At 50.6% G+C, this 115,343-nt stretch carries 112 protein-coding genes, 1 tRNA gene and 1 pseudogene (2 of these 114 cut by a window edge); 23 read left to right on the top strand and 91 right to left on the bottom strand.

Annotated elements, in window-relative coordinates; translation table 11 throughout:
• The 3 genes in view from G535_RS0111335 to htpX are tightly spaced (at most 27 nt apart) and all read right to left on the bottom strand, a layout consistent with a single transcriptional unit that may run on beyond the window.
• Window positions 1-135 carry the beginning of a DUF1338 domain-containing protein gene (locus G535_RS0111335; RefSeq protein ID WP_026862167.1) on the bottom strand. It extends 690 nt beyond the left edge of the window, so 135 of the gene's 825 nt are visible here — the first part of the coding sequence; its start codon is at window positions 133-135; its stop codon lies off the left edge, out of view.
• 27 nt (window positions 136-162) lie between these two features.
• Window positions 163-1,521 carry a class II 3-deoxy-7-phosphoheptulonate synthase gene (locus tag G535_RS0111330; RefSeq protein ID WP_026862166.1) on the bottom strand — a complete coding sequence of 453 codons (1,359 nt, stop codon included), beginning with the start codon at window positions 1,519-1,521 and terminating at the stop codon, window positions 163-165.
• A gap of 27 nt (window positions 1,522-1,548) precedes the next feature.
• The gene (htpX, locus tag G535_RS0111325) at window positions 1,549-2,427 is read right to left on the bottom strand and encodes a protease HtpX (RefSeq protein ID WP_026862165.1); all 879 of its coding nucleotides are present in this window, start codon (window positions 2,425-2,427) and stop codon (window positions 1,549-1,551) included.
• Window positions 2,428-2,586: 159 nt separating this feature from the next.
• On the opposite strand from htpX, the gene pepE reads away from it, so the two are divergent.
• Entirely contained in the window at window positions 2,587-3,300 is a 714-nt protein-coding gene (gene pepE / locus G535_RS0111320; protein ID WP_026862164.1) for a dipeptidase PepE, read from the top strand.
• Here the strand turns inward: pepE and bioD are convergent.
• Genes bioD through bioB form a run of 4 tightly spaced genes read right to left on the bottom strand, consistent with a single transcriptional unit; the run spans window position 3,234 to window position 6,986 of the window.
• On the bottom strand, window positions 3,234-3,971 hold the full coding sequence (gene bioD, locus G535_RS13550) for a dethiobiotin synthase (RefSeq protein ID WP_084616857.1): 738 nt from the start codon (window positions 3,969-3,971) through the stop codon (window positions 3,234-3,236). The two genes, pepE and bioD, sit on opposite strands and share 67 nt — an antisense overlap.
• A 17-nt stretch (window positions 3,972-3,988) precedes the next feature.
• Window positions 3,989-4,765: a methyltransferase domain-containing protein gene (locus G535_RS0111310; RefSeq protein WP_026862163.1), complete on the bottom strand. Its 777-nt coding sequence runs from the start codon at window positions 4,763-4,765 to the stop codon at window positions 3,989-3,991.
• Entirely contained in the window at window positions 4,762-5,931 is a 1,170-nt protein-coding gene (locus G535_RS0111305) for an aminotransferase class I/II-fold pyridoxal phosphate-dependent enzyme (RefSeq protein WP_051207176.1), read from the bottom strand. Before G535_RS0111305 ends, G535_RS0111310 begins: the two co-directional genes overlap by 4 nt.
• A gap of 11 nt (window positions 5,932-5,942) precedes the next feature.
• Window positions 5,943-6,986, bottom strand: a complete 1,044-nt coding sequence (gene bioB, locus G535_RS0111300; protein WP_026862161.1) for a biotin synthase BioB — start codon at window positions 6,984-6,986, stop codon at window positions 5,943-5,945.
• A gap of 109 nt (window positions 6,987-7,095) precedes the next feature.
• Between bioB and bioA the strand changes: the two genes are divergently transcribed.
• Window positions 7,096-8,376, top strand: coding sequence for an adenosylmethionine--8-amino-7-oxononanoate transaminase (gene bioA, locus G535_RS0111295; RefSeq protein ID WP_026862160.1), 1,281 nt, complete (start codon window positions 7,096-7,098; stop codon window positions 8,374-8,376).
• Window positions 8,377-8,455: 79 nt separating this feature from the next.
• Window positions 8,456-9,856 carry an asparagine--tRNA ligase gene (gene asnS / locus G535_RS0111290; protein ID WP_026862159.1) on the top strand — a complete coding sequence of 467 codons (1,401 nt, stop codon included), beginning with the start codon at window positions 8,456-8,458 and terminating at the stop codon, window positions 9,854-9,856.
• A gap of 9 nt (window positions 9,857-9,865) precedes the next feature.
• On the opposite strand, the gene G535_RS0111285 is transcribed toward asnS, so the two are convergent.
• A complete protein-coding gene (locus G535_RS0111285) occupies window positions 9,866-10,414 on the bottom strand; it encodes a nitroreductase family protein (RefSeq protein ID WP_026862158.1) in 549 nt (182 codons plus the stop codon).
• A gap of 148 nt (window positions 10,415-10,562) precedes the next feature.
• Here G535_RS0111285 and sppA point away from each other — a divergent pair, with 148 nt between their 5' ends.
• From sppA to G535_RS0111270, 3 genes are read left to right on the top strand one after another with little or no spacing between them, the layout of a single operon-like run.
• The gene (sppA, locus tag G535_RS0111280; RefSeq protein ID WP_026862157.1) at window positions 10,563-12,419 is read left to right on the top strand and encodes a signal peptide peptidase SppA; all 1,857 of its coding nucleotides are present in this window, start codon (window positions 10,563-10,565) and stop codon (window positions 12,417-12,419) included.
• A gap of 21 nt (window positions 12,420-12,440) precedes the next feature.
• Window positions 12,441-13,457, top strand: a complete 1,017-nt coding sequence (gene ansA, locus G535_RS0111275; RefSeq protein ID WP_026862156.1) for an asparaginase — start codon at window positions 12,441-12,443, stop codon at window positions 13,455-13,457.
• 43 nt (window positions 13,458-13,500) lie between these two features.
• Window positions 13,501-14,844 (top strand): sodium-dependent transporter, encoded by a 1,344-nt coding sequence (locus G535_RS0111270; RefSeq protein ID WP_026862155.1) that lies wholly within the window; start codon window positions 13,501-13,503, stop codon window positions 14,842-14,844.
• 160 nt (window positions 14,845-15,004) lie between these two features.
• On the opposite strand, the gene G535_RS0111265 is transcribed toward G535_RS0111270, so the two are convergent.
• The 16 genes from G535_RS0111265 to rluC form a co-directional block, all read right to left on the bottom strand.
• Window positions 15,005-15,796, bottom strand: a complete 792-nt coding sequence (locus G535_RS0111265; protein WP_026862154.1) for a TatD family hydrolase — start codon at window positions 15,794-15,796, stop codon at window positions 15,005-15,007.
• A gap of 27 nt (window positions 15,797-15,823) precedes the next feature.
• Window positions 15,824-16,150, bottom strand: a complete 327-nt coding sequence (locus G535_RS0111260) for a PilZ domain-containing protein (protein WP_026862153.1) — start codon at window positions 16,148-16,150, stop codon at window positions 15,824-15,826.
• Between the two features lie 2 nt (window positions 16,151-16,152).
• Window positions 16,153-17,106, bottom strand: a complete 954-nt coding sequence (locus G535_RS13950) for a hypothetical protein (protein WP_051207174.1) — start codon at window positions 17,104-17,106, stop codon at window positions 16,153-16,155.
• Window positions 17,103-17,741 (bottom strand): dTMP kinase, encoded by a 639-nt coding sequence (gene tmk / locus G535_RS0111250; protein ID WP_026862152.1) that lies wholly within the window; start codon window positions 17,739-17,741, stop codon window positions 17,103-17,105. The genes G535_RS13950 and tmk overlap by 4 nt, the downstream gene beginning before the upstream one ends.
• A 3-nt stretch (window positions 17,742-17,744) precedes the next feature.
• On the bottom strand, window positions 17,745-18,758 hold the full coding sequence (gene mltG, locus G535_RS0111245) for an endolytic transglycosylase MltG (protein WP_241970437.1): 1,014 nt from the start codon (window positions 18,756-18,758) through the stop codon (window positions 17,745-17,747).
• Window positions 18,734-19,525, bottom strand: coding sequence for an aminodeoxychorismate lyase (pabC, locus tag G535_RS13540; protein WP_051207172.1), 792 nt, complete (start codon window positions 19,523-19,525; stop codon window positions 18,734-18,736). Before pabC ends, mltG begins: the two co-directional genes overlap by 25 nt.
• Before the next feature lie 44 nt (window positions 19,526-19,569).
• Window positions 19,570-19,809 (bottom strand): acyl carrier protein, encoded by a 240-nt coding sequence (gene acpP / locus G535_RS0111235; RefSeq protein WP_026862150.1) that lies wholly within the window; start codon window positions 19,807-19,809, stop codon window positions 19,570-19,572.
• Between the two features lie 126 nt (window positions 19,810-19,935).
• Window positions 19,936-20,676: a 3-oxoacyl-ACP reductase FabG gene (gene fabG, locus G535_RS0111230; RefSeq protein ID WP_026862149.1), complete on the bottom strand. Its 741-nt coding sequence runs from the start codon at window positions 20,674-20,676 to the stop codon at window positions 19,936-19,938.
• Window positions 20,673-21,596 carry an ACP S-malonyltransferase gene (gene fabD, locus G535_RS0111225; RefSeq protein ID WP_026862148.1) on the bottom strand — a complete coding sequence of 308 codons (924 nt, stop codon included), beginning with the start codon at window positions 21,594-21,596 and terminating at the stop codon, window positions 20,673-20,675. Before fabD ends, fabG begins: the two co-directional genes overlap by 4 nt.
• Window positions 21,597-21,618: 22 nt before the next feature.
• Window positions 21,619-22,587, bottom strand: a complete 969-nt coding sequence (locus tag G535_RS0111220) for a beta-ketoacyl-ACP synthase III (RefSeq protein ID WP_026862147.1) — start codon at window positions 22,585-22,587, stop codon at window positions 21,619-21,621.
• Between the two features lie 11 nt (window positions 22,588-22,598).
• Entirely contained in the window at window positions 22,599-23,624 is a 1,026-nt protein-coding gene (gene plsX, locus G535_RS0111215; protein ID WP_026862146.1) for a phosphate acyltransferase PlsX, read from the bottom strand.
• Window positions 23,625-23,646: 22 nt separating this feature from the next.
• Window positions 23,647-23,817, bottom strand: a complete 171-nt coding sequence (gene rpmF / locus G535_RS0111210) for a 50S ribosomal protein L32 (protein WP_026862145.1) — start codon at window positions 23,815-23,817, stop codon at window positions 23,647-23,649.
• An 18-nt stretch (window positions 23,818-23,835) separates the two neighbouring features.
• On the bottom strand, window positions 23,836-24,360 hold the full coding sequence (yceD, locus tag G535_RS0111205) for a 23S rRNA accumulation protein YceD (RefSeq protein WP_026862144.1): 525 nt from the start codon (window positions 24,358-24,360) through the stop codon (window positions 23,836-23,838).
• A 56-nt stretch (window positions 24,361-24,416) separates the two neighbouring features.
• On the bottom strand, window positions 24,417-25,019 hold the full coding sequence (locus G535_RS0111200; RefSeq protein ID WP_026862143.1) for a Maf family protein: 603 nt from the start codon (window positions 25,017-25,019) through the stop codon (window positions 24,417-24,419).
• Window positions 25,020-25,032: 13 nt separating this feature from the next.
• Window positions 25,033-25,716 (bottom strand): HAD-IA family hydrolase, encoded by a 684-nt coding sequence (locus tag G535_RS13535; protein ID WP_084616856.1) that lies wholly within the window; start codon window positions 25,714-25,716, stop codon window positions 25,033-25,035.
• A 3-nt stretch (window positions 25,717-25,719) separates the two neighbouring features.
• The gene (gene rluC / locus G535_RS0111190) at window positions 25,720-26,682 is read right to left on the bottom strand and encodes a 23S rRNA pseudouridine(955/2504/2580) synthase RluC (protein WP_034728461.1); all 963 of its coding nucleotides are present in this window, start codon (window positions 26,680-26,682) and stop codon (window positions 25,720-25,722) included.
• Window positions 26,683-27,208: 526 nt separating this feature from the next.
• Here rluC and rne point away from each other — a divergent pair.
• Window positions 27,209-30,142: a ribonuclease E gene (gene rne / locus G535_RS0111185; RefSeq protein WP_026862141.1), complete on the top strand. Its 2,934-nt coding sequence runs from the start codon at window positions 27,209-27,211 to the stop codon at window positions 30,140-30,142.
• Between the two features lie 98 nt (window positions 30,143-30,240).
• On the opposite strand, the gene G535_RS0111180 is transcribed toward rne, so the two are convergent.
• The 12 genes from G535_RS0111180 to pspA form a co-directional block, all read right to left on the bottom strand.
• Window positions 30,241-32,733, bottom strand: coding sequence for a S9 family peptidase (locus G535_RS0111180; protein WP_026862140.1), 2,493 nt, complete (start codon window positions 32,731-32,733; stop codon window positions 30,241-30,243).
• A 103-nt stretch (window positions 32,734-32,836) separates the two neighbouring features.
• Window positions 32,837-33,478, bottom strand: a complete 642-nt coding sequence (maiA, locus tag G535_RS0111175) for a maleylacetoacetate isomerase (protein ID WP_026862139.1) — start codon at window positions 33,476-33,478, stop codon at window positions 32,837-32,839.
• Window positions 33,479-33,502: 24 nt separating this feature from the next.
• Window positions 33,503-34,522: a fumarylacetoacetate hydrolase family protein gene (locus G535_RS0111170; protein ID WP_026862138.1), complete on the bottom strand. Its 1,020-nt coding sequence runs from the start codon at window positions 34,520-34,522 to the stop codon at window positions 33,503-33,505.
• Window positions 34,523-34,525: 3 nt separating this feature from the next.
• The gene (locus G535_RS0111165) at window positions 34,526-35,671 is read right to left on the bottom strand and encodes a homogentisate 1,2-dioxygenase (RefSeq protein ID WP_026862137.1); all 1,146 of its coding nucleotides are present in this window, start codon (window positions 35,669-35,671) and stop codon (window positions 34,526-34,528) included.
• On the bottom strand, window positions 35,664-36,740 hold the full coding sequence (gene hppD / locus G535_RS0111160; protein WP_026862136.1) for a 4-hydroxyphenylpyruvate dioxygenase: 1,077 nt from the start codon (window positions 36,738-36,740) through the stop codon (window positions 35,664-35,666). Before hppD ends, G535_RS0111165 begins: the two co-directional genes overlap by 8 nt.
• Window positions 36,741-36,979: 239 nt before the next feature.
• A complete protein-coding gene (gene tyrR, locus G535_RS0111155) occupies window positions 36,980-38,551 on the bottom strand; it encodes a transcriptional regulator TyrR (protein WP_026862135.1) in 1,572 nt (523 codons plus the stop codon).
• A gap of 102 nt (window positions 38,552-38,653) precedes the next feature.
• Window positions 38,654-38,998, bottom strand: a complete 345-nt coding sequence (locus G535_RS0111150; RefSeq protein ID WP_026862134.1) for a 4a-hydroxytetrahydrobiopterin dehydratase — start codon at window positions 38,996-38,998, stop codon at window positions 38,654-38,656.
• Window positions 38,999-39,027: 29 nt separating this feature from the next.
• Entirely contained in the window at window positions 39,028-39,822 is a 795-nt protein-coding gene (phhA, locus tag G535_RS0111145) for a phenylalanine 4-monooxygenase (protein ID WP_026862133.1), read from the bottom strand.
• A complete protein-coding gene (gene megL, locus G535_RS13530) occupies window positions 39,815-41,059 on the bottom strand; it encodes a methionine gamma-lyase (protein ID WP_051207168.1) in 1,245 nt (414 codons plus the stop codon). The genes phhA and megL overlap by 8 nt, the downstream gene beginning before the upstream one ends.
• A 132-nt stretch (window positions 41,060-41,191) precedes the next feature.
• Window positions 41,192-41,593 carry an envelope stress response membrane protein PspC gene (gene pspC, locus G535_RS0111135; RefSeq protein ID WP_026862132.1) on the bottom strand — a complete coding sequence of 134 codons (402 nt, stop codon included), beginning with the start codon at window positions 41,591-41,593 and terminating at the stop codon, window positions 41,192-41,194.
• On the bottom strand, window positions 41,590-41,829 hold the full coding sequence (gene pspB, locus G535_RS0111130; protein ID WP_026862131.1) for an envelope stress response membrane protein PspB: 240 nt from the start codon (window positions 41,827-41,829) through the stop codon (window positions 41,590-41,592). The genes pspC and pspB overlap by 4 nt, the downstream gene beginning before the upstream one ends.
• A 73-nt stretch (window positions 41,830-41,902) precedes the next feature.
• The gene (gene pspA / locus G535_RS0111125) at window positions 41,903-42,580 is read right to left on the bottom strand and encodes a phage shock protein PspA (protein WP_026862130.1); all 678 of its coding nucleotides are present in this window, start codon (window positions 42,578-42,580) and stop codon (window positions 41,903-41,905) included.
• 227 nt (window positions 42,581-42,807) lie between these two features.
• Here pspA and pspF point away from each other — a divergent pair, with 227 nt between their 5' ends.
• From pspF to putP, 7 genes are read left to right on the top strand one after another with little or no spacing between them, the layout of a single operon-like run.
• Window positions 42,808-43,887 (top strand): phage shock protein operon transcriptional activator, encoded by a 1,080-nt coding sequence (pspF, locus tag G535_RS0111120; protein WP_026862129.1) that lies wholly within the window; start codon window positions 42,808-42,810, stop codon window positions 43,885-43,887.
• A complete protein-coding gene (locus G535_RS0111115; protein WP_034728086.1) occupies window positions 43,888-45,513 on the top strand; it encodes an ABC transporter substrate-binding protein in 1,626 nt (541 codons plus the stop codon). It abuts the gene before it with no gap.
• Entirely contained in the window at window positions 45,510-46,541 is a 1,032-nt protein-coding gene (locus G535_RS0111110) for an ABC transporter permease (protein ID WP_026862127.1), read from the top strand. The genes G535_RS0111115 and G535_RS0111110 overlap by 4 nt, the downstream gene beginning before the upstream one ends.
• Entirely contained in the window at window positions 46,528-47,424 is an 897-nt protein-coding gene (locus G535_RS0111105) for an ABC transporter permease subunit (protein ID WP_026862126.1), read from the top strand. Before G535_RS0111110 ends, G535_RS0111105 begins: the two co-directional genes overlap by 14 nt.
• Window positions 47,421-48,419, top strand: a complete 999-nt coding sequence (locus G535_RS0111100) for an oligopeptide/dipeptide ABC transporter ATP-binding protein (RefSeq protein ID WP_026862125.1) — start codon at window positions 47,421-47,423, stop codon at window positions 48,417-48,419. The genes G535_RS0111105 and G535_RS0111100 overlap by 4 nt, the downstream gene beginning before the upstream one ends.
• The gene (locus tag G535_RS0111095; RefSeq protein WP_026862124.1) at window positions 48,412-49,212 is read left to right on the top strand and encodes an ATP-binding cassette domain-containing protein; all 801 of its coding nucleotides are present in this window, start codon (window positions 48,412-48,414) and stop codon (window positions 49,210-49,212) included. The genes G535_RS0111100 and G535_RS0111095 overlap by 8 nt, the downstream gene beginning before the upstream one ends.
• A gap of 4 nt (window positions 49,213-49,216) precedes the next feature.
• Window positions 49,217-50,737 (top strand): sodium/proline symporter PutP, encoded by a 1,521-nt coding sequence (gene putP / locus G535_RS0111090; protein ID WP_026862123.1) that lies wholly within the window; start codon window positions 49,217-49,219, stop codon window positions 50,735-50,737.
• Window positions 50,738-50,803: 66 nt separating this feature from the next.
• Here the strand turns inward: putP and G535_RS0111085 are convergent, their stop codons facing one another.
• From G535_RS0111085 to G535_RS0111075, 3 genes are read right to left on the bottom strand one after another with little or no spacing between them, the layout of a single operon-like run.
• Window positions 50,804-51,847, bottom strand: coding sequence for a patatin-like phospholipase family protein (locus tag G535_RS0111085; protein WP_026862122.1), 1,044 nt, complete (start codon window positions 51,845-51,847; stop codon window positions 50,804-50,806).
• A gap of 19 nt (window positions 51,848-51,866) precedes the next feature.
• Window positions 51,867-52,925 (bottom strand): recombinase RecA, encoded by a 1,059-nt coding sequence (gene recA, locus G535_RS0111080; protein ID WP_026862121.1) that lies wholly within the window; start codon window positions 52,923-52,925, stop codon window positions 51,867-51,869.
• 57 nt (window positions 52,926-52,982) lie between these two features.
• Window positions 52,983-53,465 (bottom strand): CinA family protein, encoded by a 483-nt coding sequence (locus tag G535_RS0111075; protein WP_026862120.1) that lies wholly within the window; start codon window positions 53,463-53,465, stop codon window positions 52,983-52,985.
• A gap of 49 nt (window positions 53,466-53,514) precedes the next feature.
• Between G535_RS0111075 and mutS the strand changes: the two genes are divergently transcribed.
• Window positions 53,515-56,082: a DNA mismatch repair protein MutS gene (mutS, locus tag G535_RS0111070; RefSeq protein ID WP_026862119.1), complete on the top strand. Its 2,568-nt coding sequence runs from the start codon at window positions 53,515-53,517 to the stop codon at window positions 56,080-56,082.
• Window position 56,083: 1 nt separating this feature from the next.
• On the opposite strand, the gene rpoS is transcribed toward mutS, so the two are convergent.
• From rpoS to ftsB, 9 genes are read right to left on the bottom strand one after another with little or no spacing between them, the layout of a single operon-like run.
• Window positions 56,084-57,061: an RNA polymerase sigma factor RpoS gene (gene rpoS / locus G535_RS0111065; RefSeq protein ID WP_026862118.1), complete on the bottom strand. Its 978-nt coding sequence runs from the start codon at window positions 57,059-57,061 to the stop codon at window positions 56,084-56,086.
• Window positions 57,058-57,888: a peptidoglycan DD-metalloendopeptidase family protein gene (locus tag G535_RS0111060; protein ID WP_026862117.1), complete on the bottom strand. Its 831-nt coding sequence runs from the start codon at window positions 57,886-57,888 to the stop codon at window positions 57,058-57,060. The genes rpoS and G535_RS0111060 overlap by 4 nt, the downstream gene beginning before the upstream one ends.
• Complete coding sequence (locus G535_RS0111055) at window positions 57,872-58,450, bottom strand: YqaA family protein (protein ID WP_026862116.1); 579 nt, start codon at window positions 58,448-58,450, stop codon at window positions 57,872-57,874. Before G535_RS0111055 ends, G535_RS0111060 begins: the two co-directional genes overlap by 17 nt.
• Complete coding sequence (locus tag G535_RS0111050; RefSeq protein ID WP_026862115.1) at window positions 58,447-59,082, bottom strand: protein-L-isoaspartate(D-aspartate) O-methyltransferase; 636 nt, start codon at window positions 59,080-59,082, stop codon at window positions 58,447-58,449. The genes G535_RS0111055 and G535_RS0111050 overlap by 4 nt, the downstream gene beginning before the upstream one ends.
• 13 nt (window positions 59,083-59,095) lie before the next feature.
• Window positions 59,096-59,845, bottom strand: coding sequence for a 5'/3'-nucleotidase SurE (gene surE, locus G535_RS0111045; RefSeq protein WP_084616855.1), 750 nt, complete (start codon window positions 59,843-59,845; stop codon window positions 59,096-59,098).
• Between the two features lie 11 nt (window positions 59,846-59,856).
• Window positions 59,857-60,900: a tRNA pseudouridine(13) synthase TruD gene (truD, locus tag G535_RS0111040; protein WP_026862113.1), complete on the bottom strand. Its 1,044-nt coding sequence runs from the start codon at window positions 60,898-60,900 to the stop codon at window positions 59,857-59,859.
• Window positions 60,893-61,375: a 2-C-methyl-D-erythritol 2,4-cyclodiphosphate synthase gene (gene ispF / locus G535_RS0111035; protein WP_026862112.1), complete on the bottom strand. Its 483-nt coding sequence runs from the start codon at window positions 61,373-61,375 to the stop codon at window positions 60,893-60,895. The genes truD and ispF overlap by 8 nt, the downstream gene beginning before the upstream one ends.
• A 9-nt stretch (window positions 61,376-61,384) precedes the next feature.
• Window positions 61,385-62,089 (bottom strand): 2-C-methyl-D-erythritol 4-phosphate cytidylyltransferase, encoded by a 705-nt coding sequence (gene ispD / locus G535_RS13525; protein ID WP_034728082.1) that lies wholly within the window; start codon window positions 62,087-62,089, stop codon window positions 61,385-61,387.
• The gene (gene ftsB, locus G535_RS0111025; protein ID WP_026862111.1) at window positions 62,076-62,372 is read right to left on the bottom strand and encodes a cell division protein FtsB; all 297 of its coding nucleotides are present in this window, start codon (window positions 62,370-62,372) and stop codon (window positions 62,076-62,078) included. Before ftsB ends, ispD begins: the two co-directional genes overlap by 14 nt.
• 74 nt (window positions 62,373-62,446) lie before the next feature.
• On the opposite strand from ftsB, the gene G535_RS0111020 reads away from it, so the two are divergent.
• Window positions 62,447-63,163: a sulfite exporter TauE/SafE family protein gene (locus G535_RS0111020; RefSeq protein WP_026862110.1), complete on the top strand. Its 717-nt coding sequence runs from the start codon at window positions 62,447-62,449 to the stop codon at window positions 63,161-63,163.
• Here G535_RS0111020 and G535_RS0111015 read toward each other — a convergent pair.
• From G535_RS0111015 to rpoE, 16 genes are all read right to left on the bottom strand, one after another.
• A complete protein-coding gene (locus tag G535_RS0111015) occupies window positions 63,152-63,793 on the bottom strand; it encodes a hypothetical protein (protein WP_026862109.1) in 642 nt (213 codons plus the stop codon). The two genes, G535_RS0111020 and G535_RS0111015, sit on opposite strands and share 12 nt — an antisense overlap.
• Window positions 63,794-63,810: 17 nt before the next feature.
• Complete coding sequence (eno, locus tag G535_RS0111010; RefSeq protein ID WP_026862108.1) at window positions 63,811-65,106, bottom strand: phosphopyruvate hydratase; 1,296 nt, start codon at window positions 65,104-65,106, stop codon at window positions 63,811-63,813.
• Between the two features lie 29 nt (window positions 65,107-65,135).
• Window positions 65,136-66,773 carry a CTP synthase gene (locus G535_RS0111005; RefSeq protein WP_026862107.1) on the bottom strand — a complete coding sequence of 546 codons (1,638 nt, stop codon included), beginning with the start codon at window positions 66,771-66,773 and terminating at the stop codon, window positions 65,136-65,138.
• Window positions 66,774-66,854: 81 nt separating this feature from the next.
• The gene (gene mazG / locus G535_RS0111000) at window positions 66,855-67,688 is read right to left on the bottom strand and encodes a nucleoside triphosphate pyrophosphohydrolase (protein ID WP_338053364.1); all 834 of its coding nucleotides are present in this window, start codon (window positions 67,686-67,688) and stop codon (window positions 66,855-66,857) included.
• The gene (gene relA, locus G535_RS0110995) at window positions 67,678-69,852 is read right to left on the bottom strand and encodes a GTP diphosphokinase (protein WP_026862105.1); all 2,175 of its coding nucleotides are present in this window, start codon (window positions 69,850-69,852) and stop codon (window positions 67,678-67,680) included. Before relA ends, mazG begins: the two co-directional genes overlap by 11 nt.
• A 2-nt stretch (window positions 69,853-69,854) precedes the next feature.
• Window positions 69,855-71,180 (bottom strand): 23S rRNA (uracil(1939)-C(5))-methyltransferase RlmD, encoded by a 1,326-nt coding sequence (gene rlmD, locus G535_RS0110990; protein WP_026862104.1) that lies wholly within the window; start codon window positions 71,178-71,180, stop codon window positions 69,855-69,857.
• Window position 71,181: 1 nt separating this feature from the next.
• On the bottom strand, window positions 71,182-71,949 hold the full coding sequence (pdxJ, locus tag G535_RS0110985; protein ID WP_026862103.1) for a pyridoxine 5'-phosphate synthase: 768 nt from the start codon (window positions 71,947-71,949) through the stop codon (window positions 71,182-71,184).
• Window positions 71,949-72,641: a DNA repair protein RecO gene (recO, locus tag G535_RS0110980; RefSeq protein WP_051207166.1), complete on the bottom strand. Its 693-nt coding sequence runs from the start codon at window positions 72,639-72,641 to the stop codon at window positions 71,949-71,951. The genes pdxJ and recO overlap by 1 nt, the downstream gene beginning before the upstream one ends.
• A 5-nt stretch (window positions 72,642-72,646) precedes the next feature.
• A complete protein-coding gene (gene era / locus G535_RS0110975) occupies window positions 72,647-73,558 on the bottom strand; it encodes a GTPase Era (protein ID WP_051207164.1) in 912 nt (303 codons plus the stop codon).
• 4 nt (window positions 73,559-73,562) lie between these two features.
• On the bottom strand, window positions 73,563-74,255 hold the full coding sequence (gene rnc / locus G535_RS0110970; RefSeq protein ID WP_026862100.1) for a ribonuclease III: 693 nt from the start codon (window positions 74,253-74,255) through the stop codon (window positions 73,563-73,565).
• Window positions 74,256-74,257: 2 nt separating this feature from the next.
• On the bottom strand, window positions 74,258-75,181 hold the full coding sequence (gene lepB, locus G535_RS0110965; protein WP_026862099.1) for a signal peptidase I: 924 nt from the start codon (window positions 75,179-75,181) through the stop codon (window positions 74,258-74,260).
• Window positions 75,182-75,197: 16 nt separating this feature from the next.
• The gene (gene lepA / locus G535_RS0110960) at window positions 75,198-77,009 is read right to left on the bottom strand and encodes a translation elongation factor 4 (RefSeq protein ID WP_026862098.1); all 1,812 of its coding nucleotides are present in this window, start codon (window positions 77,007-77,009) and stop codon (window positions 75,198-75,200) included.
• A gap of 89 nt (window positions 77,010-77,098) precedes the next feature.
• The gene (locus G535_RS0110955; protein WP_051207162.1) at window positions 77,099-77,533 is read right to left on the bottom strand and encodes a SoxR reducing system RseC family protein; all 435 of its coding nucleotides are present in this window, start codon (window positions 77,531-77,533) and stop codon (window positions 77,099-77,101) included.
• Window positions 77,534-77,537: 4 nt separating this feature from the next.
• Entirely contained in the window at window positions 77,538-78,548 is a 1,011-nt protein-coding gene (locus G535_RS0110950) for a MucB/RseB C-terminal domain-containing protein (protein ID WP_026862096.1), read from the bottom strand.
• A complete protein-coding gene (locus G535_RS13520) occupies window positions 78,538-79,158 on the bottom strand; it encodes a sigma-E factor negative regulatory protein (protein ID WP_051207160.1) in 621 nt (206 codons plus the stop codon). Before G535_RS13520 ends, G535_RS0110950 begins: the two co-directional genes overlap by 11 nt.
• Window positions 79,159-79,175: 17 nt before the next feature.
• Window positions 79,176-79,754, bottom strand: a complete 579-nt coding sequence (gene rpoE, locus G535_RS0110940) for an RNA polymerase sigma factor RpoE (RefSeq protein WP_026862095.1) — start codon at window positions 79,752-79,754, stop codon at window positions 79,176-79,178.
• A gap of 183 nt (window positions 79,755-79,937) precedes the next feature.
• Between rpoE and nadB the strand changes: the two genes are divergently transcribed.
• Window positions 79,938-81,536, top strand: coding sequence for an L-aspartate oxidase (gene nadB / locus G535_RS0110935; RefSeq protein WP_026862094.1), 1,599 nt, complete (start codon window positions 79,938-79,940; stop codon window positions 81,534-81,536).
• On the opposite strand, the gene G535_RS0110930 is transcribed toward nadB, so the two are convergent.
• Both G535_RS0110930 and G535_RS0110925 read right to left on the bottom strand, forming a co-directional pair.
• Complete coding sequence (locus G535_RS0110930) at window positions 81,510-81,806, bottom strand: hypothetical protein (protein ID WP_026862093.1); 297 nt, start codon at window positions 81,804-81,806, stop codon at window positions 81,510-81,512. The two genes, nadB and G535_RS0110930, sit on opposite strands and share 27 nt — an antisense overlap.
• Before the next feature lies 1 nt (window position 81,807).
• On the bottom strand, window positions 81,808-82,080 hold the full coding sequence (locus G535_RS0110925) for an FAD assembly factor SdhE (RefSeq protein WP_026862092.1): 273 nt from the start codon (window positions 82,078-82,080) through the stop codon (window positions 81,808-81,810).
• A gap of 78 nt (window positions 82,081-82,158) precedes the next feature.
• Here G535_RS0110925 and ygfZ point away from each other — a divergent pair, with 78 nt between their 5' ends.
• Window positions 82,159-83,103 carry a tRNA-modifying protein YgfZ gene (ygfZ, locus tag G535_RS0110920; protein WP_026862091.1) on the top strand — a complete coding sequence of 315 codons (945 nt, stop codon included), beginning with the start codon at window positions 82,159-82,161 and terminating at the stop codon, window positions 83,101-83,103.
• Complete coding sequence (locus G535_RS0110915) at window positions 83,100-83,588, top strand: FKBP-type peptidyl-prolyl cis-trans isomerase (protein ID WP_026862090.1); 489 nt, start codon at window positions 83,100-83,102, stop codon at window positions 83,586-83,588. Before ygfZ ends, G535_RS0110915 begins: the two co-directional genes overlap by 4 nt.
• Before the next feature lie 639 nt (window positions 83,589-84,227).
• Here the strand turns inward: G535_RS0110915 and G535_RS13515 are convergent.
• Window positions 84,228-84,452: pseudogene (locus G535_RS13515) on the bottom strand (integrase core domain-containing protein); the annotation flags it as partial.
• Window positions 84,453-85,001: 549 nt separating this feature from the next.
• Here G535_RS13515 and G535_RS0110900 point away from each other — a divergent pair.
• Together G535_RS0110900 and G535_RS0110890 are read left to right on the top strand one after the other, a co-directional pair.
• Window positions 85,002-85,673 (top strand): hypothetical protein, encoded by a 672-nt coding sequence (locus G535_RS0110900; RefSeq protein ID WP_126775135.1) that lies wholly within the window; start codon window positions 85,002-85,004, stop codon window positions 85,671-85,673.
• Window positions 85,674-85,924: 251 nt separating this feature from the next.
• Window positions 85,925-86,875, top strand: a complete 951-nt coding sequence (locus tag G535_RS0110890) for an STM4504/CBY_0614 family protein (RefSeq protein ID WP_026862087.1) — start codon at window positions 85,925-85,927, stop codon at window positions 86,873-86,875.
• Between the two features lie 411 nt (window positions 86,876-87,286).
• Here the strand turns inward: G535_RS0110890 and G535_RS0110885 are convergent, their stop codons facing one another.
• The gene (locus tag G535_RS0110885; RefSeq protein WP_026862086.1) at window positions 87,287-87,790 is read right to left on the bottom strand and encodes a hypothetical protein; all 504 of its coding nucleotides are present in this window, start codon (window positions 87,788-87,790) and stop codon (window positions 87,287-87,289) included.
• A gap of 171 nt (window positions 87,791-87,961) precedes the next feature.
• Here G535_RS0110885 and G535_RS0110880 point away from each other — a divergent pair, with 171 nt between their 5' ends.
• Entirely contained in the window at window positions 87,962-89,125 is a 1,164-nt protein-coding gene (locus G535_RS0110880; protein ID WP_026862085.1) for a trans-sulfuration enzyme family protein, read from the top strand.
• A gap of 76 nt (window positions 89,126-89,201) precedes the next feature.
• Here the strand turns inward: G535_RS0110880 and lysS are convergent, their stop codons facing one another.
• The 5 genes from lysS to xerD all read right to left on the bottom strand — a co-directional run bounded on the left by lysS (window position 89,202) and on the right by xerD (window position 95,328).
• Window positions 89,202-90,716, bottom strand: coding sequence for a lysine--tRNA ligase (gene lysS / locus G535_RS0110875; RefSeq protein WP_026862084.1), 1,515 nt, complete (start codon window positions 90,714-90,716; stop codon window positions 89,202-89,204).
• A 39-nt stretch (window positions 90,717-90,755) separates the two neighbouring features.
• Window positions 90,756-91,854, bottom strand: a protein-coding gene (gene prfB / locus G535_RS0110870; RefSeq protein ID WP_126775136.1) for a peptide chain release factor 2 whose coding sequence is annotated in 2 segments (ribosomal slippage) — window positions 90,756-91,778 and window positions 91,780-91,854 — 1,098 coding nt in all. Because the reading frame shifts where the segments join, the coding sequence is not laid out codon by codon here.
• Between the two features lie 44 nt (window positions 91,855-91,898).
• Window positions 91,899-93,623: a single-stranded-DNA-specific exonuclease RecJ gene (recJ, locus tag G535_RS0110865; protein ID WP_026862082.1), complete on the bottom strand. Its 1,725-nt coding sequence runs from the start codon at window positions 93,621-93,623 to the stop codon at window positions 91,899-91,901.
• A 6-nt stretch (window positions 93,624-93,629) separates the two neighbouring features.
• Window positions 93,630-94,355, bottom strand: coding sequence for a bifunctional protein-disulfide isomerase/oxidoreductase DsbC (gene dsbC, locus G535_RS0110860; RefSeq protein ID WP_026862081.1), 726 nt, complete (start codon window positions 94,353-94,355; stop codon window positions 93,630-93,632).
• Between the two features lie 79 nt (window positions 94,356-94,434).
• Window positions 94,435-95,328: a site-specific tyrosine recombinase XerD gene (gene xerD / locus G535_RS0110855; protein ID WP_034728074.1), complete on the bottom strand. Its 894-nt coding sequence runs from the start codon at window positions 95,326-95,328 to the stop codon at window positions 94,435-94,437.
• Window positions 95,329-95,435: 107 nt separating this feature from the next.
• Here xerD and G535_RS0110850 point away from each other — a divergent pair.
• Window positions 95,436-95,520, top strand: a tRNA-Tyr gene (locus tag G535_RS0110850).
• A gap of 13 nt (window positions 95,521-95,533) precedes the next feature.
• Here the strand turns inward: G535_RS0110850 and G535_RS13510 are convergent.
• From G535_RS13510 to tsf, 18 genes are all read right to left on the bottom strand, one after another.
• Window positions 95,534-96,514, bottom strand: a complete 981-nt coding sequence (locus tag G535_RS13510; protein WP_051207155.1) for an NAD(P)H-quinone oxidoreductase — start codon at window positions 96,512-96,514, stop codon at window positions 95,534-95,536.
• A gap of 9 nt (window positions 96,515-96,523) precedes the next feature.
• Window positions 96,524-97,363 carry a pirin family protein gene (locus G535_RS0110840; RefSeq protein ID WP_026862079.1) on the bottom strand — a complete coding sequence of 280 codons (840 nt, stop codon included), beginning with the start codon at window positions 97,361-97,363 and terminating at the stop codon, window positions 96,524-96,526.
• Window positions 97,360-98,319: a glutathione S-transferase family protein gene (locus G535_RS0110835; protein WP_026862078.1), complete on the bottom strand. Its 960-nt coding sequence runs from the start codon at window positions 98,317-98,319 to the stop codon at window positions 97,360-97,362. Before G535_RS0110835 ends, G535_RS0110840 begins: the two co-directional genes overlap by 4 nt.
• 141 nt (window positions 98,320-98,460) lie before the next feature.
• A complete protein-coding gene (gene glpQ, locus G535_RS0110830) occupies window positions 98,461-99,429 on the bottom strand; it encodes a glycerophosphodiester phosphodiesterase (RefSeq protein WP_026862077.1) in 969 nt (322 codons plus the stop codon).
• Window positions 99,430-99,497: 68 nt separating this feature from the next.
• Window positions 99,498-102,350, bottom strand: a complete 2,853-nt coding sequence (locus tag G535_RS13505) for a TonB-dependent receptor (RefSeq protein WP_157981184.1) — start codon at window positions 102,348-102,350, stop codon at window positions 99,498-99,500.
• A 280-nt stretch (window positions 102,351-102,630) separates the two neighbouring features.
• Window positions 102,631-103,788 carry a lipid-A-disaccharide synthase gene (lpxB, locus tag G535_RS0110820; RefSeq protein ID WP_026862076.1) on the bottom strand — a complete coding sequence of 386 codons (1,158 nt, stop codon included), beginning with the start codon at window positions 103,786-103,788 and terminating at the stop codon, window positions 102,631-102,633.
• 5 nt (window positions 103,789-103,793) lie between these two features.
• Window positions 103,794-104,558 (bottom strand): acyl-ACP--UDP-N-acetylglucosamine O-acyltransferase, encoded by a 765-nt coding sequence (gene lpxA / locus G535_RS0110815; protein WP_026862075.1) that lies wholly within the window; start codon window positions 104,556-104,558, stop codon window positions 103,794-103,796.
• Window positions 104,559-105,017: a 3-hydroxyacyl-ACP dehydratase FabZ gene (fabZ, locus tag G535_RS0110810; protein WP_034728069.1), complete on the bottom strand. Its 459-nt coding sequence runs from the start codon at window positions 105,015-105,017 to the stop codon at window positions 104,559-104,561.
• A gap of 21 nt (window positions 105,018-105,038) precedes the next feature.
• Complete coding sequence (lpxD, locus tag G535_RS0110805; protein ID WP_026862073.1) at window positions 105,039-106,058, bottom strand: UDP-3-O-(3-hydroxymyristoyl)glucosamine N-acyltransferase; 1,020 nt, start codon at window positions 106,056-106,058, stop codon at window positions 105,039-105,041.
• A 5-nt stretch (window positions 106,059-106,063) separates the two neighbouring features.
• Window positions 106,064-106,579 (bottom strand): OmpH/Skp family outer membrane protein, encoded by a 516-nt coding sequence (locus G535_RS0110800; RefSeq protein ID WP_026862072.1) that lies wholly within the window; start codon window positions 106,577-106,579, stop codon window positions 106,064-106,066.
• Between the two features lie 46 nt (window positions 106,580-106,625).
• Window positions 106,626-109,112, bottom strand: a complete 2,487-nt coding sequence (gene bamA / locus G535_RS0110795; protein WP_026862071.1) for an outer membrane protein assembly factor BamA — start codon at window positions 109,110-109,112, stop codon at window positions 106,626-106,628.
• Between the two features lie 35 nt (window positions 109,113-109,147).
• A complete protein-coding gene (gene rseP / locus G535_RS0110790) occupies window positions 109,148-110,506 on the bottom strand; it encodes a sigma E protease regulator RseP (RefSeq protein WP_026862070.1) in 1,359 nt (452 codons plus the stop codon).
• Window positions 110,500-111,708, bottom strand: a complete 1,209-nt coding sequence (gene ispC, locus G535_RS0110785; RefSeq protein ID WP_026862069.1) for a 1-deoxy-D-xylulose-5-phosphate reductoisomerase — start codon at window positions 111,706-111,708, stop codon at window positions 110,500-110,502. Before ispC ends, rseP begins: the two co-directional genes overlap by 7 nt.
• Window positions 111,708-112,571 (bottom strand): phosphatidate cytidylyltransferase, encoded by an 864-nt coding sequence (locus G535_RS0110780; RefSeq protein WP_026862068.1) that lies wholly within the window; start codon window positions 112,569-112,571, stop codon window positions 111,708-111,710. Before G535_RS0110780 ends, ispC begins: the two co-directional genes overlap by 1 nt.
• Before the next feature lie 2 nt (window positions 112,572-112,573).
• A complete protein-coding gene (gene uppS, locus G535_RS0110775) occupies window positions 112,574-113,347 on the bottom strand; it encodes a polyprenyl diphosphate synthase (protein ID WP_026862067.1) in 774 nt (257 codons plus the stop codon).
• A 75-nt stretch (window positions 113,348-113,422) separates the two neighbouring features.
• Window positions 113,423-113,980, bottom strand: a complete 558-nt coding sequence (gene frr, locus G535_RS0110770) for a ribosome recycling factor (RefSeq protein ID WP_026862066.1) — start codon at window positions 113,978-113,980, stop codon at window positions 113,423-113,425.
• A gap of 26 nt (window positions 113,981-114,006) precedes the next feature.
• Window positions 114,007-114,747: a UMP kinase gene (gene pyrH / locus G535_RS0110765; protein ID WP_026862065.1), complete on the bottom strand. Its 741-nt coding sequence runs from the start codon at window positions 114,745-114,747 to the stop codon at window positions 114,007-114,009.
• A gap of 145 nt (window positions 114,748-114,892) precedes the next feature.
• On the bottom strand, window positions 114,893-115,343 hold the 3' portion of the coding sequence (gene tsf, locus G535_RS0110760) for a translation elongation factor Ts (RefSeq protein ID WP_026862064.1). The gene runs 428 nt beyond the window's last position; the window shows 451 of its 879 coding nt (coding positions 429-879); its start codon lies off the right edge, out of view; its stop codon occupies window positions 114,893-114,895.

Here is a 115,343-nt window from a genome sequence, read left to right as displayed (position 1 = left end):
GGTACGAAACGCCACGTGATCGTTAATGATATCGCGGCCCTGACCTAAGACTTGGTGCACTTTCGCCGCAGACGGCGTAAGTGCGATGTAATCATTCCAAAGGTTATCGAAAAACTGCTCAACCTGTTGTGACATATACTACTTAAACCTCGAAAATGTCGGTTAACCGCGGCCTTGACGAGCCTCACGGAGAGAGTCAGCCACCAAGAAGGCAAGTTCCAAAACTTGGTCGGCATTCAAACGCGGATCACACTGGGTGCGATAGCGTTGAGTCAAATCTTGCTCACTAATTTGATAGGCACCACCGGTGCACTCCGTCACGTCTTCACCGGTCATTTCCAAATGCACGCCACCTGGGTGGGTACCTTCAGCTTGATGGACCGCGAAGAACTGCCGTAGCTCCTGATGAATGGCGTCAAAGTTACGGGTTTTCAAGCCATTTTCAGCTTTCACCGTGTTGCCATGCATAGGATCACTTGACCACACCACATCACGCCCTTCGGCTTGCACACGACGCACCAGCGCCGGTAATGCTTTACCTAAGTTATCTGCGCCCATACGGGTGATAAAGGTCATGCGGCCTGGTTCGTTATTCGGGTTCAAAGCATCAAGCAAACGAATCACATCATCAGGCGTTGTGGTCGGACCTATTTTAACACCAATCGGGTTATGAATGCCACGCATGAACTCTACATGAGCGTGGTCCAGTTGACGGGTGCGTTCGCCAATCCAAATCATGTGTGCAGAGCAATCGTACGGCAGCCCCGTCAAGGTATCTGTACGCGTTAGAGCTTCTTCGTAAGGCAGCAATAAAGCTTCATGCGACGTAAAGAGTTGCGTCTCATGGAGCGCTGAGTTGGTTTCTGAGTTAATCCCGACCACTTCCATAAATTGCAGTGCAGACTGGATCTGCTCAGCAACTTCTAAATATTTCTCTTTCAATGGGTTGGCGGCAACGAAACTCATGTTCCACTTGTGAACTTTATGCAAGTCTGCCAAACCACCTTGGGCAAAGGCACGCAACAAGTTTAAGGTCGCTGCGGAATGATGGTACGCCTGCAGCATCCGCTGTGCGTCGGGCACACGCGCGGCAGCAGTAAACTCAGGGCCATTAATAATATCACCACGGTAGCTCGGTAATGCAATGCCATCGATGGTTTCTAAGTCACTTGAACGTGGCTTCGCGTATTGTCCGGCCATGCGTGCGACTTTGGTCACAGGGCATGAGCCTGCGAAGGTCAACACAATTGCCATTTGCAAAATAACTTTAAAGGTATCGCGGATCTTTGGCGCGTTAAAGTCAGCAAAGGTTTCAGCGCAATCGCCGCCTTGCAGCAAAAAGCCATGGCCTTGGCTGACGCGACCGAGTTGACTACGGAGTGCACGAATTTCCTCAGCAAAGACCAACGGTGGAAACATCTTGAGTTGATGCTCAACCGTTTTCAATTGCTCGGTATCAGGGTAAGTCGGTTGTTGTTGGATTGGCTTCTCGCGCCAACTTCGCGCACTCCAGTGGGTCATAAATATCCTTACAGCTACTGCGTCATATTATCGGTTCATTTGTTCAAGTGCCGCGATGCGTTTTGCCAGCGGCGGGTGGCTCATAAATAGTTCACTCTGCTTGCGCTTACTTTGAATACCAAAGGCGGCCATGCTGCCATCGAGTTGTGACTCGTGGGCATTTTGTAAGCGACGTAACGCCGCAATCATTTTTTGCGGGCCGACAAGTTGTGCCGAACCATAGTCCGCACGGTATTCACGCTGGCGAGAGAACCACATAACGATAATACTGGCAAGAATGCCAAACACAACCTCTAAAATCATCACAATTGCAAAATAAGCGATCCCCCCTAACCCACGGCCATCTTGGGAGTTACTGCGGGTGGCATTATCGATCACGCTGGCAATGACACGGGCAAAGAAAATCACAAAGGTGTTCACCACGCCTTGGATCAAGGTTAAGGTCACCATATCGCCGTTCGCAATGTGGCTTATTTCGTGCGCCAACACGGCTTCGACTTCCGCTTCATTCATATGCCGCATAAGCCCAGTACTGACTGCGACCAGCGAGCTTTTCTTACTCGCTCCAGTGGCAAAGGCGTTCGGCTCTGGTGAGTCATAAATAGCGACTTCTGGCATTGGAATGCCCGCTTGCTTCGCTTGTCGCTGCACCGTTGCTAATAACCATTGCTCTGTGGCATTGCGCGGGGTGGTAATGGTTTGCGCACCCACACTGCGTTTCGCCATCCATTTGGACAGTGCCAATGAAATAAAGGAACCACCAAAACCAAACAGTGCTGCAAAGACCAATAATCCCGAGTAGCTTGACGGGTCAACCCCAAGCGCCGGAAGCACCAAACTCATTACGACACTTAACACCAATAAAATGGCTAAGTTGGTTGCGAGAAACAATACAATGCGCTGCATGATGAAACATCCTCATAGTAATAACATCATCAACTGCTAGATATGGGGCGCTGAAGGCGGCAATTCAATCGCACCTGAGCGGCTTTTTTGTTAGGATTTTCCACCTACAGGAGAAGCAGGCCCTCGGCCTGTGCAAGTTTTCGACGGAGACCACATCGTATGACGCGCAAATTATTGCTCTGCTCAAGCTCAAAAGCTGGTGACAGTGCTTACCTTGAACCCGTATTACCTCATCTACAGCAACGCATTGCAGCACCTGCACGGTTGTTGTTTATTCCTTTCGCTGGGGTTGGCATGAGCTATGACGCCTACACCGCCAAAGTCGCTGAGATACTCGAACCCGCGGGCTATCAAGTTGAAGGTGTCCACCAAACCAACGATGCCGCCAGCGCAATCGCAACTGCCGATGCAATTCTCGTCGGCGGTGGTAATACCTTTCACCTATTGGCAGAACTCCAACGCCAACAGCTCATCAAACCACTGCAAGATGCCGTCGCCGCGGGTGTTTGCTATATCGGTTGGAGTGCCGGCTCAAATATCGCGGGCTTAACCATTCGCACCACCAATGACATGCCAATTATCGAGCCTGAGTCATTTAACGCGCTGGCGTTGGTGCCCTTCCAGCTCAACCCCCATTACACCGATTATCAACCACCAGGGTTTCACGGTGAAACGCGCGATCAACGTTTGGCTGAGTTTATGGCGATTGCGCCCAATACGCCTATTCTAGCGATTCGCGAAGGTACTGCACTGTGGGTGGAAGACGATCAGATGCAATTATTAGGCGCTAGCGAAGGTGTGGTGTTTCAAGCTGGCGATAAAACGCCTTTGCCTTGTAATAGCGACATTAGCGTTTGGCTGTCAGGGAAGTAATCCACCGCACTGGTACTTGCAGCTTGGTTTGATGCAGTCGCCAGATAAGGTAGGTTTGCCAACAGCGGTACCGGCAGGTGCCGCTGTAACCAAGCAAGATTCTCCTCAGCATGCTGCATTGGCGTCTCACTGACTTGATTTGCGACCCAACCGACCACTTCTACAGCTTGCCGTTGCAATTCTGCGTAGGTCAGCAATGCATGGTTTAAACATCCCAATTTCATGCCTACCACCAACACCACCTTAGCGTTCAAGGCCAGCGCCAGATCTGCCAAGCTTTCCTGTTGATTCAACGGCACCAACCAACCGCCCGCACCCTCAACCAGAAAGAGATCATGCGGATAGCTGCGCTGCAGTTGTTGTGCGGCAGACGCTAGATGCGAGACGGTTAACACTTGCTGTTGGGTTGCGGCAGCAATATGAGGCGCTATCGGTGCTTCAAAACAGACTGGATTGACGGCTTCGTAGGGAACACTTGGGACCGACATCGCAGACTGCAGTTGCACCGCATCCTCGTTTCGTAACCCCGCCTTAGTTTGTACTGCGCCAGCGGCAACCGGCTTCATAGCTAACGTCGCCACACCACCTTGTGCCAAGCGCTCTAACAGCGCACAGCTGACAAAGGTCTTGCCAACTTCGGTATCTGTTCCTGTTACAAAAACGCAAGACATATTGCTTTTACCTCAAGCTATTTACGGCCAAATGCGAGCCCGATTTGCCATTTTAATTCAAGTAATCCATCGCTATTGCGATGCTTTTCTAGCGCTTCTCGCACCCGCGCTAAGCGCTCGCGTGAATAACACCCCTGCTCCGGCCGCACGGTATAATTGGCACCGACACCTTTAAGCTCTCGCAGCATTTGCTCCAAACTCGTGAAGTATTGGGTAAAGGTCTGCTGCTGCCATTGCAGCCCCGGAGCTGCTTTTGCGGACCAATCCTGATAATCGCTTAATTCCGGCCAACGATTGTGATGGACAACCTCATCAACCGCAGCAAAACACGCGGTTAAAGGTTGTAACGAACCGGCCAATACCGTCGAGGTGGCCCATTGGCCACCGGGCGCCAGCACTCGCCACCATTCAGCGAGCAATTTCTCGGGATGGTTCGCCCACTGCATTGCTAAGTTGCTATACACACAGTCCACGCTCTGAGGTGCCAGCGGCAAGGCTTCCATATCGGCCAATAAAAACTGCGCATGCGGATAGCTTTGTTGCGCCTGGGCCAACATTTGTGGTGCTAAATCGAGACCTAAATACTGCTCGGCAAGATGCTGCAACTGCGGAAAGTGATGCCCAGGTCCACAGCCAATATCAAGCAAGGTTTGGACCTGCCCGGCTAACTGGCTATACAACACATTGGCAACCTCACGTTGCAAGCGATCATGGTCGGTATAACGCGCAGCTGCACGGCCAAATTGCTGCGCCACACGGGCTTTATCGTAATTAGGTAATGCGAACTGACTCATAGGCTCTCCTGCCAGGCACGCGCTAAAGCATTCACCAAAGCAGCAATGTCTTGCCGTTGATGCATGGCAGTCAAGGTGATTCTCAGCCGCGCCATGCCATCCGGCACCGTCGGTGGACGAATCGCGCTACACCAGCAACCTTGCTGGCGCAATTCGTCACTCAACTGCAGGGCGTGAGCGTCCTCACCAACAATCAAGGTTTGAATGGCCTGCTCGCCACCGCGTACGGGTAACCCCAGTTGTCGACACAGACTGCGAAATAACGCCACGTTTTCCGATAAGCGCTGGCGTAACTGGTGTCCTTCAGCACTGACGATAACCTTGACTGCCGCGCTAATTGCCGCGGCTTGTGCCGGTGGCATGGCGGTCGAATAAATATACTCAGGACAAAAGTTGATCAGAAACTCAGCAAGGTTGGCATCGGTCGCAATGGCACCGCCAGCAACCCCACAAGCTTTGCCAAAGGCTAAACTCAGTATGCCGACGTCACGTTGTTCAAACTGCTCGGCAATACTCAAGCCATGCGCCCCCATAACCCCAAAGCCATGCGCATCATCGATCATTGCATCCAGCTGAGGGTGTTGGTCGAGCATGTGCTGCAAGCCATTGGTGTCAAGCGCGTCCCCATCCATACTAAACACCGATTCGGTCACCAGTAACTGCGGCGCCTCGGTTTGCGTAATCGCATCGGCACAAAGATGGAACTTTTGATGGGCAAAACGCCGCCAGCGAATATTCCGTTGCTGGGCGCCTTGTAATAGTGAGGCATGGGCTAATCGATCCAGCCACAATTGCCGATAAAATTTCCCAACAGTGGCAAGCACACCGTGATTTGCCGCAAACGCTGAACTAAACAACACAACTTTCTCGCGGCCAAGCAATTCTGCTAACTGTGCCGCTAAGTAGTGATGCGCGTCGGTGTACCCGGTGACTAACGGCGAACCGCGACTGCCGGTTAGGCGCGCCTGTTGAAATGCGCCAAGTACCTGCGCGTGATGACTCAAGCCAAGGTAGTCATTGCTCGAAAAATTAAGGTAGTGCCGCGTACCGTCATGTACTTCACGTGCCGAGACCGGCTGCAAGACTTGTAAACTACGTTGGCGCTGCTGCTGTTCGCGGAGTGCAAGCGCCTCAGCCATTACCTGTTCAACCGCTGGATGGGTCACACGCTTCGTTCCTAGTTCGCTTCGTAGTAACGCACGGGGTGCTCTTGCTCATAAAGCGCATCTTCAATCACCGCTTCATGCACCTCATCACTGTAGCCATCTTGCTGCAATGGCGCGATGCCTAAGCGCTCAAATAACAGCTGATCTTTGTTGGCCTCAGGGTTTGGCGTGGTCAATAGTCGCTCACCGTAGAAGATTGAATTCGCTCCCGCCATAAAGCAGAGTGCTTGTAATTCGTCGTTCATGGTTTCGCGCCCCGCGCTCAGACGCACAAAAGATTGCGGCATGAGAATACGCGCAACGGCGATACTACGGACAAACTCGAAAGGGTCGAGATCATCAAGTTCAGCAAAAGGTGTGCCCTTCACTTTCACCAGCATGTTGACCGGTACACTTTCTGGATGCTTCGGCAAATTCGCGAGTTGCTGCAAGAGACCCGCACGATCACGGCGACTCTCGCCCATCCCAACGATGCCCCCGGCGCAAACCTTCATGCCGGCATCACGCACATTGCTTAAGGTTTGCAAACGGTCATGATAGGTACGGGTACTGATGATCTCACCATAGAACTCCGGCGAGGTATCAAGGTTATGATTGTAGTAATCAAGCCCCGCTTGTTTGAGCACTTGCGCTTGCTCAGCACTTAACATGCCAAGCGTCATGCAGGTTTCTAGACCAAGTTTTTTCACGCCTTCAATCATCGCAATCACATAGGGCATATCGCGATCTTTTGGGTTACGCCACGCGGCGCCCATACAAAACCGACTGGCCCCCTGCTGTTTGGCCGCTTCCGCTTCTTCTAAGACTTTCTCAACGGCCAGCAGTCGCTCACGATCAACATCCGTACGATAATGCGCACTTTGCGGACAATATTTGCAGTCTTCAGGGCAAGCACCGGTCTTAATCGACAGTAAAGTGCTGACTTGGACCTTGTTCGGGTCAAAGTGCTGGCGATGAATGGTCTGCGCTTGAAACAGTAAATCGTTAAACGGCAGCGCGAACAGCGCTTCAATTTCTTCACGTTGCCAATCATGGCGGAGAGTAGTTGTGGTCATACGAGCGTCATTAGTGAAACAGTGAATGAATTATGCTCGAAGAGGATACCTTGATCCGTTACACTGTCAACTTTTGAAACAGACAAAACCTTACAGTTGATTATATTTTATGCAGCCGAACGATCTTGCCTTTGACCAACACCATATTTGGCACCCTTACACATCATTGCAGCAGCCCTTGCCGGTGTATCCTGTCGCCGCAGCTGAAGGCTGTGAAATTATCCTCACCGATGGCACTCGGCTGGTCGATGGTATGGCCTCTTGGTGGGCCGCGGTACATGGTTACAACCACCCAGCGCTGAATCAAGCCATTGCTGAACAAACGCAAGCCATGAGTCATGTCATGTTTGGCGGTTTGACCCATCAGCCGGCGGTCGATCTTTGTCGTCGGCTGGTACAGCTCAGCCCTGCTGCGCTACAACACGTGTTTTTATGTGACTCCGGCTCAGTTGCAGTTGAAGTCGCAATTAAGATGGCCGTGCAGTATTGGTTTGCGCGCGCCCAACCGCAAAAAAATCGCATGGCAACCGTTCACGGCGGTTATCACGGCGATACCTTTGCCGCAATGTCAGTCTGTGATCCGGTTAACGGCATGCACAATTTATTTCGTGGTAGCTTACGTGAGCAACTATTCGCGCCAATCCCCGACCTCACGCCGACGGATCATTGGCATGACGACGCCCTAGCCCCCTTACAACGGCTCTTGGAGAAGCATCATCATGAGCTCGCCGGGCTTATCCTTGAGCCAATCGTCCAGGGCGCTGGTGGAATGCGTTTTTATCATCCACAGTACCTTAAGCAGGCCGCCGCCCTCTGCCGACAGTACGACGTGCTGTTGATTGCCGATGAAATTGCGACCGGCTTTGGCCGCACCGGCCGCTGGTTCGCTTGTGATCACGCCGAGGTCACGCCAGATATCATGTGTCTTGGCAAAGCTCTCACCGGCGGCTACATGACCCAAGCGGCGGTTCTGGCGACCACTGAGGTTGCCCACACAATTAGCCAAGGGCCTGCGGGCGGTACCTTTATGCACGGCCCAACCTTCATGGGGAATCCGCTAGCCTGTGCCGTCGCCAATGCCAGTATTGCGTTGCTTGAGCAGGGCCATTGGCAAACCCAAGTCGCTGCGATTGCCCAGCAACTGGAACATGAACTGCGTCCGCTCGCCGCGTTGCCAAGCGTTGCCGACGTCCGTTGTTTTGGTGCTATTGGTGTGGTCGAGATGCATGCGCCCGTTGATGTAGCGCAAGCACAGCGCGCCTTTGTAGAGGCTGGCGTTTGGATTCGTCCGTTCGGAAAGTTGGTGTATTTAATGCCTCCCTACGTGATCAGCTCTGCCCAACTGAGTAAATTGACCGCAGCGATCGCCAATCTGGCACGGCAGCAGTGATTTTCGCTTGAGTCTTGAGCAAAGCAAGGTAACATAGACGCTCTTTTTTGATTGGTTTTTACACGGAGTTTTAAGACGTATGTCCTTCGCAACAGTTGTCGATGTTTTAGCGGGTAAAATCGCTGTTGGTGAGCAAGCCACAGTCCGCGGGTGGGTGCGCACGCGCCGAGACTCAAAGGCGGGTATTTCGTTCATCAATATTCATGACGGTTCATGCTTTGATGCAATTCAAGCCGTGGTGCCTAATGAGCTCGATAATTACACTAGCGAAGTTCTTAAGCTGACCACAGGCGCAAGCGTTGCCATTACCGGTACTGTTGCGCAATCCGCAGGTAAAGGCCAAGCGTTCGAATTACAAGCGACCAAGGTCGACGTCTACGGTTTCGTTGAAGACCCAGATACCTATCCCATGTCGCCCAAGCCACATTCGATGGAGTATTTACGTGAATACGCGCATCTGCGCCCTCGCACCAACGTTACCGGTGCTGTGATGCGCGTGCGCAACTGCCTTGCCCAAGCCATTCACCGCTTTTTCCACGAGCGTGGTTACATGTGGGTAGCGACACCTATTATCACCGCCTCTGATGCAGAAGGTGCCGGTGAAATGTTCCGTGTCTCAACCTTGGACTTAATGAACTTGCCACATACCGAGCAAGGCGACGTCGACTTTAGCAAAGACTTCTTTGGCAAGGAATCATTCCTTACGGTTTCCGGTCAGCTCAACGGCGAGACCTACGCCTGTGCCTTATCTAAAATCTATACCTTTGGCCCAACCTTCCGTGCTGAAAACTCAAACACCAGCCGCCATTTAGCGGAATTCTGGATGGTTGAGCCTGAAGTGGCGTTTGCGGATTTGGAAACCATCGCAGATTTGGCCGAAGACATGCTGAAATATTGTATCAATGCGGTACTTGAGGAACGCGCAGATGATATGGCGTTCTTCCAGCAACGCATCGACAAGAATGTACTCGACCGCCTCCAACAAGTGGTAAGTAACGACTTCGTGCATATGGATTACAGCGAAGCTATCGAGATCCTGCAAAACTGTGGCAAGAAATTTGAATACCCTGTTGAGTGGGGTACCGACTTACAGTCAGAGCACGAGCGTTACCTTGCTGAAGAGCATGTCGGCGCACCAATTGTCATGAAGAACTACCCGAAAGACATTAAAGCCTTCTACATGCGTCAAAACGACGATGGCAAAACTGTCGCGGCAATGGATGTACTTGCGCCTGGTATCGGTGAAATCATCGGTGGTAGTGCCCGTGAAGAACGCTTAGATATCCTCGATAGTCGTATGGCAGAAATGGGACTTCCGGTGGATCACTATGGCTGGTACCGCGACTTACGTCGTTACGGTACCGTACCGCATGCTGGTTTCGGACTAGGCTTTGAACGTCTGGTCACCTACGTGACCGGGATGACCAATATCCGTGATGTCATCCCGTTCCCGCGTGCACCTAAAACACTCGAGTTTTAAGCGCCGACTTTAGCCGTTGCTGAATTTTTCGGCAATGGCTTTTTCCGGTTTAATTGGTGTCGGTACCGCAGGCGTGCCGACATACAAGAAACCGACCACTGCATCCATTTCTGCCCCACCTAAACCAGCTAGAACCCGCGCATCCTCAGCAAACCAACCGGTCCGCCAAATCGCACCTAAGCCTTGTGCGAACGCTGCTTGCTGCATCAACAAAGTCGCACATGCTGTGGTTGCAAACTGCTCGTCACGCGGCACTTTGTCATGCGGGGTATACTGCATCAAGCAGGCGATCACCATCGGCGCCCGCAGCGGTAATTGCCGCGCTTGCAGACACTGCTCATCGGTTTTTCCTGCGTTTACCGCAGCCTGATAAAAGAGCTCACCAAGGCGTGCACGGGCGTCCCCTTGATAGACCACAAACCGATACGGCATTAACGCCGCATGATCAGGCGCGCGCCCTGCGGCACGTTGCATGAGCTCAAATTGCGGCGCAGTTGGGCCGGGCTCCACCAAGCGCGGCATTGACGAGCGCGTGGTTAACAATTGAATGGCGTCCATAGCTTTCCTTAACATCAGGTTAGACGAAGAGAATTATAAGCTTATCAAAGGATCATGCTCTGTTACATTGTCGCTCTGGTTTATTCCATGAATGTTGAGTATTCTTCATCATTAACTTTAGACAAAACTAATCAAGGACGCTGATCACATGAGTGGAATCGCGAACGTATTCAAAAAGTTATTCGGGCTTATCAACGGCATACGAAAGCTTATTCTGAATATTATTTTCTTCTTTTTACTGATCGTCTTCATCGCCCTCATGGCCGCAGATGAAGAGATCATCGTCGTTCCTGAAAATGCGGCACTCGTGGTGCAGCTCGACGGAACTCTGGTTGAAGAAGAGACTTGGGTCGATCCTATGGATCGCTTTATCAATGATGCCTTTGGCTCTTCAAGCGTTGCGCCAGAGACCTTGCTTAGCGAGGTTATCGAGAGCATTGAAAAAGCGGCAAACGATGACCGCATTAGCGCAATCTACCTTGATTTGTCTGGCTTTGCTGGCGGTGGCATGAATAAGATGCAACGCGTCGGTGAAGCGCTACTGGCATTCCGCGAGACGGGCAAGCCGGTCTACAGCTATGGTGATTATTTCTCGCAAGCCCAATACTTCATTGCTGCGTACGGCGATGCGATTTATTTAAACCCATTGGGTGGCATGATGTTTGAAGGTATGGGTGGCTATCGTCTGTACTTCAAAGATTTGCTCGAAAAACTGAAAGTGAGTACCCATGTGTTTAAAGTCGGTGCGTACAAATCAGCAGTTGAACCTTATACCCGCAACGACATGTCCACTGAGGCACGTGAAGCTGGCCAAGAGCTTTATGATGCGCTCTGGCAAGATTATCTCACTACCTTAAGTAGCCAACGTAGCATTGCTCCCGGCGTCCTGAGTGGCAGCATCAGCGACTTTGAAGCCTTATTGGCAGAAAGCAACGACGATCTAGCGCAAATGGCGTTAAATACAGGCTTGGTCGATGAGTTAATGACGCGCGAAGCGTTTCGCACCCAGATGATCAATCTCACTGGCCTTGATGATGATGAGCGCAGCTGGCGCTCAATTGGACATCATGCCTATCTTAAAGCGCCTGACTTGCACTTTGACCGCGAGCAACACGCAGAGCCAGAAGCGCAAATTGCCATTGTGGTTGCCCGTGGCATGATTGTCGATGGCTATCAGAAACAAGGCATGATCGGTGGTGACAGCACTGCTGAATTGCTCCGTCGCGCCCGTTTAGACGAAAACACTAAAGCTGTGGTACTGCGCATTGATAGCCCAGGTGGTAGCGGCTTTGCTTCAGAAGTGATCCGCCAGGAAGTGCTCGAGCTGCAAGCTGCTGGCATTCCAGTGATTGCCTCAATGTCTTCGGTCGCTGCATCTGGTGGTTATTGGATTGCCGCCAGTGCCGATCAAATCTGGGCCACGCCAACGACGATTACCGGCTCGATTGGGGTGTTTGGTTTGTTCTTTACCATTGAAGACGCCCTCGCCCATGTTGGTATTTACAGCGATGGTTATCACACCACTGAAATGCCGATCTTGGACATGACGCGCCCGTTACCTGACGAAGCGAAGTTTGTCCTGCAGAAGACCACCGAGAAGTTTTACCGTGACTTCGTTGCTATGGTCGCAGAGAACCGGGACATGAGCTACGACGAAGTTCATGCCGTTGCCCAAGGCCGTGTGTGGACCGGTGCAAAAGCGCAAGAACTTGGCCTCGTTGATGAACTTGGTGATTTAGAACAGGCGATCGCAGCAGCAGCAACCCTTGCGGGTGTTGATGACTACGCTGTCGTTACGGTGACACCAGAGCTTAACGCGCGTGAACAGTTCCTTGCTGAATTCTTCGGTCAAGCAGAAGTTTACTTGCCTGCGCCGACGACTACACGTACCATCGACCCGGTGAAACAACAATTGATGGGCGTGTGGAGCGAAGTTGAAATGTTGTCACAGTTCAATGACCCACAAGGACTTTACCTATTGTGTGAACTTTGCCCACAACCCTAAAGCATAACCATAGGTTTGGGCATGAGTGATCCACGCAAACGTATCTACGTCGCCTATACTGGCGGCACCATAGGCATGCAAAAATCGGCGCAGGGTTACATCCCTGCGCCAGGTTTTCTGACCGAATGTGTCAATAAAATGCCGGAGTTTTTCCGCAGTGAAATGCCGCATTTTGACATTCATGAATACCAACCACTGATGGATTCGTCAGATATGGCGCCAGACGATTGGCAACATATCGCCGACGATATTCAGCGCCATTATGATGCCTATGACGGTTTCGTGATCTTGCATGGCACGGATACCATGGCGTATACCGCTTCAGCACTATCCTTTATGTTTGAGAATTTGGGCAAACCGGTCATTATCACCGGCTCGCAAATTCCGCTTTCGGAGCTCCGCTCTGACGGCCAAACCAACCTGTTAAATGCCCTCTATATTGCGGCGAACTATCCCATCCATGAAGTGGGATTGTTCTTTAACAACAAGCTGTACCGTGGTAACCGTGCCACCAAAGCTGATGCCAATGGCTTTAATGCCTTTGATTCACCGAACTTCCGCCCCTTGCTCGAAGCTGGCATTCAAATCAGTTTGAAAGCCGGTAGCGTTAAGCCACTTGGTGATGAACCTTTACAGGTCGCACGGGTCAGTCCGCAAGCCATCGGCGTTATCACCCTTTATCCTGGCATCGCGCCAGTACTTTTTGATCAATTGTTACGACAACCCGTACGCGCGCTGATCATGCAAAGTTATGGGGTCGGTAATGCGCCGCAAACCCCCGAACTGCTTGACAGTTTGGCGCGCGGTGTTGCCGCTGGCGTGACTGTGTTAAATTGTACGCAGTGTTTCAAAGGCAAAGTGAACATGGGTGGCTATGCCACCGGCAACGCACTGGCTGAAGTCGGGGTCATCAGTGGCTACGACATGACCATTGAAGCAGCTCTAACGAAATTACATTATTTATTGGCGCAAAACCTGTCACAAGCAGAGTTAGAGCGTCAGTTGCAGCTTGATTTACGCGGCGAACTCTCGCCATAAAGACGCCTCGCGTCACGACATAACAACGATAAGAACGAACATTATGGCTTCATCTTCTCCTGCTTTTTCCTCGCGCATCGGTTTTATTCTAGCCGCTGCTGGTTCAGCCGTGGGTGTCGGCAACATTTGGGGGTTTCCTACCCAAGCCGCTAGTAATGGCGGTGGCGCGTTTTTGTTGGTTTATTTAGTCATGATTGGCTTACTCGCTTACCCAATGCTGGTCGCCGAATTAACCATCGGCCGCATGCGCCAACAAAACCCAGTCGAAGCACTACGCGCACTAAGCGATAAGCCCTTTTGGCGCGGCTTTGGCGCGCTCACAGGCATTATCGGCCTGATAGTGTTGTCGTTTATTTTAAGTTTTTACGCCATCGTTTCAGGCTGGCTCTTGGCCTTTATGTTTGCACCTATCGCAGAATTATTAGGTTACCCAGAGGCCGCACAATGGCTTACGGGCTTTAGCGTAGAACGTAACCTCATCATGATGGCATTGTTTATGCTGCTGACCATTCACGTGGTTCGTAGTGGTGTCACCGATGGGATTGAGCGCTGGTCAACCCGGCTGATGCCGCTGTTGTTTGTGTTGTTGATTGCCATGGTCATTTACATTTTGACGTTGCCGGGTGCGACCGATGGCCTGAAAATGTATTTAACCCCAGACTTTGAGCGCGTGCTCGATCCAAACCTGATTATTCGGGCTATGGGGCAAGCCTTCTTCTCTCTATCGATTGGCGCAGCATGTATGATGACCTACGGCGCTTACCTGTCGAAAAAAGAGCACTTACCTAAAACCGCTGGTTGGGTTGCCGGACTCGATACCTCAGTGGCCTTCTTAGCAGGTCTGTTAATTTTACCTGCGATGTTCGCCGCCCAGGAACTTGGCGTGGTGATTTACGACGCGAATGGCGCCCTGCTCTCGTCCGATACCTTAGTGTTTGCCGTGTTACCAGCCATGTTTGAATCGATGGGCAGCGCAGGCTTGTGGGTCGCTTTTGCCTTCTTCGCGCTCATGGTCATTGCGGCAATCACCTCGTCAATTTCCATGCTTGAAGCACCAGTGAACGCGTTACGTGAAGAAAGTGGCCAGCCACGCTCACAAATGGCATGGTTGGTGGGCCTCACCATTATGGCCATTTCAGGGCTGATTATTTATAACTTTGATGCCTTGTTTGGCTTAGTGATCACCGTCACTACCGTCTATATGCAGCCGCTCCTCGGCTTGACCTTCGGTGTAATGCTTACCTGGATTTTGCGCCAACACCTGCTGCTTAAAGCCTTGCAAGAAGGTGCTCCAGACATCGCTAAGAGCTGGTTCTGGAAAATCTGGCCTTGGTACGTGAAATTTATTTGCCCAGTTTTAATTTTATTGGTGATTTGGCAAGGCTAAGCTCCAAAAAAAAGGGCTCGGGACTAATCGCTCAGTCCCGAGCCTAGGGGAATGGCTCAAGGGATTGAGCCGTGCGCTAACTCGATAAATTTCGAAGGTAACTGTCAGTGTAGTCAACAAAAAAATTTTTGCTAAATTTTTTTATCGGCTTTGCTCAGTTTTACAAACTTACCGGTTCAATGCGCGAAAATAAGCGGAAAAAGTTTGCCGTTGTCACCCGCGCAACCTCTTCCAACGTCACCCCTTTGATATCCGCCACACACTTGGCTACATCGACCACATAGGCCGGTTGGTTTTGCTTCCCACGATGAGGAACTGGTGCCAACCAAGGACTATCGGTTTCAATCAAGATTTTATCCAAAGGTAGCTTTTTTACTACGTCTCGTAGCTCGGCGGCATTACGAAAGCTGGCAATCCCTGAAATCGAAATAAAGAAATCCAAATCATCAATGGCATGTTTCGCCATCTCATACGACTCGGTAAAGCAATGTAAAACGCCCCCACAGCGCTCTGCTTGCCCTTCACGCAACATCGCAAGGGTATCATCACGCGCATCACGGGTATGAATGATTAATGGCTTAGCGAGCGTATTGGCGAGCTCAATATGATAGGCAAAACTTTCCTGCTGGACCGCTTTGCTATCTGGATCATAGAAATAGTCCAAACCGGTTTCGCCAATAGCAACCACCTCGTCCGCTGCGGCAAAGTCGCGAAGTTGTTGCTGTTGTAGCGGGTGTTTGCCGACATAGAGAGGATGTACACCACAACTAATGGCCACCTCAGGATATGGCGCGACCAAGTCACGCATGGCAGGAAATTCTTCTAAGGTCACACTGATACACAACATTTGCTGAACGCGTTGCTGTTTTGCATTGGTGATAACCTGTTGTAACGAACCAGAAAAGTCATCAAGTTTTAGACGATCAAGATGACAATGGGAATCAATAAACACAGCGACTCCTTAACGTTGTGTTGAAGCTTACATCGTTGCGGTCGGAGCGGTTGACTCTCCTAGATGCCCCAGCAACGTTTCAATGCGATTACGCAGGTGAGACTTATCGTCAATAAATTGCACCCCCACGCCGCGTTGGTCGGCACGCCCCGGTCGTAATGGCGCGAGCCACACAACTTTACCGGCGATCAAGGTTTCTTCATCATCGCCGGGAAGCTGCATAAGCAGGGTTATTTCATCGCCGATCGCATAAGGATCATCGGTTGCGACAAACAGTGCGCCACCTTTAATAAATGGCATATACAGACGGCGTAACTGTTCTTCTGATTTTAAGTGAATTCGTTTTGCAGCCATAGCTAGCGCCACCTCATCCAAAGTCCATGTAACAGGAGCGGCCCATTTAAACCACTTTGTTCAGCCGTTTGTTGTCGTATAGCATAACATAAATGCGCCCATTCGCTTAAGGCACTTACACCAACCGCATGGCGTGTCAGCCAATGCTGATGTGCACTTTGCTGCTGCGGCAGACGCAGCTGTTCTTGTGCAACCCCTTGTTGTACGCGCACCAACTCTTGCAGCCATTGCTCGGTGGCATCAAGCCAAGCCAACCAATCGGTTTTACTCGGTTGTGGGAACGCCGCTTCGGTGGTCATACAGGTGCTGAGTTCCGCCAGATAGTCTCGCGGAAAGTTACCGTCTTTCAGCCACTCTAACAACGCCAACGGGCGCTGAAAGTAGCGCTGACATTGCCGTTGTTCATCAGCCGTTAACATCCGTTGTAACCGTTGCGCAAGCCAGTGTTCGACCTCGCTCAAGGTCGGTGCCTGCAAGCGCTGCAACTGCATTCGACTACGTAAGGTCGGTAATAAGCGCTCCGTGCGCTCGGGCGTAACAATAAAGTACGTCGCGGTGGTCGGCTCTTCAAGGGTTTTTAACAACGCATTAGCAGCGGTGACCGAGAGCTTTTCTGCATCTTTGAGCCATACCACTTTGGCACCGGCTTGGTTCGGTGTGTGCTGCAGCTTGGCCAGTAACTCGCGTACTTGATCCACACTGATCACCCGCCCATCATCACTGCCAAGCTCATAATAATCAGGATGGTTGCCCGCACGATGCAACAAACAACTTTTGCACTTACCACAGGCGCGCTTCTCGCCCGCAGTACACAACAACAAACGCAACCATTCTTCCACCAGCGCCTGAGTGCCAAGGTCAGGTTGCCAAGGTAAGCAGTGTGCGTGGGCTAAGGTGCCCTGCTGGTGATCGTGGGCAATCGACTGCCACAGCGGGCGCAACCAGGGTAAACTCACGCGCCACCTCGCACTGAGCTAAATAAGGCATGCTCCATTGCGTTAATCATGGCTTGATGCACTGCAGCCATGGATTGATCGGCGTCGACCACAACAATCTGGCGCTCTTGTGCAGCAATCGCCAGATAGCGCTCACGGGTGCGCTGGAAAAACGCCAGCGCTTCTTGTTCAATGCGATCTAACTCGCCTCGCTCACGCGCACGCTGCAAGCCAATCTCAGGATCGATATCAAGTAATAAAGTTAAATCTGGATTAAAATCACCCAGCACCAACTGTTTCAAGGTTTGTAGCTTGTCATCACCTAACTGACGTCCACCGCCCTGATAGGCCCGCGATGACAAGTCATGACGATCGGCAATGACCCACTTGCCAGCGGCAAGTGCCGGACGGATCACGTTCGCCACCAACTGAGCGCGACTGGCATACATCAGCAATAATTCGGTTTCCGCCGTCACTTGTTCATGCCAAGACTGTTTGACAATATCGCGCAGCGCTTCAGCCATCGGCGTCCCGCCCGGCTCACGCACAGTTAAGGTAGGAATACTTTTCGCTTGTAAATGGCTGACCAAACTTGCAATTGCTGAACTCTTGCCAGCCCCTTCCAAGCCCTCAACAACAATAAACTTTCCTTGCATACCTTAGTGGTTTCCTCGTTGGTAACGATCAACAGCGCGGTTATGCTCTGCTAAGGTTTCTGAAAAAACATGGCCGCCACTGCCATCCGCCACAAAATAATAATAGCCTGAAACCTCAGGCTGCGCCGCTGCTAAAAGACTCGCGTAACTCGGCATCGCGATCGGTGTCGGTGGCAAACCATCAATACGATAGGTATTGTACGCGGTTTTCTCGCGTAAGTGTTGCCGGGTTAGGTTGCCATCAAAATTCTCAACACCGTAAATCGTGGTCGGGTCCGACTGCAAACGCATACCAATCTGTAAGCGATTCACGAACACTGAACTCACTAAGCCGCGTTCGCTATTGCCGCCGGTCTCCTTTTCGATAATCGAAGCCATGATTAACAGCTGATACGGTGTTTCGTAAGGCAGCCCAGGCAACCGTTGCTCCCACGCTTGTTGCAGACGTTGCTGCTGCAGCGCAAAGGCCTGTTCTAACAACGTGAGCACCGAGGTACCGGCATAAAACTTGTAGGTATCGGGTGCCAACAGTCCTTCAAAGCTGGTGTACTCTTCACTGCCTGTGACGCGCCGCACTAACGCCACATCATCTTCAACGTCACGGCTATCAAGATAGTCATGTTGGTGCAGTAAACTTGCCCACTGAGACCAGGTTTGTCCTTCCACCAAGGTTATCGCGAATTGATACTGCTCACCTTGACGCAACTGCTGCCAAAACTGGGCAAGGGTTTGTCCTGAATGAAGTTGATACACCCCCGCTTGCAAGGCGACGGGGCGATCCCAAATGCGGCTGCTCCAATAATAGAGTTTCGGCGCATGACGTAAGCGCCCTTCTGCGGCGAGTTGATTGATAATAGCACCGGCACTTGCACCCCGTGCAATCGTCACCAAGTGGGTATCGTTTGCTGGCACCAGCAATGGACGATGGACCAGTTGGTAGCTCCATCCTGCAATAACGACGACACCAAGCGTGGCTGCCACCACACTACTGATCAACAGCTTTCGAATTGTTCCCACCAATCTTCGACAGTCCCTGGTAAATGAGGTTTAGGGAGTCTATAGTCGCCGATTTGCGCCACTGGACGCAAGCCTAACACGCTGTTTGAAAGAAACATTTGCTCGATTGAACAGAGCTGTTGCAGCGTTAACTGCGCTTCTTCAATCACCATGTTAGGCGGATCTTGCAGAAGTACCTGACGTACCACGCCAGCTATGCCTGCGCTTGAGAGTTCAGGGGTGTACCAGCGACCACTGATACAATAAAAAACATTACTCGAAATGGCTTCGATAACATATCCCTGTTGATCCGTTACCAGCAACTCATCACGCTGGCGCTGCGCGCGTTCCTGCGCTAACAACACTTGCTCTAAACGATTCAGGGTCTTCAGTCCTGCCAGTTGCGGGGAGTTTGCTAAGCGTAGCTCCGCGATAGCAACGGTTAAGGCGTTCTTTGCTATAACTGGCAAAGGTGCTGTCGTGGCATACCACTGAGGGGTTGCGGCCGTTGCTGCGGCATAACCACGGCCGCCAAAACCGCGTGTGAAAATCAGTTTTACCACGCAATCCGGTTGTTCCGTTGCGATAGTCTCAAGACAGGCCAACAACTCAGTTTCGCTCGGCAAAGCAATAGCTAGGCGCTGACTGGCTTGGCATAAGCGTTGGTAATGCTGCGGCCAAAATCGTGGACGCCCATGGCGTAGCGTAAGTGTGGTGAAATGGCCGTCGCCAAACTGGAGACCGCGATCAAGTTCGCGTTGGGAGGAAGGTGTACCGTTGATCCACATAGAAAAAAGGCGGAATTTTCATTCCGCCTTTTCGTCAAACTAGCTTAGTCGTTTGCGTGATTGGTCACGTAATCGATAGCTGCTTGAACAGTTTTGATTTTCTCTGCTTCTTCATCTGGAATTTCAGTTTCGAACTCTTCTTCAAGAGCCATAACCAATTCAACAGTGTCAAGAGAATCAGCGCCGAGGTCGTTTTCGAAAGAAGCTTCTGGCTTCACTTCTTCTTCTTTAACGCCCAACTGTTCAATGATGATTTTCTTTACGCGTTCTTCAATAGTACTCATTTTTAAAATATCCCTTCATTTAGGTATCGAGTTCAAAATTGCGCTTAGTGTAGTGAATGCGGCATCAATAATAAAGGAAAATATCCCTAAATACCGAGAGGTCATACCCCTTCACCCAATAAACGCTTACACCATAGCCAGACCGCCATTCACATGGATTGTCTCACCAGTAATATAAGCTGCACCAGGAGAGGCCAAAAAGACCACAGCTGCTGCAATTTCTTCAGGTTGCCCTAAACGTGCTGCTGGAATATTGGCAAAAATCGCTTGTTTTTGCTCTTCCGTCAAGGCTTTTGTCATATCGGTATCAATAAAGCCAGGCGCAACGCTGTTGACCGTAATACCACGTCCGGCAACTTCTTGTGCTAAGGCTTTACTGAAGCCTAACAAGCCAGCTTTCGCCGCACAGTAGTTGGTTTGTCCTGGGTTGCCTGTGGTACCTACTACCGACGCGATGTTGATAATACGTCCATGACGACGCTTCATCATGCCCCGAAGTACGGCTTTACTCAAGCGGTAAACCGACTTTAAGTTGGTATCCAGTACTGCGTCCCAATCTTCATCTTTGAGGCGCATCAGCAAGTTATCTTTGGTGATGCCTGCATTGTTGACCAAAATATCCAACTGGCCGTAGTTTTCGTCAATGGCTTTAAGCACTTCGGCAACGCTATCCGCGCTGGTAACATCCAACTGACGCCCTTCGCCGTGCTCACCTAAATAAGCAGAAATTGCCGCGGCACCGCTTTCGCTGGTCGCAGTACCAATTACTTTAACGCCTTGCGCGGCGAGCTGCTCAGCGATGGCTTTGCCAATTCCGCGACTTGCACCTGTGACCAGTGCGACCTGTCCTTGCATTGTTGCTGTCATGATTGAACCTTTGCTTGAATGCTCTCAACGGTATTGATCGCATCGCTCTGCAATGCTTTATCAATCCGTTTGGTTAATCCAGATAAAACTTTACCTGGGCCAATTTCGTAAATTTCGGTAACACCTTGCTCAGCGAGGAACTGAACACTCTCGGTCCAGCGCACCGGTGAGTACAACTGACGCACCAGCGCATCGCGAATTGCGTCGCTGTCACGCTCAACTTTTACATCAACATTGTTCACGACCGGAATATTCGGGGTGCACAAGCTAATCTTACCTAGCTCAACAGCCAACTGTTCCGCAGCCGGTTGCATCAGTGCACAGTGTGACGGAACACTCACAGGTAAAGGCAAGGCCCGTTTCGCCCCTGCTTCTTTACAAGCTTCGCCCGCACGAGCGACCGCATCAGCATGACCCGCGATGACCACTTGACCTGGCGAATTGTAGTTTACCGCACTGACAATTTGATCGCCGGCTGCTGCGGCACAGGCTTCTTCAACACGCGCGTCATCAAGACCGATGATCGCAGCCATAGCACCGACACCTGCCGGCACGGCTTGTTGCATTAACTCGCCACGCTTGGCAACGAGCGCAACCGCGTCAGAGAACGCCATAGCACCACTGCACACCAAGGCAGAATATTCACCTAAACTGTGCCCTGCCATCCATTCAGGTGCAGGCACACCTTGTGCTTCAAGGACTCGATACAACGCGACACTTGCCGCTAACAATGCTGGCTGGGTACGTTGTGTTTCATTCAACTGCTCGGTTGGGCCATCTTGCACTAACTGCCATAGGTCATAGCCCAACACTTCGCTGGCTTCAGCAAATGTTTCAGCAACAACTGGATATTCGGCCGCAACATCCGCCAACATTCCAACCGTTTGGGACCCTTGTCCTGGGAAAACGTATGCACGCATCGTCCCTTCCTTCTACTTGTGTTTAATAAGTTACCAGTGCTGAACCCCAGGCGAACCCGCCGCCAAAGGCTTCAAGCAATAAATTTTGACCACGCTGAATGCGGCCATCACGGACCGCAACATCAAGCGCAATAGGTACGGACGCCGCTGATGTGTTACCAGTGTCTGCCAAGGTCGTGATCACTTGGTTCATCGGCATCTTCAGCTTTTTCGCAGTCGCTTTAATAATGCGCAAATTTGCTTGATGCGGTACCAACCAATCGAGATCTTCGGCGCTTAAGCCGTTCGCTGTCAAGGTTTCCGCCACTAATTCGCTCAATTTACTCACCGCAACCTTGAACACTTCGTTGCCTTTCATGTACATCCAAGCTTCACTAAGCGCGTCCAACTGGGCATCGCCGTGACGTTTAGGATGGTTCGCCCCGAGTAAATCAGCAAACTCACCGGCACTATGGAGATGGGTCGAAATAATCCCCGGTTGCTCACTCGCTTGCACAACTACAGCTCCGGCGCCATCGCCGAATAACACGATCGTATTACGGTCTTCAGGGTGACACAGACGCGACAGTACATCGGTACCGATCACCAACACATTCCGATAGGTGCCACTACGAATATACTGATCCGCAACGCTAAGCGCGAAAATAAACCCAGAACACGCCGCAGCAACGTCAAATGCCGGAATATTCTGTTCTGTTAAGGCCGCTTGGATTTCGCAAGCGACACTCGGAAATGCGCGATCACCTGAGGTGGTCGCGACCACAATAAGATCAAGATCATCAACGGCAAGCTGTGCCGCTGCCAACGCTTGTCGTGCCGCAGCCACACCCATGGTCACTGCGTTCTCGCCATCGCCGGCAATATGCCGTTGATGGATACCTGTACGCTCAACAATCCAGTCGTGACTCGTGTCCACGCGTTGTTCAAGCATAGCATTGGTTAAGCACTGCTCGGGTAGGTAATGCCCGGTGCCTCCGATTCTTGCAAACATGAAAACCTTTTTTAGTCTTGTTCTAAGAGCACTGATTCCACCCGATCACGAATGCGTGCCGGTAGGTCCTGTTGCGTCTCTTCCACAGCTTGCTGAATCGCACTAAAGAAGGCGTCCGTATTGGCGTCACCGTGGCTTTTTATGACTACGCCACGCAATCCTATCAAACTTGCCCCGTTGTAGTGGTCGGGCTTCAGCCAGTCCCAAGAACGTTGCAATCTATGATAAAAAAGTTTAACAAACCAACGAGTTAACCAATGTGCGTTGATGTTAGAACGGATATTTGAAAGGAGTAAATCAGCTAAGCCCTCACAACTTTTAAGGGCAATATTACCGACGAAGCCGTCACAAACGATGACATCGGCTTTGTCCGCGAACAAATCATCGCCTTCAATAAAGCCAATATAGTTCAATAATTGCGACTGCTGAAAGAGTTGTGCGGTCGACTTCACCACATCGTTGCCTTTGATGTCTTCCTCACCCATATTGAGTAGCGCAATGCGTGGGCGTTCGATACCCAAGACTTCACGTGCCGCGACAGCACCCATTACCCCAAACTGGAACAAGGTGTCCGAGTCGCAGACTGGGTTGGCGCCCAAGTCGAGCACAAACGCAGATTTACCTGATGCTTGCGGGATCGCTGACATTAACGCAGGACGAAGCACACCGGGTAAGGTTTTTAACGCAAAATAAGCTTTGGTCATTAAAGCGCCGGTATTGCCCGCGCTGACGCACGCAGCAGCTTCATCATTAGCGACCAAATCAAGGGCAACGCGCATCGAAGAATCCGGCTTAGCACGCAGAGAGTAGCCAGGCTTGTCGGTCATTTCGACCGTTTGGCTCGCATGTTTTACGGTGACTCTTGGATGATTGGAAAGCTTTTTAGCTGCCAGTAACTCTGCCAACTCGGCGTCGTCACCAACAACAATAAAGTGATGTTGTGGGAATTGTTCTAGTGCTCGTGCAAGAGCCTCTATAACAATAGAGGGGCCATTATCGCCCCCCATTGCATCAAGTGCCAGTGTCAGTGCGGCCATCGCCTCACTTCCAATTTCTGGATTACTTGTTAATTACTTTACGGCCTTTATAAAAACCGTCAGCTGTTACATGGTGACGACGATGCGTTTCACCAGAGGTAGAGTCAACCGACAGTGTAGGGCCGCTCAGTGCATCGTGAGAACGACGCATGTCGCGCTTAGAACGACTTTTACGATTCTGTTGTACAGCCATTTACGCTATCTCCTAAGTTTATTTACGCTTTAATTCTTGCAACACTGCGAAAGGATTATCCTTTTCGCTTGGGGTATCATCAATTTCACCCCATTGCATTGCGTTACTATCTACCCGACATTCGCGCTCATCATGTTTGACCACAACAGGCATTGCCAATATCAGCTCATCTTCTACTAATCGATGCAGATGGATCTCACCGAGCTCATCCAATTCGATAGGCTCGTAATCACTCGGCATATCGGTGGCCGTTTGCCGTTTGGTCACAGGCGCATAAACAAAGTTACTTGCCAAAGCTAAGTCCATAGGGTCACCACAGCGCTCGCAAGCGACAGTGACCTTGACCTCAGCACGCCCTGCCACATGTTTAATCCGTTGTGCATCTTCAGCGAAGTTAAGCTCAACGTCAACATCTGCACATGGCGCGACCAAAAGCTCTTGTAAACGGGTAAGCGTGTTACCTGGGACTTGTCCTAGGTAGCTTAATTGTTTACCGGCACTTTTGACCGGATCGACCGAAATTGGGATACGAACCTTCTGCATAGGGCGCGAATGTTAAAGGATTCGGCCACTGAAAACAAGTGGTTTTAAGCTTTTTATCATGGTGCTGTACGCTTATTCGCCAACAGTGGATTGATGCCCCACTCACGCAACATTGCTAACAAGCGAATTAAGGGTAAACCAATCAAGCTATTCGGATCATCGCCACGCATGGCACTGAACAAACTAATGCCCAGCCCTTCGCTCTTAAAACTGCCGGCACAATTCAACGGCTGCTCTAAAGCGACATAACCAGCTATCTCGTCATCTGACAATTGTCGAAAGCGCACTTCAAAAGGCTCCACGCACGACTGTAAACGTTGCTCAGCACTATCGTAGACCGCCAAGCCCGTATAAAAGGTAACTGTTTGCCCCTGCGCTGCACGTAATTGAGCAATGGCATTGGCTGCGGTTCCAGGTTTCCCCAAGATTGCTCCGTTTACTACCGCCACTTGATCTGAACCGATCAGCACATGCTCGGGATAGTGCTCTTGCAACGCTTTGGCTTTGGCTATCGCCAAGCGCTCCACCAAATGTTGCGCAGATTCATCAGGCAAAGGAGCTTCATCAACTTCAGGTGCCGCGCAAGCAAATTGCGGCAGCACTTTCTCAAGTAACATTTTACGGTACGGCGACGTTGAGGCTAACACGATAGATGTCATCGGAGCTCCTTAGCTAACTTGGTACAACGCAGCGCTCAGTGGTGCGTTGTGCTAAAAATTGGGGGAAATCATGCCAACTGTGCAGCACGGGGTGCTGCTGATAATGGCTGTGGCTAGTCAGTTCAAGCGCACCAAAACTCACAGCTAAAGCATCTACGTTTGCAGCGCGTGCCATCGCTAAATCATGATCGGAATCGCCAATCATTAACGTCTGCTGCGGCGTAACGCCGGTCGCCTGCATAATTTCATGTAACATCTGTGGATTCGGTTTCGAGGCGCTTTCATCCGCGCAGCGCGTCGCCACAAAGACCTCATGCAATTGACTTTCGGTCATGACCCGATCGAGGCCTCGTCGTGCTTTACCTGTCGCTACGGCAAGTAAGTACCCTTGCCCACGTAAATCGTCGAGTAACTCGGGCACACCGTCAAACAAGGGCGTCGGGGTGGTATCAAGAGTGACATACTGATCACGATACACGTCTAAAAATTTTGCATAGGTCGGTGCCGCGAGCTGACCGAACAAACGTTCTATGGCCGGTGCCAAGCTCAAACCAATAATACCCTTGACCGCGTCAGTCGCGGGCACTGGCAATGCCAACTGGCGCGCTGTCGCTTGCATTGAAGAGACAATACGCCCAATTGAATCCATGAGCGTACCGTCCCAGTCAAAGACGATGAGTTGATACGGCTGCTGCATTTCTTAACCTTTGGCTTGCTGAGCTCGCAACTTTTTCAAGGTGTCCGCGAGCATGTCATCAAGAGGCGCCTCGACAGTGATCGCTTCACCACTTTGCGGGTGGCTAAAGCGCAACCGATGGGCGTGCAAAAATAAACGATTGAGACCTAGCTCTTGCATGAGTTGATCAAAGACCGGATCACCATACTTAGGATCACACGCAATTGGATGGCCCGCATGCAAGGCATGCACACGAATTTGGTGCGTACGTCCGGTAATTGGTGACGCTTCCACTAGCGTCGCATGCGTAAAGCGCTGCTGAATACTGAACCGTGTTTCTGACGGTTTACCTTCGGCATCAACCCGCACCACCCGCTCACCTGACTTTAAGGTGTTCTTCTGTAGTGGCGCTGCGACTTGCTTCACATGCGACTGCCATTGTCCACGCACTAACGCCAAATAGCGTTTATCCATGGTCTTATTGCGCAATTGCTCGTGCAACGACCGCAGTGCTGAACGGCGTTTCGAGACTAAAATACAACCGCTGGTTTCACGATCAAGGCGATGCACCAATTCTAAATGTTTAGCATCAGGACGCAGTGCGCGTAGGCTTTCAATCAAGCCAAACTGCAACCCTGAACCGCCGTGAACCGCAAGACCGGCTGGTTTATTCAGCACCATTAACACGTCATCTTCATAAAGAATCTGTGAGGTTAAGGCTTGCACACGTTCAAGGTTGGCCGATGGTAACGGATTTTTTTCCGCGACCCGCACCGGCGGTATGCGCACCTCATCGCCACCTTTAAGGCGATAATCGGGCTTCACCCGTTTTTTATTCACGCGCACTTCACCCTTGCGCAAAATTCGGTACACCAATGATTTAGGTACACCCTTTAGTTGCGCTAAGAGGAAATTATCAATGCGTTGCTCGGCGTAATCCGCATCTACGGTTACCCAGCGTACTTGTTGTGGTTGTGTCTCGTTCATGCGGCGTAGTTTAACATTTTCATTTTGCCGAAACCGCATTTTTCTTGCTTTATTTTAGCTTGTGCTAAGGTGATGTTTCGTGGAATAATGTCGTGTCCGGAAAAAGCCGCCCGAGATATGAAAGAAGCGGTTCGCAAGCCTAATTATAAGGCAAAAGATGCGAGAGTTACGTCATGAATAACACGTTGTGGATGGGTATCCGGCATGTTTCATCAGCCGCTTTTCCACCTCAACATACGCCCCGTATGCATGGTTATAACAGCGACGTTGTGCGAGATGTTGAGAGCATGGACTTTAAACCCGACCACGCATTGTCAATGCAATTATGCGACAACACGGTACGACCTCAAGCTTATTTCGGCTTGGTAACCAATTGCGTACCTCACGTTGGTGAAGCTATTCACGCAACGGGAGGTGTCATCACACGCTGAGATAGCGCGATGGCAGTCTAAAATTCAATCTCGAAATAGCGATGGCATGGTAGCCTTCGTACTGTGTTGTGGCACTTAAAGTAAGAGTCACAACTATGAAAAGAATGCTGATCAACGCAACCCAGCAAGAAGAGCTGCGCGTTGCTTTGGTGGACGGACAGCGATTATATGATTTAGATATCGAAAGTCCGGGCCACGAACAGAAGAAAGCAAACATCTATAAGGGTAAAATTACCCGTATCGAACCAAGTCTTGAAGCGGCGTTTGTCGATTATGGCGCAGAACGTCACGGCTTCCTTCCTCTTAAAGAAATCGCGAAAACCTACTTCCCTGACGGCTACACCTTCTCTGGTCGCCCAAACATTAAAGATGTGGTGAAAGAAGGCCAAGAAGTTATCGTGCAAATCGATAAAGAAGAGCGTGGCCAAAAAGGCGCTGCCCTCACCACCTTTATTTCGCTTGCCGGTAGTTATTTGGTGTTAATGCCAAACAACCCACGTGCGGGTGGTATTTCGCGCCGCATTGAAGGTGATGAACGTACTGATCTGAAAAATGCGATGAGCAATTTGCAACTGCCTGATGGCATGGGCTTGATCGTCCGTACCGCAGGGGTTGGCAAATCAGCGGAAGAACTCGAGTGGGACTTAAATGTCTTGGTTCATCACTGGCAAGCCATCGAAAAAGCGTCGAGTGAACGCCCTGCGCCATTCTTGATTCACCAAGAAAGCAACGTCGTGTTCCGTGCCATTCGTGATTACTTACGCCGTGATATCGGTGAAGTCCTGATCGATAACGCAAAAGTCTTCGAGCAAGTCCGTGACCATGTGTCCTTGATCCGCCCTGACTTCGTAAATCGCGTGAAGACCTATCAGGGTGACGTTCCGCTATTTAACCACTACCAAATTGAAAGTCAGATTGAATCAGCGTTCCAACGCGAAGTGCGCTTGCCTTCGGGCGGCTCGATTGTCATCGACCCAACTGAAGCATTGACCTCGATTGATATCAACTCTGCGCGAGCCACCAAAGGTGGAGATATCGAAGAAACAGCGTTCCAGACCAACTTGGAAGCCGCTGAAGAAATCGCTCGTCAATTGCGCTTGCGTGACGTCGGTGGTTTGGTCGTTATCGACTTTATCGATATGGGGCCAACCAAACACCAGCGCGAAGTTGAAAATCGCCTACGTGATAACCTCAAACAAGACCGTGCGCGTATTCAAGTTGCGCGTATCTCTCGGTTCGGTTTGTTAGAGATGTCACGCCAGCGTTTGCGCCCTTCACTTGGCGAGTCTGCCAACCACGTGTGTCCGCGTTGTGATGGTCACGGTACCATCCGCTCGGCCGAATCTCTGGCACTGTCGATTCTCCGTTTGATCGAAGAAGAAGCGTTAAAAGACAACACCATTCAAGTACAAGCACAAGTGCCTGTTACTGTTGCGACCTACTTATTGAATGAGAAACGTAAAGCGATTAGCGACGTTGAAAAACGTCACAACGTGTCGGCCTTGGTGATCCCAAACCCGCACCTTGAAACGCCACATTTCGATGTAAAACGTTTGCGTAGCGATGAAGTCGAAGACGCCAACAGCTTTACCTTAATTGACAAGCCAGACACCACAGCAACCGAAGTTGTGCTGAATAAAGATAAGCCAAGCTTTGAAGAGCCTGCGCTTAAAGGCTTGCAAGCACCAAAGACTCCTGCACCGACGCCATCAGCACCTGCTGCTGAGCAGAAGTCTGGACCGTCGTTGGTACAACGTATTCTGAAAGCTTTAAAAGGCTTATTTGGTAACAACGAAGCCGAAGAGAAAAAGAACGAGCAGCAACAACAGGCGCAGCGTCGTTCAAATAACCAGCGTCGTGGTGGCCGTAACCAACGTGGTAATAACAACCGTCGTCGCGGTAACCAGCGTCAGCGTCCACGTGACGAACAACGTAATAACGACGACAAAGCAGCTCCGGCGAAAGCGCAAACGCAAGAGTCAGGCAAACCACAAGAGACCAAGAACGAACGTGGTCAACGTCGTGGTGGTCGTGGTCGCAACCGTCAGCAAGGCAACAATGACGCCAACAAGACCGAGCAAGCACAAGCCACGCCTGCGAAGTCGAACGAGCAGCAAGAAGCGAAAGCTCCAGCGACGCCGAAGCCACGTCGTCAGCGTCGCAAGCTCGATAAGTCAGTACGTGTCGCGACCGGTGATACCACTGCAGCAGATAACGCTGTAGCGGCTACTGCAACCAGCACAGACAGCCAAACTCAAGTGACCCAGCAAGCAGCGCCGAAAGCGGCCCCTGCCCCAGCTAAGTCAACTGAGCAAAAGGCCAAAGAAAGTGTTACTGAAACGACTGAAACCGCCGAAACAGCAGCTAGCACAGCAGATAACGCTGCAGCGCAAACTGAAGCGCCAGTAAGCCCTGAGGTTAAAGCAGCTAGTGAGCAAGACGAAAAACGTGAAGGTCGTAACCGTTCGCGTCGTAGTCCTCGTCACCAGCGCGCCGCAGGCCAACGTCGTAAAGAAGAAAAAGCTGCTGAACAAGAGCAAACTGAAGCAGCAGAGCCTGCGCAGGTCGAGTTAACACTCGAACAGCCAGAGCTGTCAGCTGAAGTGAAAGCTGAACCTGAAGTGGCAGCTGAGCCTGAAGCAAAAGCTGAACCTGAAGTGGCAGCTGAGCCTGAAGCAAAAGCTGAGCCTGAAGTGGCAGCTGAACCTGAAGTAGCAGCTGAGCCTGAAGTGGCAGCTGAGCCTGAAGTAGCAGCTGAACCTGAAGTGCAAGCTGAGCCTGAAGTAGCAGCAGCTGAACCTGAAGTAAAAGCTGAGCCAGTAGCAGCGCAAAAAGCTTCGCGCAAAGGCATCGTGGTCACGGCGCCGATGACCAAAGCGAGCTCGCAGCCACGCACTGCCGATTACAGCCCACTCAATGTTGCAAATGATGATGCACGTGCGCAAGTTGCGAAGGCTTCGCGCTTTGCCACCCTCAGCCAAGCAACATCAGTAGTACGTTCTGATACCGTAAAATGTAGCCCGCGTTAATCGCGCGGGTTTTTACGCAGCAACACTCAGCTGTCCCCAATGAAAAAGCCAAGTCAAATGACTTGGCTTTTTTTTGTTTGGCATTTCGCGAGACGCTGTTATTTCAGGTTCGTTTCAAACAGCTTGTAGATGCGGCGGTATTCATCCAACCAACTCGATGGCTGACGGAAGCCATGCGGTTCCACTGGGAAAATAGCCGTTTCAAAATCTTCTTTCTCGTGTTCAATCAAACGCTGTACCAGACGCACACTGTCTTGGAAAAAGACGTTGTCATCGACCATTGGTGAATTGATCAACAACGCATCCTCAAGGCCTTCTGTGAAGTAGATCGGCGAGCTACGACGGTAGGCAATCGGGTCGTCATCCGGTAAGTTCAAGATGTTCGAGGTGTAACCGGTATTGTAATGTGCCCAATCCGAAACCGGACGTAAGGCAGCACCCGCTTTAAATAAACCAGGCTCTTTAAACAATGCCATAAAGGTTAAGAAGCCACCGTAAGAACCACCGTAAGTCCCCATACGCTCGGTATCTACATTAGTGTTAGCTCCTGCCCACTTCACCACATCCATTAAGTCTTCAACTTCTGGCGTCCCCATTTGACGGTAAATCGCGGTCCGCCAATCACGACCGTAGCCTTTTGAACCACGGTAATCGAGATCGAAGACCACGTAACCTTGTTGGTTTAAGAAGGTATGGAACATGAATTCACGCTGATAGTTCGACCACCCTGCGTGGGCATTTTGCAAATAGCCGGCGCCATGGATAAAGACCACTGCGGGATACTGCTCAGCGCGCTCCGCATCATAATCTTCAGGGTAATAAACGCGGGTATAAATAGGGTCGTCCACGTGACTTGAAGGAACAGCAATCACTTCAGGCACGGTCCAGTCGAAACTTTGGAAGGCTTCCGTTACAGTCGAGGTCAAGCGCTCAGCACGCGCATCGGACGACAGTGCTTGACGGTAGAGTTCATTCGGTTGCAAGGCATTTGAATAGGTAAACAGCAGCTCTTCACCTGTTGGACTCACTTCAAAACCACTCACCATGCCATCAAGGTTGGTCAGTTGCTCCATAGCAGTGCCGTCAAAACTAACACGGTAGATTTCATACACACCAGGGTGTTTCGCGTTGGCGGTGAAGTAAAGTTGTTTTCCGTCCGCACTAAGGGTCGGATTTTCGGTAACAAATTTACCCTGGGTAAGCTGTACTTGCTTACCACCTAAACGTTTATGGTAGAGATGTGCGTAGCCATCCTCTTCACTTTGGAACCAGATCGCTTGCTCGTGACCTGGGACAAAATCAAATTCGTTATGGGTATAGTTAATCCACGCTTCGTCGTGCAAGCGATGCTGATTGACCAGTTGCTTACCAGCAAAATCGACGGACGCAATCCAACGATCTTTGTTGTCCCAAGCTTCCAGCATCACCACAGCATTGTTACCGCTATCCGACCAACGGATCGCACCTTCACGCCAGCCCCAATCCTGCATCAAGGTAATTGGCCGCGGTGCCGCTTTGCTCTCATACGTTTTGCCTTCGGCGGCATGGTTTTCGGCTTTCACCTCCGCCAATACATCTTCATCCCAACCCGGCAAAGTGTTGTAGGTAACCGTGCTTTGCTCACCTGTGGTTAAATCAAGCAACACCACTTGGTGACTTACCGGTTTGGCATCGGCAACCCGACGACGTACCTTCTCAGCCGCCACGCGACCGTCTTCCGCCACGTAATTTGGCATGATATCGCCATCATCACGCCAGCTTTGTGGATCGGTAATCGCGACAATCATTTTGTCACCGGCAGGAGAAAGGCTCGCCGCGACAATTTGTTTGTTATTGCCCAGATAAAAAGCTTCTGGCGCTAACGAGCTATTCGCCGCCGACAACTGCGCTTTATAATCGGCACGTTCTTGGCGATTACGCCGCTCGCTTTGTACGAATTCAATCAAGTCGACCTGTTCACGCGCGACAAAATCTTTAGGAGTACTTACCGCTTCCGGTTTAGCGCGAGTTTCCAATGCTGCAATTTGCTCAGTGCGTCCACTTTCGGTGTCGACCGCGAAGAAATCGTTACCTTGGCGATAAGCCAAACGGCCATCGGTCAAAAACACCAATTGTGACTGACGCGCTTCATCACGGGTAAGTTGCATGACGCTGTTTTGTTGCAAATCACGTACAAAAATATTGCCTTCAAAGGTGTACGCCAACTTGCTGCGATCAGCATTATAAATACCATCGTTGTAGGCATAGTTGTGCAGCTTTTCTAATGGAATTTTGTGTGCATCATCTTTGTCGAGTGGTAAATGAAACCAATCACTGACCACGCTACCGGCACGTTTTTGTTGATACAACACGCCACTACCATCCGCCATCCAATACGCCGAATTCGGTGAACGTGCCACCCAATCTTGATCCGCCATAATTTGTTCAATGGTCAATGCGCCAGCAGTGGCTTGAGCATTCTCAGCCACATCCAATTGCAACACTTGCGCCGGTGCATTGGTTGCCGTTTGTGCCGCTGAGGGAGTATCCGTGGCAGCGCACGAGGCAGCAACAAAGGCCGCCAATAAAGAAACGGTAAATTTAGTTTTCATTCTTCTAGTTTCCTTTAGTAGAGATGGCTTCATTAAAGCAAAATGCCCAGCAACTTTCGAGCTGGGCATTGTCACCATGCGATGAAGTTCAAAGAACTTGCGGTTAGGACTCCGCATCGGCTTGTTTTGCCGGGTGGGCTGCGGCAACCCACGGCAGTTCTAACAGACGCTCATACACCGCCATCATTATTGGATACGCACTTAAGTCGATACCAAACCGCTGGGCACTGTAGACTTGCGGCACAAGGCACACATCTGCCATCGAGAAGGTATCACCGACGCAGTATAGCCCAGCAATCTCTTCCAGATTTTTTTCAAACGCAGTAAAACTCTCTTTAAACCAATGATCCAACCACGCTTGCTTTTGTGCATCACTCACCTCAAGCACTTCTTTCAGGTATTTTTGCACGCGCAAGTTAATTAAGGGTTGCAGCTCACTCGCCAAATCGAGCGCTAATGCCCGGGCGGCACTGCGTAGGCGTGGCGTTGCGGGCAACAAACTAGGCTCGGGATACTTTTCTTCCAAGTAATCCACGATCGCCAACGATTGATGCAAGATGATCTGGCCATCCACCAAGGTGGGTACCAAACCATTCGGGTTCAGTTGTCGATAGGCCTGCTGGTGTTGCTGACCGCCGTCCTTGAGCAAATGCACAGGAATTGCGTTGTAATCCAATTGCTTAAAGTTTAGGGCGATACGGGCCCGATAACTGGCGCTTGAGCGCCAGTAGCCGTAAAGTTCCATAAGAAGCTCCGCAACTAAGAAAGATTATTCAGGCGTATACTGTACGACTTTTTGGTCGATACTGCCAAAAATGCTCTCACCTTTTGCGTCCTGCATCTCAATTTTGATGGTGTCACCGAACTGCATAAAGCCGGTACTTGGTTTGCCGTCACGAATAGTTTCGATCATCCGAACTTCTGCAATACAGCTATAGCCCACCCCACCTTCGGCAATAGCACTTCCGTGATCAGTGCCCTGCTTATTGGAGACCGTACCCGAACCGATAATTGCACCGGCACCTAAATGACGCGTTTTCGCTGCATGTGCAACCAACTGGGCAAAATCAAAGGTCATATCTTCACCGGCGTTCGGCTTACCAAATGGCGCGCCGTTGTAGTAACTCAATAACGGCAAATGAACTTTGTTAGCCTGCCAAGCATCGCCCAGCTCATCTGGGGTGACTGCGACCGGTGAAAACGCCGACGACGGTTTTGACTGGAAGAAGCCAAAGCCTTTGCCGAGTTCGTTTGGAATCAAACCGCGTAAGGATACATCGTTCACTAACATCAACAAACGGATGTACTGGCCAGCCTCTTCTGCGGCGACTCCCATAGGAACATCGTCAGTAATAACCGCAATCTCACCCTCAAAATCAATACCCCAAGCCGTGTCAGCCATCTCAATGCTGTCTTTTGGCCCAAGGAAGTCGTCTGAACCACCTTGGTACATCAAAGGGTCGGTCCAAAAGCTTGGTGGCATTTCTGCGTTACGTGCTTTGCGCACCAGCTCCACATGATTCACATAGGCACTGCCATCGGCCCATTGGTAGGCGCGTGGCAGAGGTGACTCACACAAGCTCTCATCAAAGGCAACGGCATCGTCGATTTCGCCGTTATTGAGCGCCGCGTAGGCTGTTTCTAATTCAGGTGCAATCCCGTCCCAATCATCAAGCACTTCTTGCAGGGTTTCAGCCAGTGCTGGCACCGCCACTGCTTTGCTCAAATCGCGGCTGACCAACATCAACTGGCCGTCGCGGGTTCCATTTCGATAGGTTGCAAATTTCATCGTTTATTTAGCCTTTTCGTCTGTGGTTCGCCAGCTGTAAACATACTCAGTGTTTTCCACCTCAGCACATACTTCCCCCATGCTCAAGGCATGGCGTGTGTCGAGCATGACAGCGACTTCATCAGTGAATTTTTTGCGGTGTTCCAACCCCGCCTGAAACGCTTTTGGATGCGGTCCGTGGGTAAACCCAGCAGGATGGAAGGTTACCATACCCTTATCGATGTTATCACGACTAAAGAAGTCACCTTCGTGGTAGAACAACACTTCATCGTAATCATCATTGTTATGATAAAACGGCACTTTAAGTGCGCCTGGATCTGATTCAATCGGCCGCGGGACAAAGGTACAGACCACAAAGCCATCCGCCACAAAAGTGGTATGCGCCGACGGCGGCAAATGGTAGCGATGGCTCATTAACGGCCGAATATCGCGCCAGTTGATCCGCATCGGTGCTAAGTCACCATGCCAACCGATCGCATCCAGCGGATTAAATGGATAAGTGATGACCGAGATCGAATCATGCCGCTTCACCTGCACCTGCCAGCTCTCTTCGCTGTACTGGGCCTTGAAGGCATCATCAATATCAGGCGTATCCAAACACGCCGGATCAAAAATCGCGTGATTGCCTACCAGACCTTTCTCAGGCAATTGGTAAGCACTGTCCGTGGCTTCGATCATCAACAGTTGCATCGGCTCAAGCGGTTCGAGTCGCCATGAGGTTGACCGCGGTACGACAAAATAATCGCCCTTCTCCAACGTCAAATGACCGTAGTCACAGAAGATCTCGCCGCGGCCTTCGTGCACAAACAGTAAATCGTCGCCATCGGCATTACGCACCAAAAATGGCATGTTTTCGGCACAATGCCAAAGACGAAACTTACACTGTTTATTGTGCAGCAACAGCGGCACTTGCCACGGTGATGCCGTGGCAAGGTTGTTTAGTTTGTTGAAATCAAAATTGCGTGGACGTAGCTCACCTTCCCACTGCGTCCAACCCGTCGGGGCATGACGATGGTGAAAATGCGTTGCAGGGCCGAAAAAACCACTGCGCCCAGCTTCGCGTTCATAAATCGCCTGCTCCGGAAAGTCAGCATGCGCTTGCTTCGAGCTCACACCGACCTGTTTCGGAAAACTGGCCCATTTACGCATCGCTTAATACTCCACGTCGGATTTGATCTTCTTCAATCGATTCAAATAAGGCTTTGAAGTTCCCTTCACCAAAACCTTCATTACCTTTACGCTGAATAATCTCGAAGAATACTGGACCAATGACGGTCTGGGTAAAGATTTGCAATAAGATGCCATCTTTCATTGGCGCGCCGTCGATCAAGATTTGCAGCTCACGTAACTCATCAACGTTCTCGCTGTGTCCTTCGACACGCTCGTCGATTTTCGCATAGTAGGTGTCTGGAGTTGGCATGAAGTCCATGCCGATCGCACGTAAATCGCGTACCGTTTTGTAGATATCATCTGAGGTTAAGGCGATATGCTGGATACCTTCACCGTTGTACTCGCGCAAGTATTCTTCGATTTGTGACTTATCGTCGTGTGATTCGTTGATTGGAATCCGGATCTTGCCACATGGTGCAGTCATTGCACGGCTCAACAAACCGGTGAGCTTGCCTTCGATATCGAAATAACGGATTTCACGGAAGTTACCAATGCGCTCGTAGAAGCCCGCCCAGGTGTCCATGTTGCCACGGAAAACGTTATGGGTAAGGTGGTCAACTTCATACAAACCGGCAGCGTGCTCTTTCATTTTCGCTTCCCAATCGTCGTAGAAGTCGAAGTCTTGCCCATAAACGCCGGTGCCTTCGTAGTTATCAATGAAATACAACACACTCTCACCAATACCATACACCGCAGGGAAGTCAGCTTCATTGGCAGCGACCGAACGCTGGAACGGCTTGGCACCGTTGGCAACCGCATGCTCAAAGGCGTGCTTCGCATCTTTTACGCGCCACGCCATACCGCATACACTCGGACCGTGCTCTTTTGCAAAGGCTTCAGCCTGACCGCCCGCCTCGGCATTCACCAAGAAGTTGATGTCGTTCTGCTTATAAAGCCACACCGGTTTGGTTTTATGCTTCGCGACTTCGGTGAAGCCAAGCTTCACAAACAAATCTTTCAATGCTGCCACGCCTTCGGCATCGGCAGCGGTGTACTCAACGAACTCAAAGCCGTTGGTTTCTAGTGGGTTATAGTTGATATCTGTCATTCTGTTATCCTCGTTGCTCTGGGTGCGGCGCGTACGAGCTGTCGCGCGCGATTGTTTTTTTCGTGCCCTAAGTTCTACTACGGGACTTCGACAAGCGCCAGCAACGAGGGTGAAACCAGCGCAGGTAAAACCCGTGATGGTTTTTGTAAATAAAAAGGTACAGGTGCACTTAAGGCAGGAAAGCGCGAATGCAGTGTACCGAAACACGTACATTCACGCTTATTTTCGTAAACATTTATTTACGACGTGGTTTTTCCGGCAGTTTTACGGCGTTGCTTACCAATCCCGTAATCACGTAATTTATTCGCCACCGCGGTGTGGGATAACCCCAGTTTTTTCGCCAGTTGCCGGGTACTTGGATAACTCGGATAAAGCCGGCGTAGAATGGTCGCTTCAAACTTCTTCACGGCCTCATCCAGACTACCACCTTCAAGATCTACCGCGAGATTCTCTTGTAACCCATCAGCATCAGGCAGATAGAGGTCATCAACATCTAACCGATCACCTTCCAGCATTGAGATGGAACGGAACAAGACATTCTCAAGTTGTCGCACGTTACCCGGCCACTGATAGCGTTGCAGCATGTCACGACACTCCGGCGTCAATAGCACCAGACTGCGCCCCAAGCGTTGGCAGCTTTGCAAGGTAAAATGATCCGCCAATAATGGAATGTCCGTCTTGCGCTCGCGTAGTGGTGGTAAGTGCAGGCTCAAGACGTTTAACCGATAGAATAGGTCTTCGCGGAAGGTTCCAGCTTCGACCCGCTCAAGCAAGTCATCGCGTGCCGAGCAAATCACGCGGACATCCACGGCCACTTCTGCTTCTTCACCAATACGACGGAATTTGCCGTCTTGAATAAAGCGAAGCAATTTCGCTTGCAGGCCATTCGACATTTCGCCGACGGCATCGAGCAACACGGTGCCACCGTTCGCTTGTTCAAAAATGCCCTTCTTCGCCTCGGTATGCGGTCCAAGGCTACCTTTGCCATGACCGAACAACTCACTTTCCGCCACATTATCAGGCAAGGCCGCACAATTCACCGCCAAGAAGGGCTGTTCGGCGCGCTGACTGGCCTGATGGCAAGCCCGCGCCAGCAACTCTTTGCCGACCCCAGTTTCACCCTGAATCAGTAAAGGTACATTCAGTTCAGCCATTCGCCGAGCTTCTTTCAGTAACTTTTTCATGCTGGCATGTTCGCCGAGCAACTGCTGAAACGCGTCATGCTGCCCGGTACGTTGCCATTGCTGACTCAAGGGTTGTGGTTTGCAGGTCAACACCGCACCAGCAAAGCTGCTGCTGTCGTTATCGTCGGCCACCCAAATCGGCATCAGCTCGGCAAAATACTTCCCGCCATTCACCGTCACTTGATTGGTGTGTGGCTCGAGCGGTTGGCGTTCCAACCAGCGATTCACATTGAAGCCACTCAACCATTGGCTTAACGGCGTTCCGGCCAGCGGTTGGCGTGTATCCGAAAGGAGCAGTACCGCAGCGTCGTTGGCGATATCAATGGTGCCTTTTGCATCCACTGAGAGGACCGGATCTGGAAGCTTATTGAGCAACAAACTGAACTCAAAGTGCTCGCGCTCAGAGGGCATAAAGGCCACAGTTTTAACGTCTTTTACGTTAGGAATACGACGGATTTCTGGCATTAAATGCTGAAAATCCTGAAATGCGAGTTCAGGAAAGTTTAGAAATATCTTGCCTTTCGGATCGACTTCAATCCCCCGAAGATCAATCTCACGGTCACGCAAGATTTGTAGTACGTCTTGGCATAAGCCCAAACGATCATCACAAGTAATTTCGAGACGCATGGCCACAGGGTACCCAGCTAGAAAAATGTAAAGATTAGTATACACGAAAGCGCTTCAACCCGTCAGCAGGAAGAAGCGCTTTTTTTAGATAAAATGACGGTGTTAAGCGTCAGCTAGTACCGCATCCGTACGTGCCGCCATAATAAAGTCATTTTTATGCAAACCGTTAATCGCGTGCGTCCACCAAGTTACGGTAACTTTGCCCCACTCGGTGGTCAGCGTAGGATGATGGAATTCTGCTTCGGCGATTTCACCGACGCGATTGGTAAACGCTAGAGCTTGTTTGAAGTTTTTAAATTTAAACTCGCGTTCCAATTGCATCACGCCGTCACGTGCCACTGGCACCCAGTCAGGAATTTCACGCATCAGCTCTGCAAGTTCAGCGTCCGATACTTTCGGCGCATCCGCGTTACAGGCTTCACAAGTTTGTTGTTTTAATTCAGACATAACGACTCCAAGTCAATTCAAAAGGTAATTTATGCGGCATCTTTAGGTGGGAATTTAGGTTCAAACAACCCTAATTCCATGGCTTCATGCACCAAGGCCATAATGTCGAGATTGGCGATATCGTAGAGCTCGTCCGTACTCCCTAAGGTGTAGTAAATCGGCTGCATAATATCGATACGGTATGGGGTACGCAACGCATCCAAAGGGTTCAATGGTTTGCGCTCAGGTTTCTCACTCTCCATGGCGTAGTCGGTTTCTCCTGGCGACGATAAAATACCGCCACCGTAAATCCGTAACCCCTGCTCGGTCTGCAGTAAGCCGAACTCGACCGTAAACCAATACAGCCGCGCAAGGTACACCCGCTCTTTCGGCGTCGCCTTCAGCCCTAACTTACCGTATTGATGGGTGAAGTGCGCGAACGCCGGGTTGGTTAGCAACGGGCAGTGGCCAAAAATCTCATGAAAGATATCGGGTTCTTGCAGATAATCAAACTCTTCGCGGGTACGAATAAAGGTTGCCACCGGAAACTCTTTGTTCGCCAGTAAGCGAAAAAACTCATCAAAAGGGATCAGTGCCGGTACTTGCGCCACTTTCCAGCCCGTGGTCGCTTCCAGCACCTCATTAACTTCATGTAACTGTGGAATACGGTCTAAGGGTAAATTCAACAGTTCTAAACCATGCATGTATTCATCACAGGCTTTGCCCGGAATATGTCGTAACTGGCGCGCCACCAAATCATGCCAAACGGCGTTCTCTTCGGCGCTCCAAGCAATGATCCCATGTTCATCAGGTTGACGTGAAACGTATTGGCTTTGTTTACCCATAAGTAACAGCTTCTCCCTGTTGTTCTGTGGTTGTAAAGGATACTGCTGTCGCCAGCGCCTGCGCGAGGTCCGCGATAATATCGTCCACCGCCTCCAAACCGACCGAAATACGGATCAGCGTATCGGTAATCCCAGCTTTGGCACGCGCTTCTGGCGTGTACGGTGAATGCGTCATGGACGCTGGATGCTGGATCAGCGTTTCCGCATCTCCCAGACTCACAGCAATGGTAATTAATTCGAGATGATCGAGCATGGCACGCGCCGTGGCGCTGTCGCCGTTCAGTTCAAACGCAATAATGGCACCACTGCCATGCATTTGCGTGCCCATCAAGCGTTGTGCCGGATGCTCTGCGAAACCAGGAAAGTACACCTCACGAACGAGCGCATGATTCCGCAGAAACTCCGCTACTGTTGCGGCATTTTCACAATGGCGTTGCATCCGTACATCAAGCGTTTTCAGACCACGCAGAATCAACCACGCATCATGCGGGCTCATGGTCGCGCCCATGTCTTTAAGGGTGGTCATTTTGATCAGTTCAATGTCTTCTTGGCCACCGCAGATAAGACCCGCGACCACGTCACCATGACCATTTAGGTACTTGGTGGCGCTATGGATCACTAAGTCAGCGCCCTGCTCTCGTGGGCGCTGCAATAACGGTGTCATAAAGGTATTGTCGACAATTACCCGTGCTTGTTGGGCATGTGCAATGGTCACAATAGCAGCGATATCGATAACACGTAGATGTGGGTTCGCCGGCGTTTCCACAAACACCATTTTGGTGTTTGGACGCATCGCTTGGGCGACAGTTTTAGGGTCGGTCATATCGACAAAGTCGACCTCGATACCGAACTTAGCAAACAGGTGGGTGAACAGTGCAAAGCTACAACCATAAATGGTTTCGCCTGCAATCACATGGTCGCCCTGTTGCAAGAATGCCAGCATTGCAGCAGATACCGCGCCCATGCCCGTCGCACAAGCGGCGCCTGCGGGATAGCCTTCAAGCGCGGCAACGCGCTGCTCGAGTTCACTCGTCGTGGGGTTCCCCAAACGCGAATAGATGTAACCACTCTCTTCACCAGCAAAACGTGCTGAACCCTGCGCCGTGTGCGTAAACGAAAACGTCGCAGTTTGATAAAGCGGTGCAACCAAAGCGCCATGTTCATCACGTTGCTTACCACCGTGAATCGTCATGGTTGCTGGCTGCCATTGCGATTTGGAATTATTGTTGTTGCGCATTGGCAGTATGTCCTCCTGTTGTCGACAATACAGAGAGTGCATGCTGCCTTTGCGCAACGCAACTTGTCAGGCTGACGAAGTTGCGGATGGGGTGTAACGCAAATTTGCCACTTTGCGTTAGAACAAGCTTGGTTAAAGGTTCTTCAATTCGCGGTCAACTTGATACGCGTTAGAGGTTACGTATTTTTCCATCGCGCGCAGTCGATCTTCCAACTCACGAAAGTCATCATCAATTTCATGAAAGGCTTTACGTGGTGGCTCACCCGCTTGATAAATCTTGGTTTTCAAACCCACAGGCTTGTGCTCTTTGGCATCTTTAGTATGCGGCTTTTCATCTACAATCATCCATGCCGCAATATAAAGGATCAGTACGAAGCCATGACCGAAGATAACGGCTGTCACCAGAATAATCCTTACCAGCCATGACTCAATGTTAAAGTAGTTCGCGATCCCTGCGCACACCCCTGCAATTTTTGCGTTTTCTTTATCGCGCAATAACTGCTTACGTGGTTTGCTCTCTTGATCGTAACTCATTTGCGATCCCTCCAGTTCGGCGCATCAGCATCCAAAATGGCTTCTAAGGTTTTGATGCGTTCGCGCATTTGCTCGGCTTGCTGACCCAGTTGCTGTAAGTTCTGCAACTCTTCAGTCGATAGCCCCTGACTGATTTTGCGTTTACTGCGGTAATGCATAATGACCCAAATCGGCGCCACAAAGATCATAAACAAAATCAGTGGTACAGCGATCATTGGTACAAGTATGTCTGCCATGGTTAAGGTCCCCTACGTCCCGTGGCGCGCTGGTGACACCCGCAGCTGCGGGTGTTGCCCACCGCAAAATGAATTACTCTGCTTTTTCTTGTTTTTGTTGTTGAACGCGCGCTTTTAACGCTTCCAGTTCATCATTAATCTTATCTTCAGTTTCAAGTTCAGCAAACTCGTCACGCAAGGTTTTCTTGCCCATGTCATAGGCTTCAACCTGCGACTCTAAGTCATCGATTTTGCTCTCGTAACGTTCAAAACGTTGCATCGCATCATCAATTTTGCCGCTGTCGATACGCTTTTTCACTTCTAAACGACTACTTGCCGCGCGTTGACGCATGACAATCGTTTTTTGACGTGCTTTGGCATCTGCCAGCTTCTCTTGCAATTGACCCACTTCTTCATTCAAACGATTCAAGTGCTCGTTGATGCGCTCAATGTCGGTTTGCAAACTTGCTACAGCGTCGTTGGCTTTACCTTTCTCAACTAAGGCCAAGCGTGCCAGGTCATCACGGTCTTTGCTCAGGGCCAGCTCTGCTTTGCTTTCCCATTCTGCAACGTCGCGCTCATAACGTGCCATTTGACGCTCAGTGTCTTTCTTCTCAGCAATTAAGCGCGCTGAGGTTGAACGAACTTCAACTAACGTGTCTTCCATTTCTTGAATAATCAAACGCACCATTTTCTCTGGATCTTCTGCTTTATCCAGTAATGCGTTGATGTTCGAATTTACGATATCAGTAAAACGTGAAAAGATACCCATGTTCGTGTCCTCATCTTGTGATTCGAAACTGTTACTTTACGGTCCCAATAGTTAATGCAGAGACCGTGCCAACTTTTAAATCAAAACACAAACAACTGATATTAAAGCGTTTTAATGAGTTCTTACAAGAAATGATTTTTTAGTTTGACCCGTTTAGGTTATCAAATACACTAATTATTAGTTAATTTAACCACCTTGCGTATTACAACAATAAAAAGGGGTACCCCATGCGTCGCTCTCGCGAAGCGGATAACCTGATCGGCGAAGCCAATAGCTTTCTTGCCGTCCTTGAGCAAGTCTCACAAATTGCGCCGTTAAACAAACCTGTCCTCATCATCGGTGAACGCGGCACTGGTAAAGAACTTATTGCGGCGCGGCTCCACTTTCTCTCGCAACGTTGGCAGCAAAACTACGTCAAACTTAATTGTGCCGCGTTAAGCGAAAGCCTCCTCGAGAGTGAACTCTTCGGCCATGAGGCTGGCGCTTTTACCGGCGCACAAAAACGCCACGAGGGCCGTTTTGAGCGGGCTGACCAGGGCACACTCTTTCTCGATGAGTTGGCCAATACCTCAGCACTGGTACAAGAGAAGATCCTACGCGTGATTGAATACGGTGAATTTGAGCGCGTTGGTGGCAGTCGTACGGTCACCACGGATGTGCGACTTATTGCTGCCACCAACGAAGATTTACCCGCGCTCGCCGAACAAGGCGAGTTTCGCGCCGACCTGCTCGACCGCCTCGCTTTTGATGTCATTACCCTACCGCCACTACGTGAACGCCAAGAAGACATTTTGCTCCTTGCCGAACACTTTGCCATCCAAATGGCCCGCGAATTGAATTATGAGCTGTTTAGCGGCTTTACTGACCACGCCAAGCAAACGCTGCTCGAGTACACTTGGCCGGGGAACATTCGCGAACTGAAAAACGTGGTGGAGCGCTCGGTGTATCGCCTCGGTAGCGGTGAACTTCCGTTACATGAGGTCATTATTGACCCGTTCGCCAGTCCTTGGCGCCCCTTGCCTGCGGCACACCGTAACAACGGCGCAGCGGCGCCGGTACAAACAGCCACAGCAGCTGATGCAGAGCCCGCTGTTGCACCTACAACGGCACAAAGTGGACTGGATTTTGATGCCGGCGCCATCGATTTTAAAGAAACCATGGCAAATTATGAGACAGAAGTTTTACAACAGGCGCTGCGCCATGCACAATTCAACCAAAAGAAAACGGCGGAATTACTGGGCTTAACTTACCACCAGCTCCGTGGTTACCTAAAAAAGTACGCTTTATTGGATGGATCGGCACCCTAAATGAATGTTTTGCGCGTCGGATTATTACTCCCTTGCCTTGGCGTTGTCGCTTGTAGCCCTGCCACTGAGAACGTAGCGCCGTTACAAGAGGGGATCGTCTATTGTTCCGAAGGCAACCCTGAGAGCTTTAACCCACAATTGGGCACCTCAGGCACCACCATTGATGCCAGTGCTGCCCAGCTCTATGACCGATTGCTTGACTATGACGACGATCAACAGCAATTCGTGCCGGCACTTGCAACCGCTTGGCAAGCTTACGATCAAGGTACCCGTTACCGTTTTACCTTACGTGACGACGTCGCCTTTCATCATACCGCTTGGTTTGAGCCGACCCGCGCCATGACTGCCGACGATGTCGTCTTCAGCTTCGCCCGTTGGTTAAAACCCCACCACCCTTATCACCCAGTGAACGGTGGCAACTATCCGTTTTTTACCGCCAGCGGCCTGAACCATTTAATTGAAGACGTACGCGCCGTTGATGCGCACACGGTTGAATTTGTGCTTAGTCAAAGTGACAGCTCATTTTTAGCCAACCTTGCGACTGATTTTGCGGTGATCTTATCTGCCGAATACGGTGCTCAACTGCTGGAGCAAGGCACGCCGCAGCAGATTGACACGCGTCCAATAGGTACCGGCCCCTTTGTCTTTGAAGAGTTTCGCAAAGACGTCATGATCCGCTACAGTCGGCATGAACAGTATTGGCGCGAAGCACCGAAGATCAAACAATTGGTCTACTCCATTACCCCGAACGCCAATAAACGTATGTTAAAAATGCTAACGGGTGAGTGTGATGTCATCCCCTATCCACTGGTTGAAGAACTGGCGCTGTTGGATAAAGGTGATGAAATCAACGTGTCGAGCACGGTCAACCCCAATATCGCGTTTTGGGCCTTTAATACCGAACGTCCTCCGTTTAATGACCCGCTCGTGCGCCGCGCACTGGCCTATGCCGTCAATCGCGCAGCGATAATTCAAACCGTTTACAACGGCAATGCGCGCTTAGCAACCGGCATCTTGCCTGAAACATCCTGGGCCTATAGTCCTGTCGATTTAACCTACGGTTATGACCCTGCCCGTGCCAAAGCGCTGCTTGCTGAGGCAGGCTATGAAGATGGCTTCAGCTTCGATATCTGGGCCATGCCAGTGCAACGGGCTTACAATCCGAATGCGCAAAAAATGGCTGAACTGATCCAAGCCGATCTGGCGCAAGTTGGCATTCGTGCCAATATTGTTACTTACGAATGGAACGCCTTTCGTCGTCGCCTGGCACGCGATGAGCACGATAGCGTCCTCATTGGCTGGATTGCCGATAACGCCGACCCAGACAACTTTTTCCGGCCGTTATTAAGCTGCAATGCCCTCAACGTTGGTACCAACCGTGCCAATTGGTGCCAACCTGAGTTTGACGCCTTACTCAGTGAAGCCTTGGCTGAAAATAGTTTAGATGTGCGCAAACGCCTGTATCATGAGATCGAGAACTGGGTCTATCGCGACGTTCCTTTAGTACCTATCGCCAACTCAATGCGCTTTCAGGCGTATCGCAGCGACATTCGCGGTGTTGAGGTACCCGCTTATGGTGGCGTGAGTTTCCGCCAAAGCTATCGCGTGGTCGAGGAGCAACAATGATCCGTTACAGTTTCCGTCGACTCGCGCTGTTAGTCGTCACCCTCTGGTTGCTAACCGTATTCTTATTTGCCCTGAACTACTTTTTTCCGGGTGACCCGCTGACCAATATGAGCGGCGTCCGTGCGAGTAATCCTGAGGCCTATCAGCAACAAGTCGTGGCGCGCAATTTCGATCAGTCGATCGTGATGCAGTATGTGTCTTTTTTGGGGCACTTCACGCGCGGCGACTGGGGCCAATCCCTCACCACCCAACGTGACGTTTTCGCCGATCTCATGCCACTGTTAGGGGCCACGCTAGAGCTCAGCTTATTAGCTATGATTCTCGCCATGGTCCTTGGGGCGCCCTTGGGATTATATGCCGCAGGACAACAACGAGGCGCCATGGATCGCGTGGTCATGGGGATTAGTTTAAGTGCCTACTCCATTCCAGTCTTTTGGCTCGCTCAGCTCTTCATTTTGTTGTTTGCGGTTAAACTCGGTTGGACCCCCATCTCCGGCCAGTTGAACCCATTATTTAATATTGATGTTCGCACTGGCGCAATCCTGATTGACATTTTGTTAAGTGATACCCCTTACAAAAAAGCCGCCATCGCCGACGCCATTAACCATCTCTGGCTACCCGTCATTGTGCTGGCAATCATGCCTGCAACCATGCTCCTACGCGTGATGCGCAACAGTATGTTAGAGGTATTACAACAAAACTATATTCGCGCAGCGCGCGCACGAGGCCTCTCAGAATCACGCATTCTTTGGCTCCATGCCTTACCCAATGCGATGCAACCTGTGGTCCGTCAGCTCGGCTTAATGTTCAGTATTTTAATGAGCAACATTATCGTGCTTGAAGTCATCTTCAACTGGCCCGGAATGGGGAGTTGGTTGGTGAAAAGTATTTATGAACGCGACTACCCAGTCATGCAAGGTGGCCTCTTTACCATCGCCGCCCTCATTCTGCTGGTCAACGTGTTGGTCGAACTTTTCCATGCGTGGCGCTATCCGCAAGTGCGCAAGGAGCTGTATGCAGAACACTAAAATTTACTTTCAGCAACGCGAACCTTCGCCACTGCGGCAAATTGCCTTGCATATGAATGCCAATCCGTTTGCGGTCGCCGCAGCGTACTTTTTGGCGTTTGCAATGTTGATGATGCTGTTATCGCCACTGATCACGCCATTCAACCCTGATGAACAGTTTGCGAATGCCATTTTGCAACCGCCAAGCTGGCACGAGAGCGGTGAGATTCGCTTTCTTTTTGGTACTGATGATTTAGGTCGCGACCTCCTCTCACGTATCATTGCCGGATCGGTGTACAGCCTTGGCTATCCGCTGATTGCGGTATTTTTTGCTGCCGTTATTGGTATCAGCATTGGTGCTTGGGCCGGAATGTCCCGCGGTGTCCAGTCGTCTACGCTGAACCATTTATTGGATGTGATTTTGTCCATTCCATCGTTATTATTGGCGTTGGTGATTATCGCGATTCTTGGTCCTTCACTGCTCAACGTAATGTTTGCGATCACCCTGGTGTTGATCCCGCAGTTCATTCACTCAGTACATAATGCTATCTACGATGAGCGCCACAAAGAGTATGTCACCGCCTCACGGCTCAACGGTGTCAATCGCTGGTACATGCTAACACGGGTGATTTTCCCCAATATTACCAGTGCCGTAGTGATGCAAACGACCTTTGCATTATCTACCGCGATCCTTGATATCGCGGCGCTGGGCTTCTTAGGTCTCGGGGTACAGGCCCCCGCCCCAGAATGGGGCACTATGTTGGCGCGTAGCCTTGATCAGGTCTATGTTTCGCCATGGATGATGGTGTTACCCGGATTAGCACTATTTTTAACGATTTTATCGATCAATATCCTTGGTGACAGCGTCCGAGCCGCCATTGCAGAACGGGTACGTAACGCATGAGTGCTATTCTCGATATTCGCAACCTATCGATTGAATTGGAAACCGACAACGGTTTGGTTCGCGTACTGGATCGCTTCAACCTCCAGTTGTCAGAAGGTGAAATTCACACCTTAGTTGGCGAGTCAGGCTCAGGCAAAAGCTTGCTCGCCAAAGCTATTTTAGGCTTTATTAATCCACGCTGGAAAATTACCGCCGATCGTTTGTGGTGGCGGCATTACGATTTGCTCTCACTTAGCCCAGCGCAACGCCGGTTGGTCACTGGACGCGACATGGCGATGATTTTCCAAGATCCAGGTTCGCATCTTGATCCCAACGAAAAAGTTGGCGCACAACTGCAAGAGAGTATTCCCTCTGGCGCGCTCAAAGGCATTTACTTAAAACGCCGCGCAGACCGCAAAACCCGCGCAGAGCGTTTGTTACACCGGGTCGGCATTAAAGACACGGACGATGTCATGGAGCGGTATCCACATGAGCTTTCGGAAGGTTTAGCGCAGAAAATCAGCATTGCCATGGCGATTGCCCATAACCCCAAACTACTGATTGCTGATGAACCTACCACCGCCATGGAGCCCAGCACCCGAGCCCAGATCTATCGCTTATTAGCCAAGCTTAGTGCCAGCCAAGGCATGTCCATACTGATGGTGACGCAAGACCTCACCGCCGTAGTGCCGGAAAGCCAGCGCATGAGTATGATTTATTGCGGGCAATTGATGGAAACCGGGCCAACGCAACAGCTTATGGCCGAGCCTTATCACCCGTACACCGATGCCATGCTCAGCATGAGTTTATTCAATCAGGATTTGCCCCCGAAAACGCGCCTACCCACCTTAAAAGGGGCGATACCGACGCTGCAACACATGCCGATTGGCTGTCGCCTTGGGCCACGCTGCCCCTATGCACGACGTGCATGTATTCATCAACCGCCGCTCGAAAAACGACAGCAGCAACAATTTGCGTGTCACTATCCATTACGGGATGACCCTGATCATGAGTAAACTTTTAGAAGTACGCGGGATCAGCAAATACTACGTGCATAAAGATGGCTGGCTACCAGGCAAACGGGTGTGCGCATTAGAACCTACCAGTTTCACCTTAGGCCGTGGCGAGACGCTGTCGATTATGGGGGAAACCGGGTCAGGTAAATCCACCATCGCAAAAATTATCGCCGGCGCCGAACGCCCTTCGCAAGGTGAGATTTTTATCAACGGTCAGTCCCTCAACCTTATGAGCGACCAGCAACGTTGCCGTCACGTACGGATGATTTTCCAAGACAGTCTGCGTTCGCTAAACCCACAAACCACCGTCGGCAAGCAGTTGTGTGAGCCTTTAATCTTTAATACCGAGCTGACGCCGCGACAACAGAAAGAGCGTGTTCACAACACCTTACGCAAAGTGGGCTTACTACCTGATCACTATGATTTTTACCCACACATGCTCTCCAGTGGACAACAACAGCGGGTGTGTATCGCGCGAGCGATCGTGCTTGAGCCACAAATCATTGTGGCCGACGAAGCTTTCGCCGCACTCGATCCATCAATTAGAGCTCAAATCATTAACCTCATGCTCGATTTGCAACAAGATATGGGTATTTCATTCATATTCGTCTCACATTCGACGGAGATCGTGAAACACGTCTCTGACAAGATCTTGATAATGCATCGTGGTAAAATGATTGAGTTTGGAACCACACAGGCACTCATACAACAATCAGAGGAGCCGCTCACCCGAGCCCTGCTTTGCTCTGACTACAACTACAAAGTGCCATTAAACTCAACAACGAAGGAGTAACGCTTTGGAAACAGGTACGCTTATTTCGCTAGCGCTCTATTTCATTGCAATGTTAGGGATTGGTCTGTACGCCTTTAAAAAGTCCACAGACGATGTTTCAGGTTACATGCTTGGGGGGCGCCAATTAGGCCCTGGTGTCACCGCGCTATCGGCCGGTGCATCCGACATGAGTGGCTGGATGCTCATGGGCTTGCCTGGCGCAATCTATGTATCAGGTGTATCACAGTTATGGATTGCCGTCGGCTTAGTGATTGGCGCTTACCTTAACTACCTGATTGTGGCGCCACGGTTGCGGATGTATACCGAGGTCGCCAACGATGCGATTACGATTCCTGATTATTTCGCCAACCGCTTTAACGATAAAGCGCGCTTGCTGCGACTCTTCTCATCAATCGTCATTATTGTCTTCTTTACCCTTTACACTTCAGCAAGCTTGGTTGCGGGCGGCAAATTGTTTGCCAGTTCAGCCTTCGGTTTAGAGTACAGCTTGGGCCTTTGGGTCACGGCTGGCGTGGTCTGTGCTTACACCTTATTCGGCGGGTTTCTAGCGGTCAGCATGACGGACTTCGTACAAGGCTGCATTATGTTCCTTGCCCTGGTGCTGGTACCTATTGTCGCGATTTTCGATTTAGGCGGTGTTACGGCCGTCACCGATCAAGTACGCGCCATTAATCCAGACTTCTTGGCCTTCTTCCGCGACGCTAAAATTGCCGATCCCATGCTGAATCAACTCTCAGTGCTTGGCATTATTTCGCTGTTGGCGTGGGGCTTAGGCTACTTTGGTCAGCCACATATTATCGTGCGTTTTATGGCGATCCGCTCGGTGCGTGACATTCCAAAAGCACGTCGCATTGGTATTACCTGGATGACCGTTTCAATCATCGGTGCCATGGTCACAGGCTTTGTCGGTATCGCTTACGTGGCGGAAACCAAGATGACGCTGAAGGATTCTGAGACGATTTTCATTATCTTCTCACAATTCTTATTCCACCCACTGATTGCTGGCTTCTTATTGGCGGCTATCCTTGCAGCGATCATGAGTACCATTTCGTCACAACTACTGGTGACCTCAAGCTCACTTACCGAAGATTTCTACAAAGCCTTCTTACATCGTGACGCCAGCGACAAAGAATTAGTGCTGGTTGGCCGTATCTCGGTACTCTTAGTATCTTTGGTTGCCATTTACCTTGCTTGGGACCCAGAAAACACCATTCTAGGTCTTGTTGCCAACGCTTGGGCAGGCTTTGGTGCGGCCTTTGGTCCGGTCATCATTCTTAGCTTGTTCTGGAAACGTATGAACCGTCACGGCGCGCTGGCCGGCATGCTCATTGGTGCAGCAACCGTATTGTTCTGGATTTATGTACCTGTGATCGACGGTGAAGCCCTGAGTGAACATGTGTATGAAATCATTCCAGGCTTTATCTTATCGGCCCTCGCAGTTGTTGTGGTGAGTCTGATGACCAAAGCTCCGGATGCGGATCTACAAGCGACCTTCGATAAAATGGAAGCACAGCTCGAACACTAAACTGCTCGCAATGTGTTACCCACAAAAAAGCCGCTCAATGAGCGGCTTTTTTATCTCTCACAATACTTAAACGCCACGGCGCTCAGCATAAAGCTCAAGCTCGCTAAGAATATAATCTTTCATTCGCATGGTCGTCTCGTAGCCTAAATCAATTGCCTCGTTGCCCCGTTCAAACTCCAGCAAACCAATATGCCCAAGTTTGGGTTGGATCAAGATATCAGGTGGGTCACCGGCAATACGTGCCTTGGTAATCCGCTCCTGCATAATATCAATGGACCCCGCCATCACGCCGAACATTCCCGGCGCTTTGTGGGTCGGCCCACTGAATTTCCCCACCACGTTATCCCAGTACTGACCACTGGTACTTAAAAAGCTCTTGAAGAAACCTTCATTCTCAGGCTGTTCTTGCGTAGCGTCTTGCGTCATTAAATCAGAAGGTTCATCACGCTCACCGGTATCGACTGCGGTGGTACACGACTTCGGCACACCTTGAATATCAGCTTGTGGCTCAGGCTGCGGAGGAATATGCTTGCCGCGTGCCTGAATCGCTGCAGCATTCAATTGTGAGTTAAGGTGTACGGCAATAACAAAATCTGCACCTAAAGCACGACACAGCGACACCGGCACCGGATTCACCAAGCCACCATCCACCAACCAACGACCATTATGATCAGTCGGCGCCAGTAAACCAGGCATCGCGCACGATGAGCGCGCTGCAGAGAAGATATCGCCTTTACGTAGCCATACCTCACGACCGGTATAAAGGTCGGTTGCCACAGCACCGTAAATAATGTCTAAGTCTTCGATGGCAACAGCACCGAAACGCTCACGCGCATGACTAAAGACTTTTTCACCTTGTACCAAACCACCGTGACTAAAGCCGAAATCTAGCAAGTTGAACACTTGCCAGCGCCCCATATCACGTACCCACTCTTCCAGTTCTTCGAGACGGCCAGAAGCAAAACCGGCCCCCACAAGGGAGCCGATTGATGTGCCTGCAACCATATTGACTTCGATACCCATCTCACGAAGCGCTTTAATCACGCCAATGTGAGACCAGCCTCGTGCTGCACCTGAACCAAGTGCGAGAGCAACTTTCACATAACTCATCGCTGTTTGAATCCTTTGGTTAAATCAAATCATCTTCCGTTACTTCGCCACTGTCTGCAGCTTTTGACGGCTTCTCAGTTTCTTTGACTGGCTTAGCTAACAATTGCTCACGAATGCGGGTTTCGATATCTTCCGCAATAGCTTTGTTCTCAATCAAGAACTTCATTGCATTTGCTTTACCTTGGCCAATTTTGTCGCCATTGTAGCTATACCAAGCACCAGCTTTATCTACGATTTTTTGTTTCACGCCTAAGTCAATCAGCTCGCCTTCTTTTGAGATACCCGCACCATACATGATTTGGAACTCAGCTTGCTTAAATGGTGGCGCAACCTTGTTCTTGACGACTTTAACACGTGTTTCGTTACCGACCACTTCGTCACCTTCTTTGACTGCACCGGTACGGCGAATATCAAGACGGACTGACGAATAGAATTTTAGTGCGTTACCACCGGTGGTGGTTTCAGGGTTACCAAACATCACACCAATTTTCATTCGGATCTGGTTAATGAAGATACATAAGCTATTTGACTTTTTGATGTTCGCAGTCAATTTACGTAGTGCTTGAGACATTAAACGTGCTTGCAAGCCGACGTGGCTATCGCCCATTTCACCTTCGATTTCAGCTTTTGGTGTCAAGGCTGCAACGGAGTCAACAATCACCACATCAACCGCAGCAGAACGGACCAACATGTCACAAATTTCTAAAGCCTGCTCCCCCGTGTCCGGCTGTGACACGAGTAAGTCATCAACGTTCACACCGAGCTTGGCCGCATAGACAGGATCAAGCGCATGTTCAGCGTCAACGAAGGCACAGGTCTTGCCCTTTTTTTGCGCTTCCGCAATCACTTGCAAGGTCAGCGTGGTTTTACCACTCGACTCTGGACCGTAAATTTCAACGACACGGCCAAAAGGTAAACCGCCAATACCCAAGGCAATATCGAGCGTTAGTGAGCCAGTTGAGACAGACTCAATATCCATGGTTTGGTTGTCGCCCAAACGCATGATCGAACCTTTACCAAACTGACGTTCAATTTGACCTAACGCCGCGTCGAGTGCTTTTTGTTTATCGTTGCTCATGCTAATGTCCATTTCGTTAAAAGCGATGAAATCAGTATACTGTACTTTTATACAGTATCAAGTAATTTTTTTGAAACTCCGTAAAGCTTCACTAATCGTGGCCTCTCGAACCGCAGCGCGGTCGCCGTCAAACTGACAGGCCCAACTGCACTGCCCGTCTGGCCACGCCAATCCAAACCAGACTAAGCCAACAGGTTTTGTCGCGCTACCACCATCAGGACCCGCAATGCCGGTAACGGCAACCGCCATGTCACAGTTTGCCTGCTGTCGTGCCCCTGTCGCCATCGCAAGCGCCGTTTCTGCCGAAACGGCACCGTGCGTGATTAGCGTTTGCTCGGGCACGCCAAGACTGTGCATTTTCAACGCATTGCTATAGGTGATGAAACCACCTTCAAACCACGCCGAACTTCCGGCAATGGCACTTAAAGCATAGCCGATACCACCAGCAGTGCAGGATTCCGCCGTCGCGATACGCCATTCGCGTTGCCGTAACCACTGGCCGATTTCTAATGCCAGTTCATTGTGAGTTTGTGATACCATTTTAGTCCTTCAAGCTTAATCAATGACGCGATAACGGATAATAACAGGCATGTCGAAAGCCACAACAGCTACTCTTGATTTTTCAGCCCACACGCCCATGATGCAACAATACTTACGCATCAAAGCGGAGCATGCGGACACGCTTTTATTCTATCGTATGGGAGACTTTTACGAACTCTTTTACGATGACGCCAAACGTGCTGCCGAACTGCTCGATATCTCGCTCACCCAACGCGGGGCGAGCAACGGCAATCCGATCCCAATGGCCGGGGTGCCCTATCACGCCGCCGAAAATTATCTCGCGCGCTTGTTACAGCTCGGTGAATCGGTCGCCATCTGTGAACAAGTCGGCGACCCTGCAACCAGCAAAGGACCGGTCGAGCGGAAAGTCATTCGCGTATTAACGCCAGGTACCGTAACTGATGAAGCACTGCTGTCTGAAGCCACTGAGAATCTACTCGTAGCGGTCGTCGCCGAACAGGAGCGTTTCGGCTTAGCTAGTCTCGATCTTGCCAGCGGCCGCTTTTTAGTCGCGCAATGTAACGACGAAGCAAGCTTGCAAGCGGAATTACAACGCTTGCAACCTGCCGAATTACTCTATCCGGATACCTTGTCGTGGCAAAAGAACTGGTATGACACTAAGGTGATTCGTAGCCGGCCGGACTGGGAGTTCGCCAGCGATAGCGCTGCAGCGCTGCTTTGTCGCCAGTTTGATGTGCAACACCTCGACGGTTTTGGCGTTCAGCACTTGCCGCTCGCTCTCGGCGCTGCCGGCGCTATTTTGAACTACGTAAAGCTGACGCAGCGCTCTGCCTTACCGCACATTCAAAGCATTCGTGCCGAGCAAAGCGATGACGCAGTGCAAATGGACGCGGCAACGCAGCGTAACCTTGAGTTGGTACGCTCGCTCAGCGGTGCTGCAACGTCATTGTTTGAAACCATTAATCATACTGCGACCGCCATGGGTGGCCGTCTACTGCGTCGTTGGCTGCAACGGCCGGTACGCGCAAAAGCCGTGCTAGAGCAACGTTACAATGCCGTCGATGCCCTACAGCAAGAAGATCTCCCAACGCTGAAAAAGCTACTGCGCGCGATTGGTGATGTCGAACGTATTTTATCGCGTATTGCCCTGCGCAGTGCCCGTCCACGCGACTTAACGCGCCTACGCAGCGCCTTACAAGCCCTACCTGAAGTGCGCCAGCAATTAGCGCAGCAGGATGATTTGCAGGTTTGGCTTGAACATTTGATTGAGCGTCCGGCACTCCGCAGCTTGCTTGAGCAGGCCTTAGTGGAGACGCCGCCGATGCTGATCCGCGACGGCGGTGTGATCGCCGATGGCTTTGATCCTGAACTCGATGAGCAACGTCAGCTGGCCGACGGCGCCACCGACTTTCTTCGACAAATTGAAACCCGTGAACGGGAGCGTACGGGTATCCAAACACTAAAGATCGGCTACAACAAAGTCCACGGCTATTATCTTGAAGCCAGCCGCGCTGCAGCGGCAGCGATCCCAGCCGATTATCAACGACGTCAAACCCTAAAAAATGCTGAGCGCTACATTATTCCGGAGCTCAAAACGTACGAAGATAAGGTGCTACAAGCCCAGTCCCGCGCGTTGGCACGTGAAAAATGGCTCTACGACGCCCTGCTGAACGAAGTGGCGGAGCATTTAACCGAGCTACAGCGGATGGCGCAAGCCGTTGCAGAGCTTGATGTGCTGCATAGCTTTGCCTGCCAAGCCATGGCACAGCACTATTGCCGCCCACAACTTAGTGACCAACTCGGCATCCATTTGCAACAAGCACGGCACCCGGTCATTGAGGCGCAATTAGACGTGCCGTTTATTGCCAATGATGTGCAGATGACGCCTGAACAACGCATGTTGTTGATCACAGGCCCCAACATGGGCGGTAAATCGACCTACATGCGGCAAACGGCATTGCTTGCGGTATTAGCGCACTGTGGCAGCTTTGTTCCAGCAGCGACGGCGACCTTCGGTCCATTGGATCGTATTTTTACCCGCATTGGTGCCTCTGACGATCTAGCCTCAGGACGCTCAACCTTCATGGTAGAGATGACCGAAGCGGCGACCATTTTGCACAATGCGACACCGCAAAGCTTGGTGTTAATGGATGAAATCGGTCGTGGCACCTCAACCTACGATGGTCTTGCCCTAGCTTGGGCCTGTGCGGAAGCCTTATTACAACGTAATCGCGCCTTAACACTTTTTGCCACCCACTATTTTGAGTTAACGCAGAGCATTGGCAACCAGGAAGGCTGTTGTAATGTGCACGTGGAAGCAAGTGAGCATGACGAGCGCATTGTGTTTGAGCATCGGGTGGCGCAAGGTGCGGCGAACCGCAGTTTTGGCGTACAAGTGGCGCAGCTTGCTGGACTACCGCGTCCGGTCTTACAACGGGCAAAGCAGGTGTTACAGGAACTCGAGGCGCAACCGCAACGTCAACTGGAATTACCGACGGAGCAACCTGCTGTCGAAGTGGTTACCGCTGCGCATCCGCTCTTAGATGAACTGGGTCAGTTGAACCTCAACGGGATGACACCGCTTGAAGCATTGCAGTGGCTGTCGCGCTGGCAACAGCAACTGCAGCAGGACTAGCTTACTCGCCTTGAAATAAAGCGTCCAAACTTAATCCTTGTTGACGCAGCATGTCGCGTAAGCGGCGTAATGCTTCAACTTGGATTTGTCGGACGCGTTCACGCGTAAGGCCTATTTCTCGCCCGACGTCTTCTAAGGTTGCAGGCTCATAACCCATCAAGCCAAACCGTCGCGCTAAGACTTCTCGCTGTTTCGAGTTCAAACTCGCTAGCCATTCGACGATATGCTGTTTCAGATCATCACTTTGCATGACGCCTTCAGGGCCATAATCGTTCTCGTCGGTGAGCAAGTCGACCAGCGCTTTGTCATTGTCACCACCAAGCGGTGTATCTACCGAGGCGATCCGTTCATTCAAACGTAGCATGCGGCTGACATCCGCAACGGACACATCCAACTTGGCTGCGATATCCTCTGCTGTCGGCTCATGATCGAGTTGTTGCGCCAGCTCACGAGAGGCGCGAAGATAACTATTAAGTTCTTTGACGACGTGAATAGGTAAACGGATGGTGCGCGTTTGGTTCATAATCGCACGTTCAATGGTTTGGCGGATCCACCACGTGGCATAAGTTGAGAAGCGAAAGCCGCGCTCGGGGTCAAACTTTTCAACGGCGCGGATCAAGCCGAGGTTTCCCTCTTCGACCAAATCCAGTAAGGCAAGACCTCGATTGGTATAGCGTCTGGCAATCTTAACCACCAGTCGCAGGTTGCTTTCGATCATCCGGCAGCGTGCTGCATCATCGCCTTTAAGGGCTAATCGAGCGAAATGGACTTCTTCTTCAGCCGTAAGCAAAGGTGAGAAGCCAATCTCACTTAAATACAGCTGCGTGGCATCCATCTTCTTTTGATAGTTGGCACGATTGGCAATGATTTCTTCAAAAGCATTGTCATCGTCTTTGCTATCCGTTGTTTCGGATGCTTCGTCTTCCGTCATTAACGCTTCTTCAGCATCAATGTCGTCAATTTGCTCTTCCCGACTCATTGTGACCCCCGTGGTAAATAATGCCGAGGGTTGACTGACTTGCCACGAAAACGCACTTCAAAATGCAACTTAATGCGTTCCGCATCAGTGTTACCCATCTCGGCAATTGCATCTCCTGCGCTGACCCATTGTTGTTCTTCAACTAACAATTTGTCGTTGTGGGCGTACGCAGTTATATAATCATCGTTGTGTTTCAGGATAATTAAATTGCCATACCCTTTTAATGCATTACCCGCATAAACAACCTTCCCTGCTGCTGCTGCAATCACTTTATCGCCCTTCGTACCCTCGAAGTCGATCCCTTTCGGGCCTGCAGCAGTCGTTGTAAATTCACGAATCACACGGTTTCTTGTCGGCCAACGCCAAGCAATCGCGTTACTACTAGGGAAGGTCTCCTCTTTCACTTGCGGTCGTCTTACCGGCGTCGGTACAGTAACCTTTTGTTTACGTTGATTCTCAACATACTCTTTATTGTCACGGGGATCAACGGTAATAGGCGACGCTACGACTTCACGCGTACCAGTCGGTTGTTTTTTTGCTTCACGAAGTTGCAATTTTTGACCAGGATAAATGGTATATGGCTCAGAGAGCTTGTTGTAGCGCGCCAAACGACGGATATCGACATTGGCACGAAATGCGATGGAATAAAGGGTGTCGCCCTTTTGCACGACATAATGACTGCCGCTGAGACTATTCGCCTCAAAATCATGGATGGTGGGCCCACGGTACACTTTTTCAACCGGCGCAGGCGCTTGACGCTGGGCGCAACCGGCCAACGTCAGCACAACGAGCGTAAAGGTTAAAACAAGTCTAGCGCGTCCATACATAAGCGATTCCAGCAAGAATAACTGTTGCCCAACCAATTCTATCCACGTAAGTGCGTAACTTAACTGCCATCTTCGGGCCACCGGTACGCAATAACCAAGCGACCAAATAGAAACGTAGACCGCGACTGATCAGCGAACCTAACACGAAGGGTAGGAACATGACTTGGAGCATACCACCCGTCACGGTAAACAATTTATAGGGCAACGGAGAAAAGCCAGCGATAAAAATGATCCAAAAGCCATAGTCCTGAAACCACTGGGTCATGGTTGCCAGTTTATCTTGGTAACCTGCCCATTCAATCAACGGCACCACCAAAGGTTCAAACGCGAAATAGCCCAGCCAATACCCCGCAATGCCGCCTAACACCGAGGCCATGGTCGTTAAAAACGCAAAAAACCACGCCCGCTGGGGTTGCGTCATTGCCATAGGTGCCAACATCACATCTGGCGGGATCGGAAAAATTACCGACTCCGAAAAACTCAATGCGGCAAGAATCGATGGCGCACGTCGGTGCTGTGACCATTGCAATACTTTGTCATACAGCGGACTAAATAACTTCATGCAAGACTTCCTGGTACCAAAGGGACGAATTTCACGTCACCCAAGCGCTTGTGTTCAAAATCATCACCAAATCGGCGAATCACCACCAACCGTTGTTTCACTGTGCCGACTGGGATCAGCATCACCCCACCATCAGCCAGTTGTTCCATTAAGGCATGCGGAATATCACTGGCCGCCGCGGTAACGATAATGCCATCAAAGGGCGCTTTACTTTGCCATCCTTGCCAGCCATCACCATGGCGCATACTGATATTGTGCAAATCAAGTTTCTTCAACCGACGTTTCGCCTGGTATTGCAATTCAGCGATCCGTTCCACCGAAAACACTTTCTCGACCAATTGCGCCAATATCGCGGTTTGATAACCACTGCCAGTGCCAATTTCTAACACATTGTGACAATGGTGCTGCATCAACAGTTGTGTCATTGATGCTACCATCAATGGTTGTGAAATCGTTTGGCCTTTACCAATTGGTAACGCAGTATTTTCATAGGCTTTGTGCGCCAACGATTCGGGCATAAACAAATGCCGCGGTGTGGTGGCGATCACCTCAAGAACCGCCTCATTGGTAATGCCCTGCTGACGCAGTAAGGTGACCAAGCGCTTGGCCATACCCTGATAGTTTTGAATCATGATGGATTTATTCTTATTGTTCGTTCAACCAATTCGCTAAGGTATCTTGATGTACTTTGGCTGTCATATCCAGACTAATCGGTGTGATCGATACATAACCTTCACGCACCGCATGAAAATCAGTATCTTCAGCATCGTCCTGATGACCACCGACTGGCCCGTACCAATAGATTTTTTTACCAAAGGGGTCGGTCGCTTCAACCATTGTTTCAGCGCGATGACGACGCCCAAGACGCGTTACTTTAACCCCCTTAAGGTCTTCATACGGCATTGCTGGCACGTTAATGTTCAAGATGGTCGCCAGACGTAACGGCGTCTCAGCCATTTTATTAACGATATCAGCGACGACCCGAGCGGCGGTCTCATAATAATCGTGCGAGCGTCCGCCCATTGACACAGCAATTGCCGGCAAGCCCATAAAGCGCCCTTCCATTGCCGCCGCAACCGTGCCTGAATACATCACGTCATCCCCCATATTCGGGCAATCATTGATGCCAGAGACGACCAGGTCAACATCGTCAGCTAACGGCGAGTTGGTCCCTAAGTGCACACAGTCTGTTGGTGTGCCATTCACTGAATAAAAGCCATTCTCGAGTTGCTGAACACGCAAAGGATTGTGCAGGGTTAACGAGTTACTCGCACCGCTACAGTTCCGATCCGGTGCAATCACGCGCACCTTTGCGATTTCTTTCAACGCCTCGTGCAGTGCAGCAATTCCCGGTGCATGAACACCATCATCATTGCTCACCAATAGCTTCATCATAATGCTTCACCTTATTTCGTTAGAGGTTGGATTAATTCGCGTAATACACTGGTAGCAAAGCTACCCCGTGGCAAGCGAAAGCTTAGCTCGACGGTTGTGGCATCGACTTCATGCCACGCGGTATCTTGTGGTAACAGCAGCAAGGCGCGCCGTGCTAAATCGACGCGCTGGCGCTGCAGCCCAGCCAATAGCTCGGCCTCTTGCTGCAATTGCTCGTATTCAAACGGACTCAGATGATCCTGCCAAGGCTCACGCCACGAGCCGGCTAGCGGCGCTGATAGTTGCACGTCGCCTGATGCGAAGCGCTGCGCTAAAGCGTCATCGAGCGCTTCAACACGGAAAAACGAGCGTGTACCTTGCAATAACAAAAAGTCGTCCACTTCAGGTTGTAACCGTTGTGCCGCTATACGAGCGCTAACAATCTGGTTAAACAACGCGCTACGCACACTTGAAAGTAACAAGCCTTGCTGTTGACGGCTCCAACGTTTGACCTGTTTACGACTCAGCTCACCAGTTAACCAAGCGCGCGCCTTGGTGAGGTTTTGTCCGTCATGGCCGAAGCGCTGCTCACCAAAGTAGTTGGGAACACCCTGTTCAATAATTTGCTGCCAGCGCTGGTGCAACGCAGCCACGTCATTGACATCACGTAAGCGCAAGCGAAACGCATTGCCTTGGTGGTAACCGAGCTTCAATTTTTTACTACGCAGCAGCGCTCGCTCGACGCGAAACTCTGGATGCTTAAGGTCATGCCATGCCAGCAATTGCTGACCGGGCAATTGCACCGAAAACCACTGCCAGGTTTCAGCGTGGCGGTCTTTCAAGCCGGCATAGCTTACCTGACGTTCATCAACCCCGGCAAACTCAGCCAACTGCCGCGCAACGAAGGTCGTATTGGCACCGCTTTTGGCGACCCAAAGCCACTGGTGCTCCCCTGCACCTTCATCTTCAACGTCCAGCTGCTCAACCACCTGGAAGTCATTATTGGTTGCCCGAAACTGTGCATTTACTTGAGGTGCACCGTGCAAATAGGCAAGCGTGGTTAGGCCATCAGACATCGCTCACCGCCTTCATCAACACTACGCTGTGGCAAGCAATACCTTCTTTTCGACCAACAAAGCCGAGCTTCTCCGTGGTGGTTGCCTTCACATTGACGGCATCTACAGGGGCATTGAATAAACCGGCAATACGCTCACGCATTGCCTCGATATAACTTGCTAACCGCGGTGCTTGTGCCACCACGGTGACGTCAAGATTGCCCAGGGTATAACCTTTCTCTCCGACCATACGGATCACCTGCACCAAAAGTTCTGCACTGTCGGCTCCGGCATATGCGGCATCGGTATCCGGAAAGTGGCGGCCGATATCGCCTAAGGCCAATGCGCCGAGCACGGCATCGGTTACTGCGTGCAGCACCACATCACCATCAGAGTGTGCCAGTAAACCTTGTTCATGCGGAACTTCAACGCCGCCTAACCACAACGGGCCTTCACCGCCAAATTTATGCACGTCATAGCCATGACCAATGCGCATGCCTTCTCCTTACGCTTGCTGATGCGATTGCATTAAGATGAGTTGCGCCAGTGCTTCATCACCGGGCAAGGTAATTTTTAAATTGGTGCGCCGCCCCACCACCAGCTTTGGCGCTTGGCCAAGCGCTTCAAATACCGAGGCTTCGTCGGTCAATGCGGGATGTTCGACACCAAGTTGTGCGAAGCCTGCCAACAAAGCCTCACTAGGAAACACCTGTGGCGTCAGGGCTTGCCAAAGTTGCTCACGCGCGACGGTGCCGGCAATGCGGTCCTCGGGCGTAGCGCGCTTTAAGGTATCCGCAACCGGCAGCGCGAGAATGGCGCCTACGTCATCGCTTAGCGCCACATCAAGCACCTCGGTTAATTCGCCAGCGCTTAAGCACGGCCGCGCTGCGTCATGCACTGCGACCCAGGCAAAGCCATCGGCGTGCGCCTTAGCGACACCCGCCGCAACCGATGCTGCGCGCGTCGCACCGCCATGCAGTCCTGTCATCGGTACCGAGATTTGGCATTCGAGTTCAGAAAAATAGGGATCATCAGGGTGAAGCGCAACATACACATGCGCCACCCGCGGGTCCTGTGTTACTGCCGCTAGGGTCCATTGCAACACCGTTTGATGACCTAATTGTAGGTATTGTTTAGGAACAGCAGATTGCATCCGGCGTCCTACTCCAGCCGCCGGAACGACCACAGCAACCTGATTAATTTTCGTCATAGTTTTTGGATTTGGTAGCGATTAAACGGAAAAACGTCTCGTCTTCTTTGATAAGACCCAGTTCGTTGCGCGCCCGCTCTTCAAGAGCGACTTCACCTTCGCGAAGATCAGTAATGTCAGCCATCAACACTTGATTACGTTGCCGTAACTTTTGGTTGGACTGTTCTTGTCTGGCGACATCTTCTTGCAGATGCCAGTACTCTGGTAAGCTATTTTTGCCCAGCCATAAACGGTATTGCAATACCACCAATAGCACTAGCAAAAAGAGTTTTAACAAACGCATCGCTTCACTCGCATGGTATGATTCCCTAAGTATACCTTTCTTTCGCGACGAACCAAGTCATTACGTGGATCACTATGGAATATTACCTTATCGCATTGATTATGCTAACGGGAGCCTTTTTACAAGGAATTACCGGTTTTGGTTCGGGTTTATTAGCCGTCCCTTTATTGAGTTTACTGCTACCGCTGCCCGTATTAACGCCCTTAGTTTCCATCGTCAACGTTTTTATGGCTGGTTATCTGTGCTGGCTGTTGCGCCACTATCTCCACGTACGGCGGTGGCACAGTTTACTCGTCGCTGGCATGCTCGGTTCGCTGCTTGGTAATCAACTGTTACATTGGGTTCCCGTAGCAACGCTCCAGTTAGGTATGGCGCTCCTGGTCATTGGGCTAGGTGTGTTGTTTTGGTTTGGCGTGCAATGGCAGCTGAAAGCAACCCGTCCGTTGCAGGTCGGAGTCGGCCTATTAGCCGGTATCAGCAACGGCGCCCTCACCCTAGGTGGACCACCGGTGGTGTTGTTCTTGACCGCTTCACGATTGCATCAGACCGAGTTTCGAGCCACCTTAGCGGTGTTTTTTCTCGCTATCGGATTAACCAACGTGGTGTCATTTGCCAGTCAAGGCAGCTACCAGAATCTCGATATTACCCTGATTGCGGCGTTACTCGCTGGTGCGATCGCCGGGGCTTACTTAGGGCATCGTGTGAGTGGCAAGTTATCAGAGCAAGTGTTTCGTAAACTGGCCTTGCTGTTGATCATCAGTTCTGGGGTAGTGGCGTTACTAACCCGCTAGTCGATTCCAGTCGATCGCTGCGGCAAGCAATAACTCACGTAACGATAACGTACGCGGATCGATGCGCCCTTTGTGGGACCATTGATGCCCACTTACGGCCGCCTGCATCAGCTGTTTCTCAGGCTTCGCCAGAACAAGATGCGTGCCATCGGCTTCGCAACTTTCGCCATTAAAATCAAACCAACCTGACGCATTGCAATGTACCCGTTGTTGTACCGGATCAATACGGTCAATGGAATCAAGACGAACTTGTTGTAAATGCGGATCAAGGTTCAGCACCGGCACCGAAAGCCCCAACGGGACGTTGCCGCTTTGCAACCACTGGTGTAGCTTTTGCGCGCGGGTTGCTGTGCTTTTAAGCTGGCGCTTTTGGGCTGCCTGCCAACTAGCGTTTTGCACGTCAAGTTCACAGGGGGAGTCGCTTGCCAGCATATCGCGGGCAGCTTTTTGAATGTAGTAACTCAGACTTTTTAAGCGACGCTGCAAGCCTTTGGCTGACGCGACGTCTTGTTGCGCTAGCACCGCTAACTCGCGCTCGTAGAGCGCCGTGCACAATTCAGGGAAAGCAGCCGGGTGATGACCCGGCTGTGGTGTTTCTACGACTTCAAAGATGTCGCGTTGCGCGTTCACAAGTGTGCTACCCGAACTTAATTCGCTGCGCGTACTTCCGCACGACCGCGATACGGTGCTTGTTCATTCAATTCTTGCTCGATTCGCAACAATTGATTGTACTTCGCCACGCGATCCGAGCGACACAGTGAACCGGTTTTGATTTGACCGGCAGCAGTACCGACCGCTAAGTCTGCGATGGTCGCGTCTTCAGTTTCACCTGAACGGTGTGAAATCACCGCGGTGAAGCCTGCTTCCGCTGCCATGCGAATCGCTGCGAGCGTTTCAGTCAAGCTACCGATTTGATTGAACTTGATCAAAATCGAGTTACCGATGTGTTCATCAATACCACGCTTTAAGATCTTGGTATTGGTAACAAACAAGTCATCACCCACCAACTGCACCTTGTCACCAAGACGCTCAGTTAAGATCTTCCAACCGTCCCAGTCACTTTCGTCCAAGCCATCTTCAATCGAAATGATTGGGTAACGCTCACACAAACCAGCGAGGTACTCAGCAAACTCAGCGGCAGTAAATGATTTACCTTCGCCCGACAAGTGGTACTTGCCATCACGGTAGAATTCAGATGCTGCGCAATCTAATGCTAAGGTGATGTCGTCACCCATGCGGTAGCCCGCTTTCTCAACGGCTTCAACGATGACAGCCAAAGCTTCTTCGTTCGAGCTTAAGTTCGGTGCAAAGCCGCCCTCGTCGCCAACAGCAGTACTAAGACCACGGTCTTGCAATACTTTTTTCAACGCATGAAAGACTTCAGCACCCATGCGCAAACCTTCGTGGAAGTTTGCTGCACCTACTGGCTGAATCATGAACTCTTGGATATCAACGTTGTTATCCGCGTGCTCACCACCGTTCAGAATGTTCATCATCGGTAACGGCATGCTGTAGGTGTTCGCAGTACCATTGAGTTGCGCAATGTGCGCATACAAAGGTACACCAGCGCTCGCAGCAGCTGCTTTTGCAGTCGCCAACGACACCGCCAAAATAGCGTTCGCGCCCAAGGTTGCCTTATTTTCAGTAGCATCCAAATCAAGCATGATTTGGTCAACGTTTGCTTGGTCCGCAGCATCCACGCCTTGTAATTTCGGAGCAATACGTTCGTTCACGTTTGCCACCGCTTGCAAAACGCCTTTACCTAAATAACGCGCTTTATCGCCGTCACGTAACTCGAGCGCTTCACGCGAGCCCGTTGAAGCGCCACTTGGCGCAGCAGCACGACCCCAATGGCCATCGCTTAAATGCACATCTACTTCAACGGTTGGGTTTCCACGTGAATCCATGATTTCACGAGCGACAATAGATTGAATAGTTGCCATGTTAAAGCCTTACTCCTGTTGTACGACCGTTAGCCGCGACGTTGCTTTTGATAAATACCAGCGGCTTCAATAAAGCCACGGAACAGCGGATGTCCATCACGCGGTGTTGAGCTGAATTCCGGGTGGAACTGCGCAGCAACAAACCACGGGTGCTCTGGGATCTCAATAATCTCAACCAAGCGATTATCATGCGACCAGCCAGAAACTTTCAAGCCCGCAGCTTCGAGCTTTTCAATGTAAGTGCCGTTGACTTCGTAACGGTGACGGTGACGCTCTTGCACCACATCACTACCGTACAGTGAACGGGCAATAGTGCCTTCAACCAGGTTACACGGCTGCGCGCCAAGACGCATGGTGCCACCAAGGTCAGATTGCTGATCGCGTAACTCTTTTTGCCCTTTAGCGTCCATCCACTCGGTGATCAAACCAACCACAGGGTGTTTTGCATCAGGATCAAACTCGGTGCTGTTCGCACCTTCAAGCTTGGCAACGTGGCGGGCGTATTCAATCAAAGCAATTTGCATACCTAAGCAAATGCCCAAGTATGGAATTTTCTGCTCACGTGCGTATTGTGCCGCCATGATCTTGCCTTGAATACCACGCTCACCGAAGCCGCCAGGTACAATAATGGCATCCACGTCAGCCAATTTGGCAACGCCTTTGCTTTCCACATCTTGTGCATCAATATAACGAATCGTCACCGCCAAACGGTTCTTCAACCCCGCGTGCGCCAAAGCTTCGTTTACTGATTTATAAGCATCAGGAAGTTCGATGTATTTACCGACAAAACCAATGGTGACTTCGCCACTTGGATTCGACTCTTGATACAGCACTTGTTCCCATTCCGACAAGTCAGCTTCCGGACGATCCAAACGGAACCGGTTCACAACTAACTCATCTAGCCCTTGCGACTTCAATACCGCAGGGATTTTGTAAATACTATCGACGTCTTTAAGGCCAATGACCGCGCGCTCTTCAACGTTGGTAAACAACGCAATCTTGCCACGCTCATTCGCAGGTAAGGCACGATCCGAACGGCACACTAGAATGTCTGGCTGAATACCAATCGAACGTAATTCTTTCACTGAGTGCTGCGTAGGCTTGGTTTTTACTTCGCCCGCAGCGCCAAGGAATGGCACTAAGGTCAAGTGCATGAACATCGTACGATCACGCCCAACTTCAGTGGCCAATTGACGAATGGCTTCAAGGAAAGGTTGTGACTCGATGTCACCTACGGTACCGCCAATTTCGATGATGGCAATATCGTAGCCTTCACCACCAGCGACAATACGACGTTTGATTTCGTTGGTGATGTGCGGAATAACTTGGATGGTTGCGCCAAGAAACTCACCACGACGTTCGCGACGAATAATATCTTCGTACACACGTCCGGCAGTGAAGTTGTTTTTCTTGGTCATCCGGGTGCGGATGAAACGCTCATAGTGACCTAGGTCAAGATCCGTTTCTGCACCGTCTTCGGTAACGAACACCTCACCATGTTGGGTTGGGCTCATGGTGCCCGGGTCAACGTTGATATAAGGGTCGAGTTTTAAAATCGTGACTTGTAAGCCACGTGCTTCGAGAATTGCCGCCAATGAAGCTGCAGCAATACCTTTACCCAGCGAAGATACTACACCGCCGGTGACGAAAATATAATTAGTTGTCATGCGAAACCTAAGTCGTCAGGTGAAATGGGAATTGCTTCAAGACGGGAAAATAGTATACCGTAAGGACCCTATTCCGACAATTTAAATTTCGCTCTTTTGCGTGTGTTTAACGCGTTGCCATTGTTCCTCAAGGGCTTCAAGAGATAAAGCTTCAGCACGCAGACCTTGTTCTGCTAAATTTTGTTCAATCGCCTGAAAGCGCTGTTTAAATTTCACATTGGTGCGACGTAAGGCATGTTCCGGATTCACATGCGCATGGCGCGCTAAGTTCACCACGGCGAAAAGCACATCACCTATTTCCGCCTCTAACCCATCGTGATCGACCTCCGCGGCGGCGAGCTCTTCTTCAACTTCGGCGATTTCTTCGCGTATTTTATCCAGTACTGGAGTGATCTCATGCCAATCGAAGCCAACCGTGGCGGCACGCTTTTGTAGCTTCTGCGCCATCAAAATAGCCGGCAAATTATCGGCAATCCCTTCAAATACTGAATCTTGCTGACCTTTCTCAGCGCGCTCTTGCTGTTTGATCGCTTCCCACTGCGCTTTGATTTCGCTATCGGTTTGCGCCTGTTGGTCACCAAACACATGTGGGTGACGACGGATCAGTTTGTCCGCGGTTTGTTGCGCGACTGCATCTAAGTCAAACTGCCCTTGTTCAGCGGTCAACTGGGTATAAAACACCACTTGAAACAACAAGTCGCCGAGCTCGTCTTTGATCGCGGCCAGGTCACCTTCGGTAATCGCCGCGGCCACTTCATAAGCTTCTTCAATGGTGTATGGGATCAAGCTGACTAAGGTTTGCTTAAGATCCCATGGGCAGCCCCCGTTGGGATCACGCAAGCGACGCATCACCTCAACTAACGCTGCCATACCAGGAAACTGTGCGGCGTTTTGCCACGCTGGATTAGACCCCACTTCGCTCAACTTTATGTACTCCTTTCACTTGCAACAACCGTGACACCAAACGTTGTAAAGTGGTTTGCCCGTCCACCACAACCCCCAATGAGATCCGCGCTTGTTGGCTCACAGGGTCTTGTTTGGAATCGAGTTGCGCCACACTGGTTTTCTCATTCGCCAAAATAGAGGTGATGTCGTGCAACAAACCGTTGCGATCATCCGCATCAATCACTAAGTCAGCGCGATAGCGGCCTTGTTCAGCACGGCTCCAGTGCACCTGCAAGCCACGTTCTGGATAGGTTTCCAATAAATGTTTAAGTTGTTCGCAATCACGGTGGTGTACCGATACGCCACGGCCTTGGGTCACAAAGCCCATGATCGGCTCACCCGGGATCGGCTGACAACACTTGGCAAACTGCACCAATAAATTACCAATCCCCTGCACACTTACATCGCCCTGCTTACTGCTTTTCGGTTGGCGTTGTCGCTGCAACCGCTCGAGGCGTTCAGAGGTCGCGTCTGGGGTTGGCTTGAGCTGGTTCACGACTTGATTCAACCGCACATCACCCGCGCCGATTGCCGCTAACAAATCATCTAAGGTATTGAAATTAAAACGCTCGAGTACCGTCGCAGCTTGACTCAACGGAATCGCTAGCTTTTGTAACTCTGCTTCTAACAGCTCACGACCGGCTTTCAAATGCTTGTCGCGATCGAGTTTTTTAAAGTAGGTAACGACCTTGCTTCGTGCCCGTGAGGTACGTAAATAACCTAGCGCAGGGTTCAACCAATCACGCCGCGGCTTCGAGGTTTTCTGGGTTAGTATCTCAACCCGTTCACCATTGCGTAAGCTATAGGTGAAAGGAACGATATGGCCATCGACTTTGGCACCGACACAACGGTGCCCCACTTGGGAGTGAATGTAATAGGCAAAATCTAGTGGCGTTGCACCGTGCGGCAAGTCAACCACTTCACCTTTTGGCGTGAATACGTAAACCCGGTCTTCAAACACCTGAGAACGAATCTCAGCGACCAACTCGTCGTTCTCGGCCATATCTTCATGCCAAGCCAACAACTTCCGTAACCACGCAATTTTTTCTTCAAAACCACCGCTTTTACCGGCATTACCCTCTTTGTACAGCCAGTGGGCAGCGACACCAAGCTCGGCGTCATCGTGCATCGCTTGGGTGCGAATTTGTATTTCGACATGCTTGTCTTCAGGACCGATCACCACCGTGTGAATGGACTGGTAACCATTGGCTTTAGGGGTTGCGATATAGTCATCAAACTCCGACTGAATATGACGCCATTCGCTGTGCACGACACCAAGCGCGGCGTAGCAATCTTTCAGCGAATCGGTGATCACACGTACCGCACGAATATCATACAACTGCTCAAAATCGAGATGCTTCTTCTGCATCTTGCGCCAAATCGAATAAATGTGTTTTGGCCGTCCATAAACGTTCGCACTCACGCCCTGCAACTGCAGTTGCTCCGTTAAGTGCTGCACAAAACTTTCAATATAGTTTTCGCGATCGACGCGGCGTTCTAGCAATTGCTTGGCGATGGCTTTGTAGGTTTGTGGGTGTAAATAGCGAAATGCGAGGTCTTCTAGCTCCCATTTCAGTTGCCCAATGCCCAAGCGGTTGGCCAAGGGTGCGTAGATGTCCTGACACTCTTTCGCCACCAAAACCCGGGTTTCTTCATCAGCGTTTTTCACTTCTCGCAAACGACAGATGCGCTCGGCCAACTTAATCAGCACCGCACGTACGTCCGCCACCATCGACAGCAACATACGCCGGACATTATCAATTTGTTCTACGTTGGGTTTGCCATGCTGGAAGCTTTGCAGTTCGCTAATCATCTGCATCTGCTGCACGGCATCAAGCAGTTCGGCAAGCCGCTCGCCATGATTTTCGGCAATGAACTCGCGACTCAGTTTGTGCGCCTGATAGGCAGGACTGTAGAGCGCGGCCAACAGTGATTCGTCATCAAGATTGAGCGCGGCCAGAATTTCTACCATTTCGCGGCCTTTGAGCACCAGCTCAGGGGCGTCGCTAAGGCCGTCGCGTAAACCTTGTTCACGTTCCGCCAAATGCGCTTTAACTTCAGCGCTCATCACATGCTGTAACCAGTCTCCGTTGTGTTCCGGTTTATCAACATGGGTACTGCGCACATAAACCACCGCTATGCCTCCCGTTCAAACCACGTCAAACACTCAATGTGATGGGTTTGCGGGAACATGTCAATGACTTGCGCCTGTTTTAATACATAGCCGTGTGCAGCCAACACTGCGGCGTCACGCGCTAAGGTATCTGGCGCACACGACACATAAACCACACGCTGCGGCTGTAACTTCACCACTTCCGTAATGGCATGTGCAGCTCCGGCGCGGGCCGGATCGAGTAACACTTTGCTGTAACCTGTTTGAGCCCAAGCATAGTCCTGCCAGGGTTGTTCTAAGTCAGCATGGTATCCCCGCACACTGACGTTCTGCGCTTGCGCATTTTGTTGCAAGCGCTCCACCATTGAGGCGACACCTTCAATGGCCGTAACCTGTGCCCCTTGGCGCGCCATCGGCAGGGTAAAATTACCGCTACCGGCGTACAGCTCAAGCACCTGCTCGCCCGGGGTTAGCGCGAGCCACTCAAGAGCTTGCGCAACCATCATCGGGTTTAAGGCTCCATGCGCCTGTAAGAAATCGCCCGGCTGAAAGGCCAAACTGACATCGGCACTTTGATAATGCGGAACCACCGCCGTTTCACCTTCCGCTAACAAAGGTTGTGGTGCCTGCGTACCGCAGTGTAACCACACCTGCAGTTGCTGTTGTTGCGCAAAATTGAGAAGTTGCTGCACATCATCAGCGCTCGGCCATTGACCTAACCGCAGTACCACAATGCGTTGTTCCGTTTGCAACAGCTCCACGTGCCCAAGCTCACGCACCAAATCAAGCTGCGGCAGCAACGTACGCAGCGGCGCCAACAGCTCGGTAAGTGTGGTGCTAGCGACCAGACAATCGTCAACGGCCACAATGCGCTTACTTTGCGCTTCGCGTAAGCCGAGGGTGAAGCGTTGTCGCTTGCTGTCCCAATGACAGGCTAAGCGTAAACGACGACGGTAGCGCCAGGCATCAGCAGTTAAAGGCGCAAGCCATTGTTGCGGCGCAAGCTGTGCGAACTTTTGGAGTAACTCGTGGACGACACGTTGTTTATGCTCACGTTGTGCTTCGAGTGCATAGTGCTGCATGTCGCAGCCACCGCAACGCTCATAATAGGGGCACGCGGGCGTTTGCCGCGTTGGCGCAGGCGTGGTCACCGCGAGCAATTGGGCGTCGTATTTGCCCTGCAAACGCATGCGGATCACTTCATCGGGCAGCGCTCCAGCAACGAAACGAACACCTTTTGGGGTGCGCACCACGCCCCGGCCTTGATGGTCCAAGCCAACCACCCTTTGCTCGGCCAATTCCACCGCAGCCTTCGGCGTGTGCTTTTGCGGACGATAAAAGCGTGCCATATTAGCCGTGCTGTAAGGCGTTCGCGCGCGCCGTCACCATGATGGCTTTCATATCGCGAACCGCTTGCTCAAGCCCAACCAACACCGCTCGCGCAATAATGGCATGACCAATGTTCAACTCAACCAGTTCCGGCAAGGCCGCAACCGATGCGGTGTTGTGATAATGCAAGCCATGTCCGGCGTTCACTTGAATGCCCGCTGCTTGGGCGTACTTGGCCGCATCATGCAATAACAACAAGCTACGTTGCTGTTCTGCAGCATCGGTTTGTTCCGCATAATGACCCGTATGCAATTCAATTAAGCCCGCGCCGGTCGCAATCGCCGCATCAATTTGCCGCTTGTCGGCATCAATAAATAGCGAGGTTTGAATACCCGCATCGGCAAGACGCGCCACTGCGTCGGTAATTTTTTCTTGTTGCCCCGCAACATCAAGGCCACCTTCAGTGGTGAGTTCTTCACGCTTTTCAGGTACCAAGCAGCAATAGGTCGGACGGGTTCGACACGCGATCGCCAACATTTCGTCGGTCACCGCCATCTCGAGGTTCATCCGGGTTTGAATGGTTTCGGCCAACAAGGCAACGTCACGGTCAGTAATGTGACGACGGTCTTCACGCAAGTGAATGGTAATACCATCAGCGCCGGCCTGTTCGGCAATCGCTGCGGCAGCAACTGGATCGGGATACGCCACACCGCGAGCATTACGCAAGGTTGCGACATGGTCAATGTTGACCCCAAGAAGAATAGGTTGACCTAAAGGAGCATGATGCATTAGTGATTCCTTTTCAGTTGCGAAAACAGTTCTCGACTACGCAAAGGCTGATCGCCGAGATACGGCATCAGCGCATGGCGCATGATGTGCTTCATCGCTTGTAATAAGCTGGGTTCGGATAAATCAAACGCGGCTAAACGTTGCAGGGTTGCGCCAGAGTAGCTGTTGCGCTGCGCTTCAGCAACCCGCCAAAAGCCGTGTTCAGCGACAAACTGATAGTGCCCATCGGCGGCAATAGCGTCGTCGTTGCTGTCGCTGCACCAATCGAACCCATGGCCAAGGTGGCACAACAAGCGCCACTCAAATTCACGCAGCACAGGTTCAATGGCCTCGCCGTGGCCAAGCCGTTCAAGCGTTGCTTGGTAATCGTCAAATAAACCATCGACAGGTTGGTATTGCGAGGTTAACCGCTGCACCAACTCATTGACATAAAAGCCGCTGTAGAGCCCTGTCCCCGTTAAGGGATAGCTCGCTTGGGCAAGCTCAGCATGGCGCAGGGTTTGTAATTCATGACGCCCCTGACTCGTTACGAGTAGCGCCGTAAAAGGTTGTAAAATCGCCCGCCAAGGGCTTTTGGGGCGTCGGGCGCCTTTGGCGACAACCCGGTAACGCCCCTGCTGTTGGGTGAAAAGTTCAACAAGCAAACTGGAATCTTGAAACGGCCAACGATGCAAAACAAAAGCCGGTTCCACGGTGATCAGTCCTCGTTGTAACCTAAGCTACGCAGCGCACGTTCATCGTCCGCCCAACCGCTTTTCACTTTCACCCAAAGTTGCAAATGCACTTTACCGCCGATCCATTTTTCAATGTCACGACGCGCTTCACTACCGATGGTTTTCAGCTTTTGTCCACCGGCACCAATCACCATCCGCTTTTGCCCTTCACGCTCGACCAAAATCAACGCGTTGATATGGGTGGTACCTGAAGGTGCGGTTTGGTAACGTTCAATTTCAACAGTGGTGCTGTACGGCAACTCGTCGCCAGTAAAGCGCATCAATTTTTCCCGCACAATTTCCGCGGTCATAAACCGCATTGAGCGGTCGGTCACATAATCTTCCGGGAAATGGTGCGTGCCCGGCTTCGCATAGCTATGTACCAATGCCCGTAAACCATCGACTTGCGCGCCTGTTTTTGCCGACAACGGAATAATTTCAGCAAAATCATGACGCTCTGCAAGCTTTTGAATGATTGGCAGCAATTCGTTTTTGTCTTTAATCTGGTCAACTTTATTGACCACAAGAATGACCGGACGTGCGCTCTTTTGTAGCTTCGACAACACCAATTCGTCATCGGCGGTCCAACGGTCGGCTTCGACCACAAACAGCACCACTTCAACGCCGCTCAGCGAGCTCGAAGCCGCACGGTTCATCAGGCGATTAATGGCCTTCTTTTCATCTTGGTGCAAACCCGGCGTGTCCACATAAACAATCTGCGTGTCGCCCTCAGTTTCAATACCGAGAATACGATGGCGCGTGGTTTGTGGCTTACTTGAGGTAATACTAATTTTCTGGCCTAAAATACGGTTCAATAACGTCGATTTTCCAACGTTTGGGCGTCCAACGATCGCCACAAACGCCGAGGCAGAATTCATTTCAGCTGGGCTTTCCATCGGCCTATAACTCCTGACCATTTACGTGTTCAAGGGTCAGCTGCGCGGCTTGCTGTTCAGCTTTGCGGCGGCTGGTCCCCGAGCCTAAGACTGGCTCTGCTAATAATTCAGTACTGCAACTCACGGTAAAACGTTGATTGTGTGCTTGACCTTGAATGGTCACCACATCGTACACCGGCAACTGCAGTTGTCGTGCCTGTAAATACTCTTGTAAGCGGGTTTTAGGGTCTTTGTGCCCAGCACCCGGCTGAATAGTTTTCAGTTGCTCATCAAACCAACGCAACACAACGTCACGGCAGTTGGCTAAGTCACTTTCCAGATACATCGCACCTAACAAGGCTTCGACCGCATCGGCAAGAATCGACTCACGACGATGCCCACCACTTTTCAATTCGCCAGGCCCCAGCAACAAGTGCTTGCCAAGGTTAAAACGTTGCGCAATTTTTGCCAAATTGCGACCGCATACTAGTGTGGCCCGCATGCGGCTTAAATCCCCTTCATCAATCTTTGGGAATTTCTCAAACAGCGCTTCACTAACAATAATGCCAAGTACCGAATCGCCTAAAAATTCAAGACGCTCGTTATGTTGGGCACCAGCACTACGATGGGTGAGCGCCTGTTGGAGGCGATCACGGTTGGTAAAAGTATAGCCAAAGGCTTTCTCTAATTCTCGTACAGGTGGCTTGGGTAAGCTCACAACTATTCCACTCCTCCGAGACGTTCCCAACGGATACCTGTTGGTACCCACTGCGGCAACCAGCTCGATGCGCTACGATCCATTTCAAAACTCATCCAAATAAAGACCGCGCGACCGACCAGGTTTTCCTCCGGTACAAAGCCCCAAAAACGGCTGTCTTCAGAATTATCGCGGTTATCTCCCATGACGAAATACTGCCCTTCTGGCACGATCCATTCGTCGCGAGCCGTTCCTTGCTGTTTAAAGTAGAAACGGTCGCTACCACCAAGGGTTGGATCAACCAAGGTGCTGTGTTTCGTTTCGCCAAGGTATTCGTCGTACTGTTCAAGCGGCGTTGATTTATTAAAGTAAATCGCGTCAGAACGCACTAAGGTACGTTCAATCACACGAGGTGCTGGGCAATCATTCCCCGCAGCATCACACGCCGGTTGGATGTATAAGGTTTTATTCCGATAAATAATCCGATCACCAGGCAAGCCAACCACACGTTTGATGTAGTCGTATTGCGGATCAGGTGGGAATTTAAATACCGCAACTTCACCACGTTCAGGTCGGTCAATTTCGAGCAACTCGCTGCGCCAAATGGGATCGCGCAAGCTATAGCTGAATTTCTCAACCAAGATAAAGTCACCTTCCAACAAGGTCGGCATCATTGACGCTGACGGAATACGAAAAGGCTCGTAAACAAACGAACGTAGCAACAAAATAACGAACAAGATCGGAAACACCGACTGCGCAAATTCAGCAATGCCGCTTTGCGGTGCAATACGCTGGCCGTCTTCCTCTGTCAATTCCTGTTGCAGGCGTTTTTCTTCGTCAGCGATACGCTGTTGACGCTTCGGCTTAAGCACTTGCGCGTCGAACAACCAAATCAAACCGAAGACGATTGTTACAATCGTCAGTAACATTGCGTAAAAGTTTGCCATGTTCTACCTTGTCGTCTTATTTCCCTACCTTCAGCACCGCCAAGAAGGCTTCTTGCGGTACCTCAACGTTCCCTAACTGCTTCATCCGCTTCTTACCTTCTTTCTGCTTCTGCAACAGTTTCTTCTTCCGGCTCACGTCACCGCCGTAACATTTTGCGGTTACGTTTTTACGCAACTGCTTCACGGTAGAACGGGCAATAACATGGTTGCCAATAGTGGCCTGAATAGCGATGTCGAACATTTGACGTGGAATCAATTCACGCATCTTATCGACCAACTCACGGCCACGCCCTTGCGCGTTATCACGGTGCGTAATCATTGCCAAAGCATCGACACGCTCACCGTTAATAAGTACGTCAACACGCACCATGTCAGCTTCTTGGAAGCGTTTGAACTGATAGTCCAATGACGCATAACCACGCGACGTTGATTTCAAGCGGTCAAAGAAATCCATCACCACTTCAGCCATCGGCAGTTCGTAGGTCACCGCTACTTGTTTACCGTGGTACGCCATTTTGGTTTGCAAGCCACGTTTATCAACACACAAGGTGATGACGTTACCGAGGTAGTCTTGCGGTACCAAAATATTTGCTTCAACAATCGGCTCATAAATGGTTTCGATGTCATTTACCGGCGGTAAGTTCGACGGGTTGTCGACATTTAGCGTGCGGCCATCGGTGGTTTCAACTTTATACACTACGGTCGGCGCAGTGGTGATAAGGTCGATATCATACTCACGCTCAAGACGTTCTTGAATGATTTCCATGTGCAACATGCCCAAAAAACCACAACGGAAACCAAAGCCCAACGCGGTTGAGTTCTCTGGCTCGTAGAACAATGAGGCATCGTTCAACGACAATTTACCCAAGGCATCACGGAAGGCTTCATAGTCGTCCGAGGAAATCGGGAACATACCCGCATAAACCTGTGGTTTGACGCGTTGGAAACCAGGTAACGGCGCATCCGCTTCAGCTTTGTGAAGGGTTAAGGTATCCCCCACTGGCGCCCCGAGAATGTCTTTAATGCCGGCAATCACGTAGCCTACTTCGCCGCAACGCAAAATACCGGTTTCGGTTTGCTTCGGAGAGAAAAAGCCGACTTTATCGATTTGGTGGACTTGTCCCGTCGACATCACTTTCATTTTGTCGCCCGAGCGTAAGGTACCGTTTTTCACCCGTACCAACGACACAACACCTTGATAATTATCGAACCAAGAGTCGATGATCAAGGCTTGCACCGGCGCGTCTGGATCGCCCTGCGGTGGTGGGATCTGCTTGACGATGCGCTCAAGCACGTCGTGAATACCAATTCCGGTTTTGGCAGAACACTGCACCGCATCAACGGCTTCGATACCGACGATATCTTCAATCTCTTCCGCCACACGCATAGGATCAGCCTGTGGCAAGTCAATTTTGTTCAGTACTGGGACGACTTCGAGGTCCATCTCAATCGCCGTATAGCAGTTCGCCAAGGTCTGAGCTTCTACACCTTGCGCTGCGTCAACCACTAAGAGTGCCCCTTCACAACCGGCCAAACTGCGCGAGACTTCATAAGAGAAGTCAACGTGTCCCGGCGTGTCGATGAAGTTTAACTGATAGGTTTCACCATCTTCAGCGGTGTAGTGCAAGGTGACACTCTGCGCTTTGATGGTAATGCCACGCTCACGCTCTAGATCCATTGAATCTAGTACCTGCGCCGCCATTTCGCGGTCGGTCAAGCCGCCGCAATGCTGGATCAATCGGTCCGACAAGGTCGATTTACCGTGATCAATGTGTGCAATAATCGAAAAGTTTCGAATATTCGCTTGCTTAAACGCCTTCTCTGGCATTCATGCCCCCGCAACTGCTAAATGAATAACGTGAATAACCGCTGATCATACTGATAATACGGCTCAGAACAAAGGACTTTCGGGCGATTTCAGAGTAATTGTTGCACTTTCAAGAACTGACTCACTTGGATATCGCGACGCTTGAACCACTGTTTCAAGGCCCAAAATGAACCAATAAACGCCGTAAACGCCGCAATAATGGTCACGCCTTCACTGAAACCCAACAGGCTTTGACTCAGTACCGCCATGACGAACAAGGCGATCAATGGCACGCCATAGATCAGTAACGAGGCTTGTGTAAGCATTTGTTCAGGGAGTAGCAATTCGACCTGCTCGCCAACGCTGAACTCGCCCGCAGGACGGTTCACACGAAAGGTCGCGCGACGATCAGAAAAGGCTTTTGAAATCACCCCTGCACCACAGGTGTTCTGTTGTGCACAACTGCCGCAGCCGGTTTTCAGCTCGGTGCTCACCTCGAGGTAATCGTCTGCAATGGTTTGAATGGTTGCCAATTCACGAATCATAGGGTTACTGCTCCGGCGCTGCCGCCGCCATATTTTCCGCGATCCGTTGAAGGGTCGCCACCGGCAGTTTGCCCACTACGGTAATGGCATGGTTTTGCAATGAGGTATTGTAAATCGACTCCGGCCCTTGCAAACCAAGCTCAGGCAAGGATTGTGCTTCGCGCTCGGTAACGTACACCGAGACTTCCGTCAAGCCATCGCTAAATAAGAAATAATCGGTCGGCAACCGCGTTGCGGCTAAATTCCGATGGGTTTGCCGTAGCAATTTGAAGCCGCTCGGTAGCCACTGTGGCTGAATGCTAAATTGCAGCGGCTGACGTTGGCGTAACTCATGTAAACGCGGTGGACGCGGAATACCACGCAAGTCGCTTAAACTGATCGGCATGCTCTCGCGCTCTTGGAAGGTGGTCAGTTGCAACTGCTCTAACACTTCACCTTGCGGCGTCATCATCTGCATTTTTAACAGCATGCCCGATTCACTATCGATCCACAGCCCATAGTGATAACGGTCGTTGTCGCTACTAAGAATACGCAAGTAATGGGTTTCGCGGCCGGTCACCCGTACGCCCCGCCCGGCCGCACGCACTTGATAATGCGGTTGCAAGGCAGCGAAGTTTTGGTAGAAGGCTGCGGGCAACAAGCCATAAGTGACATCACTACGTAAGGTGTAGGAGTCATCGGTTGGCTGAAAATAGTACGAGGTATCTTCGCCTAAACGCACAATGCGGGTGTCTGGGCCATTGAGCATAACAATCAACTCGGCTTCGAGGCCATCGCTATAGGTACCGTGCAACCAAGTCATAGGTTCAAGACGCGTACCTGAACTGCGCACTAACGTGGCTTCAAAATTCAGTTCACGCAATGCGCGTGCCATCTCATTGAAGCCCTGCTCAGCAAGTGTAGATGCCGGAGCGGTTGCGCTATTGGAAGCTTGAGATTGTGCGTAGACGGGAGAAAAGGCTGTCATCACTAGCAGCCCGCTGAGCAGGCTGCCACTGACAAACTTAGTTACCATTCGAGACGCGTTGTGGCGTTTCGTCTGAAAGTGTTTCTGATTCGCTTTGAATTTGCTCATCTAACTGCTGTGCCTGCAAAGAAAGCTGAAGTTGCTGGTTATGGTCAAGTAAATAGAACTGCAATAACCGACGTTGTTGCGCAAGCTCTGCTTGGGTAGGCTCGCTGCTTTGTAAAACCGTATTGTAGCTAACTGGGCTGCGTCCGCCAATTGGCGTGGTCGCAAAGGCCGGTTCAACGCTTTGCTCTGGATCAATAGGCTGCGTTTGTTGCACCGTCAATACCGCGACCAAGGCGACACTGGCAGCAATCGCAACACTACCAGCTGGGCGCAACCAACGTTGTAAACGCTGCTTCCCAAAGCGCCCCTGCACGACTTGCGTTGGCGCACTTTCTTGCGCAACTTGTGCCGCTACCGCCGCGCTAATATCTAGAGGTTGTTGTGCGCTCGCTTCATTTTTCATGATGCGGCCCATCAATGCGTACCGTCCCCACGCTTGCTGCGCATCGGTGTCGCTTAACAAAGTATCAATATGCTGCGCTTGCTCACGCGCATCATGCACGGCGTCATCGAGCAATGCTGATACTTGTTCATAGCTACGGTCTGTCATAAAGTTTCCTCAGTTAATTAGCGCTCTAAGAGTGGTCTTAGTTGCGCATCAATCGCTTCTCGGGCTCGGAAAATGCGTGAACGTACTGTACCAATTGGACAGTCCATTTCAATGGCAATCTCTTCATAACCCAGCCCTTCAATTTCTCGTAAGGTGATGGCACGGCGTAAATCATCTGGCAACGCCTCTATTGTGTTCATCACTACATCGCGAATCTCATCGGTGAGTAGCAAGCTCTCCGGTGACGCTCCGTCGCGTAACGCCCCTGCTCCCTCTAAGTAATCGGCTTCACCAGCATCGACATCGGTCGCAGGTGGTTTGCGTCCTTGCGCAACCAAATAATTCTTCGCAGTGTTCACTGCAATGCGATAAAGCCATGTATAGAAGGCACTATCGCCACGAAAACTTCCTATCGCTCGATAGGCTTTTACAAACGCTTCTTGCGCAACATCAGGCACATCGGCCGCCTGTTTAACGTAACGTGAAATCAGGCTCATTACTTTGTGCTGATATTTTTGCACCAACAAGTTAAAGGCTTGCTGGTCGCCCTGTTGCACACGCAACACGAGCGCTTTATCAGTTTCTTGTTCGCTCATCTGAGCCTGTTCTCCTCAACCCAAACCTTGTACTGCGAACCAGGCCCAACCATTCCAGTTTTTCACACTGCAAAGTCTGACCAAGCCTTTCGCAAAAAGTTCGCAAAAAATTTCTAAAAGAGTAAAATCGCGCTATTCCATTGGCAAAACAGCGCGTTGCGCTCTACGAGTAGTCTTTACTTTATGGAACACGTCATTGATTATCAATGCGATGTGCTCATTATCGGCAGCGGTGCTGCTGGTTTAACACTCGCTTTACATCTTGCCGACGCAGCCAAGGTCATGGTGCTCTCAAAAGGCCCCTTGACGGAAGGCTCAACCTATTATGCTCAAGGCGGCATTGCCGCTGTCTTTGATGAGAATGATAGCATTGAAAGCCACATTCAAGATACCTTGGTGGCTGGGGCTGGCCTGTGCGACCCTGAAGCTGTTGCCTTTACCACCTCAAATGCGAAGAAAAGTTTACAGTGGTTGATTGAAATGGGCGTGGGCTTTGATCGCGTTGACGCTGCCAATGGTGAGAGCAAATTCCATCTCAACCAAGAAGGTGGTCATAGCCATCGCCGCATTTTACATGCCGCAGATGCGACCGGCAAAGCCGTGCAAACCACCTTGGTTGAACAAGTGCGTCAGCACCCAAACATTCAGGTATTGGAACGCTATAACGCCGTTGACCTTATTACCTCGCGCCACACCCAGCAGCCCCAACGCGTTTACGGCGCCTACATTTGGAACCGTGCCGCGGAACGCGTCGAAACGGTCGCAGCGAAATTCGTGGCCTTGGCCACCGGTGGTGCCAGTAAAGTGTATCAGTACACTTCAAACCCCGATGTTGCCAGCGGTGACGGCATTGCCATGGCTTGGCGTGCAGGATGTCGCGTTGCCAACATGGAATTCAATCAGTTTCATCCGACCTGCTTGTTCCACCCTAACGCGCAATCCTTCTTGCTCACCGAAGCGCTGCGTGGTGAAGGCGCCTATTTGAAACGGCCTGATGGTAGCCGCTTTATGCCGGACTTCCACGAAGCGGCCGAGCTCGCGCCACGCGATGTAGTAGCCCGTGCCATTGACTATGAAATGAAGCGCCTTGGCGCCGATTGCATGTATTTGGATATCTCGCACAAACCCGCCGAGTTTATTCGCGAGCACTTCCCGACCATTTATGAGAAGTGCTTGGGGTTAGGCATTGATATTACTCAGCAACCGATGCCTGTGGTGCCTGCGGCGCATTACACCTGTGGTGGCGTAATGACCAACCTGGCCGCGCAAACGGATATTCCCCATTTGTATGCGATCGGCGAAGTCGCCTACACCGGCTTACACGGCGCCAACCGCATGGCCAGTAACTCATTGTTGGAGTGTCTCGTATTCGCGCAAGCGGCAGCCGCAGATATTTGCGAGGGTTTAGCCGATGCTGAGTTCAACTTTGACTTGCCACGCTGGGATGAAAGTAAAGTCACGAATTCAGACGAAGAAGTGATCATCCAGCACAACTGGCACGAGCTGCGCCTGTTTATGTGGGACTACGTGGGTATTGTGCGCACCACCAAGCGCTTAGAACGGGCCTTGCGTCGCATTGAGTTGTTACAGCAAGAGATCAACGAGTACTACAGCCACTTCCGCGTCAGCAACAACCTGCTGGAGTTACGTAACTTGGTACAAGTGGCGGAACTGATCGTGCGCTCGGCCATGCAGCGGAAAGAAAGCCGTGGCCTGCATTACACGCTCGACTACCCAGAGCTGGCCGAAAACCCGTTACCGACGTTGCTGTCGCCAAACTAAAGCCATGCGCCGACAACGCGCAAAGCTCAAACCATCCGTCCAAGCATGACAACACAGCCACCATCGCGGTGGCTGTGGTTGGCCGTTCCCTTCCACCCGTCGAAAATAAATCGCCACCCACCAAGGGGTGATAAAAATCCAGTGTGGGGCACCTAACACGGTTGCGTGATAATGGTCTAAACGACGTAAGGTGAAGTGTTCAGGCTCGATGGCCCAAACGGAAGCGGCGATCGGCAGCCAACGCCAAGGCGACTGACTGCACAACCACATCTTAAACTTTAACGCGGCTTAAGATGAACTCGACCATGCCTCGGAGCTCTTCGTCTTCACAAGGCTGATGGCCCATAAACCAGGCAAATAAATCAGGGTCATCGCAAGTCAACAAGCGACGGAACACGTCTTGTTGCTGTTCATCTAAATCATCGTACGCCTCTTCAACAAACGGCGCGAATAATACGTCAAGCTCCAGCATGCCGCGACGACAAGCCCAACGAAGGCGGTTTTTATTCCGCAATGAATCGGCATTTTGCTGCAATTTTTCCATAAGTTCTTACAACGTCTCTTGTATAATGAAAAACAGTCCCCACCTATCGAACATAGATGCGAAACAACGAGGTTTACCGTGTTGACGACAGAGTTTACCAAAGCTACACCAGAATACGTAACTGTTTCCCTCACCGATCATGGTGTCTTACAGGTGAGTGGCCCTGACGCCATCAGCTTTTTACAAGGCCAATTGACCTGTGACTTAAAACAATTACGCGATGATTCATGGCGTTACGGTGCCTACTGCGACGCAAAAGGTAAAACACTCGGAACGTTCTGGTTGTTCGGGAGCGGTGAATGCGTACAACTGGTTGCGTCGCAACCTGCACTTGAAGCAATCAAAGCGCAATTACAGAAATACGGCATCTTTAACAAAATTGAAATTAGCGATGTGACCGACCAGTACCAATTGTTCGGCGTATTTGGCTCGGCGGCCCCTGCCCGCTTGGCAGAATTATTGGGCGCACCTCTGGCGGAAGCCGAACAGGCAGCTGTCAGCCGCACCGAACAGGCCACCATACTGAGCCTGGGCGCACATCCTGATCAATACTTATGCCTCAACCGAGGTGAAGCTTTTCCTACCAACTCTGCTGAAAGCTTATGGCAAGCACTTGAAATCGAGCGTGGCCGACCGGCCCTGTTTTCAGGTACAATAGCGGAGTTTGTGCCCCAAATGCTGAATGTACAAGCCCTCGGCGGCATCAGCTTTAACAAGGGGTGTTATATCGGCCAAGAGACGGTTGCCCGAATGAAATATTTGGGTAAGCAAAAGCGTGCACTTTATCGCCTACGTGGACACGGTCAATTAGTGTCAGCAGGAGCAACTGTTGAACAACAATTGGGTGAAAACTGGCGTCGTGCAGGTACGGTAATTAATGCAGTGAGCCGTGCTGAACAAACGCTGGATGTGTTAGCGGTATTGCCGAGTGATCTCGACAATGACGTACGTTTACGCATCAAAGATGATGACGTGAGTCTCTTGGAAATTTACCCACTGCCTTATACATTGGACGAATCATGACTCAAACCATTAGCCAAGATAAAGTTGTCGGCATTCACTACACCGTGAAAACCGCTGAAGGCCAATTGCTTGATCAATCACAAGAAGGTCAACCGCTACAATTCATCTTTGGTCGCGGCATGTTGATTAAAGGCCTTGAAAATGCGTTAGCTGGCAAAGCTACTGGCGACAAATTCAATGCTGACATCGCACCTGAAGATGCTTACGGCGAGCGCCATGACGGCCTCATCCAAACCGTACCGCGCAACTTGTTCGGCGACAACCCAGTTGAGCCAGGCATGCAGTTCCGCGCAAGCACCGACCACGGTGAGCAATCAGTGATCATCGTTGAAGTGAGCGACGACGAAGTCACCGTTGACGGTAACCACCCATTAGCAGGTAAAGCATTAAGCTTCGACGTTGAAGTTGTTGAAGTACGTGACGCTGACCAAAGCGAACTTGACCACGGTCACGTTCACGCCGACGGCAACCACAACCACGACTAAGTCGCCCGACTTACTCAGCTTTAAACGTAAAAACGCACCTTCGGGTGCGTTTTTTTGTGGGTCAAGTATACACGCTCAGCACTTCGTATAACTTTTGTTGTTGACTACTTGCTATCTATTAGGAATATTACTATTTGGATACATATTTAACTCTAGCTTAACACTGCAAGTTAACTCATTGAATCATAAACCGAAACCAATCAACTAAAGAGAACTTAAATTGAAATTTCTAAATTATCTTTTTGACTCAAAACATATAGATTCTTGGTTTAGGTGGTTAAGCTGGGTATCTCTAACAGCAGCTGTTACATATGCTTGGTGGAAGACTGATAACCATTTCATTTTACCCTTTGTTTTAATAAGTATTGTGTATACTTGGATATCGTTGCATAAAGGCTTTGGTGTGTTCCTGAAACCACTTTTCATAAATTTTCTAGAGGATAGCGAATTCGCAAATATTCTTAGTCTCATAGTTGCTGGAACCTTCACTATTTATGCAATCGTCGCCTTAACGTCTCTACTTGATGGACTACTCAAAGCATCACTCTGAATTTTTTAGAAACCTATATGTAAACTCGTATCTAGGAAGCAATGACAGGCCCCCATTATTAGAACCACTCGAGGAATGAATTGAGCTGTTCAATTTTCAATGGATGCCACGAACTGCAAGGGTGGCAGGTTATTTAAAGCCCGGTGAGGTCGACTCTTGTTATAGTCATCGCGCCAAGCTTCGATTTTTAATTTAGCATCGGTTAGCGATTCGAACCAGTGACAGTTAAGGCACTCATCGCGAAAACTGCCGTTCAGTGACTCGATGTAGGCATTATCTGTTGGCTTACCAGGACGAGAGAACACTAGCGTCACCTTGTAGGTCGGTCATTTGTCCTGCAAACCCGCAAATTCTCTGCCATTATCCCAATGAATGCGGTTTGTTGTGACATCCATATCGGGGTGGATCTTGTATAACTCTTAATAAGTCGTTTCATCGGAAAAGCCCGTAAACTCAACGTAACTGTAGGTCCACTTCGGGCACCAAGCCGATACTTGCTAATGAGCGAAGACTGGACGTTAGAGTCTTACCTTACTTAATCGCTCACCCTGCTCATCTTTATTCGTAAGCGTTTTGGCCTGCGAATTTGAAGCCGCGTATTTATCTCTGCGTTAATGAGCAATTTGTTATTGTGTTGTTTATTTAATTCGTTTATTGTCAATAACATATAAAGGTTGAATATTACGTTCCGATTAAAGCCTAATTGAGCATACTTAATATGCTCTCTATTATTCAGAGCTTTTCAAGGTGAAACTATGTTTGCCTCAGGCAATTTTAAGATACGCAACTATTATTCAACAGGTAGCAAAGCAAGCACGAAATATATATAAAAATAAGATTTTCGAGAGGTAAACATGAGAAAAATGGGTGAATCTCAGGTTATTGATTTCTTTTCTGGATACTTAAGAGATTCTTTTCATAGTAATTCTGAAGCAGACATTAGTTACGTAATTGGGAACTTTTCAGGAATCCAAGATAAAATATTTTCTGATTTTTTTGCCAGTACGGATTCACACAACGTGCTAATCGAGTTTAAAGAAAAGAAAATGGAGTATAAACGCGAAAAGGAGAAACCTCTTAGGGAAAACCTTTGCTTTACCTTAAATGAAAAGGTATCTAAGTTGTCAAGGCAATGCCATTTTATTGGGTGGGACAAAGGCCTAAAAACTACTCAAATTGAGTTTAATTCATATATAGATTTGGTTTGCAGACTTTGGGATCGAAACGCTCACCTAATTATTCCAAGCGATCATGATCACGAAGTTTTTGTAAACAATTTCACTAGGGGCAACGTTGGTGTAGACCATGCTTCCTTCCTGCGCTACATAGAACACCTAAATACCGTCGCAGGGGGCGACGCTAACGGGAAGGATGTCCCTTTCCGTTCGATTCTGTATAGCAGGAACGATCGTGGTCGCTTGGTGGGCACAAAGTTTGAAAACCTCGGTGAGCTTAATCAGCTTCGAAACTATCGACTAAGACCGTCTCGACCTTCGGCTAGAGGTCCATCTGGTTCATCAGGCCCGAGCTTCTAGATTAATCTAACAATCACAGCCACCGCGACGCCTACTAAGTTTCGCCTGCACCTTGATTTCGAAGCCGCGCGTGCTGTTGGCGTTAACTTTAGCTTCTGCCACTATCCTGAACGTCAATAAAGAGCGAGGAGCAGACTTTGATTCTTTACAGCATTCAATTTAAAACAAGCCCATGTTTTCGGCTTGTTTTTCGATGAGCAACATATCAGCTACAAACGCAGGTGTTATGCAATTAATAAAAAGGAGCATTGATGGCAATCTTTGAGCTATTCTCAAAAAGACAAAAAGCATTGAGAGGTGACGTTCCGGATGTTTATGTTTACGATACCCTGCCACACGCTTTGAAAGTACAAATTATTCATATTTGGACAGATGTGCTTGGAAATAATGATAACTATTATGACCAATATGGTTGTGGGCCTAACGTCCGATCTGCTTATGAATTTATAGTTGATACTCTATGTAGAGAGTATGGGATGTTTCAACTTCCAACGGCAGAAAAACATCGGGAGAGAATGTATCTGAATGAGTTGGCAAATTACCTTTTACAAGTTGATGATGTTGAAAAGCAACTAGATATAGTCGAGTTGAGCTTTCGTTATATCGATCGTTGCACACGAGACTACGATTATTTAAGAAAGCAGAATGCTTCTGAAAACGTGGATGCAGCAGTTAGTGAATTAAATGCAAGGTTCAAGGAACATGGTATAGGTTTTCAGTTTGTTGAAGGCGAAATAATTAAAATGGATTCAGAGCTCCTTCACTCTGAAGCAGTTAAACCGGCACTACGATTGCTCAATCAAAAAAACTATCACGGTGCCCAACAGGAATATTTGAGCGCTTACGAGCATTATCGCAATGGTAAAAATAAAGAAGCTCTCAATGACTGTCTCAAATCCTTTGAAAGCACAATGAAAGCTATTTGCGATAAACGAAACTGGTCGTATCAAAAAAATGCAACGTCAAGAGCGCTAATTCAGATTTGTTTTGAGAATAACCTTGTGCCGTCATTCTGGCAACAACAGTTAGGTGCACTACGTAGCATGCTTGAGAGCAGTATTCCAACTGGGCGAAATAAGTTAAGCGGTCACGGCCAAGGAGCAAGCCCAACGACTGTGCCAGATTATCTTGTAGCATATATGCTACACATGACGGCTTCTACATTGGTTTTTCTAACAACTGCGGAGAAGAATCTTGTATAACAAAACGCTTATACGGAGAATTCACTCGCTTGCTCCCCTAACTCTTCGTGGACTGCGGCGTTATAGTCTGCTAAGAACGAATAACAAACAGGCGGATAAGCTCGTTTTTGAAAAGAAATGTGATTGCAACTTTGCTAATTTAGCATTTTATGCATAATTTCAGATATCCTGAGAAAATCGGGTTCGACGGACGGTAGAATCATTGTAATCCCCCCGGAAAATCAGAGCAGTTATGAGTAGAAAGTTCCGTTAAACTAAAACAATTTAAAAACGAGACTACTAAGTGTCTAGTGAACTAGTGGCGACTCAATAAGACCTCCTATGACGGCGATAAGTGTTCATTAAATAAAAGCGCCATATCAACGCAATCGTTTATCAAAACCATCGCGATGCGACCGAAAAAGAGGTTACTCATCGCGGCGACAGGCCGCGGCCGCTGCGGTTGTCAAGCCAGCGCAGAAACACTGGTTGGCGTACGTTAATGTCGACATCGGCGGGAAACATTGCAACGATGTTACGCACTGTAGTATCGAGCAGGTAACGGGCGGTGAAGATGGATTCTATCTTGCCGTCGTGGAACTCGAGGTTCATGGTTAAGAAGCGGCTGTCGGCACGTGGCGTCCAGATGTCGACGCGTTTAAGCTTTTCCAAAGGAAAGCTTTTCCCTTTAAAACAAATCTTGTTGTCAGCTAACGCAAACTCGATTGTTTGAGGCGCCAAGAGATGCTTCACGATCGACCCTAGACCGATGATCACACACAATATACCCACAGCACCTAGCGTGCTTACTCTACGATCCGGAACACTGCCCTCGTACGCATAGATAAACATGCCAATCGAGATGCACGCGAGCGCGAAATACAAAAGCGGCTCGGCAATTAGACGGTAACGAAATTTTTGTCCGGTAATCAGCATGACAGGAGTAACTTATGTTTGATGAATAACAGCCAAGATACTAGCAATTGTACACACCAATGTAAAAATAATGTTGTATTACAGTGTGCGCAATTATTACTGTCACACCGCTTCCGTCGGCGGCGGGAATTGTCTAATCTTAAGCCTAAGATCACCTTACTGAGAGACCTTATGAGCGACAGCCACGACAGCTTTCCTTTTTCCGCTGCGACCCTACTTGCGCAGGCCCATGGCGCCATCGATCCTGCCACCGATGCGGTGGTACCGCCAATTCATGTGGCCACCACTTATTTGCGTGGTGCGGACAATAGCTATCCAAGCGGGCGCGTGTATTCACGTGCTGACAATCCAACCTACTTACCTGCTGAGCAGGTGCTCAAAGCGCTAGAACAGGGTGAAGATGCTCTCCTCTTCGCTTCGGGCATGGCCGCAGCTTGTACGGTGTTTCAAGCGCTTGCGCCGGGCGACCGGGTGATTGCTCCCACGGTAATGTATTGGGCGCTGCGCAATTGGTTGCAACAGTTTGCCGCGCAATGGGGTCTTGAACTCACCTTTGTCGATACCAGTGATGTGAATCAGGTCAAGGCAGCGCTTGCGCAGGGACCGACACGCTTGGTCTGGTTGGAAACGCCGGGCAATCCGCTTTGGACCGTGAGTGATATTGCCGAAATCAGCCAGCTTGCCAAACAGCATGGCGCTTTGGTGGCAGTGGACTCGACCTGTGCTACACCTCTGCTTACACAACCGCTGAAACTCGGGGCCGATATTGTCATGCACTCGGCCACCAAGTACCTCAACGGTCACTCCGATGTGATCTCCGGGGCATTAGTTACCGCCAAGAACGATGCCTTTTGGCAGCAGATCCGCACCCTCCGTGGTCAACTGGGTGCAGTACCAAGTCCGCACGACGCGGCGCAGCTGTTACGGGGCATGCGCACCATGCACCTACGGGTGCGCGAGGCGTGCAACAATGCGCTATATATCGCCGACCGCTTGCAACGGCATCGCGCCGTAAAACAAGTGCTGTATCCGGGCTTGCCAGATGACAGCGGTCACGCGGTGGCGAAGAAGCAAATGCATGGCGGCTTTGGTGGTATGTTGTCCGTACGTTTTCGTGGCGGCGCTAAGGTTGCCATTCATGTGGCCGCCAACACCAAGTTATGGAAGCGTGCGACCTCTTTAGGTGGTGTGGAAAGTTTGATTGAGCATCGCGCCAGTATTGAAGGCGAAGGCACGCCCTGCCCCGATGACTTGTTGCGTTTGTCGTGCGGGATCGAGCAGCGCGACGAACTTTTGGCAGACTTGCTGCAAGCCCTCGAGAGCGCTCCAGCCTAATCAACCCAAATGTTTCGTATAAACAAAAACCGCGACACAAGGTCGCGGTTTTCAAGCTAGCTACGGCTACCAAAGCTTAGTCTTTGCGTGGACGCATGTGTGGGAACAACAGCACGTCACGAATCGATGGTGAGTCGGTCAACAGCATCACCAAACGGTCGATACCGATACCTTCACCCGCTGTTGGCGGCAAGCCGTGCTCCAACGCAGTGATGTAGTCTTCATCGAAGAACATGGCTTCGTCATCACCCGCTTCTTTTTGCGAAACCTGATGTAAGAACCGCTCGGCTTGATCTTCCGCGTCATTCAGCTCTGAGAAGCCATTCGCCAACTCGCGGCCACCGACGAAGAATTCAAAACGATCCGTTACAAACGGGTCGTCGTCGTTACGACGCGCCAACGGCGATACTTCTGCTGGGTAGGCAGTGATAAAGGTCGGCTGCATTAAACGATGCTCAGCAACTTCTTCGAAGATCTCGATTTGGACTTTACCCAAGCCCCAGTTCGACTTCACGTGAATGCCCAAGCGCTCCGCCAATGCGGTTGCTGCTTCAAGGGTACTCAACTGCTCAGCAGTGGCTTCTGGGAGGTATTTCAAAATTGCTTCGTTCACCGTCATCCGAGTGAATGGCTGGCTGAAGTCGTACTCAACGCCTTCGCTAGTGAACTGCGATGAACCTAAAATTTCTTCGGTCATGCCGCGCAGCATGTCTTCGGTAAGATCCATCAAATCACGGTAATCGGCATACCCCCAGTAGAACTCAAGCATGGTGAATTCTGGGTTATGACGGGTCGATAGCCCTTCGTTACGGAAGTTACGATTGATTTCAAACACCTTCTCGAAACCACCGACCACCAAGCGCTTCAAATAAAGTTCTGGGGCAATACGCAAGAACAATTCCATATCCAAGGCATTGTGATGGGTCACGAACGGACGCGCCGCAGCACCACCAGGAATGGTTTGCATCATTGGCGTTTCGACTTCCAAGAACTGCTTATCGTTCAGGTAACGACGGATGTAATCCACGACTTTCGAGCGCACAATAAAAGTACGACGTGAATCATCGTTGGCAATCAAGTCAAGGTAGCGCTGACGATAACGGGTTTCTTGGTCTGACAAACCGTGAAACTTATCCGGCAGCGGACGCAAGGCTTTGGTCAACAAACGAATGTCATCCACTTGTACGCTCAATTCGCCAGTACCGGTAATGAACAAGGTACCAGTGGCGCCAACGATGTCACCTAAATCCCACTTTTTGAATTCTTCGTTGTAGAAGCCTTCGACCAAGTTATCCCGCGCCACGTACAGCTGAATGGCACCTGACATGTCTTTGATGGTGGCGAAACTTGCTTTACCCATGATCCGTCGTGTCATCATACGGCCCGCAACAGATACCCGTACACCTTTGCTCGCTAAGGTTTCTTTATCCACGTTGTCGTATTCAGCGTGCAGCTCTTCGGCAAGGTGTTCGCGACGAAAATCGTTCGGGAACGCTACACCGCGCTCACGCAAAGCTTTTAACTTTGCTTTACGCTGAGCAATTTGTTCATTTACATCAACAACTTCGGTGCTTTGCGTTTTATCTGTCATGGTCTCTTTCCTATCTGTACAACTGCTGTGATTAAAGTCTTATAAGCCCGACTTTAAGCTCGCCTCAATAAATGGATCAAGCGCGCCATCTAACACGGCTTGGGTGTTACGATTTTCTACGCCAGTACGTAAATCTTTAATACGCGCGTCATCAAGCACGTACGAGCGGATCTGACTGCCCCAGCCAATATCCGACTTGGTGTCTTCTAGCGCTTGTTTTTCTGCGAGCTGCTTTTGCAACTCCATTTCGTATAATTTTGCCCGCAACTGCTTCATCGCCGCATCACGGTTTTTATGCTGCGAACGGTCGCTTTGACACTGCACCACAATCCCTGAAGGTTCGTGGGTAATACGGATCGCCGAGTCGGTACGGTTAACGTGCTGACCACCGGCACCAGAGGCACGGTAAGTATCGACACGTAAATCAGCCGGATTGATCTCAATTTCAATCGAGTCATCAATCTCAGGGTAGACGAATACCGATGCAAACGAGGTATGACGACGGTTGCCCGAGTCAAACGGTGACTTCCGTACCAGGCGATGTACGCCAGTTTCGGTGCGCAACCAGCCGTAAGCGTACTCACCTTGCACCCGCACGGTGGCAGACTTAATGCCGGCGACTTCACCTTCAGACAATTCGGTAATTTCAACTTTGAAATCGTGGCTTTCAGCCCAGCGCAGATACATCCGCAACAAAATGTTTGACCAGTCTTGCGCTTCGGTTCCGCCTGAACCTGCTTGAATATCCAAGTAGCAGTCTGAGGCATCTTGTTCACCAGAGAACATCCGACGGAATTCTAAGGTGGCCAATTGCTGTTCCAACTGCTCCAGCTCGGCAACCGCTTCGTTGTAGGTGTCTTCGTCTTCGGCTTCAACGGCCAAGTCGACCAAACCTTCAACGTCTTCAAGACCTTGCGCCAAGGTATTCAAGGTTTCCACCACCTGTTCTAGGCTGGCACGCTCTTTCCCCAACGCCTGCGCGCGCTCTTGGTTTTCCCATATCGTTGGGTCTTCCAATTCGCGCGTAACTTCTTCTAATCGTTCTACTTTTTCAGCATAGTCAAAGATACCCCCGAAGCGCTTCACTGCGCTGACGCATCTCTTTTATCGCAACATAGGTAGCATTTGTTTCGAACATATAAACTCTTCACCGGTTCAAGGTTGAATGCAAAGGGCGGCATTTTACCGTAAAGGCGCTAAATGCTCCACCAACAACTGCACATTGGTGCGTCCGCGGAAGTGATTCAGTTGCACTTTATACACCAACTCGGCGCGCCGCACTTCGAGGTCAGGCCAACGTTGGGTATCGACGTTAAAAGCAATGGCATCGAGCATCACGCCATCGTTACTGCGCAACACCAGCTTTAAGTGCTTTTCACCGACAATGCGCTGCTGCACAACCTCAAACACATCGTCAAACAATGGCTCAGGAAAACCTTGGCCCCACGGGCCGAGTTGCTCTAGTTGTTGCACGAACGGCACCGAGAAACAGGAGGCATCGAGCCCGCCGTCGGTCCAAATCTCACGCTCTAACGCTTGCGCATCGAGCCATTGCTCGGCAACCGCTGTTGCCGCCGCACGAAAGTCATCAAGATGTTCAGGTGCCAACGACAAACCTGCAGCCATAGCATGACCGCCAAACCGCGCAATCAACTGCGGATGCAGGGTATGCACCCGTTCTAGCAAGTCGCGCATGTGTAAACCCGGAATCGAACGTGCCGAGCCTTTCAATAACCCATCATCGCCAATGGCAAAGGTAATGGTCGGCCGATGATACTGCTCTTTAATACGCCCGGCGACAATGCCCACCACGCCCTGGTGCCAATCGTCTTGATACAACACCAATAGCGGCGGTAAGGTGCTCGCATCCAACTGTAACTCAGCCATATAGGCCACTGCGCTCTCGCGCATTTCGTTTTCGATTTCACGCCGCTGCTGATTCAGGCCATTCAATTGCTCAGCGTATTCTAGGGCGGTTTCCACCTCGTCAGCCAGCAGACATTCAATGCCTAATGCCATATCGTCCAAGCGCCCCGCCGCATTAATGCGCGGCGCTAAGGCAAAGCCTAAATCGGCCGCTTGCAACTGCTGCGCTTGGCGTTGCGTCACGCTTAACAAAGCCTGAATACCTGGCCGGCAATAGCCCTTACGAATGCGTTGCAGGCCCTGCTGTACCAACACTCGGTTGGTCGCTTCTAACTTCACCACGTCGGCTACTGTACCTAGCGCAACCAAATCCAACCATTGCGCTAAATTCACCTGCGCCGCTGGATGGTGCTGTTCACGCGCCAAGGCGCGTACCGCCAACAACACGTAAAAGGCCACGCCCACGCCAGCAATAGATTTACACGGGAACTGACAAGCCGGTTGATTCGGATTTACCAGCGCAAACGCTGGTGGTAATTGGGCGCCAGCAAGGTGGTGATCGGTGATGATCACGTCAATGCCCGCGGCATTCGCGGCGGCCACACCCTCGTGGCACGACACCCCACTATCGACGGTGATCAACAGGTCAGTGCCGCGCTCGGCGGCATAACTCACTAAGTTTGGCGATAAGCCATAACCGTCGGTAAACCGATTCGGCACACAATAATGCACCTTGCGCGCGCCCATCGCTTGCAATACCGACACCATTAACGCCGTTGAGGTCGCGCCATCAGCGTCAAAGTCACCACAAATGCAAATGGACTGGCCCTGTGTGATCGCTTGAAAAATACGTGCGGCAGCTTTTTCACAATCATGCAATTGCTTAAAGTGCGGCAACTGCTTTAAGGTCAAATCAAGCTGCTCACTCGCTGCAACACCACGGCGCGCCAAAACCTGCCGCAAAATCCACGGCAGTTGTTGGGGCAAACCTTCGCAATCGACGTCGGGACGACGTCGAATGGTTAAATCATCTGTGCTCATTACCGCTTATTGGCTTTGTTTGATGGTATTCAATAAACGATCCGCTGGTACCAAGCCTGGGATCAACTCACCTGAAGGTAACACCATTGCCGGAGTACCACGCACGCCGAACTTGTTCCCTAAAGCGAAATGGGCATCGACAGGATCGTCACAACGCGCGGCAGGTAAACGCTTGTCACTCTTCGCAGCTGTTAACGCCGCTTTAGGATCGTCTGAGCACCAGACAGTCTTCAATTGTTCGTACGAACTACCCTGCAAACCGGTACGCGGCCATGCTAGGTAATGAATACTGATGCCTTTGTCGAGATAGCTTTGCAGATCGTTATGCAATTGACGGCAATAGCCACAGGTTGGATCGGTAAACACCGTCACCACATATTTTTCGTCTTCGGCCTGATAAACGATGGCTTCACCGTCAATGGCAGCAACGTCTTTTTGACGCATTTGACGAATCGCGTTTTCACTTAAATTAACCGGCTGCGCACCAGTGATGTCGTAAATACGACCACCAATTAACATTTTGCCGCCGTCAGCCACATAAATCAGGCCCTGATCGGTGATCACTTGATACACCCCTTCAATGGCCGACGCTTCGACGGTTTCCACAGTGAAACCCATCTTTTGCAAGTAGCTGTCATCAAAGCCTTCTGGCGCAGCTGATAATTTCGCCTCACCTTGTGGGCTGCACGCCAGTAAACCTAAGATACTGGCTGCAATCGCTAACTGTTTCATAAGATTCCTAATTTTGCTTCATCGAATTATCTTAAAAGTGCCTTGAGTGTAACGCGAAATGCGCCCCTCTGCAGCAGATTTAGGCACGTGGGTGATGCTGTGCGTGTAATTGCTGTAAACGCTCCCGCGCCACATGGGTGTAGATTTGCGTGGTGGATAAATCACTATGGCCGAGCAGCATTTGTAGCACCCGTAAATCGGCGCCATGATTCAGCAAATGCGTGGCAAACGCATGCCGTAAGGTATGCGGTGACAAATGGGAACGTATATCAGCGACCTTGGCATAATATTTAATACGATACCAAAAGGCTTGGCGTGACAAAGGGCCACCGCGGCGGGTGATAAAAACATAGTCACTTTGTGCTTCGCTTAGCAACGGCCGCGCTTCGTTCTCGTAGCGAAGGAGCCATTCCAGCGCCGTTTCACCCAGCGGCACCAAACGCTCTTTGTTGCCCTTACCCACCACGCGCACCAGCTCCTGCTGCAACGAGATCTGCTCGTGGGTCAACAGCGTTAATTCGCTAACCCGCAAGCCGGTCGCATAAAGCAGTTCCAACATGGCACGATCACGTAGTTGCACCGGATCGCTCTCATCGGGCGCGTTCAACAAGGCTTCGACTTCCACTTCGGCCAAACTATGGGGAATGGCTTGGGTTTGTTTCGGTTGATGTAAGCGCTCAGTGGGGTTACTCGCGCACAAACGCTCCGTTACGGCATAGGTATAAAATTTTTTCAGCGCACTGACCGCCCGCGCCGTGCTACGTGGCGATAAACCTTGCTGGCGACGCCAAAGCAAATAGTCTTCAATTTGCTCGGGATACACCGCCAATAAATTGACCTCGCCTGACTCGACACTGAGTAAATAACTTAAAAACTTTTTCAGATCGGTGCCGTAGGCGCTACTGGTGTGCTTGCTCACGCCTTGTTTTAACCACAGGCGCTCAAGAAAGGTGGCGATAATTTCAGCATTCATTGATGACAAAGTAAACGACCTGCAGCTGTTGGGGTGAAATTCAATCTGCATTTATCATAGCGGGGTTTACAGGGCGGCTCAATCTGCTATGATGCCGCCTCTTCCGTGGAGGGGTTCCCGAGTGGCCAAAGGGATCAGACTGTAAATCTGACGGCTCAGCCTTCGCAGGTTCGAATCCTGCCCCCTCCACCATTTTCTTCAGCGTTTAGTCTTTGCTTGGCCACGCCAACACCAACTTCCCTTTCGTATGATTTTCTTGCATTTGCGTCAATGCGTCTGTTAACGCATCAATGCTGTGTACCTGATCCAAATGGACCTGACATTTGCCGCGCGCCAGCAACGGCCACACGTTTTGTTCCAACGCACGCATGATCCGCCCTTTTACCGCCAGCGGCTGGTTGCGCAAGGTACTGCCTTGAATGCGTAAACGCTTCATTAATAAACGGCCGCCGTCAATTTCGGCTTTGCGCCCGCCCATCAAACCTAACACCACAATACGCCCATCTTGATTGGCAACGATCTGATCTTGGCCCAAGTAGTCGCCAGCCACAGGATCGATAATCACATCAGCACCGCCCCACGCTTTTACCGCATCGACAAAGCTGCCTTGACGACGGTTCCAACCGGCATCGGCACCTTGCGCGATGCAATAGGCAAGTTTGTCGTCGTCACCGACCGTCACAAACACCGGGTTGCCCGCGTTCACTGCCAGTTGAGTTGCTGCGAGTGCGACACTGCTTGCGCCGGCGTGCAATAACAAACGTTCGTCTGGCTGAATGGCAGCAACGTCATATAAATTGAACCACGCTGTAGCGTAGGCCTCACAAATCGCCGCGCCTTCGGCAAGACTCATGCCAGTTGGCAATACTGCCACCTGCTGCTCGCTGACTAACACATGGTCGGCATAGCCACCGCCGCTCAATAGGGCACAGACCTCATCGCCGACGCGCAAGCGGCTCACGGTAGGACCAACCGCAATCACAGTCCCGCTCACTTCCAACCCAAGCACTTCAGAGGCTCCCGGCGGTGGTGGGTAATGCCCAGCCAATTGCGCTAAGTCGGCGCGGTTTACGCCGCTGTAGGCCACCTGAATGATGACCTCATCATGGCTTGGCTTAGGTAATGAAAATTCATGACGCTTTGGCGCGCCCTCGTGGGCAAGATAACCTACAGCTGTAACCGTCATATAAACTCCCTATGTCGCGGTAAACCGACCCGCTTGATAGTCACGGATCGCTTGTTCAATTTCAGCATGGCTGTTCATCACGAAAGGTCCATATTGCACTATGGGCTCACCTATCGGTTGTGCAGCGAGCAGCAGCATGCCAGCCTGCGCCTCAGAACGCAATGTCAGATCGGCATCGGCCGCTAAGCGCACCAACTCACCGCGTTGCAACAGCTGGTCATTGAGCCAAACCTCGCCCTGATACACATACCCCAGCCGAGTTTGTGGGGTTGGTCCACGCTGTTGCCATTGCCCTGCTGTGGCAAACTGCACATCAAGCATCTGAAAGTGCTGTTCGGGCTGCTGCACCGGTCCGGTGACCACCTCGCCATCAAAGGTTTCTGTTCCGGCAATAACCCGTACGGTCACCGCGTCACCGTGCCATTGCGGAATGGTTTCGGCGCGATGATCGGCCCACTGTGCCGCTGACAGTTTGTCTTTCGCCGGTAGGTTTAACCACAACTGAAAGCCCCACATTAGACCTTCTTCTTGCTTGGGCATTTCGGCGTGAATAATGCCCCGCGCCGCTTTCATCCACTGCACGCCGCCGGCTTCAACCACACCGGTATTGCCGACCGAGTCTTGGTGTTCCATCCGACCGGCCAACATATAGGTGAGTGTGACAAAGCCCCGATGCGGGTGCGGTGGAAACCCGGCAATATAGTCGTTCGGATCATCCGAACGAAACTCATCCAGCATTAAAAATGGATCTTGATGACGCAAACTGGGTTGATTCACGATCCGCGTGAGCTTTACACCAGCACCGTCTTGTGCCGGTATACCACGATGTCGCGTTAAAATAGCATTCATAGCTTCACCTCACCGCGTTGATGCGGCGCTAGAAAATCAAGCTTCGGGCCACAGGGCACTATTTGGGTTGGGTTAATCATGGTGTGGCTCGCGTAGTAATGCGTTTTGATATGCGCCATATTAACCGTTTCGGCCACCCCCTCCACTTGGTACAAGCACTTCACATAATCCCACAGCGCTGGATAATCGACAATGCGCTGCCGGTTGGTTTTAAAGTGACTGTAGTACACTGCGTCGAAGCGTACCAAGGTGGTAAACAAGCGCCAATCGGCTTCAGTCACGCTATCGCCAACTAAAAAGCGCTGCTGTTGTAACCGTTGCTCAAGCTTGTCTAAGCTGGCAAACAAAGCCTCGTAGGCTTCTTCATAGGCGTCTTGCTCGGTGGCAAAACCACACTTATACACGCCATTATTGACGTTGTGATACACCTCGTCGTTAATTGCATCAATCGCCGCTCGCTGGTCTTCGGGATAGAAATCCAGGGTATTCCCTGTCAGTTCGTTAAACGCCGAATTGAACATGCGAATGATCTCCGCAGACTCATTGCTAACCATGGTTTGCTGCTGCTTGTCCCACAATACGGGTACCGTCACCCGCCCGCTATAGTTCGGATCTGCCCGCAAATACAATTGATACAAGAAATCGTGCTGATACAAAGGATCAGCTAAGGCATCCGCACCAAATTCCCAGCCATTTTCGAGCATCAAAGGTTCCACCGCGGACACGCTGATGTATTGCTCAAGGCCTTTCAGTTTGCGGAAAATCAAGGTGCGATGCGCCCACGGGCAGGCATACGAAACGTACAAATGGTAACGACCGCTTTCCGCCGGAAATTCAGCGTCGGCAGCAGAATTGATCCAGTTTCTGAACTGCGCTTCGCTGCGTTTGAAATGTCCTTTATTGGCTTTGGTATCGTACCACTTGTCTTGCCATTGACCCTTCACTAAAAGTCCCATACCAGACCCTCCATTAGAAAGAATAGAGTTCTAGTATACGCATGAAGAAATAGAATGATGAGTGCGAAATAGTGGAGCTACCCTTCGATTAAATCGAAAGATAAGCACGAGCACACCTTCCTTGGCATGCCCGTGAACAAACTAGCGTTGAATGCGATCGGCATAATCCGTAAACACTGCATCCACCTTCACTTGCTCAAATAGCACCTGCTGCAGCTCAGCGAAGCTCATGCCCTCTGGCGCATTATCAAAGTTCACAGTGTAAGGATGAATCAACAAGCCCTGCTGCTTGGCTTGCTTGGCAAACGCGCTCACTTCTTGCGTACGCGGATCGTACAGTTGACGATGCCACGGACCGACACCTTGTGCCACCTTAGCAATCTCGGCTAAACCTTCGGCGGTTTGTAACCAAGCATAATCACTCTCAGGATTCCCCCAGCTAGCTTCACCAAGCAGCTGCACTAATCCCGTTTTTAAGCCAACCTCATTGCGCAACCGCTGCACTTCGCTAAAGTCAAAGCACTGCACCATGATCTTGGCATCACTATGATTAAGGCCGTAGCCTTCTAATGCCGTAACTAACAAGCGACTGATATCTTTACCTTCGCGGCGATGCCAGGCTGGCTGCTTTACTTCTGGATAAAAGCCGATAGCCCGATCGCGGCCAGCGTTCAACTGTTGGATCAGCGCCACTTGCTCGGCAAACGTACTGATACGGAACATGCCAGCACGTTCATCGTTACTGAGTTGCACTTGGCGCGTTTGCTCGCCCTGTCGTGCATTCACGCGTAATTGCTTTAACTCAGCAAGGGTAAAATCTACCGCGTAAAAGCGGCCATCCGCACGCTTACGCTCTGGGAATTTACTGGCAACATCGGTCACTTTGTCCAAGTAAATATCATGCAGTACCACCAAGTGATCGTCCTTACTGACCACGAGATCTTGCTCGATGTAATCGACCTCCATGCCGTGCGCAAGGATCACAGCTTCCAGCGTGTGCTCAGGCAAATAGCCTGAAGCACCGCGATGGGCAATCACTTCGTGGGCCTGCACTACATGGATACTGCCTAGCAGCGCAACAAGCGCCGCTGCCATCATTGATTTTTTCATCATTGCTCCTGTCGTACACTTCTAGTGCGCCCCCAATCCAACTCATTGGCTTGGGGGCGTACGTTAGCTTAGAAGGTGTAGGTCATATTTACCGTGAAAAAACGTCCCGTTTCAACATAACCACCGTTACGGTCATCCGAGAGATACTGCTCGTTCCCGTAATAGGTCCAGAAGTTATGGCTATCGAGTAAGTTCTCAACGGCAGCACCAATCTTCAAGTCGTCGTTAATGTTGTAGCTTACCGACAAATCAAGACTGCTTACCGAGTGCATCCACAAATCAGGATCCGTGCTGTTCGGACGGTACAAACGCTTACCTGTGTAGCTGTACGTCAACGCTGCAAACAAATCATAGTTGCGGTAATTCACTTCAGCGGTGTACATCAGTTCAGGTGCTTGGGTTAACCAGCTTTCCCGCTTGTCTTCACCGCTACCAACGTCAGTAGAAGTTTTTTGACGGGTGATGTTACCGTACACACCGAGACCAGAAAGTGCACCTGGCAGGCTGCTGAAGGTGTATTGACCATCAAGTTCAATACCGTAAACCTTACCGCTGGCCGAGTTATCCAAACGCGTAATGGCAACGCCATCTTCACCGACCTCAGTGACTTCAGACACACCATCAAGCACTGGGCTGTTGGTTTGGCCGGTCGCTTGGATCACGTTCTGTAAGTCTTTGTAGTACACAGAAACGCTGAAGAAATCGCCTTGGTTCGAGATGAACTCAGCGTTGGCGTCAAAGTTCCACGCTTCGACAGGGCTTAAGTTCGGGTTACCCACAGTGATGGCAACCACTTCGTTTTTGTCATTACGACTGACTTTGCTTGGCCCAAGCAACAAGTCGAATGACGGACGGCTGTAACTCTTACGTACCGACGCACGATAGACGGTGTTGTCATCTGGGCGGTAGTTGGCAATTAAGCTCGGCATCCACTGGTCATAGCTACGGCTGGTTTCTTCAAACGCCAAACTACTCTCATCGCCAAGTTGCTGTTCTTGCGTGTACACGGCATCAAAAGAGTTGTCTTCGTAGCGCAAACCTGGATAAAGCTTCCAGCCACCGAGCTCCATCTCCGCCATAACATAGGCGCCCAAACGGCTTTCTTGGCCGTCAACGTAACCACCCCAAACACGCGGGCTTAAAATACCATCGCTATCACGCAACGCCCGTAACTCTTCGATGATCGGCGCAACGATACCGTAGTATTGTGCTTCAATCATACCCGTGTCAGGAATGAAGAATGGCATTTGCGCAGGGCCACCCATAAAGTCGTCAATAAAGGTGCCTTCGAATTCAGCTAAGCTCAAACCTTGTTGACCAATCGGTTGACCGTCACGTGAGTAGGCTAAGTAGTCGCCACCAAGCATGTAGGCACGGTCATCACCGCCTAAGTCAACGCTGTTCGACAAACGATCGGCATCTTCATACATCACACCGAATTTCACCGCTTTTAGAGCATCGCCGTCGAGCTGCCAGTTAAAGTTGGTGCCGTACTGAAGTTTTTGCTCTTCACTTTCTTCATAACCACCGGTGATGTACCACTGCTTTGGATTATTCAAATCATTAGCAAAAGCTTGCTGGCCCGGCGTTAACACCAGACGTGGGTTATTTGGGTCAAGCGCATTGATGATCAACTGCTCCGTTGCCGGACCTGTCCCATCGGCAGTACCGTTGTAGGTTGGCGAGTAAAACGCCGTTTGAATGCGCAATGGATAGTCTTGCTGACCGTCTGAGTAAGCTGCGTAGTAATCCATCGTCAACGCGTCATTGATGATGCTTTCGCCGCCAATTTTCACCGTCAACAAGCTCTGATCGCTGTGCTCTGTACGGTGGTACGCACCTGAGCGCATGCCCCACAGACTAAGGTTGCCGAAATCATCATACACAGTACCTGAGCTGGTGCCGTCAATCGGGTTCACCTGACCTAAGCCACCGTCTAATTCGGCACGTAAACTGGCCTGATCCATCCAGCTTTTCAGCGCATACTCGCCATAGGTTGAACGCAGGTATAACTTATGCGCGTCACCTTGATAATCGAAGCTTAAGGTCGCACCTTGACGCTCGATATTGTTGCGCAAGAAGTTCCATTGCACACCATTACGCGGTGCCAAGTTGGTCATGTCATCACGCTTAGGTACATCAGCATCGCCAAGGTTGTTTTGTTTCAACCAGCTTTGCTGCAATGCCGTTGACTCACCTAAGGTATTCTTTTCTGAGTAGTACAGGTTGCCGTACACGCCAAAACGACCAAAGGTTTTCGCCATTTCACCTTGGATAGCGAAGCCATCATCGTCTTGACCACGCTCATTAGCGCGACCAGCAAGGGTGCCTTGCGTACGTACGCGGAGCACTTCACCACCGAAGTCTTCCGCTGTCGGGGTACGGAAATCGATAATACCGGCAATATTATCACCGTCGTATTGCGCCGATGGCGCTTTATCGACCGCAACACTGGCAATCGAGAATGGCGAGAATAAGTTCAATGATACAGCGCGGGTGGTGGCATCAGTTTGCGCCACCCGTACACCATTCATGGTGAACGCGTTAAATGAGTTATCCAAACCACGAATCGACAAATACTGTGCTTCCCCGGTGCCCGCTTGGTTGCGGCTCTGGTCGGCGCTGGCCGCAAGACCTGGCAAGCGACCAAGAATATTCGCCAAGTTTTCTTGTGGCATATTCAGCATGGTTTCAACAGACATGGTGGTCATGACACTCGCCGACTCAAACTGCTCGGCCATCGCTTTATTCGACTGGGTTAGCTGACCTGTGGTGACGACTTCTTCAATGGCTGCATTGTTTTGCTGCTCATCCACTTCTTGGTCGGTGTTGGTCGCCGCGGTGTCCTGTGCCATCGCATTTAACGAAAACAAGGAGGCCAATACCGTCGCGAGGTAGGTCTTCTTCGTTACTAGGTTCAAGGTAAACATCCTTCTGTTGAAACAGTTTTAACTATGTGAGGGGCCTCAAAGGCGGCGGTACGTTAACGAAGAGATGTGACAGAAAAAAACAATCCTGATGACAACCGTGAACTTTTCATCAGGTCGGATGAGATGATGTGCCTTTAACGTTTGATATATATAAAAGATGTTGATTTATAACACTTTTATTTCTTAAGGATGTCAGATTCTTTAAGTAAGGATGGCAGTTCGGTGGCATTTTTGCGACACCACCGGCAGGGACTTCCCTACCCGTGGTAACTTAAGCCTTGGTGGCAAGCTCGAGCGCGACCTTGGCGCTCACGCTATCAGCGTCACGCTGTAATTGTTGGTGAACTTCCGTAAACCTGTCGATTAGATTGCCCCCAGCAGCAGCCTCTAACTGTTGCTCAAGCGCCTGTACTAACTGTTCAGGCGTCACCTCTGCTTGTACTAATTCAGGCACTAAGGCTTCATCAGCAAGTAAGTTCGGCAAACTAAAGAACTTGGCTTTAAACAAGCGCTTAATAAGATGGTAGCTTAACCAGTTGAAACGATAGGCAACCACCATCGGCCGTTTGATCAACATCGCTTCTAAGGTAACAGTGCCTGAGGTTAACAACAAGCCGTCGGCTGCCGCCATGGCCGTGCGTGACTGACCGTCGATAAACTGTAGGGCTAAATCAGGGGCAATCTGCTGTTGTAGCTCGCGAAATTGTGTCGCACGTGCCGTAGAAATCATTGGGCTAATAAAGCGGGTGTGCGGATGGCGTTCGACAAATCGCTGTGCCGCTTGCAAAAACACTGGTCCTAAGCGTTCAATCTCACCGGAACGACTGCCCGGTAACAATGCTATCAGCTGTTCTTTGGCCGCGACATCAAGCTGCAACTGTTGCCGCGCTACGGCTTTATCCCAGTGCAATGGGATGCTATCGGCGAGCGGATGTCCAACAAAGGTTGCGGGCAAGTGATGCTGGTCGTAGAAGGCTTTTTCAAACGGCAACAAGCACAACACGTGATCAACACTGGCTTTAATGCCCTTGATCCGCCCTTGACGCCACGCCCACACACTCGGGCTAACGTAGTGCATGGTGGCAATACCTTGCGCTTTTAAACGTTTGGCGACGGGTAAGTTAAAATCTGGCGCATCAATACCAACAAAAACGTCAGGGCGCTCCGCAAGTAAGGTGGTGACGATATGCTTACGGTGGCGCAGTAAAGTCGGTAAGCGCCCGACCACTTCAGCAATCCCCATCACTGCCAAGTCGTCCATGGGTACGAGGCTGGTTAAGCCCTCAGCGGTCATCAACGGACCACCGACACCAATAAAACGCACATCAGGATGTTGGGCACGGAGTGCGCGCATCATACCAGCGCCAAGCAGATCGCCGGAGTGTTCTCCGGCGAGCACCGCAATGGTTAAAAGGGATGTTATCGACATAGCTATTAGCGAATAATGCCGCGCGAACTGTTTTGCACGAACGCAATCAAGCTTTCGAGCTCTGACGCATTCCAGCTTTGCATTTCCGCAACGGCCTCATCAATGGTTAAGCCCTTACGGTAAAGGGTCTTAAACGCACGCTTAATTGTCATGACCTGTTCTTTGCTATAACCACGACGTTTTAAGCCTTCACTATTGATGGTACGCGGCACAGCATTATGCCCTTGCGCCATAATGTATGGCGGCACATCTTGCACCACGACGGAATTAACCGCAGTAAAGGCATGCTCACCGATATGACAAAACTGATGCACGCCGGTAAAACCACCAAGAATAGCCCAATCGCCAACATGGACATGCCCGGCTAAGGTCGTGTTGTTGGCAAGAATAATGTGATTGCCGACCATGCAGTCATGGGCAACATGCACGTAGGCCATTAACAGGTTGTCGTTACCAATTTTGGTAAGACTTTGATCTTGAATGGTACCGCGATGAATGGTGACACACTCACGAATGACATTGTTGTCACCAATTTCGAGACGCGTCGGCTCACCGTTGTATTTCTTATCTTGGCAATCCTCGCCAATCGACGAAAATTGGAAAATCTTATTGCCTTGACCTAGTACCGTCGGCCCTTTAATCACCACGTGCGGACCAATCCAACAATTATCACCAATCACGACATCAGGCCCGACAATGCTGTAAGGCCCAATCTCAACGTTCTTGCCAATAACGGCAGTACTGTCAATTATCGCTGTAGGATGAATCACTTAGCTTACTCTTCTTGCGCAAATAATGTCCGCACTACAGGCCAATTCGCCGTCAACTTCAGCGCGTCCTTTGAACACCCAAATACCACGACGTTCTTTCTCGAACGTCACGTGTAAGTTCAACTGGTCGCCGGGCAACACTTGACGCTTGAAGCGCGCGTTATCAATACCTGCGAATAAGTATAAGTCATTTTCACCGGGCTTGCTTTCGGTGATCTTAAAGCCCAACAAGCCGGCAGCTTGCGCCAGTGCTTCAAGAATCAACACGCCTGGGAAAATAGGATTGCCCGGAAAGTGACCATTGAATAAGTCTTCATTCACGCTGATGTTTTTTACCGCATGAATGCATTTTGCTTCGGTATCACAACCGACCACTTTATCCACCAACAAGAACGGATAACGATGCGGTAATAACCGCATAATTTCATGAATATTAAAACCAGTGTCAGCTGCTGACAAAATAAATTCTCCGTTTCAAACTCAATCAGCGAGTTTCTTTTCAATTTTCTTCACGCGTTGGAACAATTCATCCAACTGCCGATAACGTGCGCCGTTGCGGCGCCATTCACGGTGCGGTGCAGCCGGAATACCTGACGCATACACGCCCGGTTCACTGATGGCTTTAATGACCATCGAGAAACCGCTAATTTGCACGTCATCACAAATTTCAATATGGCCATTGATGGCCGTTGCGCCGCCAATCAAGCAACGTTTACCGATGCGACAGCTGCCTGCCAACACGGTACAACCTGCAATGGCAGTATCTTCGTCAATAAACACGTTGTGCGCAATTTGACATTGATTGTCAATAATACAACCACTGGAAATAATGGTGTCATCTAAGGCGCCGCGATCAACTGTGGTGCTTGCGCCAATTTCAACGCGGTCATGAATTACGACACGACCAAGTTGGGGTATTTTAACCCATTTTCCGTTCTCATTGGCCCAACCAAAGCCATCAGCACCAATCACAGCGCCACTATGCACCAAACAGTCGGTACCAATCTGACAGGCGTGATAAATCACCACATGCTGCCAAAGCTTGGTATTTGCACCAATTTTCACGTTGGGACCGATATAGCAACCCGCACCAATCTGTACGTTGTCGCCAATTTCAGCACCCGCTTCAATGATCGTTAATGGACCCACTGCGACATTCTCACCAAGCGTTACGCCCTCGGCAATCTGTGCATTGCTCGCGATGCCAGTAGCGGCCCGCGGAGTGGTATCCAATTGTTGTGCAACTTTGGCGAATCCGGCATAAGGATTACGCGTTACTAACGCTGACAGACCGGCTGGCAGTTCAACGTTCGGCGCGACAATCACCGCACTGGCCTGAGTTGCTTCGAGTTGTGAGCGGTATTTTTCGTTCGCTAAAAATGCAATTTGCCCCGACGTAGCCGAGGCAAGTGTTGCAACACCGGTGATAGCTTGTTGGCTATCACCGATAATTTCGGCGTCAATAACTTCCGCCAACTGCTGCAAAGTTAAGGACTGCATCAGACTTAGTTTCCGCTAGACATCTTCGCGACGACTTCGTCAGTCAAATCCAAACCATCGGCAGCGAACAATACTGACTGGCCGCTTACGACTAAGTCGAAGCCCTGCTCACGTGCAACGGCTTGTGCTTCACGCGCGATTTCCATCATCAACTTGTTACGCTCTTCGTTTTGACGACGGTCGCTGTCTTCGCGCAACGCTTTGTACTTCAATTGACGCTGGGTTTCGAGCATTTCGATTTCACGGCTCAACTCAAGACGCTCGCTTGGTGACATGATTTGCGCGTCACGCTCAGCTTTTTCTTGCAGCGCTTGTAATTCGCTGGTCATTTTGTCCAAGTTATCGAACTGACCTTTGAACTCTTCTTGCAAACGCGTTGAGATTTCTTGCGCTTGTGGCAACTGCTGGAAAATGTTCTGCAAGCTAACTACGCCAATTTTTTGTTGCGCTTCTGCTGCGTTGGCAAATACCGCACTAGCAAGAACGGCTGCTGCTAAAGTTGTTTTAGTTAATGCTTTCACTGCAATACTCCTGTTATTCGAAAATAGTCTCGGTAAAAACGTTCGATTAGAACGTGGTACCAAAGTTAAAGGTAAAGGTCTGGGTACGGTCGCCTTCGTATTCTTTAATTGGCTTACCGAACGCAAAGGTCAATGGTCCCATTGGCGACAGCCACTGCACAGCGACACCGGCCGAAGCGCGGTATAAGTCTGGCGAGCTAAAGTCGTCCAAACGGTATGCCTGATTCCCTACCTGTTGTAATTCACGATACACATCATACTGGAACTCTGTATCCCAGACGCTACCAATATCAAAATAGAAGCTGGTGCGGACCGTGTTTTTGTTTTCTTCACTAATCAATGGGGTCGGTACAATTAACTCGATACCACCTGAGTACATTGCGTTACCACCCACTGAATACTGACTCACCGCTACGGTATCAGCCCCTGGACCGACAGGCAAATCGCCTGGCACACCACCAAACCCAGGTGGTCCCACGATGCTTTCAGGATAGCGGTAAATGGCACGTGGCCCTACCGTGTTTGCTTCAAAACCACGTAAATCTTGGTTCCCACCAATACGGAAGTTCTCGTAGAACGGGAACAAGTAGTCGTTGCCGTTATCATCACTACCGTAACCGTTACCATAACCGACGCGTAGGCGACTTAAGAGCACGAAGCTGTGATCTTTGGTCAGTGGTAAATAGTGTTTAAAGTCATAATTCAAACGGAAATAACGAATATCACTGCCCGGTACCGTTACTTCAGCTGAGATACGGTTTGAGGTACCTGCTGTTGGGAAGGTACCACGGTTGAGGGTGATACGGTTCCAACCGGCCTCAAGCGACAACATATCAAAGGATACGCCCGAGTTCGGATCTTGCTCGTCCAAATACGGCTGATAGAAACGTTTCACCTGCTCGTAACCTTCTACGTTGGTTACTTCTTCGCGACGCGCCATAGCACCGAAGCTTAAGCTACTGATTTCATTCACCGGGAAGCTGATAGTACCGCCAACACCGACACGCTTGGTGTTATAGCGAATAAGGTTTTCTTGACGCCCGGCATCAAACTCGCTCATGAACACCTGACCTGATAAGTTCACCCCATCTTTGGTGAAGTAACGGTCCATGTACGACAAGCTGATGCTGCGGTTAAAGCGGTTGGTATTGATGTTCAAGGCAGCACGGTTACCCGTACCTAAGAAGTTATCTTGTGAAACACCCACACCGATTTGTAGTTTCGAGTAATCGCCGTAACCAAACATGAAGTTGAACGAGCCTGATGGCTGCTCTTTCACGAGATATTCAATATCGACCAAATCATCGCGACCATTCACACGCGTGGTTGAGGTTTCAACCGTTTCGAAGAAGCCTAAACGCTCCAAACGCACCTTGCCCGAATTGACCATGTTGTCATTCAATGGCGCCCCTTCAAATTGACGCATTTCACGACGCAAGACTTCATCTTCCGTGACCGCGTTACCACGGAACTTGATCCGGTTCACGTAAACCCGTTTGCCCGGGTTCACTGAGAACACCAGGTCAACTTCGTTGGTCGCTTCGTCAATTTCAGGAATTGCGCGCACTTCTGGGTAGGCATAGCCGTAACGGCCATAAACCTTAGCAACAATTTCTTCTAAATAGGTAATTTGTGCCGCGCTATATTGGGTGCCCGCTTCAATATCAGTGAGTCGTTCAATGACTTCGCGCTGACCACGTAAGTCACCAATCACGCGCGTTTCACGGACTTTGAAGATTTCGCCTTCATCAATATGAATCGACACATACACACCTGAACGGTCAGGCGTCATGCTCACTTGCACAGAACTGATGCGGAAGGTGAGATAACCACGGTCTTTGTAGAACGACTCAAGCGTTTCTAAGTCACCGCTGAGCTGCTGCTTCTGATAGGTACGCGAACCGAGGAAGTTCCACCACGGCAGTTTGTCACGTAATTCGAAGTTAGCGAGTAACTCTTCGTCAGAGAAGACCGTGTTACCAACGATGTTGATCTGTTGGATTTCGGCCGACTCACCTTCATCGAAGTCTAACTCGAGACGTACGCGGTTACGCGGCAAGCGCGTGATGCCGACTTCGACTTTTGCGTTGTATTTACCAATCGAGTGGTAAAAGTCTTCAAGGCCAGTCTCGATGCTCGAGATGGTGGTCAAATCAAGTGGTTCGCCTTCAACGATGCCTTGATCCGTCAAACTCTGCGTCAACTGCTCATCTTTGATGTCTTTGTTGCCATCAAACTCGATGCCACTAATGGTCGGCCGCTCAGTCACTTCAAAGACTAAGGTATCGCCATCGCGACGCACCACAATATTATTGAAGTGGGTTGAGGAGTACAGCGAGCGAATCGACGCTTGAATGCTTTCACTATCGACTTCATCACCTACGCGGATCGGAATGTAAGTAAGAGCGGCACCCAACGCAACACGTTGCAACCCTCGAACGCGAATATCTTCTACGACAAATTCGTCAGCACTGTAGGCTGGCATGGCAGCACCCGCGATCAGGGCACTTAAAAATAGCTTTTTCAACGTCATTCTGTGCTACTTATTTGTTTATTGTAAATTTATTCTCACTTCAGTAATCGCAATACATCATTGCTGATTGCAATCACCATCAGTGCAAAAATCAGTGCGCCACCGATACGATAGCAAATCTCCTGCACCCGCTCTGAAACTGGTTTTTTGCGCACACCCTCAATCGCGAGGAAGAGCAAATGACCACCATCAAGCATCGGCAATGGTAACAAATTAATGATACCGAGATTAACACTGATTAGCGCGAGAAATCCCAAAAAGTAAACCAATCCATAGCTCGCTGAAACGCCTGCTCCTTCAGCGATAGCAACCGGGCCACTCAAATTCGTTACCGAAACGGTTCCGGTTAATAGTTTGCCAATCATTTTAACGCTAAGAACCATCAGGTTCCACGTGCGTTCGGCACCTTGTACGAAGCCATCGACAATACCGTATTGTTGGACAAAACGATAGTCCTCCGGATACGCTTCGCGACGCGGTTCAACCCCAAGGTAACCATAACTGGTGTCGTTATACGTGCGCTCCCCTAAGGTGACGCTCAAGGTCAGCTCCTGACCATCGCGTAACACCGTAAGCGGCACTGTCGCACCAGGGTTCGCCATAATTGCGTCTCTGATTGGAGACCAATCTTGGTAGAGAGTTCCGTCCAAGGCGAGAATTTTATCCTTTACTTGCACACCCGCTTGCGCCGCTGGCGAACCTTCCTCGACATAACTGATATCCGTATAAATCTCAGGTTGGAAAGGCTGCATGCCCAAACTGACAAAGGTTGGCTGCTGTTCATCGTTATTCAAACGCCATTCACGAATGTCTAAATTCAGTGTGCGTTGGCGTTGCTGTGCGTCAAGTACGCTAATGCTAACCTCGGCGTCGCCTAAGGCTCCGGCGAACGCTAAATTCACTTGCTGCCAGTCCGCCGTGGCTTGCCCATTCACCGCTTGAATTTCTGCGGGCAACTGCCAATCGGCTTGCGCAGCAATCGAGCCTTCGGCAACACTGCCAACCACAGGCTTCACCGAGGCAACACCAATCATCAGCATCCACCACAACACCACAATCGCCAGCAAGAAGTTGGCCACAGGCCCCGCGGCAATAATCGCTGCCCGTTGCCAAATCGATTTGCCATTGAAGCTTAGATGGCGCTGACTCGCAGGCACCTCATCCACGCGTTCGTCGAGCATTCGCACGTAACCACCCAGTGGGATACGGCTGATTTGATAGACAGTGCCATCACGCCCTTCGCGCTGCCAAATCGCTTTGCCAAAGCCCACCGAAAAGGTCAGTACTTTCACGCCACACTTGCGCGCCACCCAAAAGTGACCAAACTCATGAAAGGTCACCAACACGCCAAGCGTGACAATAAACGCACCTAATGACCAAATAATGTCTAACATGCTACACCTTGTTGAATCGCTGCCTCAGCATTCTTACGGGCTTCTGCATCGAGTGCAAGAATGGCATCAATATCAGCTAAGGCGGCATCTTGATATCGCGGCGCCAACTGTGCCACCACTGTCTGACAAAGCTCTGCAATGGCGGTAAAGCCGATATCATGCGCAAGAAAATGTGCGACCGCGACTTCATTCGCGGCATTCAGCGCCGTGGTTGCCCACTGCCCTAACCAACAGCATTCCATCGCTAACGCCAAACACGGGTAACGCGCCGCATCAGCAGCGGCAAATGTCAGTTGATTCAGCTGCATAAAGTCTAATGGCGCAACGCCACTTTGTATCCGCTCGGGATAGCTCAAGCAATGCGCAATTGGCGTGCGCATATCCGGTTGGCCCATTTGCGCCAAGACCGAACCATCGTCAAAACTCACCATAGAATGAATAACGCTTTGCGGATGGAGGACCACTTCAATTTGCTCCGCACTGCAGTTAAACAACCAGCGTGCTTCAATGTACTCCAAGCCCTTGTTCATCATGGTTGCGGAATCGACGGAAATTTTTTGTCCCATATCCCAATTCGGGTGGGCACAGGCGGCTGCTGGCGTTTGTTGTGCAAGCTCGCTAAGCGGTAACTCGCGAAAAGGACCACCGGAACCGGTGAGCAAAATTTTGTGCACGCCGGCGGCTTTTAAATCGCAGTAGCCGAGCTGCTGTTGCACATCATTAGGCAGGCATTGAAAAATAGCATTGTGCTCGCTATCCACCGGCAAAATCTGTGCGCCACTGGCGCGCGCCGCATCAATAAAGAGTTGCCCAGACATCACCAAAGCTTCTTTATTGGCAAGTAACACGCGTTTTCCTGCATGAACAGCTGCCAAAGTCGGTACTAAGCCGGCGCCGCCAACAATGGCTGCCATGACGGTGTCACTCGCCCCATTCCCAGCAACTTCGGCAAGGGCCTCACGGCCCGCCAATACCTGCGTGCGCAACGTCGATAACTCTGCGCGTAACGCTTGGGCCGCTTGCTCGTCAGCCATCACGGCGAACTGCGGTTGAAACTCTTCACATAACTCGCGCATTTGTGCGACATTCCGGTGTGCAGTTAACGCAACGACATCGAACGCTTGAGGGTGTGCGCGGACAATGGCCAGCGTGCTGAGACCAATTGAGCCGGTCGCTCCTAGAATACATAACTTCCGTGGCATCATAGCAACAACCACAAGTAAGCCAGCGTAAATACTGGCAAGGCAGCGGTAAGACTATCAATACGATCTAACAACCCACCGTGTCCGGGTAACAACGAGCCACTATCTTTGACCCCGGCACAGCGCTTGAACATACTCTCGGTCAAGTCACCAAAGACCGACACGACCACCGTCAACAACCCGGTGAAGTAAAAGCCACTGTATTGCTCTGCAGGAACTTGCACCCACTGTGCCACCACCATCATCACCACGAATGCCAAGGCAATGCCACCGCATAAGCCTTCCATGGTTTTGCCTGGACTGACCGCAGGCATCAGTTTATTGCGACCGTAACGTACGCCAGCGAAATAAGCACCAACATCCGCCGCCCACACTAAGAGCAAGATGAAAAGTAACACAAAGCCGCCAAAGAGCGGTTCATTCGCGTAGTCGAGCGAGCGTACCGCAAACATCCCTGCCGCTGCAGGAATCAAGGTAAGATAGCCAAATACGCCAGCGATCGAGCGGGTGCGAGCCCAAAGGCGCCGACTATTGGGGTAATTGAGGACCAAAATAATAGCGATGGCCCACCAGATCGCACCTGAGACCAAGATCCAAAAATAGATTGGGTTGAGTTGTTTATCTTGCCAAATTTCAGTCAGCGGTAAACACCATTGCAGTGCTACTAAAGCAGCGCCGACAGAGGCCGTGTACAAAGCTTTACTCAACGGACGACGCAGTCCCATAATCGGAGACCACTCCCACGCAGCGCCAAGCATCACGACGGTAATGGCCACAGCAAACCACTCAAGCGCAAGGCCAAACACACAATAAAGCGCGAGGGGTAGTAGAATAAGTGCCGTTATAAGTCGTTGTTTTAACACGCTTACTCCCCAGAAGTAATATCGGTATTGAGGATCGCCTGTTGCACTTGTGCACTGGTCAAGCCAAAACGGCGTTCCCGGCAACTAAAGTCAGCGATCGCCTGCGCAAAAGCCGCAGCATCAAAATCTGGCCAAAGCACATCGGTAAAATAGTATTCTGCATAGGCCAGTTGCCACAACAAAAAGTTACTAATGCGATGCTCACCACCGGTGCGGATCAACAAATCCGGGACCGGTTGGTCCGTTAAAGTTAACTGTTCAGCCAGCATAGATTCAGTAATATCGTCAGCCTTAAGCTTACCCTCTTCTACGGCTTGCGCCAACTGCTTTGCAGCTTGGGTAATGTCCCAGCGGCCACCATAATTGGCAGCAATATTAAGGGTTAAGGCAGTATTGTCAGCCGTCATTGCTTCAGCTTCGTGAATACGTTGCTGTAACTTTTCGGAAAAACCTGAGGTGTCGCCAATAATGCGCAACCGGACGTTGTGCTTATGCAGCTTTTTCACTTCGCGCTTCAACACCGTAAAGAACAGTTCCATCAATACCGAGACTTCCTGTTCCGGGCGCTTCCAGTTTTCGCTGCTAAAGGCAAACAAGGTTAGCGATTGAATGCCTTTTTTGCGGGCAAAGGTCACCGCTTCGCGGACAGCTTGTGCTCCGGCCTTATGACCAAAGGTACGATGCTTACCACGTAACTGAGCCCAGCGGCCGTTACCGTCCATAATAATGGCGACATGCTGGGGTAGACGAATCTGTTCGAAAGTTAGGTTATCCATCACGACTACCGTAAATAAAAACGCCGTGCGAGTGTACCCTAACACGGCGCTTAGAACCAAAAAGATCCTGTTTGCTTAGACTTCCATCAAGTCTTTTTCTTTGTCAGCCAAAATCTGGTCGATTTTCGCGACATAGGTATCGGTCAATTTTTGGATTTCTTCTGTACCGCGACGTTCATCATCTTCGGTAATTTCTTTTTCTTTCAGCAATTCTTTCAAATCGCTGTTCGCGTCACGACGGATGTTACGTACTGCAACACGACCTTGTTCAGCTTCGGCGCGCACAACTTTAACTAAATCGCGACGACGCTCTTCCGTCAATGGCGGCATAGGAATACGGATCACGGTGCCTGCCGCAGCTGGGTTTAAGCCCAAGTCTGAGGTCAAAATGGCTTTTTCGACCGCTTGGCTTGATGACTTATCAAATACGGTCAAAGCTAGGGTACGTGAATCTTCAACGGTAATGTTTGCCAACTGCTTCAATGGCGTGTCCACGCCATAGTAGTTCACCATTACCGTATCAAGAATACTTGGGTGCGCACGTCCGGTACGGACTTTGGCGACTTGATTGCGCAACGCTTCAACAGATTTCTCCATGCGTTGCTTAGCATCTTCTTTAATTTCGTTAATCACTGTGCTTTCCCTTATGAATGCTTCAATTACAATTTTTCGATCTGCTCTTCATTGGCAATCAGTGTGCCCTCTTCAGCGCCCATGATCACCGCGCGTAATGCGCCTGGTTTGTTCATGTTAAAGACGCGAATCGGCATTTGATGGTCTCGTGCCAAGGTAAATGCGGCCAGATCCATCACTTTCAATTGTTGCTGCAGGACTTCATTATAACTGATTTGCGGGTAGAGTTGTGCATTTGGATCTTTGCTTGGGTCAGCATTATAAACGCCATCCACTTTGGTGCCTTTCAACACCAGCTCAGCTTCGATCTCAATACCACGTAAACAGGCCGCTGAATCTGTGGTAAAGAACGGGTTGCCCGTCCCCGCACAGAAAATAACCACGCGTCCTGATTTCAATAAACTAATTGCGTCGGCCCAATTGTAGCTGTCACAAACACCGTTAAGCTCAATCGCTGACATTAAGCGCGCATTCACAAATGCGCGGTGCAACGCGTCACGCATTGCCAAACCATTCATTACGGTCGCCAACATGCCCATATGGTCACCCACCACACGGTTCATGCCCGCTTTTGCTAACCCTTCACCACGGAAAAGGTTGCCGCCACCGATCACCAGGCCTACTTGCACGCCAAGTTCAACGAGCTCTTTTATTTCGTGGGCCATACGGTCCAGCACTTTTGCATCAATACCAAAAGGCTCATCGCCCATTAATGCTTCACCACTAAGTTTCAATAAAATGCGCCGATAGGCTGGTTTGGTCGTCATTGCGGTCATTTCGGGTGCTCCTGTGCAGCGTGAACGGTAAAACAAAAACACGTAGTCTCACTCTACGCGAAAAAAAACCGCATCCCAACCGAACGGGATGCGGTTTTTCAAGCTTTAACTGTGCGTCGTCGAAAGCGACATGGCATTAAGCCTTTTTCGCAGCAGCCATTTGAGCTTGTACTTCAGCAGCGAAATCTTCAGATTTCTTCTCGATACCTTCACCTACTTCGAAACGTACGAAAGTAAGTACATCAGCGTTCTTCTGCTTCAGCAAATCACCAACAGTGATTGAAGGGTCTTTCACGAACGGTTGACCAGTCAAGCTGATCTCGCCAGTGAATTTACGCATACGGCCTTCAACCATCTTCTCAGCGATTTCTTGTGGTTTACCACTTTGCATTGCGATATCAAGCTGGATACGACGCTCTTGCTCAACAACTTCAGCAGCAACGTCTTCAGGCTTAACATATTGCGGCTGGCTTGCAGCAACGTGCATTGCTAAGTCTTTAGCAAGTTCGCTGTCGCCACCAGTGATCGCAACCAATACACCGATACGAGCACCGTGAACGTATGCTTCAACCAAGTCACCACCTTCA

This window comes from Pseudidiomarina sediminum DSM 21906 (assembly GCF_000423165.1).
Classification (GTDB): domain Bacteria; phylum Pseudomonadota; class Gammaproteobacteria; order Enterobacterales; family Alteromonadaceae; genus Pseudidiomarina; species Pseudidiomarina sediminum.
The sequence above is the reverse complement of the archived record's forward strand: the minus strand, read 5'-3'. Positions and strand labels throughout refer to the sequence as shown.

What these genes read in the sequence shown, in the direction of transcription:
- G535_RS0111330 (WP_026862166.1), bottom strand. Translation starts at nt 1,521, where the DNA reads ATGACCCACTGGAGTGCGCGAAGTTGGCGCGAGAAGCCAATCCAACAA.
- htpX (WP_026862165.1), bottom strand. Translation starts at nt 2,427, where the DNA reads ATGCAGCGCATTGTATTGTTTCTCGCAACCAACTTAGCCATTTTATTG.
- pepE (WP_026862164.1), top strand. Translation starts at nt 2,587, where the DNA reads ATGACGCGCAAATTATTGCTCTGCTCAAGCTCAAAAGCTGGTGACAGT.
- bioD (WP_084616857.1), bottom strand. Translation starts at nt 3,971, where the DNA reads ATGTCTTGCGTTTTTGTAACAGGAACAGATACCGAAGTTGGCAAGACC.
- G535_RS0111310 (WP_026862163.1), bottom strand. Translation starts at nt 4,765, where the DNA reads ATGAGTCAGTTCGCATTACCTAATTACGATAAAGCCCGTGTGGCGCAG.
- bioB (WP_026862161.1), bottom strand. Translation starts at nt 6,986, where the DNA reads ATGACCACAACTACTCTCCGCCATGATTGGCAACGTGAAGAAATTGAA.
- bioA (WP_026862160.1), top strand. Translation starts at nt 7,096, where the DNA reads ATGCAGCCGAACGATCTTGCCTTTGACCAACACCATATTTGGCACCCT.
- asnS (WP_026862159.1), top strand. Translation starts at nt 8,456, where the DNA reads ATGTCCTTCGCAACAGTTGTCGATGTTTTAGCGGGTAAAATCGCTGTT.
- G535_RS0111285 (WP_026862158.1), bottom strand. Translation starts at nt 10,414, where the DNA reads ATGGACGCCATTCAATTGTTAACCACGCGCTCGTCAATGCCGCGCTTG.
- sppA (WP_026862157.1), top strand. Translation starts at nt 10,563, where the DNA reads ATGAGTGGAATCGCGAACGTATTCAAAAAGTTATTCGGGCTTATCAAC.
- ansA (WP_026862156.1), top strand. Translation starts at nt 12,441, where the DNA reads ATGAGTGATCCACGCAAACGTATCTACGTCGCCTATACTGGCGGCACC.
- G535_RS0111270 (WP_026862155.1), top strand. Translation starts at nt 13,501, where the DNA reads ATGGCTTCATCTTCTCCTGCTTTTTCCTCGCGCATCGGTTTTATTCTA.
- G535_RS0111260 (WP_026862153.1), bottom strand. Translation starts at nt 16,150, where the DNA reads ATGGCTGCAAAACGAATTCACTTAAAATCAGAAGAACAGTTACGCCGT.
- tmk (WP_026862152.1), bottom strand. Translation starts at nt 17,741, where the DNA reads ATGCAAGGAAAGTTTATTGTTGTTGAGGGCTTGGAAGGGGCTGGCAAG.
- pabC (WP_051207172.1), bottom strand. Translation starts at nt 19,525, where the DNA reads ATGTGGATCAACGGTACACCTTCCTCCCAACGCGAACTTGATCGCGGT.
- acpP (WP_026862150.1), bottom strand. Translation starts at nt 19,809, where the DNA reads ATGAGTACTATTGAAGAACGCGTAAAGAAAATCATCATTGAACAGTTG.
- fabG (WP_026862149.1), bottom strand. Translation starts at nt 20,676, where the DNA reads ATGACAGCAACAATGCAAGGACAGGTCGCACTGGTCACAGGTGCAAGT.
- fabD (WP_026862148.1), bottom strand. Translation starts at nt 21,596, where the DNA reads ATGCGTGCATACGTTTTCCCAGGACAAGGGTCCCAAACGGTTGGAATG.
- G535_RS0111220 (WP_026862147.1), bottom strand. Translation starts at nt 22,587, where the DNA reads ATGTTTGCAAGAATCGGAGGCACCGGGCATTACCTACCCGAGCAGTGC.
- plsX (WP_026862146.1), bottom strand. Translation starts at nt 23,624, where the DNA reads ATGGCCGCACTGACACTGGCACTTGATGCAATGGGGGGCGATAATGGC.
- rpmF (WP_026862145.1), bottom strand. Translation starts at nt 23,817, where the DNA reads ATGGCTGTACAACAGAATCGTAAAAGTCGTTCTAAGCGCGACATGCGT.
- yceD (WP_026862144.1), bottom strand. Translation starts at nt 24,360, where the DNA reads ATGCAGAAGGTTCGTATCCCAATTTCGGTCGATCCGGTCAAAAGTGCC.
- G535_RS0111200 (WP_026862143.1), bottom strand. Translation starts at nt 25,019, where the DNA reads ATGACATCTATCGTGTTAGCCTCAACGTCGCCGTACCGTAAAATGTTA.
- G535_RS13535 (WP_084616856.1), bottom strand. Translation starts at nt 25,716, where the DNA reads ATGCAGCAGCCGTATCAACTCATCGTCTTTGACTGGGACGGTACGCTC.
- rluC (WP_034728461.1), bottom strand. Translation starts at nt 26,682, where the DNA reads ATGAACGAGACACAACCACAACAAGTACGCTGGGTAACCGTAGATGCG.
- rne (WP_026862141.1), top strand. Translation starts at nt 27,209, where the DNA reads ATGAAAAGAATGCTGATCAACGCAACCCAGCAAGAAGAGCTGCGCGTT.
- G535_RS0111180 (WP_026862140.1), bottom strand. Translation starts at nt 32,733, where the DNA reads ATGAAAACTAAATTTACCGTTTCTTTATTGGCGGCCTTTGTTGCTGCC.
- maiA (WP_026862139.1), bottom strand. Translation starts at nt 33,478, where the DNA reads ATGGAACTTTACGGCTACTGGCGCTCAAGCGCCAGTTATCGGGCCCGT.
- G535_RS0111170 (WP_026862138.1), bottom strand. Translation starts at nt 34,522, where the DNA reads ATGAAATTTGCAACCTATCGAAATGGAACCCGCGACGGCCAGTTGATG.
- G535_RS0111165 (WP_026862137.1), bottom strand. Translation starts at nt 35,671, where the DNA reads ATGCGTAAATGGGCCAGTTTTCCGAAACAGGTCGGTGTGAGCTCGAAG.
- hppD (WP_026862136.1), bottom strand. Translation starts at nt 36,740, where the DNA reads ATGACAGATATCAACTATAACCCACTAGAAACCAACGGCTTTGAGTTC.
- tyrR (WP_026862135.1), bottom strand. Translation starts at nt 38,551, where the DNA reads ATGCGTCTCGAAATTACTTGTGATGATCGTTTGGGCTTATGCCAAGAC.
- G535_RS0111150 (WP_026862134.1), bottom strand. Translation starts at nt 38,998, where the DNA reads ATGTCTGAATTAAAACAACAAACTTGTGAAGCCTGTAACGCGGATGCG.
- phhA (WP_026862133.1), bottom strand. Translation starts at nt 39,822, where the DNA reads ATGGGTAAACAAAGCCAATACGTTTCACGTCAACCTGATGAACATGGG.
- megL (WP_051207168.1), bottom strand. Translation starts at nt 41,059, where the DNA reads ATGCGCAACAACAATAATTCCAAATCGCAATGGCAGCCAGCAACCATG.
- pspC (WP_026862132.1), bottom strand. Translation starts at nt 41,593, where the DNA reads ATGAGTTACGATCAAGAGAGCAAACCACGTAAGCAGTTATTGCGCGAT.
- pspB (WP_026862131.1), bottom strand. Translation starts at nt 41,829, where the DNA reads ATGGCAGACATACTTGTACCAATGATCGCTGTACCACTGATTTTGTTT.
- pspA (WP_026862130.1), bottom strand. Translation starts at nt 42,580, where the DNA reads ATGGGTATCTTTTCACGTTTTACTGATATCGTAAATTCGAACATCAAC.
- pspF (WP_026862129.1), top strand. Translation starts at nt 42,808, where the DNA reads ATGCGTCGCTCTCGCGAAGCGGATAACCTGATCGGCGAAGCCAATAGC.
- G535_RS0111115 (WP_034728086.1), top strand. Translation starts at nt 43,888, where the DNA reads ATGAATGTTTTGCGCGTCGGATTATTACTCCCTTGCCTTGGCGTTGTC.
- G535_RS0111110 (WP_026862127.1), top strand. Translation starts at nt 45,510, where the DNA reads ATGATCCGTTACAGTTTCCGTCGACTCGCGCTGTTAGTCGTCACCCTC.
- G535_RS0111105 (WP_026862126.1), top strand. Translation starts at nt 46,528, where the DNA reads ATGCAGAACACTAAAATTTACTTTCAGCAACGCGAACCTTCGCCACTG.
- G535_RS0111100 (WP_026862125.1), top strand. Translation starts at nt 47,421, where the DNA reads ATGAGTGCTATTCTCGATATTCGCAACCTATCGATTGAATTGGAAACC.
- G535_RS0111095 (WP_026862124.1), top strand. Translation starts at nt 48,412, where the DNA reads ATGAGTAAACTTTTAGAAGTACGCGGGATCAGCAAATACTACGTGCAT.
- G535_RS0111085 (WP_026862122.1), bottom strand. Translation starts at nt 51,847, where the DNA reads ATGAGTTATGTGAAAGTTGCTCTCGCACTTGGTTCAGGTGCAGCACGA.
- recA (WP_026862121.1), bottom strand. Translation starts at nt 52,925, where the DNA reads ATGAGCAACGATAAACAAAAAGCACTCGACGCGGCGTTAGGTCAAATT.
- G535_RS0111075 (WP_026862120.1), bottom strand. Translation starts at nt 53,465, where the DNA reads ATGGTATCACAAACTCACAATGAACTGGCATTAGAAATCGGCCAGTGG.
- mutS (WP_026862119.1), top strand. Translation starts at nt 53,515, where the DNA reads ATGTCGAAAGCCACAACAGCTACTCTTGATTTTTCAGCCCACACGCCC.
- rpoS (WP_026862118.1), bottom strand. Translation starts at nt 57,061, where the DNA reads ATGAGTCGGGAAGAGCAAATTGACGACATTGATGCTGAAGAAGCGTTA.
- G535_RS0111060 (WP_026862117.1), bottom strand. Translation starts at nt 57,888, where the DNA reads ATGTATGGACGCGCTAGACTTGTTTTAACCTTTACGCTCGTTGTGCTG.
- G535_RS0111055 (WP_026862116.1), bottom strand. Translation starts at nt 58,450, where the DNA reads ATGAAGTTATTTAGTCCGCTGTATGACAAAGTATTGCAATGGTCACAG.
- G535_RS0111050 (WP_026862115.1), bottom strand. Translation starts at nt 59,082, where the DNA reads ATGATTCAAAACTATCAGGGTATGGCCAAGCGCTTGGTCACCTTACTG.
- surE (WP_084616855.1), bottom strand. Translation starts at nt 59,845, where the DNA reads ATGATGAAGCTATTGGTGAGCAATGATGATGGTGTTCATGCACCGGGA.
- truD (WP_026862113.1), bottom strand. Translation starts at nt 60,900, where the DNA reads ATGTCTGATGGCCTAACCACGCTTGCCTATTTGCACGGTGCACCTCAA.
- ispF (WP_026862112.1), bottom strand. Translation starts at nt 61,375, where the DNA reads ATGCGCATTGGTCATGGCTATGACGTGCATAAATTTGGCGGTGAAGGC.
- ispD (WP_034728082.1), bottom strand. Translation starts at nt 62,089, where the DNA reads ATGACGAAAATTAATCAGGTTGCTGTGGTCGTTCCGGCGGCTGGAGTA.
- ftsB (WP_026862111.1), bottom strand. Translation starts at nt 62,372, where the DNA reads ATGCGTTTGTTAAAACTCTTTTTGCTAGTGCTATTGGTGGTATTGCAA.
- G535_RS0111020 (WP_026862110.1), top strand. Translation starts at nt 62,447, where the DNA reads ATGGAATATTACCTTATCGCATTGATTATGCTAACGGGAGCCTTTTTA.
- eno (WP_026862108.1), bottom strand. Translation starts at nt 65,106, where the DNA reads ATGGCAACTATTCAATCTATTGTCGCTCGTGAAATCATGGATTCACGT.
- G535_RS0111005 (WP_026862107.1), bottom strand. Translation starts at nt 66,773, where the DNA reads ATGACAACTAATTATATTTTCGTCACCGGCGGTGTAGTATCTTCGCTG.
- rlmD (WP_026862104.1), bottom strand. Translation starts at nt 71,180, where the DNA reads ATGGCACGCTTTTATCGTCCGCAAAAGCACACGCCGAAGGCTGCGGTG.
- pdxJ (WP_026862103.1), bottom strand. Translation starts at nt 71,949, where the DNA reads ATGCATCATGCTCCTTTAGGTCAACCTATTCTTCTTGGGGTCAACATT.
- era (WP_051207164.1), bottom strand. Translation starts at nt 73,558, where the DNA reads ATGGAAAGCCCAGCTGAAATGAATTCTGCCTCGGCGTTTGTGGCGATC.
- lepB (WP_026862099.1), bottom strand. Translation starts at nt 75,181, where the DNA reads ATGGCAAACTTTTACGCAATGTTACTGACGATTGTAACAATCGTCTTC.
- lepA (WP_026862098.1), bottom strand. Translation starts at nt 77,009, where the DNA reads ATGCCAGAGAAGGCGTTTAAGCAAGCGAATATTCGAAACTTTTCGATT.
- G535_RS0110955 (WP_051207162.1), bottom strand. Translation starts at nt 77,533, where the DNA reads ATGATTCGTGAATTGGCAACCATTCAAACCATTGCAGACGATTACCTC.
- G535_RS0110950 (WP_026862096.1), bottom strand. Translation starts at nt 78,548, where the DNA reads ATGGTAACTAAGTTTGTCAGTGGCAGCCTGCTCAGCGGGCTGCTAGTG.
- G535_RS13520 (WP_051207160.1), bottom strand. Translation starts at nt 79,158, where the DNA reads ATGACAGACCGTAGCTATGAACAAGTATCAGCATTGCTCGATGACGCC.
- rpoE (WP_026862095.1), bottom strand. Translation starts at nt 79,754, where the DNA reads ATGAGCGAACAAGAAACTGATAAAGCGCTCGTGTTGCGTGTGCAACAG.
- nadB (WP_026862094.1), top strand. Translation starts at nt 79,938, where the DNA reads ATGGAACACGTCATTGATTATCAATGCGATGTGCTCATTATCGGCAGC.
- G535_RS0110930 (WP_026862093.1), bottom strand. Translation starts at nt 81,806, where the DNA reads ATGTGGTTGTGCAGTCAGTCGCCTTGGCGTTGGCTGCCGATCGCCGCT.
- G535_RS0110925 (WP_026862092.1), bottom strand. Translation starts at nt 82,080, where the DNA reads ATGGAAAAATTGCAGCAAAATGCCGATTCATTGCGGAATAAAAACCGC.
- G535_RS0110915 (WP_026862090.1), top strand. Translation starts at nt 83,100, where the DNA reads ATGACTCAAACCATTAGCCAAGATAAAGTTGTCGGCATTCACTACACC.
- G535_RS0110900 (WP_126775135.1), top strand. Translation starts at nt 85,002, where the DNA reads ATGGGTGAATCTCAGGTTATTGATTTCTTTTCTGGATACTTAAGAGAT.
- G535_RS0110890 (WP_026862087.1), top strand. Translation starts at nt 85,925, where the DNA reads ATGGCAATCTTTGAGCTATTCTCAAAAAGACAAAAAGCATTGAGAGGT.
- G535_RS0110885 (WP_026862086.1), bottom strand. Translation starts at nt 87,790, where the DNA reads ATGCTGATTACCGGACAAAAATTTCGTTACCGTCTAATTGCCGAGCCG.
- G535_RS0110880 (WP_026862085.1), top strand. Translation starts at nt 87,962, where the DNA reads ATGAGCGACAGCCACGACAGCTTTCCTTTTTCCGCTGCGACCCTACTT.
- lysS (WP_026862084.1), bottom strand. Translation starts at nt 90,716, where the DNA reads ATGACAGATAAAACGCAAAGCACCGAAGTTGTTGATGTAAATGAACAA.
- recJ (WP_026862082.1), bottom strand. Translation starts at nt 93,623, where the DNA reads ATGAGCACAGATGATTTAACCATTCGACGTCGTCCCGACGTCGATTGC.
- dsbC (WP_026862081.1), bottom strand. Translation starts at nt 94,355, where the DNA reads ATGAAACAGTTAGCGATTGCAGCCAGTATCTTAGGTTTACTGGCGTGC.
- xerD (WP_034728074.1), bottom strand. Translation starts at nt 95,328, where the DNA reads ATGAATGCTGAAATTATCGCCACCTTTCTTGAGCGCCTGTGGTTAAAA.
- G535_RS13510 (WP_051207155.1), bottom strand. Translation starts at nt 96,514, where the DNA reads ATGACGGTTACAGCTGTAGGTTATCTTGCCCACGAGGGCGCGCCAAAG.
- G535_RS0110840 (WP_026862079.1), bottom strand. Translation starts at nt 97,363, where the DNA reads ATGAATGCTATTTTAACGCGACATCGTGGTATACCGGCACAAGACGGT.
- G535_RS0110835 (WP_026862078.1), bottom strand. Translation starts at nt 98,319, where the DNA reads ATGGGACTTTTAGTGAAGGGTCAATGGCAAGACAAGTGGTACGATACC.
- glpQ (WP_026862077.1), bottom strand. Translation starts at nt 99,429, where the DNA reads ATGAAAAAATCAATGATGGCAGCGGCGCTTGTTGCGCTGCTAGGCAGT.
- lpxB (WP_026862076.1), bottom strand. Translation starts at nt 103,788, where the DNA reads ATGTCGATAACATCCCTTTTAACCATTGCGGTGCTCGCCGGAGAACAC.
- lpxD (WP_026862073.1), bottom strand. Translation starts at nt 106,058, where the DNA reads ATGCAGTCCTTAACTTTGCAGCAGTTGGCGGAAGTTATTGACGCCGAA.
- bamA (WP_026862071.1), bottom strand. Translation starts at nt 109,112, where the DNA reads ATGACGTTGAAAAAGCTATTTTTAAGTGCCCTGATCGCGGGTGCTGCC.
- rseP (WP_026862070.1), bottom strand. Translation starts at nt 110,506, where the DNA reads ATGTTAGACATTATTTGGTCATTAGGTGCGTTTATTGTCACGCTTGGC.
- ispC (WP_026862069.1), bottom strand. Translation starts at nt 111,708, where the DNA reads ATGCCACGGAAGTTATGTATTCTAGGAGCGACCGGCTCAATTGGTCTC.
- uppS (WP_026862067.1), bottom strand. Translation starts at nt 113,347, where the DNA reads ATGGATAACCTAACTTTCGAACAGATTCGTCTACCCCAGCATGTCGCC.
- pyrH (WP_026862065.1), bottom strand. Translation starts at nt 114,747, where the DNA reads ATGACGACCAAACCAGCCTATCGGCGCATTTTATTGAAACTTAGTGGT.